The organism is Novosphingobium sp. KCTC 2891 (assembly GCF_025938155.1).
GTDB lineage: Bacteria > Pseudomonadota > Alphaproteobacteria > Sphingomonadales > Sphingomonadaceae > Novosphingobium.
Genome location: NZ_JAPCZG010000006.1, coordinates 56,920 through 172,262 on the forward strand (window position 1 = coordinate 56,920; position 115,343 = coordinate 172,262).

A 115,343-nucleotide genomic window follows, 5' to 3' on the forward strand; every position below is an offset into this window, starting at 1 on the left:
CGGGCGGACATCTACGCCGCCGAGTGCATGATGCTCGATGCCTGTCGCCGCGCCGATCTGGGCGGCCGGATTTCGCTGGAGGCATCGGCCTACAAGATGTTCGCCAGCGAGATGTGCGGTCGGGTGGTCGATCGCGTGGTGCAGATTCACGGTGGGGCCGGCTACCTTGCCGAATACGACGCCGAACGCTTTTACCGCGATGCGCGGATCTATCGCATCTACGAAGGAACCACGCAGATCCAGCAACTGGTCATCGCCAAGCAGATGATGCGCGAGTTCGCGGCGCGCTGAACCACGGGCGGGGGCCGCGCGCCACACCGGCGCACGGACCCCGCCGTTTCACCGGCCGGTAAAGACCGGTTTGCGCTTCTCCTGGAAGGCGCGGACGCCTTCGGCGAAATCATCGCTGCGGCACGCCTGGCGCTGGAACACGCGCTCGGTGCTGAGTGCGGTTTCGAAGCTGCTGTCGAAGGCCTGCCAGGTCTGCTTCTTGATGAAGCCCAGCGCGCGCGGGCCCTGGGCCAGTTCGCGGGCGATGGCCATGGCGCGGGCCTCGACCTCGTCGTCGGGAACCACCTCCGTCACCAGCCCCCATTCGAGCGCCTGCGGACCGGTGACCTTCTTGCCGCGCAGCATCACGTCCATTGCGCGGACGCGTCCGATGGCGTTGACCAGCAGCCACGAACACCCGCCATCGGGAACAAGGCCGACATGGCGGAAGGCGAAGAAGAAGTAGCCCCCTTCCCCGCACACGATGATGTCTGCCGACAGGGCAAGGCCGCAACCGACCCCGGCCGCCGCGCCGCGCACTGCGGAAACGACAGGGATATCCATCGTCTTCATCAGCACGACCGATGGCCCCAGCGTGCGATCAAGGCCCACCCCGACATCGCGGCGCGGATCATCGAGCACCTTGGCCGCATTGGCCAGGTTGGCGCCCGAGCAGAACGCGCGGCCCTCGCTGGTGAGGACAATGGCCCTTGCCTCTGTGCTGGCGCGGTCGAGCGCGTCCAGCAGCTCTGCGTTCATGACCTCGTTCGATGCGTTGAGCGTCGCCGGATCGTTCAGGGAAATCCGCGCCACCCCGTCATGGAGGGAATAGAGAATCTTTTCGTAGCCCATCGGTGCATACCCCGGTCAAATTTTGAACCAAGATATATTACCTGGTTATATATCACAGGCAACTCTTCTGCGCGGGTTGGCCAGCAGACCACGCAGGGCCGCAAGCAGGGCCAAGGGCTGCTCGATCGGAACATGGTGCCCCGAGCCGGGGATCACGACCGGCTTGCCGCAGCGCCGCGCGATCCGCTGGGCCTCGGCCACACGCGGCGGCGTCATGATGGTGGTCAGTTCGCCGACCACGACATCCAGCGGGACATCGATGCCGCCGAGATCGTCGACAAAGGCCGCGTCGGCGTTCAGCGAATGCGGCAGGAGATGGTCGAACGCCCAGGTCCAGCGGCCCTCCTCCTCCCGCACCGAATGGCGGGCAATATACTCCCTGACCTCACGAACCGGAGCCGGTCCTTCGCCGATGAGACGGAACCGGCCGACGGCTTCCTCGCGCGTTGCATAATCCCGGCGCGGCTCGGCGGCGATTTGATGCAAGGGCTGACCGCGGATCGGCAGACCGGCATCGATGATCACTAGCCGGGACACCTGCTCGGAACATGCCTTGGCGGCCATCAGCGCCGGGATGGAGCCGAAGCTGTGCGCGACGATGGTGACCGGGTCCATGGCACAAGCATCGGCGACAGCCATGATCTCCCGCGCGAACTGGGCGCGGCTGTAGCCTTCCCGCCGATCGCTTTCCCCCATGCCCGAAAGCGAGAGCGCTACGACGCGGTACTGGCTGGCGAGCGCGGGGCCGATATGGTCCCACCACGCCGCGTGGGCCCGATAGCCATGAACCAGCACGAGCCCGGGAAGGTCCGCCGCCAGGTTCCATCCCCGGCAGGCTATTGCCGCTCCTTCAACCTGGACCGCAAACTGCCTTGGCCGCTCGGACCAACGCTGTTCCAACCAATCGTGCAGGTAACCCGTCATTGTGCGGCGGCTATTCCTGCGGATGCACGCAACGTCAATGGCAACAGGGAACCCCGCAGTACTCTTGCAAGACAGTGCCACGGCCTCGCGCGTCGCATGGGGCAGCAGATTGATCCGGAAACCCCGGCGTCACGGCACGATATTCGACGCCCACATGGCCGCAAGGCGCCGGGGCAAGCGCCGCTATCCACAGCCACCGGATGGACAGGGCGGCCCTGGCATCGCTACCCGCGCCGGATGGCAATCATCGCAACGATCATGAACACCGTCACGGGACGCCCCATCCAGAAGATGACCTTCGGCCGGATGCCGAAGCCTTGGGCCAGCTTCAATCTCGCCACCGGAGAACTTGTCACCGCCGAACGCATCGACATTGGCAGGCCGGCGCCGGGCAAGGTCGTCACTCCGGTCGATGTGTGGATCACGCTCAACGCCAAGGACTGATGCACTTGCAACGACCGCCAGGCGCAAATCTGGCGGTCGTCGCTTTCCAGGATCAGGAAAATTCCAGACCAGGCCTGCGGTTTTCGCGCCAGGCATTCAGAACCTTGGTGAATTCGATCGGACCGGGCGCGTAGGTGTCGACCAGCAGGCCTTTGTCGATGTCCCCTTCGCCCGTGTAATAGCCAGGGGTACACGTTTCCAGATAGGGCCGCCCGGCACGGGCCAGTTCACGGATCTCGGCGACCCATTCGCGTTCCGCCTGATCCGTCACTTCGACACGGGTCTTCCCCGCCGTCGTTGCCGCAGCGATGACCTGCACGATGTGCTCGGCCTGCTCGTCCAGCGTGTCGGTGATGTTGGGCTTGAAGCCATTCTGCCCGAGCGCCAGCATGAAGAAATTCGGGAAACCATGGGTCGCCAGGCCATAGAGGGTCCGGGTGCCGGTCGCGAACTTCTCTGTCAGCGACTGACCGTTGGATCCGTAGATTTCGAAAGCGGCACGCCGGGCATAGGCCGTGCCGGTCTCGAAACCGGTCGCAAAGATGATGCAATCGACGGGATATTCGACACCGTCAAACACGATGCCGGTTTCGGTGATCCTGTCCGGCCCGCGTCCCTGCGTATCGATCAGGCTGACATTGGGACGGTTGAAGGCATCCAGATATTCGTCGTTGAACGTCGGGCGCTTGCAGAACATACCGTACCACGGCTTGAGGCCGGACGCGGTATTCTCGTCCTTGACCGTCCGGGCGATGCGCTCGCGAATGTCGTTCCCCTTGCGGAAGTCCGCAATCTCCATGACCTGCCCGAGCTTATCGGGAGCGACCGCCGATCCGTCGGGTTGCCGTAGCGACGTTACGGTATCGTGGAACAGGTGGGTCCAACCGTCATCCACCAGGTCCGCGCCCGGGTTGACCCCGTTCAGCGTGGCGATGAAATTGTCCATCCGTTCGCGCTGCCAGCCGGGCTTCAGCGATTTGACCCACTGCGGGTCGGTGGGCCTGTTTCCACGAATATCGACGGTCGAAGGAGTACGCTGCACGACGTAGAGGTGCTTGGCGTCCCGAGCGACGTAAGGCACGCACTGGATGGCGGTCGCGCCAGTGCCGATCACGGCGACGCGCTTGTCCGCCAGTCCCGTCATCTCGCCACGGCTGTGCCCGCCCGTGTAGCCGTAGTCCCAGCGGCTGGTGTGGAAGGTGTGCCCCTTGAAGCTGGCGATACCGGGAATGCCCGGCAGTCTTGGGCGATTGAGGGGGCCGCTGGCGCTGAGCACGTAGCGGGCGCGGATCTGGTCGCCACGGTCCGTCGTCACCGTCCATCGATCGGCGGCTTCATCCCATCGCAGTTCGGTAATCTGCGTCTGGAACAGGGTGGCCGGGTAGAGATCGAAAGTCTTGCCGATACGCTTGGCGTGCTCGAACAATTCGGCGGCGTGGGCGTACTTTTCGGTGGGTATGTAGCCCGTCTCTTCCAGCAGCGGCATGTAGATGTAGGCTTCGATATCGCACTGGGCACCGGGGTAGCGGTTCCAGTACCAGGTGCCTCCGAAATCGCCTGCCTTCTCGATGATCCTGAAGTTGTCGATGCCCGCCTTGCGCAGCTTCGATGCCGCCAGCAGCCCGCCGAACCCGCCGCCGATGATGACGGCGTCGGCCTCTTCCACAACCGGCTCCCGAACCATCGGGGCTTCGATGTAAGGGTCATCGATGTAGTGGCTGAAGTCGCCCGTCACCTCGATGAACTGCTCGTTCTTGCGCGGGTTCAGACGCTTCTGGCGCTCCAGCGCGTATTTCGCGCGCAGTTCTTCGAGGTTCACGCCGTAGGCTGCGGCGAGATCGTCTCTGCCTGGTGCTTCGGTAGCCATGGTTCCGTTTGCTCCTGGATTTCGATGGTTATCGGGATTGGGACGAATGCCGGTCGATGAACCGCGCAATCTGGTCGAGCGTGGCATCGGCCGCAGATGATGCAGGGGCCAGCGTCAGGTAGGCGTGAAGCGCGCCATCCTGGCGGTGCGTGGCGACATCGCATCCGGACTCGGCAAGCGCATGGGCGTAGTCTTCAGCCTCCGCTGCCAGCAGGTCGGCACCGGCCGTGATGACCAATGCGGGGGCAAGCCCTTCCAGAACGCCGCGCGCCGGTGCGAAGCGCGGGTCGGCGCGCTGCCGATGGTCGGGGACGTAGAGGTCATAGAAGGCACGGATGTCTTCCAGGCGCATGAACGGCGGGCGGAAGGCGCGCATCGCCTCGGTTTCGGTGTCACCCGCGACCGAGGGATAGATCAGGATCTGGCCGGCGAGACGCCCGGCACCGCTATCGCGGTCCACCTGGGCCAGCACCGCCGACAGATTGCCCCCAGCGCTGTCGCCGCCGACAAAGAGTGGGCCGTCCGGCTTCAAGTTCCGGTAGACGGCGCACACGTCGTCGACTGCGGCCGGAAATGGGTGTTCGGGGGCGAGGCGGTAATCGACCGACACGACGCGGCATCCGGTCCGCGCCGCCAGGGTACGCGCGAAACTGTCGTAGTCTGCAACCGAACCGGCGACCCACCCGCCGCCATGGACGAACAGGATGGTCGCGCGCGGTGCCGCATCGGGACGATAGTCGCGAACGGGAACGCCTGCGATGCGGTCATCGACCACGCTGTGCATTTCGGGACCGCCAGCCGGCGAGAGTTGCGAAAGCACGGCCCGCATGACGTCCGGCGTGCTGTTGGTGATCGAAGGCAGGCCCGGTGCGGAAAGTGCTTCGGCCAGACCCGCCATTTCGGGATCGATGTTTACCTTGCTCACAGAACCTCCCCGGCAGCCATCGCCTGCCGCATCATGAATTTTTGGACTTTCCCGGAGGCTGTCATGGGCAGCTGATCGACCAGCCGGACGATTGCCGGAACCTTGTAGTGCGCGAGCTGCCCACGGCAGAACGCCCGGATCTGGTCCGCATCGAGGCGGGATCCCGCTGCCGTCACAACCCAGGCGCAGACGATCTCGCCAAATTGCTGGTCCGGCACGCCGATAACCGCGACATCGACGATCTCGGCATGGCGGTAGAGGTATTCCTCGATTTCCCGGGGCGAGATGTTTTCGCCGCCGCGGATGATCATGTCCTTTGCCCTGCCGGTGATACGGACGTAGCCATCCTCGTCCATGACGGCGAGATCGCCCGAGTGCATGAAACCATCCCGGTCCACGGCCAGGGCGGTCGCGTCGGGATCATTCCAGTAGCCGGCCATCACGGAATAGCCTCGGGTGCACAGTTCGCCTTGCGTCCCGCGGTCGACCGTCTGCCCCAACTCGTCCACGATCTTGATTTCGATGTGGGGCATGACCTTGCCGACCGTTTCCACGCGGACCCTGACGGGGTCGTCGAGTGACGTCTGGGTGCTGACCGGGCTGGTTTCCGTCATGCCGTAAGCGATGGTCACTTCGGCCATGTGCATCCGGTCCATGACGCGTCGCATCACTTCTACGGGACACGTCGTTCCCGCCATGATCCCGCCGCGCAGCGAGCCGAGATCACGGTCCTGCCGGTCCAGCGCCGAAAGCATGGCGATGAACATCGTCGGCACGCCATAGCAATGGGTGCAGCGTTCAACCTCGATCGCCGCAAGGCTGGCATCGGCGTCAAATCCGGGCGCCGGATAGATCATGGCCGCACCGCTTGCGATGCAGGCGAGATTGGCCATCACCATCCCGAAGCAATGGTACAGCGGGACAGGGATGCAGACCCGGTCCCCCGCTCCCACGCCGGCCCTGCGACCGACGTCCGCGCCGTTGTTGAGGATGTTGCGGTGGCTGAGCGTCACGCCCTTCGGGCGCCCGGTGGTGCCGCTGGTGAACTGGACGTTGACTGGTTCACGGGCATCGGCTGCGACGCCGTCCAGCCACGTGAGGTCCGATGACGGAATGTCGGTGAACGGCAGATACCCCGGGGGCGGAGTGTCGCCGAGCCAGACACGAAATTCGAGGCCGGGCGCGGGGATGCCCGCCAGTTCGGCGGCATAGTCGATGTCCTTGAAACCCGGCGCCATGACGATGGCCCGTGCACCCGAGAGATCCAGGACGTGCTCCAGCTCAACGCGGCGATAGGCCGTGTTGAATGTCACGAACACCAGGCCGGCACGCGCGGTTGCAAATTGCAGCAGTGTCCACGCAGCACACGTGGGCGCCCAGACGGCAACACGGTCGCCGCGATTGAGCCCGAGCTTGCGCAGACCCGCGGCCAGTTCACTCACCTGCCGGTCAAGCTCGCCGAAAGTCAGCCGGATGCCTTCATGGCGCGAGACAAGCGCCTCTTCGGCCGGCCAGAGCCGGGCGGCGCGCGCAACCGCCTCGCCGATGTCATGTTCAATCAACGGAACAGTGGTGTCGCCAACTGACAACGCCAGCATCCCGGGCGCACCGGTCTCAGTCGCCATCCTCTTCTCCATCGCAGCAGCTTCATCGAGCCTTGCGCTGAAGACGGTTGTAGCCGATTGACGGCCACCTTCTTTGCAAAAGACGACAATGGATTATCAATTTACGACAGGTGTCCGGATATGCAGACAATGGCCGATGCCGGTGCCGTCCGGCAGTTCGTGCGATTTTCCGAGGCGATTGGCCTACCGCTGCAGAGCATTCTCGACCCGCAACTGAATGCGATCGTCGCGGCGGCAGCGCAATCGGAGCGGGTTCCGGCGCACGGCATCGTCGACCTGCTGCAGGTAAGCTCGGCGGTTTCCGGCAGGTCCGACCTCGGCATCGCTTTTGCCGCCTGGGGCAACCTGCGCGGCTATGGCCCCTTGAGCCTGCTGTGGGATCATTGCCCGACGTTCAAGGAAGCGATCCGGGTCAACCACCAGTATATGCATCTTGAAAGCGGCGCCCTGGCGACGCGATCCGACGATTTCGGCGACGAGGTCTATCTCAGTTCCGTCGTGCTGGTCGAGGCACGCTTCGGTGCGTCGCAGTTCGTAGAGGCCACGCTCGCGCTGTCCATGCTGGTCGGCCGGCTCATTCTGGGCCAAAGCTGGACGCCTGTGAAAATGGAGTTCCAGCACCCGGCCCCCAGGTCCTTGCGACAGCATCACGACCTGTTCCGCTGCCCGGTCGAGTTTGGCGCCGAGCGCAATGCCCTGGTGGTCAGCAAGTCCGACCTCACCCGCGAAACCGGTGCGGGCAACGCGCACATGCTGGCCTATCTCGAACGTCACCTGGCGTCATCGTCATCGCAATGGCCGGAAGGTCTGGTGCATCAGATAGAGCGCATCGTTTCTACCAATCTTTCTTCCGGGGACATCGCGCTGGAACAAGTGGCGGCAGCGCTGAACATGAACCTGCGGACGTTGCAGCGCCGCCTTTCCGTGCAGGGGCAGAGCTACAACCGCATCGTCGAGCGGGTTCGCAAGCGGATCGTCCAGGACTATGTGAACAGCGACGCCAATCCCAACCTGTCCGAACTCGCGTTCCGCCTGGGATACAGCGAAACCTCTGCGGCCAGCCGCTTCCTCAGTTCAAAAATGGGAATCCGGCTGCGCGGTTGACTGTAGTCGATCATCAGGTGGCAGGTTGCACCGTGTCGTAGCCCCCGCGCGTTGATCGCATCGATGGGCGAATGAAAATGCCGGAACGGATTTTCCGGCTTGCGAGGGCGGCCCATGACCGCCCCCCTTCCCCACCCCGCCGCCAGAGGCGAGGTTCGCCATAACTCTCCCATTTCCCCATCAACACCATGACATCGCTCGATAATGTCAGGGTGTAACGTCCACCGCACGAACCTTTTGGAAGCCCGGATCGCCACACTAGTTGACAATGACCAATACAAGGCACTACGAACCACACCTGTTAAGTCATATGATTTAACCCTTGGTCCGATTGCCCGGGCCATCAAGGGAACAAGCGCAAGGAAGCTCAGGCTTTCCGAAAATAGCGCAGATCCAGGTGAGAGGTGCTTGATGCTTGCGAGTGGTGATGTCGCCGTATGTTCTGGCAATTTCCGCGGAATACCGCTGGTGAGCGCCTAGTCTAGCTGGCGGCATCGGATGATGCCCCGTCGCCATCGCCGTTCCTGAATACGGGTCGGCACAGCCACCGCCGTTGATGACGCCCCTGGGCGAGCACAACTTCATCATCGAAATCAAATCCACCGCGCGTCCGAGTGCCATTCTCGGCATTGCGGGATTTTTCCTACTGTCGTTGCAACAATAAAACACCCTGGGAGGGGTAAACACGTGAAGAGATTGAATTCTGTTTGCACCACTTCGCTGCTTTCGATTGCTGTGGCAGGACTGGCCGGCGCTCACCCCGCGGTCGCTGCCGCGCAGGAAGTAGCTACCGCGGCGCAGCATGAGACCAGCGGGCTTGGCGAGATCGTGGTTACCGCACAGCGCCGTGACCAGAACGTTCAGGACGTGCCCGTCGCCGTGACCGCCGCCAACGCGGATACGCTGGCCGCCGCCGGTATCACCAACGTCACCAACCTCAACAACCTGTCGCCCAGCATCTCCTTCCGCTCGACCAACATCGCGTCGAGCACCTCGAACATCCAGATCCGCGGCATCGGCACGGTCGGCAACGCCCGCACCTTCGAAGGCGCAGTGGGCGTGTTCATCGACGGCGTCTATCGGACCCGCTCGGGCCAGGCCCTGTCGAACTTCCTCGATGTCGGCAGCCTGCAGATCCTTCGCGGCCCCCAGGGCACGCTGTTCGGCAAGAACACGTCGGCGGGTGCCGTGCTGATCTCCAGCACCAAGCCACAGCTTGGCGAAGTCAGCGGCAATTTCGAAGCCAGCTACGCCAACTACGAAACCTACCTTGCCCGTGGCGCAATCAACGTGCCGGTTGGCGACAAGGCCGCCGTGCGCCTTGCTGCAGTGAAGTCCGGCTCGGACGGCACGATGACCGATCCCAACACCGGCAACCAGCTCAACGGCAACGACGACTGGGGCGTCAAGGGCCAGTTCTATGCCGAAGCTTCGGACGCCTTTCGCATCCTGCTGATCGGCGACTACGCCTCGACCAAGGGCGATTGCTGCTACGCCACTTTCGATGCCGTTCCCGGCGCGACCCAGCCGTTCATCGACGCGCTCTCGCTGGCCAACGGCCTGGTTCCGGCTTCGCGCAACATCAAGGACCGCCAGGCGGTCGTGAACCCGATGACGATCAACCGCGCGAAGGACTACGGCGCGACCCTGCGGCTTGAACTGGACATCGGCAACGGCACCCTGACCTCGGTTTCCGCCGTGCGTCGCTACAAGCTTTACCAGCTCGAAGACGCCGACTTCTCGGGTGCGACGATCCTCGACCTCGACGAGACCTTCGGCTCGCGCTTCATCTCGCAGGAACTGACGTATGGCGGCAAGCTCGAGGGCGGCCTGAACGCCGACTATGTCTTCGGTGCGTTCTACTCCGACGAAAAGTTGAAGATGGGCCGCAACCTGCGGTGGGACACGCAGGCCCAGACCTACTGGGACGTCGTGTTCGGTGGCGCCGGCGTTCCTGCGGGCACCGCCAATGCCGCACCGGGCCTGTTCTCGGTCGAAAACATGGGCGGCCGCGTCAAGTCGCTGGCGTTCTTCACCCACTGGAACGTCGATCTGACCGATCAGGTCTCCGCCATCATCGGCGCGCGTTATACCAACGAGCGCAAGACCGGCTTCCAGAACACCTCCTACTTCCGCGACGGACTGTTCGATCCGCTTGCGCTGGCGGGCGTCATGCCGGGCATTCCCTATGACCTGAAGACCACCAACAACTCGCTCAGCGGTACGCTGGGGCTTCAGTACAAGCCCACGAACGACGTCATGATCTATGCGACGTACAATCGCGGGTTCAAGGCAGGCGGCGTGAACCTGGATGTCAACGCGGCGGGTGTCCCGGGAAGCGTGGTGTTCGGATCGGCCGGCATTGCCCAGTCGCCCGTCTACAAGCCCGAGACCATCAACGGCTTCGAGCTTGGCGCCAAGGTTGACTGGATGAACGGTCGCGCCCGCACCAACGTGGCGGCGTTCTATAACACCATCAAGGATCTGCAGGTCGCACAGTTCCTCGGCCTCCAGTTCCAGATCATCAACGCCCCCAGCGCCAAGGTCTATGGCTTCGAGCTGGAGCAGACCTTCAAGCTGTCCGATGCGGTGACGTTCAACGGCGGGCTGACCTGGCTGCCCAAGGCCAATTTCGGCGACGACGCCATCCTGACCAACCTGGCAGGCCGACGCTTCTCGACCGCACCCAAGTTCGCCGGCAACGCGACCATCAGCGTCGAGCAGCCGGTTTCGGACAGCCTGGCGGTGACGGCCCGGTTGCAGACCAACTACACGAGCAAGGTCTACACCAACCCGGTCAACGACCTGACGCAGGACGGGTATGCCCTCGTGAACTTCAACCTCGGTCTCAAGCAGATCGACGGCAACTGGCAGATCGAAGGCTGGGTCCAGAACCTCTTCGACAAGGCGTACATCACCTCGCACTTCAACACGCCGCTGCAGGGTGACGATCGCAATGCCTACCTCGGCCAGCCGCGGACCTACGGCGTGACGCTGCGCGGCCGCTTCTGAACGATGGGGCTTCGGTGCCCATCTTATTGCTGACGCGGTAAAATCAGCCCGTATCAACGATGTCCCGGGGGAAACCCCGGGACATTTTGTTAGGTGCTAGCAGGCTTCTGCAGCCTCCGCAGACGCCACCGAGCAACGGCGGGGCAGCGCTGTGGCAGCATCAGAAATCGATCGAAGCGCTGGCCTTGAAAGTGCGGGGCTGCCCTTGGAGGAGCGCCGCCGAGAATACGTCGAACGCAGAGGCCCAGTAACGCTTGTTGGCGACGTTATCGACGCCCAGACGCAGCGTTACCGGCTTGTCGGCGGCAACCAGGACATAGCGGGCGCCGATGTCAAAGCGCGTCCAATCCGGGATTTCCAGCGTGTTTGCGATGTTCACGGCCTGCTTGCCAGTATGGACCATACGGCCCGTAAGCGTGAGACCTGTTGCAGGCACATCCCACTCCATGCCTGCATTGGCGGTCCATTCAGGTACGCCGACCGCGCGATTGCCCTGGTTCAGACCGCCGCTGGTCCGCCGCAGCCTGGCATCGACCAGGGTGGCGCCGCCGATGAATCGCAATCCCTTGACGGGTTCGCCGTTCAGGGTGAACTCCACGCCTTCGTTGCGCTGCCGACCATAAAGACCGAAGCGCAACCTTCCGTCGCCCGCGCCCGCATCGACGGAATAGCCCACAGGAAGATCGATGCGGAACAGCGACAGCCCTGCTTCGAAGGTGCCGAGGCGGAGCTTGCCGCCGACCTCGTATTGCGTGGACTTGACGGGAGCGAGGACTTCGCCGGCGTTGACGACCAAGGCATCAAGCGGGGCGGTCGGCCCTTGCTGCAGCGCCTCGATGCGATTGGCGAAGAGCGACAATCCGGGCACCGGCTTTACGACGACGCCGAGCGCCGGGGTGATGGCGCTCTTGCGGTAGGTGTTGGTGAGCGAGCCGCCATCGTAGTAATTGTAGCTCTTCACCTGCATGTCCTGCAGACGCAAGCCTGCGGTAATCAATACCCGGCCACTCAACAGGCCGAGCGTGTCGGAGGCGAAGGCCGAGAGCAAGCGGACCCGGCTGATCGGGAACGGACTGTCGAGATCCCCGCCGACGGAGGCCGAACCGGGAATAGCGGCGACCGGCGTGTCGTAGATGTTGGTGGCGAAGCCTGCGAAGCCTGGGCCATACAGGAAATCGAAGGCGTTTCGGTTGACCTGCCACACCGCGCTGGTTCCGAAGTTGATTTCCTGCGTGACCTTGGTGCCGAGCTTGACCCGCAGGCCCGCCTCGAACGCTTCATTGTTGTCCGTGCGCGGCACGTAGAGCCCATTGCCATTGGCTGCGCCCGTCGCCGTGTCGAGCACAGTGATGCCGCCGTAGATGCCCTGCTCGCTCCCGTCCCGGGCGCCGCCCGTGGCGTAGAACATGGCATTGTCGCCCAGATCCTGCTCGAAGCGCACCACGCCGAACACGTCACGCAAGTCGGTGTAAGTCCAGGGCTGCGCATAGTTCGCGGTGGCCCCTGGCACGGCGGGGATCGTCGCCGTGCCGATCGTCACCTTGGGTCGCAAACCATCGACCTCGACCTTCTGATATCCGAGGTCGAGGAACAGGCGGGTATTGTCGTCGCGCCAATCGAAGGCACCGCCGATGACGAGCGTGCGACGGAATTCCCCGTCGACGGCGACATCGCCGCTGCGCAAGGCCGCGTTGATGCGCACCCCGAACGCCCCTCCCTCACCAAAGCGGCGCGAAACGTCAAAGCTGCCCCCGACATTTGCATCCGAGGTATAGCCCAGCGTTACCCGGTTGAGGTCGCTGGCCCCGGCGCGCTTCATCTGTAGATTGACGCTGCCGCCGAGCGACGATCCGCCCGGTGCCGCGCCATTGAGGAATGCGCTGGCTCCGTTCAGCACCTGCACGGATTGAAACAGTTCAGGCGCGATCAGCTGGCGGGGCGCGATGCCGTAAAGACCGTTGAGCCCTACGTCGTCGCCGTAGAGCGCAAAACCGCGGATGACGAACTGTTCGGCGGCGTTACCGAAACCATAGCTGGTGCGCACCGTGGGGTCGTTTTCCAGCACCTGCCCCAAAGTCTGCGGCTGCTGGTTGAGGATCAGAGCCTCGTTGTAGCTGCGCACCGTGAACGGAACGTCTTCCGCCTTCTTGCGGCCAAGCGCGCCCAGATCGCCTTCTCCCATGACTTGGGTGGCGTTGAGCGCTTGCGCGGTAACGACGATTTCCTGAGGGCTTTCCTCGGCGTGGGCCGAGGCAGCACCCATTGGGACGAGGGCCGTAGCGGCAAGCAAGGTCAGACGGTTCATCGTGCAGGCTTTCGTGATTTCCGCGCGCGACGCACGCGACATAGGTGGAAAAGGAAAACAAGAAGCGGGAGCGCGACCAGCACCACCGCGAGGGCGTCGCGCCAACCGCTGCCGGTCAGCCCCGCGACGAGGCCGATCAGCGAGAGCGCAGTGACCGAGAGCGGCATGGCCAGCACCATGATGGTCGATCGCGCGCGAAGCCGGCTCATGCAGTCCTCCGGCGCTTGCCCCACCACAGCAGGATACCGCTCCACAGGACGCGGATCGTCGCGAGGTCGAGAAGTGCCCAGACCAGCTTGAGCGCAAGGCCGCCGTAGTCTCCGAAATGCAGGGGCTTCGAGAGCATCAGCGCCTGCATGGTCAGGGGCATCGTGCGAATGTCGACCAGTGCGCCGGTCTCGGCGTCGACCAGCGCAGGCGTCAGGACATGGCTGGTGAGCGGCGTGTCGCCCTGGAAGAAGATGGCATAGGCGTGACGCGCCGACCACGCTCCACCGGGGAAGCCGACAAACTGCGGCGACAGGCTGGGCCGTGCGGCTTGCGCTGTCGCCATGGCACGATCGATCGAGCCGTAGCGCGCCGGATCGAGCGGGCCTTGAGCCCGATTTGCGCCGATCATCGCGGCAAGTTCACTCTGCCGCCAGTTCGCCACGAGAGGATCGGCGAAGGCGTTGATCGCCCCCGTCCCTCCGATAACCAGCGCCCAGCCCAGCGTAACGACGCCCAGCAGATTGTGTTCGTCCAGGCGGCGCACCCGCGCGGAACGGTCTTCGCGCAGCGTGCCAAACGCAAGGCGGCGCATGAACGGAACGTAGAGCACCAGTCCCGAAACGATGGCCCCGATGAAAAGCACGCCCATCGCGCCCAGGAACAGCATTCCCGGCAGCCCCAGCAGGAGGTCTGTATGCAGTTCAAGAAGGAAGGCCATCACCCCGTCGTGATGCACTTCTCCCACCGCACGGCCTGTGCTGCGGTCATAGGAAAACAGCCGCATTTCTGCTTCGGCGGCATCAGCGCGTGGTCCGACGGTGACCGTGATGAGAGGATCTTCACCCGAGAAGCCGATGAACAACGGAACGCCGGCGTGGCCGGCGGTCCGCGCGTAATCGTCCTTCGCACGCGCAACGATCGCATCAAGGCCCCCCCCTGTCCGGGCCGAGGCCGGGCCGGACAGGGCCTGCTCGCCCGCCATCGCCTCAATCTCGTCGTGAAAGATGAGCGGAAGGCCAGTGATGCACAGCATGATGAGCGCCAGCGTGCATATCAGACTGGTCCAGGTGTGGACCCATGCCCATTGTCTGATTGCCCGTGCCTGCATGGCGGCGTGCCTAAGCCACAGGCTTGACCCGGTCAATGCGAATAATTCGCATTAGCGCTCCCCTGACATTGAATCAGGGGTGCGTGGCGAAATCGGGATAGGCGATCCCGACTCTCGAACTGGCCCTTTCACCGAAATCGGCGCCATGGCTCATCGAACGTTCGCTTCGGCTGGCTTGAAGTGATTTCAGGCGTCCTTCGGCAGCACTGACAACACGCGGGCGATGAAGTCGTGAAACTCCTGCATGAAAGTGCGCAGAAAGTTCTCTGTGGATTCGACCGTGACACTGCCATCGTCGGTGATGAGGCCGGGCTTGAACTGGATGTAGGCTTCCGGCGCGTTCATCTGCGGCGAATTGCAGAAGCCGAGCACGCTGCGCAGGCTCTGCTGGGCTACCGCCGTGCCAATGGCACCGGGCGACGTCCCGATCACCGCCGAGGGCTTATGGGTGAAGGAATTGGTCCCATATGGACGGCTAGCCCAGTCGATGGCGTTCTTCAGGCCGCCAGGGATCGAGCGATTGTATTCCGGCGTGACGAACAGGACCGCATCGACCGCATTGATGGCATCCTTGAACGCCCGACCGGCGGGCGGAAAATCGGCATCATAATCGTAGCTGTAGAGCGGCAGGTCCTTGAACGGTATCTCGGTCAGGGTGAGCTGCGGCGGAGCGAGGCGGACCAGCGCGTTAGCGAGCTTGCGGTTGATCGATCCCGTCGCAAGACTGCCGATCAGATAGCCGACTTTGTACTGCGTCATGACACTGCCTTTCACTTCATGGGACATGGCAAATCGCGAAGGAATCGGAGGCCCGAAAATGCCGCACCGCGAGCGAGATTTGGCCAGACGCACGTCTGCCTCTGTCCCAGCAGATGCACGGGGCTCAAGCGCCAGACAGAAGCTGGAAACGGGATCCGGGGCGCAAGATGCTGCATCGCGATCTCCATCGCGTCTCCCGTCCGTCCATGTTGATAGCAGTTTATCGCAGAGACAGGAAGGGACGGACTTCGCACAAGCCCGCCCCCCGACATGTTCCTCTGGTGCTGTGGAATTGACCGGCATCCCACGGCCGGGCGTTGCCGCGCGACATCTCGGTCGCGCGGCACCCCATCATCAGAAGCGGTAGGCTGCGCCCGCCAGCACCTGGTGCCGATCGAACTTGCCGTCGCCATTGCTGAGGTCGGTGTAACGGTATTCCAGACGCGCCGAGATGTGATCCGTGACCATCCGTTCGACGCCGCCGCCGACGTGCCAGCCGTCGCGATCCTCCGACGCATAGGTCGACGTGGTGCCGTTGTCGATCCGCGTACCAAGGCGCGCATTGGTGTAGCCGCCCCGGACATAAACCAGCGTCTTCGGCGTCACGAGATAACCGGCGCGAGCCGACACGTCGATCGAACGCTTTTCGTCCAGCGAGGCCACGCTCGTGCCGAAAGTGCCGCCGGTGGGGAAGTTCAGTTCGGCTTGGGCGCCCACGACGACATGCTGTCCGATCTGGTAGTCATAGCCCAGAAAACCGCCGAACACGGCACTGTCCTGCTTCTGCCGAAGGGGGAGAACGCCGAGATCGGTAGACGGGTTGCGCACGTCCAGGTTCTCCCAGCCGCCCTGCACGCCGACCGACGGTCCGGTAAAGTCCTTGGCCTGGGCACCAGTCGCGACGGCGAGACTGGCAACGACCGCTGCAGCGAGAAGCTTCTTGTACATTATTTCCTCCTGGGATCAGGATGCTGGAAATTGATCGAAAACACGAAACACGCCTTCCGACCAATGGGAAGCAACCAAGACAGGCCACCCAAACAATTTCTGCATCTGTTTTCGATATTGATACGGACAAAATCAAAATAACATGGCGCAGGAATTTACGAATTTACCTGAAAATCCCCGCAATCACGATCTTCTCAACATTGCACCGTATCTCTTGGCAGAGGCGGATATGGTCCTGTTACATTTTGATGATAAGTCGCAAAAACACACCGATGCGGTGCACGATTGCCGACAAAGCCGCCGCGACGCGCAATCCCCGTTGCACCAAATGCATTTGCGGCACCGCTTGCCGGCGGGTAGGCGAAAATCCGGCGATGACGGGATCCCTGCCCGGCTTTCCCGCTCACCCAACGTCATCCAGATCGATCGGCGCCATGGAAGATCTCAATGACATCTACTATTTCACCTCGGTGGTGCAGAACGGCGGCTTCACGGCAGCCGCCCGGACAACCGGCGTGGAAAAGACGCGCCTCAGCCGCCATGTGGCCGCGCTCGAACACCGTGTCGGCGTGCGCCTGTTGCATCGCACCACCCGTAACATCGCGCTGACCGAAGCAGGCGAACGCTTTTACGCTCACTGCCAACAAGTGCTGGAGGACGCCCGATCTGCTTTCGACAGCGTATCCGCCCTGCGCAAGGAGCCTTCGGGCAAGGTGCGGATGTGTTGTCCGGTTGTGCTTGGCCAGTCCTATCTGGCACCGATCCTGCCCAGCTTCCTCTCCGCACACCCCAAAGTCACGGTCTATCTCGAAACGACAGACCGGGTGCCCAACCTGCTCGAGGAAAGGTTCGACCTGGCGTTGCGCACGACGCCGGCCATCGCGGATTCGACGGAACTGGTCGCGCGGGATCTGGGACATGTACGGCGCATTCTTGTCGCCAGTCCGGACTTCCTGCGCGTGGCCGGTGATATTGGCGATGACCCCGCTTCATTGGCGGGAAAGCGGGCGATTTGCAGCATCGCGGATACTGCGGATGGCACCCCGCGCTGGATGCTTTTCGCAGCAGATCGGGATCCCCAACGGCTCGTGCCGACGCCCTGCCTCGTGACAAGCGATCTCAGGGTTCAACTGGAAGCGGCCACGCAAGGCGTCGGGATCGCGCTTCTGCCGGAGCCGGTCGCGCGATCCGCGCTCCGCTCGGGCAATCTCGTCCACGTCCTGCCCGCATGGTCGGCGCCGGACCATCTGGTTCACCTTGTCTATCCCTCGCCGCGTGGGATCCTGCCATCGGTGCGCAGCCTGATCGATTTTCTCGTGACCAACCTGCCATCGAGTATCGCGGAACGTCCCGCCTGAGATAGTGAACAGCCCCCAAGGTTTATGAATGCCTTCGGCCTGCAAAGCCCGCTGCCGTTCAAACCGGACGGGTGACAGCATCAGGTTCTGCAATCCGCACGCTCGTTTCCTGTTTCGTGATTTCGCAATCCGCCAAGCCCGGTACAAGGGGGGCATTGGGGAATACACGGAGGGGGCCGATTTGACCGATGCCGCAAATCAGGGTGGGGTGACCCACTCGACACGGCTGTTTCAGCTCGACGCGTTGCGCGGGATCGCGGCGCTGGTGATCATGCTGTTTCACCTCGATCTCGTCTATCGCATCCACGGCCCGTTCGTGCGCGGGTACTTGTTCGTCGACATGTTCTTTCTGCTTAGCGGATTCGTGCTGGCCGTTTCGACCGAGCGCAAGCTGAACGCAGGGATCGGTGCGCTGGCGTTCACGCGGGATCGTTTCGTCCGGCTCTGGCCGCTGGTCGCCGTGGGAGCCGGGGTGGCTGCCGCCCGGGCCTTTGCGATCGGAATGGCTGACCCGCTGACCTTGCTGCTTTGGCTGGTGCTGGATCTGGCGATGATCCCGAGCCTCACCGGAACCGGGCCGTTCTACCGCTTCAACGGGCCGCAATGGACATTGTTCTACGAGTTGCTGGCCAACTTCCTCCATGCGCTCGTTTTGCGCAAGGTTCCGACCCGCTGGATGCTGGCGCTCGCACTCGGCCTGGGTGCGGCGCTGATCGTTACGGTGCGCATCTACAAGACCGACACGATGGGCGTGAATGCGCCCACGTGGGGCACCTGGTGGATGGGGCTGCCACGCGTCGGCTGGTCCTATGTGCTGGGCGTGTGGATGGGCCGCAAATACAAGGAGGGTGTGCGCGGTCCGGTGCTGCCGTGGTGGCTGGCGCTGGCCTTGCCGGTGGTGGGGATCGCGATGGTCCCGCGCCTGCCGCTCAGCCTGGCCCATGGCGATCTGGTATTCGTGATCGGTTTCCTGCCGCTGGCCGTTTGGGCCGTCGCCCAGTCGCATCCGCCCAAGGCCTTGCAACCGGCGTTCGAATGGTTCGGCAATTATTCGCTGCCGCTCTATTGCGTGCATCTGACCGTCCTCGCCTGGATCTCCGAGGTGTTCGGGCGTGCCGTTTGGGTGCAGGTCATGGCAGTTGGTGCCGCCATGCTGCTCGCTTGGTTTTTTTCCAGGCTGGTTTCGTTCAAGGGCAGGCCAACCGAGGTCAAGCGCGGCCTTCCGCCTCAAGGCTGAGCACCGGCGCGGGCAAACTTCGCCCATTGCGAAATTCGGCGGCACGGGAGGGATGTGGCGGCCCTGCTGGCCACCCCTGCCCTGCGCAAGTCTGTCGATCGGGCGTTCAGCGCCTCGATCGCGAAAAAGGCGCACTGACCGGGCTGGCGCTGCCCATGGTCGCCGGTCCCTGCCGCGCGCCGGATGACGCGGCAGGGAGCCGTCGTTTCAGCTCATTTGCCGGTTTCGTAAACAAGCAGGACATTGCCCGGCATCTTGCCGGCAAAGCCATAGCCGGAATTGGCGATAACCATGCCCTTGTACGCGATCGGCGCGGTGCCGCCGCCGATCGAGCCACCATGCGCGGTGGTTCCGTCCACCGTGACGACGGGGCGCGTCGTGTCGGTTTCCCACAGCACGTGGCCGTCGCCAGCATCGTAGATGCGCAGGTAGCCATCGTTCGCGCCCGCAAGCACGAGGCCGTTGGTGCTGGTAATCGAACCGCCATAGCCGGGATGGCAGAACGTGCGTCCATTGCACACGGTATCGGTCGACGGTGCGCGCCAGACGTAGGCCCCGGTTGCGACGTCAAGCGCATAGATGCCCGGCCGCGCTTCGATATCGTGCGTGCGGCCATCGGGAACGTCGCTGACGGGGATGAACGCCTTGCCGTCCGCAGCGGCCAGCCCGAAGTGGATGCCGCCGACGACACCGCCGCGGCCCACGCGCTGCTTCCAGACAAGCGCGCCGGTGTCGGGATTGATGCCATAGGCCCAGCCCGACTTCTGCCCCGCAATCACGTAGTCGTGACCATCGGTGCCCTTGGCGAGCATGGTCCCGGCACCGAAATCGGCGTCCGGTCCGCTGTCGTCGGGGCAGTTGGGGCTGTGCGCTTCCTCGCACGAACCGTTCCAGGCGTCGTTGGCCAGCGCCTGATAATGCCAGCGGATCGCCCCGGTCGTCAGGTCGATCGCCACGATCGCATCGCTCAGCTCGGTGGCCGGGTTCGAGTAGTTGTCGCCGGTCGCGACGTACATCTGGTTGCGGCCCACGTCGATGGAAGGGCTGTTCCAGACCGGCACGCCTGCCGGGCCGTACCGCTCGACCCCGGTGACGGTCTTGCCGGTCAGCTTCGCTTCATCGACCAGATAGGTCCGCCACTTCTGTTCGCCGGTCGCAGCGTCGAGCGCGAGGATCGATCCCCGGAAGTTGCAGCACACGAAGTCAGGCTTGCTCGCCGCGCCCTCCTCCAGCGAGGACACCGGCACGTAGAGCGTGGATCCGTGCAGCACTGGCGCGCCGGTGAGCGTGGTGCTGGGATGGTCGCTGGCCGAAACCTTCCATACCTGCTGGCCGGTGCGGGCATCGACCGCATAGGCCCGGCCCACGAGATCGCCGAAGTAGACGAGCGGGCGAGCCGCGACGTCGCCCGCTTTCCACGGGCTGACGACGATGCCCGTCCGCACTTCGGCGGAAGCGGAATAAGTCCAGCGGGCGCAGCCGGTCTTGATATCGAGCGCATAGACCGTCCCGTTGTGGCTGCCCACGAAGATGGCGCCCCCGGCGATGGCCGGCTGCGAACGCGCGCGAAGCGCGTTGGGGAAGGCAAAGGCCCACTTGAGCCGGAGATTGGCCGCGTTGGCACGCGTGAGACCGGAAACGGCCCCCGGAATATCGTGCGTGCTGCGCGCATCGATGCCCCATCCCTCGAAGGCGGGGGGCGCGGTCATGTCGAATGCAGCGTTACCGGCAGCGCAGCGCTTCGGCTCGAGGCTCACGCCTTCGCCGAAGCGATGGCCGGTCACATACTGCGCCACAGCCTTGCGCTCGTCATCGGCAAGGCCGGCGGCCATCGGCTGCATGACGCCGTGGGTCAGTGCGCGCAGCACCGATTCCGGGGTCATCTGTTCCAGGATGAAGCGCTGCGGCGCGCGGTTGACGCCGGTTGCGTGGCAGGACGAGCAGATTTCCTCATAGACGCGCCTGCCCGTGGCGTGCGTTTCGGGGGCGAGCGCATCCGTCTTGTCGCGATACACGTCCGCAGAAGCCGCGCCATGGATGGACAGCGCTGCGCCCGCGTCGGCAGGCGAGGACTTGCCCGCCGGGGCGCCGGTCGATGTGCCGGCAATGCCGGCGCCCGTCCAGGCCAGCGCGCCGGCCAGCACGAGCAGGCCAGTCGCCCAAGGGCGACCCAGGTTGATTGGCATTCGATCTCTCCCGATGCTGACGTTGCGCCCGAAGAGCGTCGCCATTTTCCATTAAGTTTCGACCTGCTTCTGGCCTAAGCGCGATCCTTGGGTGCACTCCACATTCTGACAGGCCACGGCAAAACGCCGCCTAGGGCGCCGGTGCCCCCGCCCGCTGAAGGTTGGGTCTTCTGCGGATGCGGGCGGCACGGACGCACATCGGTCAAGGCCGGCTACGCGAGCTGCGTGAGCCCGAACAGCGCAGCGCCGGTTCCGAGCGGCAGTTTCTTGATGCGCGCGACCAGTTCCTCTTCATCGTCGCCGATGTTGTTGGCCGTGGGCGAATCCGCACTGGGTGCCGGACGGGTCACGTGGACCACATCGTCACCGATCATGCGCAACGACAGGCTGCGCCGGGTCGCACCGGCCGGAGTGGAACCACCGCCGTGCAGGCAGCTGGGATGGAAGATGAGCACGTCGCCGCGCTTCATCGAGCAGGTAACGATATCCCAACTTGCCCGGTCCGCCTCGATGTTCGGCAGGCGCGGCATTTCCTTTTCGTCGTAGACGGGAAGCGTATCGTCGCTGGGGTCGAAGAACGACCCGTTGTAGAGCGTTTCCCTATGGGAACCGCGCACCACTTCCAGCGCGTAGTCTTCCGGAATGTCCTGCAGCGGAATCCAGAACACCACGAACTTGCTGCCATCGATCGGATGATAGGGCGTGTCCTGATGCCACGGCGTCCGGCGCACCGGCTTGTCCGGGTCACCCTGCTTGAAGAAGAGCTGGTCGTGGAAATACCATACGCCGCCGGTGCCGAACACGTGCTGGGCGATGTTGACCACGGGCGTGTTGCCGAACATGGCCTGGAAGGTCGGCTTCTTGCTGGAATCCTCGACCGACTGAATGAAGGTTCCGCCGCTTTCGGCATAGAGATGCTGCGCCAGCGGGCTGGGATTGTCGAAGTTGCCCTGCCAGGCCGCTTCGATGAAAGCCATGTCCTGCTCTGAAAACGCGTTCTCGACGATCAGAACGCCATCGCGAAAGAACCGATCTGCGAAACCGTCCTTCTCGTTCAGATTCGTCCGAATTTCCGAAGAATCCGCCATTGCTGCTCTCCAAAACTGCGAGATTTGCCAAGGGCGTGCGGGAAGCGGGCGGCGCCACGCCGCTGGTCCCGCACGCGTCCGCCTTGCGTGTCAGCCCTTCTTGTGGACCTGCGTCACCGATTCCGGCATCGGCAGCTGCGGCGCTTCGAAGAAGCGGCTGATCTTCCAGCCGCCGTCCGACTTGCGAAGGTCGAGGTCGTAGTAGACGAAAACCTGGATATCGACGCCCGCCTTGGAACGGCCCATGCCGGTGACGTAGGCGTAGACCTGCGCTTCGTTGCCAGCCAGCTTCACCACGCGGAAGTTGGTCAGGATGTGCATGTGGTGCGACATGTCGGCAAAGACCTGCGTGTAGAAACCGCGGATCTGCTCATGTCCTTCAAAGCGCGGCAGTTCCAGGCCGGTCAGGTCCAGCACCGCATCTTCGGTGAAGTTGGTCATCATGAAATCGAGGTCGTCGAGCTTGTCGACAGCCACGCAGTATTTCACGACCGCTTCTTCCAGCGCGTTCTTCTCGATCAGGTATTCGATACCATCAGCCATGTCGTCTCTCCATTTGGGGCGGCGATTTCCGCCATCAGTTTTCGGGTATGATGCCTGCCGTCCCCCAGTCGCCCGGAGCAGCACCCGGTATCCAGTGTTTCGGGAGAGGCGCTCGGTGCTGCCGAAGCCCCTCCCTCATTCGCCACACTCAGATGTTGAACTTGAACGTCACGCCGTATTCGCGCGGCGATGTGTAGGAGACCTGGTTGAACAGGCCCGCGTTGTTGGTGACCGCTTCGATGTAGTGCTTGTCGGCCAGGTTGCGCGCCCAGACTTCCAGCGTCCAGCGGCCATCCTCGGGCGACCAGCCAAGATTGGCATTCAGGAAATGGGTCGGCTGGATGCGGACCAGCGGCTGGCCCTGCAGCCCCTGGAGCAGCTTGGTGTCGGTATAGGTGTAGAGCACGTTGGCGCGTGCCTTGCCGCTACCAACCGCGACCTCGTACGTCGCACCCGCGGATGCCGACCACTTGGGCGAGTTCTGCAGTGCGCGGCCGCTCAGGTCGATGATCACGCCGGTGGGATCGAGGAAGTCGAACTTCTTGTACTTGGCATCGAGGTAGGCAAGCGAACCCGTGAGGGTGAGGCCCTCAACCGGCAGTGCGGTCGCTTCCAGTTCGAAGCCCTTGATCTCGGCCTTGGCGGCGTTGAAAATGGACGTGCCGATGGTCTTGCCGTCGGGCAGGATGTAGTTCTGCGCCACCTGCATGTCGCGGTAGTTCGTGTAGAACCCCGCAAGGTTGAAGCGCAGGTGACGATCGAGCAGGTCGGTCTTCACGCCCGCTTCGAAAGTATCGACCTTCTCGGGATCGTAGGGACCAAGATCCTGCGGCCGTGCCACGCGCCCGACGAAGCCGCCCGACTTGAAGCCGCGCGCCCACGAAGCGTAGAGCAACGTATCGGGGGTGGCCTTGTAGTCGATGCCCAGCTTCCAGCCGACGTTGTCCCACGACTGGCTGCCGGAAGCCCGGAAGCCGCCCAGCAGGGTATCGCCGCAGCTGCCTTCGTGCGTGCAGTAAAGGCCGATGCCGCTGGCGTTGTAATAATTGTCCGTGCCCGCGATCATGCGGGTGTTTTCATGCGTGTACCGGACGCCGGCCTGCACGCGCAGCTGGTCGGTCACGTCGATGTAGGTCTGCGCGAACAGCGATCCCGACCAGTTGTCCTGATCCTGCGGCAGGTTCTGCCGAAGGCCGGGAGCGAACGCTTCCAGCCGCACGCTGTTGAAGTGGTCGTAATGCGTCTTCATGAAGAAGCCGCCGGCCTGCAGCTTGACCGCATCGGTCAGGTCCGCAGCGGTGCGAAGTTCCTGGCTGAACTGCCAGCCGCGCGTGCCGCGATAGGTGTCGATTCCCAGACCGACGATCGCGTCGTTGTCGGTGAACTCTTCGAGCTTGAACTGCTTGTAGCCGGTGATCGCGGTAAGGTCGCCAAGCGGCGTGTTGCGCACGTTGATCGTCAGCGTGCCGCGATAGTTGTCCATGTCGCTCTTGTCGGGACCGAAGTCGCGCGCGCTGTAGTACTTGTCCGGCGCACGGCATGGCGCGGCGTCCGACGCGCAGGGAGAGGCATACATCGGCAGGACCTGGTCGGTCGTCATCGTGCCGGCAGGTGCGTAGATCGCATAGCCCGGCCCGGTCGATCCGTTCACGATCACCGGCGCGCCGTTGCGCGTGCGGCCGTATTCGCCGCCCAGGGTCACGTCGACATCGTTGGTCGGCGTGTACTTCAGGTACGCCCGCAGAACCGTCACATTCCGGCGCCCCATGTCCGTGCCGTCGACGATGTTGGTGTAGAAGCCGTCGCGCTGCGTGTGCATCGCGGACACCTTGCCGGCGAGAACGCCGTCAACCAGCGGCACGTCCACCGCGGCCTTGATGTCCATGCGGTTCCAGTTGCCATAGGTCACTTCGCCGCGGACACCGAACTGGCCGGTGGGCTGACGCGTCACCACGTTCACCACGCCGCCGGTGGTGTTGGCGCCGAACAGCGTGCCCTGCGGTCCGCGCAGCACTTCGATCCGGTCAACGTCGAACAGGTCGAGCAGCGCACCCATCGAGAAGTATTGCGGGACGCCGTCCTGCACGATCGACACCGTGTTGCCGGCGAACGGATCGGGTTCGATCACGCCGATGCCACGGATCGTAAAGACCGCGCTATTGGGGGTATTGGTGAAGTTGTTGATCTGAAGGTTGGGGATCGTTCCCTGAAGCCCCTTGAGGTCGACCGCCTTGAGATTTTCGACCGCAGCGCCAGTTACCGCGGTCACCGCAATCGGCACCGACTGGATGTTTTCCGAGCGCTTCTGGGCAGTCACGACGATTTCGGCCAGCCCTTCCTGCGGCGCGGCTGCGGCACCGGCCTCTTGCGCCACGGCAGGAGTAGCGGCCGCAAGCGCACCGGCGATCGTGCACAGCGCGGTGCAGTGGTACAAGTTCTTGGTCATGTTTCCCCTCTCTCTCGACGCAACCGGCATCAGCGGCACGGTTTGCGCATCCCATCCTCAGCCCCCCTGCCTAAGGCAGGCGGGGTTATGATCGATTGTTGTACAACAGTCGTACATATAACGGATGAGCGAACCACCTCGCATTTTAACGAGGCGAGACAAGACGAGACAATTGAGGACGTGGATAGCGGCCCGGCCCCTATACGGGGCCGGATTACGACGCGCGGAAAACCGGGTCAGTCGAGCGCGAACGCGCCTTGCAGCAAGCTGCGCAACATTGCCTTCTGCCTCTCGGCCGGCCAGTCGCTCCGGTGCTGCGACACAAGGCTGGCGATGCCGTTCACATAGATCTGGATCTGGGTTGCGGCAGAGATGCTGTCGATGTTTGCGGGAAACTGCCCGGCCGCCTTCGCGCTTTCGATCAGGCGCAGGAACAGATGGTGCGCATTGCTCGTGCCTTCGCGCCATTCGCGCGAAACGTCAGGCTCGGCGGGCGCCATTCCCCAGAATGCGAACCATGTATGCCAATCGCGCCACCGCTCCTCGGTCAAGGGCAGAAGGTGCTCCAGCGTTTCGATCAGCGGATGACCGTGGCTGATCGCCGCTTCGATCAGCGCCTCCACCTTCCGGCGCGCCTGCTGGTGGGTGAATACCAGCATCTCCAGTTTGCTGCTGAAATAGTGCGACACGACCGTGGTGCTATAGCCTACCCGAGACGCGACTTCGCGGATCGTGACCGCTTGAACACCCTGCTCGTACACCAAGTCGTCGACCACTTGGGCGATGAGTATCCGGCGCTCATCGTGGTTGACTATCCGCGGCATGGAGTATCGCAGAGCGGAGGAGATCGATGCATTTCGGCGGCATAGACCGCCTTCCCACGTTCCGGCAATCCCGGCGCGGAAGGCTCTACCATTTAGATCAGGTGCGTCGTCGGCAGTGTCAAAATGAACCGCACCGGGTTCTGCAGGCTCCAGCTTCCGACCAGGTGGAGCCGATCCGAGCAAGACGACGAACACGCTTGCCCCCCTTGTTCGGGCACGTCCGGTTCGATGACCGGGTCCTCCCCTCCCCCGCGCCTTCACAAACGGAACCGGGCCGGGAATTTCTTCCCGGCCCGAAACCAAAGGGCCAACAGTCCGGCTGAGCGTTCAGCCGTCTTGCGGACTTCCTTGTTTCAGACTTCAGAAGTCCATCGTGAGCGATGCCATCACGGTCCGCGGCGAACCGAGGAACGCGGCACCACCGTCGGCACCGGCGAGGTAGCGTTCGTCGGTGAGGTTGTTGACGGTCACGGTGAAGTCGAGGTTCTTCAGCTTGTCGACCAGTTGCCCGACGTTCACGCCGACATAGGCGTTGGTCAGCGTGAACGAACCGCTGGGCATGGTGCCGGCGGTGTCGATGAAACGACTGCTGACATACTTGGTCGAAACGCCAGCCCTGAAAATTTCGCCGCTGTAATCGACCGAACCGACCAGCATCGACTTCGGCGTGTTGTACACCTGCACGCCGGGCGTGATGCCAAGCGCCGCGTTCTTGGCCGCATCGCCCGTGCCCAGATACTTGGCGCGGTTGTACGAGTAGGACGACGAGATCTGGAGCTGCGGCGTCAGCCGATAAGCGCCCGCCAGTTCCACGCCGGTGCTCTTCACACCGCCCACGTTCTGGTAGATGCCGTCGACTTCCGAGAGATAGTCGATGCCGGTCACGAAGCCCGACGGCACGTACACGACGCGGTTGTCGAACTTGATGTCGTAAACCGTGACCGAGCCCGAGAAGCGGCTGTCCGAATAACGCACGCCACCTTCGATGCTGTCGGCCGTTTCAGGCTTGATGTCGCGCCGAACGATCTCGGGCTGGTCAAGCAGGCTGCGGCTGAGCGCGGCGAAGTTCTGCGCGTAACCGGCAAACACTTCCAGACCCTTCATCGGGCGGTAGTTCAGGCCGCCCGAGAGCAGCGCCTTCGACCAGTACTTCATGCCCGTGACCAGCGGATCGCCAACCAGGCCGGTGCGGCTTTGGTCAAGGTGATACTGCTTGATGCCGGCGCGGGCGGTCAGGTCGCCGAAAGTGACGGAATCGTCGGCGTAATAGACGAATTCCTTCACACCGTAGTTGCGGCTGTACTGCACGTAATAAGGCACGGCGTCGAACTGGAAGCTGGAGCGGGCGTCGGTGATCTTGTGCCAGTCGCGCGTCACCTTGGACTTGCCGTCCTCGTACCAGATGCCGGCGCGCAGCAGGTTCTGCACCGAGCCGAAATCATGCTCCCAGTTCACATCGACAACCGCGCCAAGGCGGCGGTTGCGATAGTGCGTGTGGCGATAGGACATCGCAGGCGTGCTGCCCGCAGCATAGCAGCTGGGATCGTAGACCGCCGGCAAGCCGGCGCTGCCCGCGCAGCCTTCGATCATCGGCGCGGTGGCGCCGGTGGGCGTGACGTAATAGATCTTGCCGAGCGGAGAAACGCCATAGACCGTGCCCGACCGGTTGAATTCACTGTTGGGGTTGCCCGCCCCGTCGTTGGTGACGTCCACCAGATAAGGCGGAATCCAGTCGCCGCGGCCGGTCATCTTATGGCCATAGACGCTGGCCATAACCTTGACTTCGCCCAGATCCGCCTTGGCGCGCAGGTAACCGAACAGGTTCTTGCGCAGCGCGCGCGAACCGGACCGGAAGTTCTGGTCGATATAGGGGATGCCGGTCCAGTTGCTGGTCAGGCCATCGAAGTTCGGGTTCTGGCGGAAACCGGCCAGCGAAACGCTGCCATATTCGCCTTCGTTCGCATCGTCATAAGACAGATAGCCGGTCAGAGCGACCTTGCCGAGATCGCTGGTCACCTTGCCGGCGACGTGATCGCGCGACGTGGTGTCCGACTGGGCAACCCAATCCTTGACGCGCGAAGACGAGGCGCTGAGCCACGCGTAGGTGCCCGACGCGATCTCGCCGGTGTCCACGCGGCCATAGACCTTGCGACCGCCGAAGTCGCCGCCGGCGACAACGAAGCGGAACCGACGCTCCTTTTCCGGATCCGAGGTCTGGTAATCGAGCGTGCCGCCCAGCGATTCATTGGTGCGCGAGGAGATGTCGGCCGTGCCTTGCGAAACGGCAACCGTCTTGAGGTTCAGCACGTCGAGGTAGCGATTGGCCTTCGAGCCGCCGCCATAACCCGAACCGCCGTTCGGCATGCCGTCGATCGTCGTGCCGATGTGGCCGTCGTTGGTCGAGAAGCCGCGAATGGTGATGTTGGTTACCCAGTCGGCCGAACCGAACGCGTCGGCTTCGGTCACGAACACGCCCGGCAGTTCGTTGATCACGGTGTTCACGCTGGCGATGGCCGCCTGGCGCTTGATCATCGTGGGGGTGACGTCGGACTGGGCATAAGTGGTCGGCGCGGCGATCACGGTGATCTGGCCGTCCGCTCCCACTTCGCTGTCGGCTGCTTCGGATGCGGCTGCTTCGGCGCTTTCAGCGGCGCGGGCAACGGACGTCGAAGCCAGAATGGCGATTGCAGCAACACCGCAATATAACTTCTTCATTTTCAGTACTTCCCTGATAAATGTATTCTGTTTTAAAAACAGAAATTGCGACCACGTCCGGAGAAATATGAAAATACACGAAAATGTATTTTCATATTTCTTCCAGATTTGGATTATTACTTTTTGGTAATCCCCTCGCGGCAGCCTATGGCGGCGGCAAATGACAATCTGGTGACCTCCCGGCACACCCGAAAAAATCAATCAGACCATGATATTGTCACACAGCCGACACCTTCACGATCGACATCGGCAGCCTTTTCGCCAGCACAGTCCTCAGGGAAAGCAACACAAGATGATCGATGGAAACCGCCGCTCGTTCTTGCGGGGGAGCCTTGCCGCCACTGCCGCCGCGGGGTTTCCGGCAGCGATCGCGCGGGCGGCTTCGATCGCCCCGGACGTGCGCAGCGGCACGATCGCGGATATCGACCACGTGGTCATCCTGATGCAGGAAAACCGCAGCTTCGATCATTACTTCGGCACGATGGCGGGCGTTAACGGGTTTTCGGACCGCTTTGCGATCCCGCTGCCCCTCGTGGACGGAGCGCCCCGCGACGTCTGGCGCCAGAAAGCGAAAGACGGGCGGCTGATCGCGCCGTTCCACCTTGCCACCACCGTGGACTTCGAGCTGATGCGCGTCGAAGGCACGCCGCATCACTGGGAGGACGCGCAGTTCGCCTGGGACAACGGCCGGATGGACAGTTGGCCCGCCGCGAAGACTCCCCGCGCCATGGGGCATTTCCAGCGCGAGGACATTCCGTTCCAGTTCGCGCTGGCGGAAGCCTTTACCCTGTGCGACGCCTATCACTGCTCGATCCAGGCAGGCACCAATCCGAACCGTCTGTTCCTGTGGACCGGAACGAACGGCCCGTCGGGCACCACCGGCGGCCCTGCCATCTCCAATTCCCACGACAACCTGCCGCAATTGGGCGGGCATCCCGAATCCTATCGCTGGACGACATACGCCGAACGCCTGCACGCCGCCGGTATCGACTGGCGCATCTACCAGGACATGGCGGACAATTTCACCGACAACCCGCTGGCCGGTTTCCACGCGTTTCGCACCGCCTTCGATCGCGCGCCGGGCTCGAACCCCGAACTGCTGGAGCGCGGCCTGTCCACCCACACACTCGATCGCTTTCGCGCCGACGTGCGCGAGGGCAAGCTGCCGCAAGTCAGCTACATGATCGCCCCGGCGGCACTGTCGGAACATCCCGGCCCGTCCAGCCCGGCGCAGGGTGCTGCCTATACCGCCGAAGTGCTGGAGGCGTTGACGGCGAACCCCGCCGTGTGGGCGCGCACGGTGCTTTTCGTCATGTACGACGAGAACGACGGCTTCTTCGATCACGTGCCGCCACCTGCGCCGCCTGCGCGCGCGGACGGCGGCCTTCTGGGCGGATCGACCGTATCGACCGATGGCGAATACCACCTCGCGCCCAGCCCGGCGGCCAAGGAAGCCGACATACCCGAACTGCGCGGCCGCAGTTACGGCCTTGGCCCCCGCGTGCCGATGTTTGTCGTGTCACCATGGAGCCGGGGCGGCTGGATCAATTCGCAGGTCTTCGATCATACGTCGGTGATCCGCTTCCTGGAACAGCGGTTGGGTATCGCGGAGCCGAACATCACCCCCTGGCGGCGCGCCGTCTGCGGCGACCTGACCACTTGCCTCGACTTTTCCCGGCAGGATGCGCGAATGCTGTCAGCCTTGCCGGATCCGCGCCCGCAGGCCGCGCGCGCCGCGAAAATTGCGCACCAGCCTAGCCCCGATGCCCCCGCCATCGCCGATAGGGCAGCGCAGGAATGGGCCATCCGGCCATCGCGCAGCCTGCCATACCGGCTTGATGTGACAGGCAGCGCGGGTGAAGACGCCATTGCCCTGCACTTCCATGCCGGAGAACATGACGGCCACGGCACCGGCGCCGTGTTCCACGTCTACGACCGGTTGGCGCTTGACCGCGCGCCGCGTCGCTACACCGTCACGCCGGGCCAAAGCCTGACCGGCGATTGGCCCTTTCACGACGGCGCGTATGACCTGTGGGTGCTTGGCCCCAATGGCTTTCACCGCCATTTCGCCGGCAACGCGGGCGAAGTGGCGCCCCGGCTGGACTGGCGGCTCGATCATGCCGCCCGCACACTGTCACTTTCGCTGTCGAGCGGCAGACTGGAGGTCATGCCCGCTGCCTATGGCACCCATTATCGCGGCTGGGCGGCCGAAGGGCGGCGGCAGCATCGCTGGCAGCTTGATGCCACGGGCGGCTGGTACGATTTCGTGCTGACCAGCCCGGAAGCGCCGGCGTTCCGGCGCCGTCTTGCCGGACGGCTGGAAAATGGGCGGCCCACCATCACCGACCCTGCACGTGGCTGGGTGTAGAGAGGAAAGCGTCAGTCAATGGAAAGCGCAAGTACCGAATAGGCCCTGGATTTCCAGACGCATTCAGCTTTCAAAATCTGCTGCCGTTCGCCCCTATGAACGCGGTCCAGTCCATGCTGGTGAACTGCGAGCCTTGATCAGACCTGCCTCCATCACATCCTGCTCGTCGCATCCACCAGGTGTTGCAGGACAGTCTGCACTGCCAGCGACCTATACCTTTGCTGGCTGCTCACGATCCAGGCGTCGGCCTGCTCTACCGGATACTGTGGCAAGAGCGGCACCAGCCTGCCCATCCGCAAGTCTTCATCGATCATGAAATCGGGCAGAAGCGCGATGCCATGTCCCATGATCGCCAGTTGGTGGGCTACGAGCATATTGCCCGCCGCCACGCTCCAGCGCACCGAGCATTCCCAGCCATCGTCGAAGCGCCAGGTATCAAGGGTGGCGCTGGTGACGATAGCGTTATGGGATGTCAGATCCGAAGGTGTCTGCGGCACACCGGCCTTGTCCAGATAGGCCGGGGCGGCGACCATGAGGCGCGTGAACGAGCATAGCCTCCTGGCGACCAGGCTGCTGTCGTCCAGCCGCCCCATGCGAACAGCCAGATCAATGCTCTCGCTCACGATGTTGATGCGCCGCTCGGTAAGCCGCAGATCGATCTGCACTTCAGGATAGGTCTGGCTGAGCCGGACAAGATGGGGTGCCACCAGATATTGCCCGAGTGCCGCCGTGGTCGTGAGCGAGACGCGTCCTGCCACAGCCCGGCCACGTTCAGCGATGGCCTGCGCTGCAAGGTCTGCTGCGGCGATCGCAGGCTTCGCCATGTCGTAGATGCGCCGCCCTTCGTCGGTCAGCGAGAGCGCCCGCGTCGAGCGTCGGAACAGCGAGGTGCGCAACTGCACTTCCAGATCGGCAAGTCTGCGGCTGACCGTGGACTTCGGCAGTCCCAGCCGATGCGCTGCGCTCGTAAAGCTGCCCTGATCGGCAATCGTTACGAGCAGGGCCAGATCATCGAGAGAGGGCTTCATTGTTCTGATTATGGAACAATGCAATCCCAAGGGCAATTATTATCAAGACAGTCACGCAGGCGCATACAGTGTTCATGACAGCAAGGAGCGCTTGCCATGATCACTTTCTCGCCAGCCTATACGCCGACCCAAATGCGCCACGGCGCCGCGTTCTCGGCGCGTCAGTATCCCCGGCAGGCATTCGCCAATCTCATCGATCCGGTCCTCAACATCGACTGGTTCGAGATGAGCGACCCGACGTTCCCTCCGCACCCTCATGCGGGTTTTTCGGCCGTCACCTATCTGTTCGCGGATTCACCGAATGGCTTCGTCAACCGCGACAGTCTGGGGATGGTCCAGGACATTCGTCCCGGCGGTCTCCACTGGAGCAGGGCCTCGCGCGGATTGATGCATGAAGAGGCGCCGATCCCCGGTGCGGGGCCGGTGAACGGCCTCCAGATCTTCATCAATCTGCCCGCGGCCAGCCAAGGCGATCCCGCTGCCGCCTTCCCGGTGCCGGCAGGGATGGTCAAGCGCAGCACCAGCGCTGGCTGGGACCGCCGCGTCGCAGTCGATGGAACGACACTGGGCGAAGCGGTGGACGCTCTGCCGTCACCTGTGCGGATCGAGGAAATCGCGCTGGACGGAACGACCCCGTATCTTCTCGACATTCCCGGGGATTGGGGCGGCATCCTCATCGTGCTGGAAGGCTCGGTCGAGATCGACGGCCAGACCCTGAGCCACACCCAGGCGATCGGTTTTGCCGCAGACCATGACGATCAGGTCGAAATTGCCCCCCATGCAGGGCCGTCGCGCCTCGCGATCATCAGCGGCGCGCAGCTCAAGCAGCCCGTTTTCTCGCTTGGCCCCCTCATGCTCGCCAGTGCCGAGGCGCTCGACGAGGCACGCCGGCGCGTGGCCGCTCTCACTTTGTGACCTGACCTTCCAGCTTAAACACCTGCGGCAGTGCCGCTCCATCCGTTGATCAGAAAGGAACACCACCATGGCTTCGCCATCGATCCCCGCCCGCGTTACCGCCGAAAACTCGGCGCTGCTCCTGATCGACCACCAGGTCGGCACCATGCAGCTGATCAAGAACATCGACCGTGACCTTGCCGCACGACAGTCGATCGCGCTTGCCAAGATGGCACAGATCCTGGGCATCCCGGTCGTCATCACGTCCAGCCAGGAAGAAAACGCCCAAGGCCCGATCCTGCCTGAAATCGCCGCGATCCTGCCAGAGGCATATGATGCGCGTGTCAAGCGGCGCGGGGTCGTCAATGCCTGGGCTTACCCGGAATTTCGGGATGCCGTGCTTGCCACGGGGCGCAAGCATCTGATCATGGCCGGAGTGACCACCGACGTTTGCCTGATTTTTCCGGCGATCGATGCTGCTCTCGAAGGCTTTGCCGTTCAGGCCGTGATGGACGCTTCCGGGTCGCCCAGCGACCTCTCCGAAGAGTTCGCCCGCCAGCGCATGCATGATGCCGGTGTCGTGCTCACGGCGACGAACACGCTGATGGCAGAAATCGCGCAGGACTGGTCGACGCCGGCGGGTCAGCAACTGATCGGCTTGCTGTTCAGCGATGTGTTCCCCGCGCTGGGGGCCAGCATCGCGTAAATCTCACCCCACACAGATATTCCAAATCCAGGGAACGACCATGAGCCAGACCTTCTCACCCGTCCGCGTTGGACGTTACGACCTCCGCAACCGCTTCGTGATGGCCCCGATGACCCGCAGCCGCGCGCAGTTCGACGGCACGCCGGGAGACCTTGCTGCCCAGTATTACGCCCAGCGCGCAGGCGTCGGCCTGATCGTCGCCGAAGGCACGCAGCCATCGGATGACGGCCAGGGCTACCTCTCCACGCCGGGCATCTACACGCCTGCCCATGTCGCGGGTTGGCAGCGGATCACGTCTGCCGTCCACGACAAGGGCAGCCGCATCTTCATCCAGCTCATGCACGCCGGCCGACTGTCGCATCCGGACAACACGCCTCATCACCGTCTGGGCGTTGCCCCGTCCGCCATCGCGCCCGGCACCGGTATGTTCACGCCCAGCGGCATGCAGGACGCCCCCACCCCGCGCGCCTTGACGACGGATGAAGTGCGCGAGACGGTCGCTGACTTCCGGCACGCGGCACGCTGCGCGATCGAAGCTGGCGCAGACGGCGTCGAGATCCACGGGGCGAACGCATACCTGATCCAGCAGTTCTTCGCTCCGAGCGCCAACACGCGCACGGATGCCTATGGTGGCTCGATCGAAAACCGCGCCCGCTTCGCCATCGAGATCGCAGCGGCCATTGCCGAGGAGATCGGTGCAGATCGCACGGCCATTCGCCTCTCGCCGGGGACGACGATGTGGGGAATCGACGAAGGCCCGGAAGGTCCCGAACTTTATCGCCATCTGGTAACAGAGCTGAACGAGCTGGGCCTCGCCTACCTCCACATCATGCATCAGGGCGACGAAGCCCTGCTAGCGGACATCCGCCAGCTCTGGCAGCAGTCCCTCATTCTCAACCGCCCCGGCCGTCCTCGAGAGGACATCGGCGCGGATGTGGCGTCGGGTCTCGCCGATCTGGAATCCTATGGCCAGATGATCCTCGCCAACCCCGATTTCGTAGCCCGGCTGCAAGCGAACGCGCCGATGAGTGCAGCCGATCCCGCCAGCTATTTCGGCGGCACCGAACAGGGATACATCGACTATCCCGCAATGGCAGAAGTGAACTGAGCGCAAGGGGGCCGTACAAGGTACGGCCCCCAACCCGGCGAAAGCCGCCAACGACGGCCGGCGATGCCGGCCGGCTCGCTCCGAACGGTGTGCCTGCTACAGGATGAAGTCTGCGGCCGTCAGCGCGACATTGGTCACGGTGACCGCGATCGCCTGGCTGTCGGTGATGGCGCCGTCCGAGGCGGAGACGATCACGTCATAGATGTTGTTCGCACCGGCATCGCCCGGCGCTTCAAAGACAGGGGCCGATTTGAACGAAAGCTGGCCAGTCACGGAATTGATCGTGAACAGATCGCCGTCTGCGCCGCCGCCGATGAAATAAGTCAGCTTGGTGCCGGCATCGGCATCGGCGGCCCTCACGGTGGTGACCGCCGTCGCGTATTCAGCCACGCTGAGCTTGGCTTTTGCTCCTCCACCGTCCGAAGTGATGACAGGAGCCTGGTTGGTGTCGGTGACGGAGAATACCTGCGCCTTGATGGAGGTGGCGCTCGCATCGCCAAGCGTCGCACTGCGATCGGTCCACGCGATCGTGAACCCGCCATCGTGCAGCTTGGTGACCGCCGGGTCGAATTGGGCGGCATCGACCTGCGTGTTCACGCGGAACTCTGTGCCGACCTTCTCTCCCCAGGTGTCGACCACTTGCGCCTTGACGCCAGCCACACTCGTATCGCCCAGGGTGCCGCTGTAGTCCGTCCATGTCGCCACGAAGCCGCCGTTGGCCAGCCCGGTGATGGCCGGTTCGATCTGGTCACTGGCTATCTGCGTATTGACCAGAAAATCACCGCCGACCGCACCCACTTTAATCATGCCGTTCTCCGTTGGCGCAGGACAAGGGCTGGCGGCGCACAGACAGATCCGCCGCCGCTTTTCACCGTGCCAGGCCTCTTTTGAAATCCGAGGAGGCGCGTCTTTTGACGGGAGATGCGACAGAATAATTACACGCGGGATGCTCTCGATCCGCATGAGTCCGATAACGGCTACCTTGTGCGGTCAGGGCGATGTGGATGAAGGCTCGGGTGCGAAGGGCAAGGCGTTGGTTCGACTGACGGCTTGGCCGGCATTCGAGAAAAGCAGGGAAAACGCCTGATTTCCGGTCATTCAAAGGGCGGAATGGCTCGTCGAATGCAGCCGTCCATTCACCCTATCGTCAAAGGCCAATAGCACCGGTAAAGGGCCCGGATGCCGGCAATCAAAGATATCACTCAACTGGGCAAGCTGATTGCCCTTCAGCATGGATGGGCAGCGGCGAAAGCTTTCAAGGCCTATGAAATGGATGAAGCCGATCAGGCGGCGCTGTCGCATTGCGCCATTGATCTGCTGAAGATATTTCCGCCCACCCCGGATACGAGCGCCCTCATGAGCGCAGCCTTGGCGGTGAGCCTGGAGCGCCACATGAAGGCGCCCATCCATGTGGTTGCCGGAACCCTGGCTTTGGAAGGCGTGCCGGTTTTCGGAAACCGACAGCCCTTTGACGGTTCACAGGTGCTCGGCACATCCAGCTCGGATTGGAACGGCCATGTCTGGGTCATGATCGGCCCATATGTCGTCGATATCTCGATTTTCCGCACCGCCTATTCGGCCGAAGGGCCAGCCAGATTGGCCAAGCACATCGACCTCACCTTCGGCCCTAAAAAGGGATTGTACGTCGACCACTGGAAACGGACGCGACAAGTGGGGTTGAATTATGAGCCCCAATACGTGCTCGACGCGGACGAAGTGACAGCCCTTATGGGTCGCGCCTTCGACATCATAAAGCAGGCTCGGCCCGCTTCGGCATCGTAGAGGTCACAAGCGATATTCCCATAATATTTCAGGGAGTTCGGACAGCGTGATTGCGCGTCCACGTCCCGGCAGCATCCGGGCCGCCCGCAAATTGCCGGTAGGCCTGTAGATCAAGGCTGCTTTCGTTCGGCGCAGCGGGATCCGCAATCCGGCTTGTCCAATCCGACGACGGAAAGCCGCGCATCGGCGCTTCCCCGTTGGCGGCGGGATTTCTGCCGCGAACATCGCGGCCAAACCGTTCCGATTGACGAAAATGGGTGCCTCTCGAAATCCGGCGATCGTCCACCCGCGGTTCGCCGTGAAGCTTCGGAAAGTATTGCACAAATCGCTCATGCACAGCTCCTTATGGAGCCGAAATCAGGTCCCGCCTCTCCAATCAACCAGTCCTGAGCTTAACAAAAAAAGGTTTTCTTTTTTTATTAAGCTGCCTAAGCGTGCCTGAGACCGCCGATCGCCAGCCAATACGGCGACGGGTCCAGATCATGCCGGACAACGGCAGGTGGGAGCGAAGGGATGGGGCAATCGCAGGGCATCGGCCCGGCTTCACGACCATGGACCATGCAAACGCCCGGGGCAGCGCAGCCTCCCCGCGCATGTTCGCACGCCGTCCGTCCTGCCGGTCCCCCCAATATGGCCATCACCATCCATGAACGGCGCGCCCGGGGCGTGGGCTCGCCGCGAACATTTCCAACGCATTTTCAAACGGGGGTTACCATGAACAAGCGTTATCTTTCGACGACTGCCCTGCTCGGCTCATTGCTGCTGGGCGCCGTGGCCGGACAGGCCCGCGCCCAGGAGGCGGGCGCCGCCGCTGCCGGCGACGCCGATTTCGGCGAGATCATCGTAACCGCGCAAAAGCGCGAGGAAAAACTTTCCAACGTGGGCATGTCGATCGCCGCCGCCACTGGCGACCAGCTGGCGACGCTGGGCGTGAACGAGCCGGCCGACCTTTCCAAGATCGTCTCGGGCTTCACGTTCGCCCAGTCGCCCTACAACACGCCGATCTACACGCTGCGCGGCGTGGGCTTCTATGAATCGACGCTCAGCGCATCGCCCACGGTCAGCGTCTATGTCGATGAAGTGCCGCTGCCCTATCCGGCGCTGACCACCGCCGCGGGCCTCGATCCGCAGCGCGTCGAAGTGCTGAAGGGACCGCAGGGCACGCTGTTCGGCCAGAACTCCACCGGCGGCGCGATCAACTACATCGCCGCCAAGCCCACCGCCGATTTCCGCGCCGGCACCAGCGTCAGCTATGCCCGCTTCAACGAAGTTGACGCCAACTTCTACGTGAGCGGTCCCATCACCGACACCCTGCGCGGCCGCATCGCCGTGTCCACCAGCCAGGGCGGCGCGTGGCAGCGAAATATCCTGAACGGCGAAACGCTGGGCGACAAGAACCTGGTGCAGGGCCGTATCCTGCTCGACTGGACGCCCACCGACCGGCTCAAGCTGGCGCTGAACCTGACGGGTTGGAAGGACAATTCGGACACCCAGACGCCCCAGCTGATCGCGCGGCAACTGCAGACGCCGGGCCAGCCGGGCGGCAGCACCGATATCGTTAACGCGCAGCCGCTGATCCCCGATGGCCATGCACGTCTTGCCGCGTGGGGCCGCACCTTCCCCCTCACGCGTGACGATTCCATGCTTCAGGGTTCGCTGCGCGCCGATTACGAGCTGACCGACACGCTCACAGTAACGTCGCTGACCTCGTATATCCGCTATCGCTCGCTGGCGGGCATGGACGTCGACGGCATGGCGATCCGCAACCTGGACACAGAAGCGACCGGGGAAATCGACTCGTTCTTCCAGGAACTGCGCCTCTCCGGCAACACGCCGAAGCTGCACTGGATCGTGGGCGCCAACTACCAGAAGGACAATACGCACGATTCGCTGATCTACGATGCGGGCCAGTCCTCCAACGTGATCGGCTGGAACCGCGACATCAACTTCTCCAACCAGGACATGAAGACCTTCGCCGTCTTCGCCAATGCGGACTACCAGATTACTGATAGCCTCTCGGTCCTGGCGGGCGTGCGCTACACCAATGCCAAGCGCGACTACAACGGCTGCTCACTGGGCGATGCCGGTCTTGCGGCGATCTACAACTACGTCGCGCAAGTGTTCCACCCCGGCGCGCCGTCGATCGATGCGGGCGAATGCGTGACACTCAACGTCGACTACAGCCCCGCCGGCCTGATCTACAACAAGCTGAACGAGGACAACGTTTCGTGGCGCGTGGGCCTCAACTACAAGGTCACGCCCGACGCGCTGCTCTATGCCAACGTTTCGCGCGGCTTCAAGGCGGGCAGCTTCCCCACCCTTGCCGCCTCGCAGACCCCGCAGACCCTCCCGGTCGTGCAGGAAGACCTGATCGCCTACGAAGGCGGCTTCAAGGCTAAGCTGGCGCGCGGCGTGAACGTCGATGGCGCGGTGTTCTACTATGACTACACCAACAAGCAGGTGCGTGGCAAAATCGTCGACTTCCTGTTCGGGGTCGAGGAACGCCTCGTCAATCTGCCCAAGTCGCACGTGTTCGGCGTCGAACTGCAGGCCACCGTGCAGCCGGTCTCCGGTCTGCGCCTGACCGCCAACGGCACCTATCTGGAAACCAAGATCGATCGCTACAGCGGCCTCGACAGCGCGGGCCTGCCCCGCAACTATCGCGGCACCCCGTTCCCGGCCTCGCCCAAGTGGCAGGGCTTTGCCGACGCCGAGTACGAGTTCGCGGTTTCGGCCAAGGCCAATGCCTTCTTCGGCGGCAACGTGACGTATAACAGCGCCACCAACAACTCGCTCGATCAGGATGCGCGGGCAGCCATCAAGGAGTTTACCACGGTGGACCTGCGCGCCGGGCTTCGCAGCGCGGACGATGCGTGGACCGTGATGGTCTTTGGCCGGAACGTGACGAATGCCTATTACTGGAACAACGTCTACAAGGCGAACGACACCTGGGTCCGCTATGCCGCCAAGCCGGCGACCTACGGCATCAAGCTGCAGTATTCGTACTGATCCGGATGCGGGGGGCTTCATCATGAAGCCCCCTTTTTCCATGCCTGATGCATCAGGCATGAGCCAATGGTTCAGGCGTCCGTGTCCAGCTTCGCGACCTTGCCCAGCGGCGAGCGCGCCACCTTGGCGCGGCGGCTGCGGCCGGGGGCCAGCAACTGCCGCGTGCGGATACCGGCAAGGCCGGCCTGCAGCATCGCCTCAAGGTTGTCCTTCATATAGTCGCGCAGATCCTGCAGCCGCTTCTCGCTGCCACCGATCAGCAGGTAGTTGAGCGCCATGCCTTCTACCAGGAATGTGGAATATTCGACCGCGAAGCGGAACATTTCGCCCGCCTCGCCCCATTCGGGGTGCAGCGCGAGCAGATTGCGGTTCCACTGGCGCTGGAAGCGTTCGTGCGCAGGCACCAATTCGGCTTTCAGGATAGGATCGGTGCGCGCCGCCACCGCCAGTTCGTGGCAGGCGATGAACAGCGGGTCGATCATTTCATTCCAGTAGATTTCCAGCGCGGTTTCGAAATCCTGCGGAATGGACACGACGGCACGGATCGTTTCCTCGTGCTTGCGAAGGCGCAGGGCGAAGGCGTGGGTGATCGCGGCGCGGGTGATCGCGGCGATCGAGGAGAAGTGATAGGTCACCGCCCCCATGCTCATCCCCGCGCGCTCGGCGATTTTTTCCTGCGTCGTCTTGGCGTAACCGTAGAGGTTGTAGCAGTCGATGGCGGCGTCGAGGATGGCGGCCCTGGTTCGCGCCCCTTTCGCCCCTTTCGCGCCTTTTCCCTCTTTCGCCACTACGTTCGCCATTGACTGTCCTCGTTGCCACGCGGCGCTATCAGAACATTGAGCCTGGCGGAACGCACTAGGCCAAATGACCGCCCGCAAAACCAGAAAAATATCTTTTTTTCTTTTTTGTACTGACATAGTGAGTGGCTTGAACGCTGCCCCCGCAAGCCGGACCAACAGGCAGCAGCACACGAGAGAGCGAGCAAGAAAGGCCAGGTCACATGAGCAGGATTTTCGGCGCGACCCGGCAGGTCGCCATGGTGGTGAAGGACATCGATACGGCAATGGCCGCGATGACCGAGAAGATGGGCATCGGCCCGTTCTTCATCCTGCGCGACGTGCAACCGGAGGATTACCAGTATCGCGGGCAGGCCATGGCGGCCCCGGTGCTGTCGCTGGCCTTCGCTTTCAGCGGCGATCTCAACATCGAACTGATCCAGCAGCATGACGACGTGCCCAGCGCCTATACCGAATACCTCGCCGCGCGCGGGCAGGGCGTGCAACACCTTTCATCGTGGACGAGCAAACCGGAGGAATACGACGCGCTGCGCGCCGAGTTGCTCGCCGCCGGGCATCGCATCGCGCATGAAGGCCGCGTCGGGACCAACCGCTTCATGTATTTCGACACCATCGACCCCGCGCTGGGCATGTGCTTCGAAGTGTCCGAAGGACTGTCGGCCGATCTGGGCCCGCTCGTGGCGCAGATGTGCGAAATCACCCGGACATGGGACGGTTCCGGGCCAGTCCGACCATTTGCCTGAGGCCGAAAGGCCTCGGGCGGGGCCGGGCGGGATTCCTCCCCTCGCCCGGCCCTTTCGCCCGATCCCTTTCGCCAGCAGGCGCTGCCGTTAACAGCCCCCCTTCCGATCGAGAAAGATGCCATGACGTTCGTTAGCTTCCGCCGCCGGCCCGGCCGCCGAAACGCCCTGCTGGTTGCCGCCGGGTTGACGCTCGCCGCTACTGCCGCGCCGCAGTTCGCGCATCCGGTCGCGGGCGCTGTCCAGACCGGCCCGGCCAACGCGGCACCGGTCCTGTCCGGCACTGTCCGCTCCGACAAGGAAGGAGTGATGGAAGGCGTCGTCGTCACGGCGCGGTCGCGGAACAGCCTGGTAATGGTCGCCGTCACCTCGGACGCGCAAGGGCGCTTCGTCTTTCCGTCCGACCGGCTTGCCCCCGGCACCTACCAGATCACCGCGCGCGCGGTCGGCTATACGCTTGCTCCTGTCACAGTGAAGATCGGCGGCGCCCGGCCCGCCGCGCTCCCGCTCACGCTGGCCACAGTGACCGACAACGATCAGCTCGCCTCGCAGTTGACCTCGCTCGAATGGCTGAACAGCTTTCCCGGCACCGACGCCCAGAAGGACGTCATGATGCGCAACATGGTCAATTGCGCGTTCTGCCACTCGCTTGAACGCATCGCGCGATCCGACCACGACGAAACTTCCTTCCTTTCGGTCATGCAGCGAATGCTGACCTACGAAACGGATCACAGCTCGGCCGATCGCATCCAGGTGGCATGGCCCGCCCAGCCGACCGAGGGGCTGCGGTGGTTTGGCCGCGACGCCAAGCAGATCGCCAGTTGGCTGGCCACCGTGAACCTCAGCGGCGGGCGCCAACGCTGGGCCTACCCGCTCAAGACCCTGCCCCGCCCGGTCGGTGAGGCGACCAAGGCCGTGGTCACCGTCTTCACCATCCCGCGCGAAAGCGGGGTGATCCACGATCTCGACGTCGATTCACACGGCAATGTCTGGTACGGCAACACGGGTTGGGATTACATCGGCAAGCTCGATCCCAAGACCGGCCGCTTCAGCGAATGGCCCGCACCCAATTTCCTGCCGCCAACTTCGGCCCCCGGCACCGACCGCATCGTCGGCGTGCAGGACATCCAGGTGGACGGGCACGACAACGTGTGGGTTGCCGTGGGCGGCACCAAGCACGCCCGCTTCAATCCCGCGACCGCGCGGTGGCAGACCTTCGACCTGCCGGTGATCTGGAGGAACCCGTTCCTTGGCCCGGTCCGCCCCGGCGAAACCGGGCTGTGGGCCACCGGCCTTGGCGCCGCGCCGGACGGCAACAAGCGGCATGAACAGGCGTTCCGGCTCGACATCGAAACCGGGCAGGTCTCCAAGGGCATCACCCTGTTCGACGACATGCCCGATCCGGTCGATCCCACGCATCTCGATCCGCTCAACTACTGCTACATGATGGATCAGGACCTGAACGGCGATTTCCTGTGCACCGCGCCTGAACCATCGGGCATCGTGCGCGCGGATCTGCGCACCGGCAAGGCGCGGCTGATCCCCACGCCCACCCCGCTCGCCTATCCGCGCCGTGGCTATCGCGACATGGAAAACCGCTTCTGGTTCGGCGAATTCTATGCCGACAAGATCGGCGTGATCGACCTCAACACCGATGTCGTCCGCGAATTCCCGGTCGGGGTGAAGTGGATCTCGCCCTATTATGCCCGGCCTGACGCCAAGGGGCGGGTGTGGGTTTCCACCACGGGTTCGGACCGGCTGCTGCGGCTCGATCCGAAGACGGGGGACATCGTGCAATACCTCATGCCGGTCAGCTACGATGCCCGCAAGGTTGTCGTCGATGTCCGCGCCGCGCGCACCACGGTATGGCTGCCCAACAAGAACGCCAACCAGCTGGTGCGGGTGGAAATTCCCGACTGAGCGGCGCTGGCCAGGCTTCCCCGCGAACGATGCTGCTCATCCCTGTCCTGCTCTTGCTGCACGGCCTGATCGCCGTCGCCCTGCTGGGCGCGATCACCCATCAGGCCGCCGCCGTGCTGCGTGAGGGGACAGCGCGCGGCACCGCGCACCCGCGCGCGAGCTTCGCAGGCCGTTATGCGGCGGTCGCATCGCGCGGTTTCGCCAACGCGGTGATCGCGCTCTATGTCGCCACGCTGGTGCTGGGCGGGCTGGTCTATCCCGCCTACCGGCTCGACGTGCGCCCTGCCTTCGAGGAAATGGAACTGGGCTGGGCGGTGGGCCTGTTCGAACTGAAGGAGCATTGGGGCGGCATCGGGCTGGCGCTGCTGCCGCTTTACCGCGCCTGCTGGCGGCAGGAGGACGGCGCGGCCGACCACGCGATGCACAAGGGGCGCACCGGCGTGACGCTGACGCTGGCCTTCATCGTGTGGTTCGACTTCATCGCCGGCCACCTGCTGAACAACCTGCGGGGGCTTTGACCGTGCTGCGCTTTTCCGGCGGTTGGTTCACCACGGCGTTTTGCGCCAGCTATATGGCGCTGTTCGCGCATGGCGGGCCGGTGCTGCAGTATTATCCGCTAAGCGGGCGGTGGAGCTTTGGACCACCGGCGGGCGGTTCGGGACCGGCGATGCAGTGGTACGGCCTGATGCTGGAAGCAGGCCTGATCGCGATGGCCGTGTCGGCCCTGCTGCGAGACCGCCCCCTGCCGCGGTATCTGGCCGATCGGCCCTGGGCAGTCCCGCTCACCGCGATGGCCGCCTGTTTCTACCTGCTGCGCGGGTTCTTCACATGATGGGCGCAAGGCGGCTTGCGGAGTTGCTGATGCGAACGCTGGTTCTGGCCATGGCGGTTCCGGCCGGTCCGGCGGCGGCGCAGCTCTATGGCGGTTTCGTGCCGGGCGCGCGCCACACGCCGGTCAACGTATGGTTTGGCACCGCGCGCGATGCTGCTGGACGATACGTGCCCAACGCCACCATCGTCCTGCGATCGCGGCAGATCGATTTCGTGGCCGTGACCGACGCGCAAGGGCGCTTCAGGCTTGAACTGCCGGTCCACTTGCGTCCGGTCGATGTGCAGGCCCGCTGCTCGCACAAGAGCTATGCCGGCGCCCGGATCGCGCGCCGCCTGCCCCGCGGCGCAGCCCTGTCACCCGTCGAACTGACCTGCCGGTTGCGCTAGGCACGTGGCGCGTATCGCTTCTTCCCTGCGCGCGCTGGCCCCGGCGATTCTGCTTGGCGCGTTGCTGCCGGTTGCAGGCTGGCCCGTGGAAGAGCCGGGCGCGTTGCTGCAGGCCGACGCAGCCATGCTTGAACGCGCCCGCGCGACCGGAGACCTGCACACTCAGCGGCGCATCATGTGGGCCAATCTGGCCAGGCTGGCGAATCCCCCGTCAGCCGGTGCGCCCCCTCGCTTCCTGAACTGGGCGTCCCCGTTTCCCCCCTCCACGCAGGCTGGAGGTCAGCGGCCCGATGCTGGCGACATCCCGCTGATCCTGTTCATCCATGCCAATGCCGCCGCCGACCGGCATATCCGCGCGCATCGACTTGACCAGCACAACGAACTGGCGCGCCTGCACAGCGGGGCGAGCCTGCTCCCGCCCGGTGCCGCGCGCAGGATTGCCCCCTTCCCGCCCGATGCCGCGTTCATCATGTCGGCCTGGTGGCCCGTGGCGGCGCATGGCGAAACACCCATGCCGGTATGGGACGCGGGCGGCGGCGGGGGATCGGGCAGCTACCTTGGCTGGAAGCGGGTGCTGGCGGTCAGCCCGGCAAAGCGCACCGGCGCGGCACCGCATGGCGCACCGCTGGCCTTTGCCGGACGAATCGTTCCCCGTCCGCCGCGCTTCGCGCTGGGCCGCTTCGTGCACATCCGGTTGACGGCCAAAATGGCGGCAGGCTTCGCGGGCGATCCGGCCGCCACCAAGCTTGCCCGGCTCACACTGGGGCGGCCGCTGCGTGCGGGCGATTTCATCGCGCTGGTCGGCCTGCACATGATGACCGCGCAGTTGCCCAATGGCCTGTGGGCGACATGGTGGTGGCACGATCGCGCGCCATCGGATGGCGCGGACGACGGTGGCAGGGATCGTCCGGCGGATCTTTCGCCCATCTGGCGCAATTACCGCATGAACGTGGCCTTCGACCCCGTGCTCCCGCGGGAGGCAGACGGTTCGCCCCATATCTGCTTCAACCCCTGGTTCGACGCCGCCCTGCCCGATCAGGGGCAGGGCGGCGGCCAGCAAGCCAACTGCATCAGCTGCCACGCGCGGGCGGGCTATCCCCTGGCCGACTTCACGTTCGTCACTCGCGGCGCGCCAGATACCGAACGGGACGGCGCGCACCAGCCCGGCCAGCTACACACCGGCAACGTATGGTCGATCGCCCGCGCCGCCGCGGCGCCATCACGCTGAAGGAAGGCGTCAGGCTGATGCGAAAGACATCGGCCAGCGCGGAGCACCCCAACAAGAAGGGGCCGATCGCAAGACCGGCCCCAGACTGCCGCCATGAGAGGAGCAGCGGCAGCATTCACATCATCGTCAGAACTTGAACGACGCCTCCAGGAACACCTGCCGCCCCCGGTTCATCGTCAGCACTTTGTCGTCGCCTGCCGGCAGGGTAGCCGTTGCCGCGCTGGACGGCGTCAGGAAGGGCCGCCCACCCGCGGTGTTGACCCAGAGCTTGTTGGTCAGGTTCGTCCCCACCAGCGCCAGCTTCCAGCGTCCGCCCGGCGCCCCGATCGAGATCGAGCCGTCGATCGTCGCATAACTGTCCTGCCGGTAATCGTCGTTCGAGTCCTGCGCGGCGAGGTAGCTGCTCGTGAACGTCAGGTTCCCGCTCACTCCCAGCTCCAGCGCGTCGGTCAGCGGCGCGGCATAGTCGAAGGCGAAGTTGCCCGCCCAATGCGGTGCGCGCGGCGCGTCACGCCCCTTGAGGTCCTGTCCCAGCCCGCTCAGGAACGTCTTGGTGAACTTCGCGTGGGTGTAGGCAAGGTTCGCCGACAGCGCGAGCCCTTCGAGCGGGGTGCGCCACGACCAGTTGATCTCCGCCCCCTTGGTCGTCACCTCGCCCGCGTTCAGCGTGATGAACTGGATCGCCACCGGATCGAAGTTCTGCACCTGCAGATCCTTGAAGACGTAGTAGAATGCCGATGCATTGAGCGTCATCCTGCGGTCGTCGAGCTGCGACTTGATGCCGATCTCGCCGCCCTTGGCGCTTTCCGACTTGTACTTGATCCCGGATTCAGCCGCCGCCTTCACCGCCGGGTCGCTGCTGTTCAGCCCCAGCAGACCCAGCGTCGGCAGCGCGCTGTTGTCGATGCCGCCCGACTTGAAGCCGGTCTTGTAAGAGGCATAGACGTTGACGTCGGGATTGATCTTGTAGCGCAGGCTGACTTCGGGCGAGAAGTTATCATCGTCGAAGCGGATCGGCCCAGCCTTGAACCCGCTCTTCACGAAGGCCGCCGCCAGATAGGCGTGGGTATAGGGCACGTTTATGATCTGGTTGCGCCTTTCCTTGGTGTAGCGAAGCCCGCCCGAAAGCTCCAACTGCTCGGTCAGGTCCAGCGTGGCGCTGCCGAACACCGACCAGGCATCGCCCTTGGTCACGATCCGCTTGCGGTAGTCCGAGGTGAAGCCGGTGACCGGGTCTGGCGCGACGAACGAAATCGGCAGGATCTGCTGCGCCGTGTCGAACACCGAACGGCGGTGTTCGTAGAACGCACCGACCATGAAGTTGAACGGCCCGTCGAGCTTGCTCGCCAACCGCAGTTCCTGCGTGAACTGCTGCGTCTGGTTGAGCGGGGTGCCGGTACCGACGCCCAGTTGCACGCCCGCGCCGTTGGTCGCCGCCAGCGCCGGTGCGATTGCCGAAAGCGGCACCCCCGGCACCAGCGAGAAGGCCGGCCCCAGCCCCGCGTAGGCATAGTTGTCGACGTCGAAGGCATCCAGATCGACATAGCCTGTCACCGATGTCAGCGTGAACTGGTCGCCGAGCTTGAGGTCCATGCTCAGGCGGCTGAACCACAGGTTGCTTCGCGAATAGGGCGCGACGCTGGTGATCGGGCCTCCAGACGTCGGCAGCTTGGCCGCCAGCGCGGGCGCAATGTCGGGGTAATAGGGCTTGCCATCGATCTTGCAGTTGTAGCCTGCCGGAATGGCGACCGCTCCGCCCAGCAGGTAAACCTCGTCGGCGCGTCCGTTCTTGCCGCAGTAGATGTCCCCGGGGCCGTTCGCGCCGTCACCGCTCTGATGGTTGTACTGCACCTTCAGGTTGGCGCGGAACGTGTTGGAAGGCTCCCACGCGGCGGTGAAGCGTCCGACAAAATCCTTCAGGCCGCGATACTTGCCGTTGGCATAGACCGGCCCTTCCTGCATCGTGATGTAGCGAGCGGCCTCGTTGTACTGGCCGGCAAGGCGAATGCCCAGCGTGTCGGTTACCGGCCCGGAGATGTAGCCGTTGACCAGATAGCCATGCTCCTCGAACTCATAACCGGCCTTGCCGCCATATTGCCAGGTCGAGGTGGGATTGGCCGACTTGATCGACAGCACGCCCGCAGACGCGCTCTTGCCGAAGAATAGCGATTGCGGGCCTTTAAGCACTTCGATCTGCGCCGTGTCGAAAAAGCCCGACTGGACGATACGCATGGTGCTGATCTGCACCCCGTCGAAATCGACCGCGACCGCCGAATCGAATGCAGCGGAAATGTTGGAGGAGCCGACACCGCGCAGCGAGATCTGGCCGCCCGAACCGGACCCGCCCACCTGCACGTTCAGCGTGGGGACGCGGCTCACCACATCCGCCATCTTGGTGACGTTGTACTTTTCCAGAGTCGCGCTGCCCAGCGCGGTGACGGTCAGCGGCACTTCCTGCAGCGTCTCGTCCTTCTTGCGGGCGGTGACGATGATGTCCTCGTTCGAGGGCACATCCGCCGCGGCATCGGCCGGCGGCGCTTCCTCGGCCCTCGCCACGCCGGCGAACGGCGTCAGCCCCAAAGCGATCAGGCTCGCAGTCCAACGCATGTAACGCATCGTGCCTCTCCTGGTTCGGGTGATCGCACCAATGCAGACCAGCGATTTGCTCCCCTCCCGCATGTGGGAGGGCACAAGACCCGGATCTGCCGTCAGGCAGTCCCGGTCGCAGCGGGGTGGGCAGCAAAACAGCACGACTGCAACCGGCACGATCCCCTTCGTTGTGCCGCCCTATTCCAAGGGTCAGCGGTTATTGCTCATCTCACGCGATTGCCCGCACGCGCAGCGCGGCAAGGCCGCGCAGCAGTTTGTTGGGCACGTGTCGGAAATCATTGGCGCCCTCGGGCAACTCGAAGCGCTCGACCCGGGCCAGCAGGCGCTCGAAGGCGACCACCAGTTCCTTGCGCGCGAGCATGTTGCCCACGCACATGTGGATGCCGCGCCCGAACGCGAGGTGCGTCCGCGCATTCTTGCGCTCAACGTCGAAGCGGTCGGGATCGGGGTACACGGCCGGATCGCGATTGGCCGCAGCAAAGCGCAGCATCAGCATCTCGCCCTGCCGCACCTGAACGTTGCCCAGCATGGCATCATGAAGCGCGACCCGCCAAAGCCCGCCCACAGGCGAAAGCAACCGCAGCATCTCCTCGACCATGTTGGGAATCAGCGCGGGATTGGCGCGCACCTTCGCCATCTGCTCGGGATGGCGCATCAGCAGCAGCAGTCCGCCTGCCAGCGTCGATGTGGTGGTCTCGTTGCCCGCAACCATCAGTTGCTGCAGCACCGACATCACTTCGGCATCGTCGAGCGGACGTTCCCCCTCTACCCGCGCGTTGACGATCGCGGACAGCAGGTCGTCCGGCCCCGCACCATCGCGGCGGGCGTCGATCTGGGTCTTGGCGAAGCGCTGATATTCCAGGATGGCCTGCGCCGCCTCGATCTCGCGCTCGCGGCTGGCCATGCCCCCCAACCGGTCGGCAAAGGCATCGGACCAGTGCTTCACCTTCTCGGCGTCATTCGCCATACCGATCTGACCTGCGATCACCTCGACCGGCAGCGGCACGGCGAAATCGTGGACGAACTCCACCGTTTCGCCGGTCGTGATCCGGTCGATCAGGCGATCGACGATACCCCGGATATCGGCTTCCAGCGCATTGACGCGCGGCATCGAGAACGCGAGATTCACCAGCTTGCGAAAACGGGTGTGCATTGGCGGGTCTGCGGTCAGCATCGTGTCGACCGTCGGCCAGCCCTGCGCCTCGATCGCCGCGATTTCGGGATCAGCAACCGCATTGCCGCGCATCATTGCGCCGAAGTCGCTCGAGAAGTCCTGCGGTCGTCCCGCCGCCTCGCTGACCAGCGCGTGGCTCAGCACCATGGCCACCGTGCCTCCGGCAACCCTTGCCACCGGCCCTTCGGCAAGCGCGCGGGCATACCAGTCGAACGGGTTCTCGATCGTGGCTGGCTCGAAGAATTCCCCTAGCGCCGTTCCGACGTCGTTCATTGGCCTCTCCTCGGTCGGAGATAAAACCATTTTATATCACGCTATGCAATATATCTCTCGCATCGACGCCCCGGAGGCCAGGACAGTGGCGACACCGGAGAAAACAGCGACGGAGGAAGCAGCGATGGAATCCCGGATTTCCGTCAGATTTAGCGCTTCGCATTGAACTTTCAGGGTGCAAGAAGAACGGCGCGAAAGACACCTTACGCCCGCATCTCACCATTTTTGATATGAGCGCTACTTTCCCCAGCCATGTGGCGGCCGTCCGGCAAGCGCCGCCGTGCTCCTGCCCTGCGCCTGCGGCGGCCTGCCAGGGCAAATAGGCGATGCGAGCCTTGGCCGCCGAGATCGCCTATCCCGTTGCCGGAAGTGCAATCCCGTGGACACCGCCGACCGGCCGCATCGCATTTCTGGCCACCTTATAATTCAAGTCCCTCTTGCCGCGCTTTCAGTTGCAGCCCGAGATAACGCGCGAACAGACGGGTCTGTGCAAGGTTGCCACCCATGAACCACAGGCCCGGCTGGGCTGTGGGCTTCCACATGTTGCGCAGCTCGCCTTCCCATGGTCCGGGGTCGTTGCCGAAGCCCGATCCATAGCCCCAACACCGCCCGATACGGTCGGCCATTGCCGGCCCCATGATTTGGGCGACCCACTGCTCCATCGAGCCGAAGCCAGTGGCAAGGACCACGCGATCTGCGGGCACGTGGGTGCCATCGTCCAGAACGATCCCATCGGATACGAAGCGCGCTATTCCCCTGCCGGACAGGAGCCTTATGCGCCCGTCGGCAACCATTTCCGAAGCACCGACATCGATATAGTAGCCCGAAGCGCTGCGCAGATACTTCATCGCAATGCCAGTGCCATCCGGCCCGAAATCGAGCAGGAACCCGGCAGCTTCCAGCCTGTCGTAGAACGCGGCCTCGGACTGGTGAAGCACTTTCCACGCAACCCGATTGAGTGCCTCCTGCAGACGGATCGGATAGGCAGCAGAGCGCAGATCAGCGCGCTCGGTCGACAGGCCCGATTCCACCGCTTCCTGTGAGTAGGAGGGCTTCATCAGCACATCGGTCATCGTGGTCTGGCGCACGATGTGGGTCGATGAACGCTGGATCATGGTGGCATCGGCGCCATTGAGCACAAGATCCATGGCGATATCGTGCGCGCTGTTGTTCGATCCGATCACGACCACGCGTTGCCCGGCAAGACCTTCGCCATCGGGATGCGCGCTGGAATGATAGACCTCGCCCGCAAAGCACTCCTGCCCCGGAAACTCGGGCACGTTGGGGAAACCGGCGTTGCCCACGGCCATGACCAGTTGCGCAGGGTGCAGTTCACTCACTTCACCGCCGCGAACGATCTGCACGGTCCAACGACCGGCAGCCTCGTCGTAGGCAGCGTGACGGCATTCGGTCTCGCCCCACACGTTCAGATCGAAAACGCTGGCATAGAATTCCAGCCAATCGCCCATCTTGTCCTTGGGGGTGTAGACCGGCCAGCTTTCGGGAAAGGGCAGGTACGGCATGTGATCGTACCAGACCGGGTCGTGAAGCGTCAGCGAGTTGTAGCGAGAACGCCACTGGTCGCCCACGCGTGGCCACTTGTCGATCAGCAGGCAGGGCACGCCAAGCTGGCGCAGCGTGGCGCCGAGCGCAAGCCCGCCCTGCCCCGCGCCCACGATCAGAACGTAAGGATCGCGCTCGTGGTCGATTTCGGCGCGCTCGGCCGCCAGCGCCTGCTTCCATGTCTGGCCATGGCCCATGCTTTCGGAACCGAGCGGACGCCGGAAGCCAGACGCCATTTCGTGCCCGCGCAATTCGTGCAGCGTGGTCAGCAGGGTCTGCGCCTTGCCTTCCTCCAGCCGCAGATAGCCGCGCCCCTCGCCCAGCGAGGTCTCGAAGTGGATGAAGCCCTCGCTTGCTCCGGCCGCGGCATCAGTTGACCATCCATGCGCCCCGGTTCGCGCAGCGCGCGCCTTCACCATGGCGACAATGTCCTCCCCACCTTCGATGGTACGGATCGTGCCGGTGAAGGCGAGGAAATCCCGCCACCAGCCCCCATCGATGAACATGCCGGCAACGTCTTCGGCCCGTCCTGCTGCCAACAGGGAGGCAAATCGTTCGAGCCACCCGGCAACGTCGATGGCGCGATCGTCGGGACCTGGAAAATCGCTCATGCTGCTGCTCTTTCGGTGGAAGCACCAAGGGTGCCGACGTGATGATCACTTGCTATTCACCTACCTGGTTCGAAGCAACACTCATGCCGGCGTTGCCGGTCCAATACGAGGCGCGAGCCTCGTTGATCAGAGCCGGAATGGTCGCGCCCATGGTGCTCGATGGCCCCAACGGCGACTGGTGCGAAGCCTGCGTGGCTCAGGTGCTCGCGCCTGAACAGCGGCCGGGCGGTATCGTCATCATGGACAATCTGTCGAGCCACCAGCGGGCACGAGCTTTCCCAAACCGGTCACGCGTTCATCCTGCCGCGAGCATATTTCGGCCAGTCGATGTCAAACCGTGCTAGTCTGCAAACCCGTCTGTCGCACGGATCAGCGCGTCCAATATACCCGGCTCGTTATAGGCATGGCCCGCACCCTCGATCATCTCGAAGCGGGCCTGCGGCCAGGCGCGGTGGAGTGCCCAGGCCGTCTCGGCGGGACAAGCCATATCGTAGCGCCCCTGCACGATGACGCCGGGAATGTCCCGCAGCCTCCCCGCCTCGCGGATAAGCTGGCCGTCCTCCATCCACCCCCCATGCACGAAATAATGGTTTTCGATCCGCGCAAAGGCGAGCGCAAAGTCGTCCTCGTCATGGGTCGCGGTCAGGAGCGGATCGGGGAGCAGGCGGATCGTCTCGCCCTCCCACACGCTCCAGGCTCGGGCTGCGGCGATGCGAGCAGTGCGATCCTCGCCGGTCAGAATGGCGCGATAGGCAGCAACCATGTTGCCGCGCTGGGCTTCCGGGATGGGCGCAACGAACCTTTCCCACTTGTCGGGATAAATGCGGCTTGCACCGTACTGATAATACCAGTCGATCTCGCTCTTCCGGATGGTGAAGATGCCTCGCAGCACCAGTTCGCTGACCCGTTCCGTATGGCGCTGGGCATAGGCAAGCGCGAGTGTCGATCCCCAACTGCCACCGAACACCAGCCATTGCTCCACCCCCATCATCGCGCGCAGCCGCTCGATATCGGCGACGAGATGCCATGTGGTGTTGGCGTTGAGATCGGCGTGCGGGGTTGAGCGGCCGCAGCCACGCTGGTCAAACAGCAGCACATCATAACGCGCCGGGTCAAACAGGCGGCGATGATCTGGCGAAATGCCACCGCCCGGGCCACCATGCAGAAAGACGGCCGGCTTGGCGCCAGGCGTGCCAACGCGTTCCCAATAGACATGATGTCCTTCGCCGACGTCGAGATGGCCGCGAGCAAAGGGTTCGATCGGGGGATAGAGCGTGCGCATGGTCCTCTTGTAGCAACCCGGATGGCTCCGGTCATTCGCGGTGTCGCCAAGGCTCACAAAACCTGCCGCTCGTTCATCCATGAGGCAAGCCTGAGCAGAAGGTCCCCTCTGCATTTGGTGGCAAGGCCGTGCGCAACGCGTCGAGCATCGGTTGCGCCGCCTGTCGCTCGTGGGGAACGGCTTGACTCCTTCCCGCCTGACAATAACTTCAATTATTGAACCGACTCGCAGGAGGACCCATGAAATCGAGATCCTTCGCAGGAATGCGCTGCTCCATTGCCGGGGCCTTGGAACTGATTGGCGATCGCTGGGCCTTGCTGGTCATTCGCGATCTGTCACTCGGGCTGCGCCGCTATGACGATCTCCGGGAGAGCACGAATATCCCGGCGGCAACGCTTTCGGCGCGCCTCAAACACCTTGTCGGGAGCGGCATTGTCGAACGCGTCCGCTACCAGGAACGCCCCCCGCGTGACGAATATCGCCTCACGGAGAAGGGGCGCGACCTCTGGACCGTTTGCATCGCCCTGCGCGAATGGGGCGATCGATGGGATGCCAGCGGGTTCGGCGCGCCACCCGTGGGAACGTTCGATCGTGAGACCGGCCGGCCTTTGACGCTGGCCATCGTCGACGCCGAGACGGGCCAGGCGGTGCCGCCCCGCCGCATCGAACTGCGCCCCGGTCCGGGGGCCGACGATGCCATCCGCCGCCTTCTCGATCCCGCCGCAGGAGCATCCCGATGAAACAGCAGGTCGAATTCTTCTACGACTTCCGCAGCCCCTACAGCTACCTCGCGTTCACGCAGTTGCGGGCCATGGACATCGACCTCGTGCTGCGGCCGATGCAGATCCTCAAGGTGATGGAAAAGGTGGGCAACGTCCCCACGACGATCATCTGCAAGGCAAAGGGGCAGTATGCACGCGCCGACCTGGGGCGCTGGGCGCACCGCTACGGGATCGTCCTCAATCCGTCGGACATGGCCAAGAACAATGGCGACGCCTGCTCGCAAGCGGTGCTCGCGGCAGGCTCCCCGCAGGAGGCGTCTGCCGTGACCCTCGCGCTGTACCGGGCGTGCTGGAGCGAGGCCAAAGCACTGGCGACAACAACCGATATTCTCGCCGCGATCGCGGCGGCCGGTATCGATTCCGCAGGCATCGCCGCGCGCATCGATACACCCGACGTTGCCGCCGCGCTTGCCGCGAACACCGATGAAGCCGCCAGGCGAGGTGTGTTCGGTTCGCCCACCATGATCGTCGGCAATGCCATGTTCTTTGGCAACGACCGGCTCGATTTTCTGCGCGAAGAACTCGAACGCAGGGAGAAGGCAGCATGATGGACACGACCAAGCCCCTCGCGCTCGTAACCGGCGTCGGCCCCGGCACCGGCGCTTCGGTGGTTCGGCGCTTTGCCGCAGCAGGCTACCGCGTCGCCATGCTCGCGCGCGATGCGCAGCGGCTCGCCGCGCTCGAGCAGGAAATCGCCGATTCGATCGCAGTGCCATGCGATGTGAGCGACCCCATCGCGCTGGAACAGGCCGTGGCGCGGGTCGGCAACCCCGGCGTGGTGGTCCACAATGCGGTTGGCGGTGCGTTCGGCACCTTTCGCCAGATCGACGCGGAGACGCTGCAACGCAATTTCGAGATCAATGCGATGGCGCTGTTCCATCTCGCCCGGCTGACCACGCCAGCGATGGTCGAAGCGGGTAAAGGCGCGCTGATCGTGACCGGCAACACCGCGTCGCAACGCGGGCGGGCTGCCTTTGCCGGTTTCGCGCCAACCAAGGCCGCGCAGCGGATCCTCGCGGAATCGCTGGCGCGCGACCTTGGCCCCAAGGGCGTCCATGTCGCCTACCTGATCATCGATGCGGCGATCGACGTGCCCTGGCAGCGCACGCTTCAGCCCGACAAGCCGGACGACTTCTTTTGCTCGCCGGCATCGATCGCCGACGAGGTGTTCCATCTCGCCCATCAGCCCCGCGATGCATGGTCGTTCCTGGCCGAAGTCCGCCCCTACAACGAACAATGGTGAGCAAGATGAACGAAACGAACGACACAGCACCCGACGGTTTGGCGCAACTGCGCGCCCTCATGGCCAGCGAGCGCAAGGCGCCGCTGCTCGAAAAGATGGATATTCGCCTGGTCGAGGTGGAGCGCGGCCAAGTGGTGTTCGAAGGCACGCCCGACCGCAGCGTCTACAACCCGCTGGGATCGGTGCATGGCGGATACGCTGCCACCATGCTCGACAGCGCGTGCGGCATCGCGGCGCATTCCACGCAGGGACCGAACCGGGGGCACACGACGCTGGAACTGAAGGTGTCCTATCTGCGCGCACTCGATGACCGCAGCGGCACCGTGCGCGCCGTGGGCCGCACCATCTCGGTCGGCCGGCGCGTCGCTTTCACCGAGGCGACTTTGCACGATGGCGAAGGGCGCCTGTGCGCTACCGCCACGTCGACCATTCTGGTGTTCGACGTCGAGCCGACCAAACGCGGCGCGCTTCAGACCTGAGCCTTCCTGTCCGGAGCGCACCTATGAACGCCCACGTCATTGACCGCTACAACGGGCCGCTTTGCCTGCGCGAGGTTGGCGATCCGGTAGGCGGCGAGCCTGTGCGCATTGCCCGCAATCCATGCTGTCGCTCTCCCGAATGAGGGAGCGCCCCCGACCGACCAATCCACGTCTTACAGGAAACCAAAATCGTAAGAGGTCAGCGCGCCTGTGAAGCCAACCAGAGTAACGGCATCAGCGCCCGCGTGAACGATAGTGCTGGCGATACCATTGTATGTCGAGACTTCGAACACAAGATCGCTGAACGCTGCGACGCCCGCAATGCCGACGAAGCGAATTATGTCGTGCTGGATCTGGCTGAAATCATAAATGCGATTCTCTGTCCCAACGGTCTGGCCCAGCGCCACATGGTCCTTGAATAGAAACGTGTCACTTCCGCCCTGAGAAGAGGCGGACATGATTTGCGCGTCCCCCCACATTTCATTGATCACCACACCGCTTTGTGTTGCTGTCCCGGCTTGGAGGATGTCGCGGCCGCCCTTGGCGAAGTCGTGCATTTCTTCGCCCTCGCCGAACAGCAAGTTCGTAACCATGCCGCTGCCGCTGTTGTTTCCGCCAGCCAGTGCATCATTGCCCCCTTGCGCGGAATTGAACATCTGGCTCGCGTCGCCGCGGATCTTGTTGACCAGCTCGCTACCGCCGCTCATGTCGCCCCCGGTCAGCCTGTCGTCGCCGCCGATGACGGAGCCGGCCATGCGAAAGGCGTCTCCGAACAGATCATTGAGAAGGTAGCGACCGCCACTCATGGCGCCGCCAGTCATCCGGTCGTCGCCTCCTCTGCCGGCGGTGTACATTTCGAGAAAGTCGCCGACGAGACCGTTGAGAACGTCTCCGCCGCCGCTGTTGTCACCGCCTGTCAGCTTGTCATTGCCTCCGGTGGCGCCACCTGCGGGATCAGCATTGCGCGCGTCGCCATAAAGCGTATTTGCAACGCTTCCGCTGCCACTATTGCTTCCGCCCGTCAGGGTATCCTGACCCGCCTTGGCAGCATCGGAAATACGATACGCATCGCCATAAAGCGTGTTGGTAACAGAGCCATCACCGAGATTGCTGCCGCCGGTCAACCGATCGGCGCCGCCCCTGGCATTACCGGTCATTCCCCCCGCCCCGTCGCCGCCGCCGGCGTCGCCGTAAAGAATGTTCGCAATAACACCGACGCCCACCAGGCTCCCTCCGGTCAGGACGTCATCCCCGCCCTGGACGGTGCCGCCCATGCCGTACGCGTCGCCGAGAAGGGTATTGGTGACATCCCCGCGGTAACCGATACCCCCGCCAGTCAGGATATCGTCGCCGCCTCTGGCGGAATCGGAGAGCGAATAGGCATCGCCATAAAGGGTGTTGGTCGAAGGGTAGTTGCGCTCCCCACTGCCGCCGGTCAGTACATCGTCGCCGCCCTTCGTGTGGCCGGACATGTCGTAGGCGTCGCCGTAGAGGGTATTGGTGACAAACCCATAGCGCCCCTCGTCGCCACCGACCAAAGTGTCATCGCCGCCCTTGGCGAAGCCAGACAGGCTGAACGCATCGCCATAAAGGGTATTTTCGATGTCCCCGCGATTGGTCGAGCCGCCGACCAGGACGTCATCGCCGCCTTTTGCGTGGCCGGACATGTCGTAGGCGTCGCCATAGAGGACATTGACGGCTCCCGCATAAGAGGCATCGCCGCCCGTCAGGATATCGTTGCCGCCCTTGGCAGCGTTGCCCATGCTGTAAGCATCGCCGTAGAGGAAGTTGAAAGTCGTCGCACCCGCTCGCCCTGAAGCTGCACCGCCAGTCACGATGTCGTCGCCGCCCTTGGCAGCGTTGCTCATGCTGTAGGCGTCGCCGTAGAGAGTGTTGGTGACGGTCGCGCCGCCAACGGCTTCACCGCCAGTAAGGGTGTCATCGCCGCCCTTGGCGCCGCCGATGATGCTGTAGGCATCGCCGTAGAGCAAATTGGCAGCGATGCTCCCGAGTCCGAAGGCGCGGCCCCCGGTCAGGACATCTGCTCCGCCCTTGGCCGCATTGGCCATGTACCGCCAATCGCCAATGAGCGTATTGGAGACGCTTTCACTACTGAACGTGGCATTGCCGCCGATCAGCGTATCGTTGCCACCCTTGGCGCGAATTGCTGTCGTGTCCGCGTCACCAAAGAATGGCGGATTGTCGATATCGTCGATCCCAATGAAAATGCTCATCATATCCTCCCGACAATCGCCTACCTGGGTTATGCCGAAGGCTCCGCACGGCCACGGCGCATAGAAAACGAAATCATTTCACTCGACATTTTCAAAATGTACCGGCACAAAGTTATTATAATAATGGATTTTATATAGAAATTTTCTATTCTATTCATTAGGATATATTAGGAATATATCATTCAATATTGCGGAATTTGCAACGGAAATTTGTGGTGATATCCATCAGGATATCTCTCAGACCCACAGAACTATTGATCGCTATGCTGCAGATAATTTTAGCCTGTCGCCTTTGCGCAAGTGTGGTGGCCGGTCCATTTCAAGCCTGCCGGCGCTGGCAGCGTGTGTGGGCAAAGCCCCGTTGCTGCATCTGCTGCTCCGCGGAGGAGCTTGGCAGAACGCTGCACTCCATCGCCCGTTTTGGCCTCTTTGCAGGACCGGCCAGCCGCGCCGCCCCGGCTGCTTAGGCAGCTTGGCGGGGCTATGGCTGGCTGGTCGGGAGCCATACGGCGTGCGCTCCTTTCCATCGGAGCACCCACGCCATGCAAAACCGCACCCGCGCCCCTGCCGCGATGACAACGGCTGCAAGATCGCAGGAGCTAACTCAGGCGCAGGGCAGCAAAGTGGATATCAAGCGGCAGGCGAAGCCGAAATCATGGCACGGGCGCAGGGGATGGCGGCAGGTCCCGCGCTGAATGCAGACGCGGAATTGAATGCCCGCGCGCATGGCTGACTAAGGAAGCGATGATGGGCAGAGTGCGTCCGCGGCAGGAAGCGATTGGCACTCAGGCTGGGTAAAGATGGCCGCGACGGCTTCGGGGGCAGATGGGAAATACCCGTGGACATAGCTTGCCCACAACGATCCCTCGCGGAACACCGCCTCGCCCATCGCGCCGTCCGGCGCTTGCGCGCGCCAACGCGGCGCCAGCGGCGTTTCCAACCGCGAATAATGGAATGTATGGCCGCGCAGCCTGCCGCCAGGCAGATCCACCGATTGCAGTCCCAGTGCGGCCAATCGACTCTGCAGCCTCGCCCTGCCGCGCATCAGGCCCAGCAGCTCTGCTGAGTGGCCCTGCCCATCGTCCAGTTCGTCGAGGCAGTAAAGCATTCCGCCACATTCGGCGAGGACCGGCTTTCGGGCGGCATAATGCGCGCGAATGGAGGCTGTCATGGAGCGGTTGGCCGTAAGGCCTTGCAGATGAAGTTCCGGGTATCCGCCCGGAAGCCACAGCGCATCGCATTCGGGCAGGGCCGAATCGGCCAATGGCGAGAAAAAATGCAACTGCGCCCCCATCGCTTCGAGGCAAGCGACGTTGGCCGGGTAAATGAAAGCGAAGGCAGCATCGCGCGCCACGGCAATTTTTCTGTCCGCAAGACACGGGACAGGCGCAACGACTTCTTCACCCGGGAACGCAACGGGATCGGGCAGCCATAGAGCGGCTTCGGAAAGGGCGGCGGCGGCGCGGTCGATCCGCTGTTGCAGATCCTCCACCTCGCCCGCCTGTACAAGGCCCAGGTGTCGCTCGGGCAGCGCTGCCTCACTGTCCGGCGGAAGGGTGCCGAACCAGCGCATTGCCGACGGAAGACTGACCTCCAGCATGTTGGCGTGCCGCTCGCCGCCCACGCGGTTGCCGAGGGCGGCGACAACACGAACGTCGCTGCGATAGCTCGCAAGGCCATGTGCCAACGCTCCGAAGGTCTGCGCCATGGCGCTGCCATCGAGCACGGCCAGCACCGGCAGGCCGAAGCGCGCGGCGAGATCGGCGGCAGACGGCTGTCCGTCGAACAGGCCCATCACCCCTTCGACGAGGATCAGGTCTGCCTGCGCCGCCGCCTCGTGCAGCAGGCGATGACATTCGGCCTCGCCGCACATGAACAGGTCGAGTTGAAAGACCGGCGCGCCGCTCGCCTGTTCCAGGATCATCGGATCCAGAAAATCAGGCCCGCACTTGAACACGCGCACCCGCCGACCGGCCTGGCGGTGGCGGCGGGCGAGCGCAGCGGTGACCATGGTCTTGCCCTGCCCAGACCCCGGGGCACTGATCATCAGCGCGGGACAGTGCGCCACGCTCATCGGTCGATCCCCTCCTGCGCGCGCACACCATCGCGGAAAGCATGCTTCACATCGCGGATCGCGCTGACCGTATCGGCCGCCGCCACCAGCGCATCGTCCGCGGCACGGCCCGTGATGACGACGTGCTGCATTTCAGGTCGAGCCTCGATCGCGGGCATGATCTCGTCGAGCGCGAGATAGCGATACGTGACGAGATAGGTCAGTTCATCGAGCACGACGAGGCTGATCGAAGGATCGGACAGTGCAGCCTTTGCCTTCTCCCACCCCGCCCTCGCCGCGGCAATGTCGCGCGCACGGTCCTGCGTCTCCCAAGTGAAGCCTTCGCCGCACTTTTCCCAGATCACGTCGGGGTGCGTGGAGAAGAACGCGCGCTCTCCCACGTTCTCGGCCCCCTTGATGAACTGGAATACCGCCGCCTTGCGGCCGTAGCCAAGCGTACGCGCGACCATGCCGAAGGCGCTGGACGACTTGCCCTTGCCATTGCCGGTGAGCACGAGCAGCAGCCCCTTGTCGCGCGTGGCGGCGGCGATCTTCGCATCGACCACCGCCTTGTGCTTGCGCGCACGATCACGGTGCGCGGCTTCCTCGTTGTGGGCGGTCACTTGCGACCTGCAGCGCGCAGTTGCGGACGCGCGAGCGACACCACGGCAAGCACGCCGGCCGCAGTCGCGGTCCAAACCATCGTCGCCACCAATGTCGGCGGGAAATAGCGGGCAAGGCGCGGCATGAAGCCGGCGATCGTGGGATCGGCAAAACGCCCACCCAGGAAGTAGAAGCCGCCGCTGGAGAAGAGTTCCGAGACAAGCGTGGCAGCAACCAGCAGAACCGCAAGGGAGGGAAGCGCCGAGACGCGTTCGCCAAGCTTTTCCGCGCCGAAGCGGCCAGCCAGCCACATCGTGCCATAGGCAGGCACCAGCATCCAGTAGGCAGGGGTGAAGCAGAAGTCCGACTGGCCGAACCAGCCGATGACCGTCACATCGATGGCGAAGCCGAGCAGGAACAGGGCGGCGAAGGCCGCAGCGCGGCGGATGAGGAAGCCGAGTACGAAGAAGCTCGCCAGGCTGGTATCGGGCAAGTGCATGACCTGGCTGAGCGAATGGGTGCGGGTCAAGAGCATGACGAGCGTAAGCACGCCGAACACGGCGAGATCGAAACGGGCATTGCGGACCATCTGGTGTCCTCTTTTCTGAACGTGGGGAATCCATGCTGCGCGACGCCCCGGGACACGGGACGCACGGGAGCCTCAGACGCACCGGCTAACCGGTACGGACAGGTGATGTCAGTCGCTGGTCATCACAGGCTCCCTTCGGCAACAACGCACACATGTGTCGTCCGCGAAGGGGAAAGCCCTCGTCCGCCCGGTGCATCCCGCCCGCGCAGAGGAACGACGCAACAGGCCGGTTTCCTGACTTCCCGGATCGTCGCGCCTGTCGCCGCCTTCTCGGGACGAATCCCAATGGCATGATGGCGATGCGCTCACCGGTTACAGTTGCGGGAGCAGTGCCGGATTGAGCGGCTTTCGCCGCCGCCCGGACTTCCCGATTAAGCCCTCTCGGGCACCCGTTACATTCCCGATGATATGGCAAGGTCTTGATCTGCGCAAGTATTCGCGCTTGCAGCATGCGGATGCCCTCGCTATCTGCGGCACCGCGACAGGTTCCCCGCGAGGGGATCAAAAGGGAACGCGGTGTAAAACCGCGGCTGCCCCTGCAACTGTAAGCGGCGAGCCATCCGGCCACTACGCCATTGGGATTTCATCATCCTGAGAAGGCGGCCGGATCGGCATTGACCCGTGAGCCAGGAGACCTGCCTGACGCGGTCGTTCTTCGTTCGGGCAGGGTGCACCGGACGTTCGAGGATCCCGCCTGCAAGGTGGGACAATCCCTCGCGCAACGACAGCCACTGCCTGCCGGGAAGCCCCGTGCGGGAAGCGTCGCCACGTTGCGCCTTGTCCAGGTGCAAGCGCTGGCGCGCGCTTCCTTCGCGGGTCGGAACGGCGGGTCCATGCCGTTCGTACCAGAGGGAGCCGCATCGTGCGCCTTGCCCAATATCCTGTCGTTTCCGTTCTCGCCCTTCTCGCGGCCTCCGCATCCCCTGCCCTTGCCGAATCCGTCCCCGGCGAGGCAGCCGACAGTTCGATCGTCGTCACCGCGCTTCGCAGCCCGGTTGAGCAGGACCGCGTCTCTGCCACCGTGACCGTGCTGGATGAAGCAGCCCTCCGCCAGCAGCAGCCGATCGCACTGACCGATCTGCTGGTGCGTACCCCCGGCATCAGCCTGACCCGGAACGGCGGCTTTGGCACGGCGACGTCGCTGCGCATTCGCGGCGCCGATTCCTCGCAGACCGTGATGGTGATCGATGGCGTGCGGATCTCGGATCCATCGGCCACGGGGGGCGGCTATTCCTTTTCCAACCTGCTGATCGACGATATCGAGCGGGTCGAGATTTTGCGCGGGCCGCAGTCGATCCTGTGGGGCAGCGATGCCATCGGCGGCGTGGTCAATGTGCTGACGCGCAGGGCCGAAAAGCCGCTGGAAGGCGGCATGGCGGTCGAAGCGGGCACCCACGCGACGGTCAATGCACAAGCCGGGATCGGCGGCACGGGATCGCTGCTCGACTGGCGGGTTGCGGGTTCCGCCTTCACCACCAATGGCATCTCGGCACGCAGCAACGGCAGCGAGCCCGACGGTTACCGCCGCACTTCGACCAGCGGCACCGCCACGCTCAAACTTGCGCCGAACCTTTCGCTCGACCTGCGCGGCTACTGGGCCGACGCGCGCAACGATTTCGACGGCACCTCGGGAGATTCGCGCAGCTATGGGCTCACCACCGAATGGACCGGCTACGCGGGGCTGAACCTGACGCTGCTCGACGGTCGTTTCACCCAACGGCTGGCCGTGCTGCAGAGCGCGACCGACCGCGAGAACTACGACCCGTCCCGGTCGATCCGCCCCCTCAACTTCGATGCTCATGGCCGCGTGCGGCGCTTCGAGTATCAGGCTTCGCTTTCGGTGGGCAGCGCGGTGCAGGCCATTTTCGGGGCCGAGCGCGAGGAACAGCGCATGACGAGCGCTTCACCTGCAAACAGCACCGCGCCCTACACACTGACGCCGCAGGCGGCCGCCACCAACAGCATCTATGGCGAACTGCGCGTCACGCCGCTCGCCGGTCTCACGCTGAACGGCGGCGTGCGCCACGACGACCAGTCGCGCTTTGGCGGCACCACCGTGTTCACAGCAGGCGCGGTCTATACGCCAAACGCCGGCCGCACCGTGCTGCGCGGCAGCTACGACCAGGGATACAAGGCCCCGTCGCTCTACCAGATGTTCAGCCTCTATGGCTCGGCCGCGCTGCAGCCGGAGAAGGCAAAGGGCTGGTCGGTCGGAGCCGAACAGTCGCTGGGCAAGGTGCTGCACGCCTCGGCCACCTGGTTCGAGCGCGATACCGACAACCTGATCGACTTCGCCTTCTGCCCGACGACCGGCGCGCTGCCTGCTGCCTGCTTCATCCCCGGCACCACCACCAGCCGCTTCGGCTACTATGCCAACGTGCGCAAGGCCCATGCGAAGGGGCTGGAGCTGGCCGCCCGGGCGCAGGTTGGCGTCGTTTTCGCAGCGGGCAACTACAGCTGGATCGCGGCGGAGGATCGCTCGCCCGGCAGCGTCGATCTGGGGCGCCAACTGGCCCGCGTGCCTCGCCACCTTGCCAATATCGAGGGCGGGATCGATCTGCCGTCCGGGCTGCGCGCCAGCCTGGCCGCGCGCCACGCCGGCGCCAGCTTCGATCGGGCGGGCAACTCCACCGTACTGTCCGGGTATTGGCTGATCGACTTGCGCGCGCAGTGGCGTGTGGCCGAGGGGCTGACCCTGAACGGCAGGATCGAGAACCTCTCGGACAAGCACTACGAGACGGCAGGCGGTTATGGCGCGCTTGGTCGCACGGTCTATCTCGGCCTGCGGAGCCGCTTCTGATGCTGCGCGCGGTCCAACAGGGGCCGGCGGTGGTGGTATGCTCCACCTGCCGCCTTTCCGCCGAACAGCGCGAAAACGAGCACGGCCAACGCGGCGGGGCGCTGCTTGCCGAGGTCTTGCGCGCCGTGCAGCAGGCCGACCCCGCGCTGGCGACGGTCGAAGTGCAGGAAATGGCCTGCCTCTTTGCCTGCCAGCGCCACTGCACGGTGCACGTGCGAGCGCCGGGCAGGATTGGCTATGTCCTCGGCGGGTTCGCCCCCGTCGAGGAGGAAGCCCGCGCCATTCTCGAATATGCGGTGCTGCATGCGGATAGTGCCGAAGGCGTGGTGCCCTATGGCGCGTGGCCGCAAGGGGTGAAGGGTCATTTCATCACCCGCACGCCGCCCGAAGGGTTCGTCTGCTCATGATCCGTTTCGATAGCGAAAGCACCGTCGCAGAAGTGCTCGCGGCTCTGCCGTCCCCGGACCACGTCGCGATCGCCGCTGCAGCGGATCGCCAGGCCACGCTGACCAAGCCCGCCGGATCATTGGGCAGGCTGGAGGAGATCGCCTTGTTCATGGCAGGGTGGCAGGGCGATCCCAGGCCCTCGCTGCATAAGGTGAAGGCCGCTGTTTTTGCCGGAAACCACGGGGTCGCGGCGCGCGGGGTCAGCGCCTTTCCGACGGAAGTGACCGCGCAGATGGTCGGCAATTTCCGTGCCGGGGGCGCCGCAATCAACCAGCTGGCAACGGCCTGTGGGGCTGAACTGTCCGTCGTGTCGCTGGAGCTCGACAGGCCGACGGGGGACATCGCCCACGAACCCGCGATGGCAGCCGAGGAATGCCTCGAGGCGATGTCGGCCGGCGCCGCGGTCGTCACGCCAAGGACGGATCTGCTGCTGGTGGGCGAGATGGGCATCGGCAACACCACGCCTGCCGCTGCATTGTGCCTGCAGGCTTTCGGCGGGAGCGCGGCGGACTGGTGCGGACGTGGCAGCGGCGTGAATGACGAGGGCGTTTCGCGCAAGATCGCCGCCGTCGAAAGCGCCATCGCACTGCATGGGCCGCACTGCCATACAGCGTTCGAGGCCCTGCGCCGTCTGGGCGGGCGCGAAATCGCCGCAATGGCGGGCGCCATCCTTGCAGCGCGGGTATTCCGCGTGCCGGTCCTGCTCGACGGCTTCATCTGCAGCGCGGCCATCGCGCCGTTCGTCGCGGCACAGCCTGCCGTTACCGCGCATTGCCTCGCCGGGCATTGCTCTGCCGAACAGGCCCATACACGGCTGCTCGACCGGTTCGGGCTTGAACCTCTGCTCCACCTCCGAATGCGGCTGGGAGAAGGCTCGGGCGCAGCGGTGGCGGTCCACCTCGTGCGCGCCGCGCTGGCCGCGCATAACGGCATGGCGACCTTTGCCGAGGCCTCGGTGGCGCAAGAGCTGTGAGCGGCAAAGTCGTCCACCTGCTCCGGCACGGCCCGCCAGCGCGCACCGGGCTGCTGCTCGGCCATTGCGACGAGCCCCCCTGCGATCCGACGGGCGGGCTGCGCGGCGCAGTACCGGCGGCCCTGACGATCCGCCGCCTGGTGACTTCGGATCTGCGGCGCGCCCTTGTCGGGGCAGAAGTGCTTGCCGCCGACAGGGGTGTGGACCTCACCGTCGATCGACGCTGGCGGGAACTGAACTTCGGCGCGTGGGACGGCCTTGCGCCGCAAAGCCTGCCGCGCGACGCCCTGGCACGGTTCTGGGACGATCCCGAGACTTGTCCGCCACCGCAGGGCGAGCGCTGGTCCTCCCTCCGCCAGCGGGTCGGTTCGGCGCTGACCGAACTGGACGATGCCACGCTGGTCGTAACCCACGGCGGAGCGATGCGTGCGGCCGTGTCAATCACGACAGGACTTGACCACCGGCAGGTCTGGGCGCTCGATCTGCCCTACGGCGCGCTGCTCTCGCTCAGGATCTGGACCGGAGACAGCCTCGCCGGACAGATCATCGGGCTTGGCTCTGGTGTGCTGTCGTGAAGCCGTTGCTCCTCGCCGTGCAATTCATGACGCGCCTGCCGCTTCCAGCGATCGCAGCGGACGATGACGACTTCGGCAGGGCAATCCGTTGGTTTCCGGTAGCGGGGCTGCTGGTGGGCGGAACAGTCGCGGGCGCAGCATGGATCGGCGAAACGCGCGATCCGGCGCTGGGCGCGTTGCTCGGCCTTGCCGCCTGGGTATGCATGACCGGCGCGCTCCATCTCGACGGACTGGGCGACATTGCCGACGCCGCTGGCGCTGCCCATGCCGACCGCGCCCGCATAAGTGAAGTGCTGGCCGATCCGCATCTCGGCAGTTTCGGCGCAGTTACCATCACCTTGCAGCTATTGGCCAAGTTCGTGTTGCTCGATCTGTTCTTGGGGGACGGGGACGCGGGGCGGCCTATGTCGATGCTGGTCCTCGTGCCGGTGCTGGCGCGCATCGGCCCTCTCGCGTGGACCCTGCTGCTCCGCCCCCTTCACTCTGGGTTCGGCACGCTGTTCCGGCGCGGTGCGAACTGGCTCGTGCTTGCCGGCTGGCTTGCCGTGTGGGCCGCCTGCGCCGCGGCTGCCTGCCCCCTCTTGCTGGCGGCATTGCCCGTAGTCCCGTTGTGGGCGCTGTGGCTGCGCGCCCGGATCGGCGGGATATCGGGCGATGGCCATGGCGCGGGCATCGAACTGGTCGAGACCGGGGCGCTGCTCATGCTGGTGCTCGCCCGATGAGCGCGGAATTTACGCATCACGGTGGGCGCCTGGCTGAAGCCTGCGCCCGCTTCGGCGGAAAGGCGGCCAACTGGCTCGACCTTTCCACCGGCATCAATCCCTTCAGCTGGCAACCGGACGCGGGCCTTTCGGTAGACTGGAAAGCCTTGCCCGATGAAGGCGCGCTGACCAGGCTGGAACACGCCGCTGCCGGCTTTTTCGGTTGCGACGCGACCCTTTGCGCTGCCGTGCCCGGAAGCGAGACCGGGCTGCGCCAACTTGCCCGCCTGCTTGCCCTCCCCGGCCTGCACCAGCCCCTTTCCTATGGCACCTACCGCGCGGCTTTCGCGCAGACAGATGCCATCGAAGACCTTGCGCATTTGCCGCACCGCGCGAGCGTGCTGGTTCTGGGCAATCCCAACAATCCGGACGGCCATATCCTTCCTATAGCCAAGCTGCTGTCGTTGCTGGATCATCAGGAGCGTCACGGCGGTTGGCTGATTGTCGATGAAGCCTTTGCCGATTGCGATCCCGGCTGGAGCATCGCGGGCGCGGTGGCCCCAGGACGGCGGCTGATCGTGTTGCGCTCGTTCGGCAAGTTCTTTGGCCTCGCAGGCCTGCGGCTCGGCTTCGTGATTGCCCCGCCGAAAGTGCTCGAAGGTCTGCGCGAAGGCCTTGGCGACTGGCCGGTCCACGCCGCCGCATTGGCGTTCGGCGCAGCGGCCTACACCGATCGCACATGGATCGACGCAGCGCGGTCAGACCTCACTTTCCAAGCCAATGCGCTCGACGCCATGCTTCAGCGCCACGGCCTTTCGTCCCGCGGTGGTTGCCCGCTGTTCCGACTGATCGTCGCGCCGAACGCCGGCGACATGTTCCGCCGTCTGGCCCACAGGCATATCCTGACCCGCCCCTTCGCCGAACGACCTGACTTGTTGCGCATCGGCCTTCCGCACGGCGACGCGGCGGTTGCCCGGCTGGACGCCGCACTGGCGGAAGTGTGCGGGCATGGCTGAACCTGTGGCCCTTGCGGCTCTTGCCCTTGATGCAGCGCTGGGCTGGCCGGCGCGCGTGCACGCCCGGATCGGCCATCCGGTCGGCGCTTTCGCAAGGTTCATCGCCGTTTGCGAGCGTCGCTGGAACCGGAATGATGCGAGCGCTGCGGTGCGCAAGGCCGGTGGTGTTGCGACGATTGTTTCGCTGATTGCTCTGACCGGCCTGGGCGGCGCGTTGCTGACGCTCACAGCGCGTCAGGCTGGCCCCGCAGGCTGGTTGGTCACGGCCCTGCTGGCATGGCCCGCGCTGGCGCAGCGCAGTCTCGACCAGCACGTCGCGCCGGTGATCGAGGCTCTGCAGGCAAGCGATCTCGACCGTGCCAGAGCCGCGGTCGGCATGATCGTGGGACGCGATACGGCAGCACTCGATCAGGCCGGCGTGGCGCGCGCAGCGATTGAAAGCCTTGCCGAAAGCTTCTGCGATGGGGTGATCGCACCGCTGTTCTGGCTGCTCGTCGCAGGTCTGCCGGGCGTGTGGATCATGAAAGCGGTCAACACCGCCGATAGCCTGATCGGTCACAAGGATGAGCGCTACCGCGATTTCGGCTGGGCTGCGGCGCGCCTTGATGATCTGATGAACCTTGTCCCGGCGCGGATATCGGCCGTGCTGATCTGCATCGCCGGGCCGGGAGGCTGGCGCATCGGCTGGCGCTATCGCCGTGCGCATGATTCACCCAACGCGGGATGGCCCGAGGCCGCAATGGCCGGCGTGCTGCGCGTGCGGCTGGCAGGGCCGGCGTGCTACGACGGAGACATGATGGACAAGCCGTGGATCGGCGAGGGGAAAGCGGCCGGTCCGGAGGAATTGGTGCGGGCGAGGCGCGTCTATCGCCGCGCGTGCGTGCTTGGCTGGTTGATTGCGGGAGGAATGGCGTGGCTGGGCTGATGTTGCAGGGAACGGGCTCGGATGTGGGCAAGTCGGTGCTGGTGGCCGGGCTGTGCCGCGCACTCGCCAACCGGGGCATCCGCGTTCTGCCATTCAAGCCGCAGAACATGTCGAACAATGCCGCGGTCACGTTGGACGGCGGAGAAATCGGTCGGGCACAGGCGCTGCAGGCACTGGCCGCGCGAGCCGATCCGCACACCGACATGAACCCGGTGCTGCTGAAGCCGCAGGCCGACCACACCTCGCAACTGATTGTCCACGGCCGCGTGCGCGGCACGCTTGGGTCCGCCAATTTCCGCGAAGGCCGGCGCAGCCTCCTTCCCGAAGTGCTCGAAAGCTGGCAGCGGCTGGAGCGCCGCTGCGATCTGGTGATCGTCGAAGGGGCTGGCTCCCCGGCAGAAATCAACCTTCGTGAAGGTGACATCGCCAACATGGGCTTTGCCCGCGCGGCCGATGTCCCGGTGGTATTGGTCGGCGATATCGACCGGGGTGGCGTCATCGCTTCGCTGGTGGGAACGCGCGCGGTGCTCGATCCGGAGGACGCGGCGATGGTCCGCGGCTTCATCGTCAACAAGTTCCGCGGCGATCCGGCGCTGTTCACGGACGGTTACGCAGCAATAGAGCGGCTTTCGGGCTGGCACGGCTTCGGCCTTGTGCCCTGGCTTCCCTGCATCGCGATGCTGCCGAGCGAGGATGCGGTGGTGCTTGATCGGCCACGGCCATCCCGCTCTTCGCGCAGGCTGGTGGCCTGTCCGATGCTGCCGCGAATCTCGAATTTCGACGATCTCGATCCCTTGCGACAGGAGCCGGAGGTGGAACTGGCGATGATCCCGCCCGGTGCCGCCATTCCGGCAGAGGCCGATCTCGTCGTCCTGCCCGGGTCAAAGGCGACAATCGCGGACATGGCGTTCGTACGGGCGCAGGGGTGGGATATCGATGTGCTGGCCCATCACCGGCGTGGCGGCATCGTCCTGGGCCTGTGCGGCGGTTATCAGATGCTGGGCCGCACGATTGCCGACCCGTTCGGTATCGAAGGCGCCCCGGGCACGATCGCGGGCCTAGGCCTGCTTGACGTGACCACGTGCCTCACGCCGGACAAAGCCTTGCGCCACGTCTCGGGCGCGGCGTTTGGGGCCACGTTTGACGGCTTCGAAATGCACATGGGCGAGACTACCGGCCCGGACACCGCGCGACCGTTCGCGCTGCTCGATGGACAGCGGCCAGACGGTGCCATGAGTGCCGACAGCCGGGTGATGGGCACCTATTGCCACGGCTTGCTGGCGCAGCCAGGATTACGCTCCGCCCTGCTCGCGCAGATCGGGGCGAAGGGTACGGGCAGAGACCATGCCGCGCTGGTCAATTCTGCGCTGGACGACCTGGCGCAAGCGCTGGAGCAGCACCTCGACATAGACGGTCTGATTGCCTTGGCACGGGCTCGGGGACGATGACGCGTTTACTGGTGCTGGGCGGAGCCCGCTCGGGCAAGAGCCGTTATGCGCAAAAGCGCATCGAAGCCTGTGGCGCAAGGCTGGCATACATCGCCACGGCCGAGGCACGCGACGATGAGATGGTGGATCGTATAGCGCAGCACCGCCGAGACAGGGGGCCTCGCTGGCAAACGATAGAAGCCCCGCTCGACCTGCCCCGCGCCATTGAAACGGCGTCCCGCGATGCAGATGCGCTTCTGGTGGATTGCCTGACCTTGTGGCTATCCAATCTGATGCTGGCAGACCACGACATCCCTGGCGCCCGCGATGCCCTGATCCGCGCGGTTGGATCCTGCTCAGTGCCTTTAGCCCTGGTCGCCAACGAGGTCGGCCTGGGCATCGTACCCGACAATGCCCTTGCACGTCGCTTTCGCGATGAAGCCGGATGGCTCAACCAGACGCTGGCCGACGCCGCCGATGAGGTCGTGTTCCTGGCGGCAGGTCTGCCAATGCAGCTCAAGGGGCGGAGGTGAGCGGACCTCTCGCCCGGAAAGCGCACCTGCATCAGGACGACGACGCGGATTACCTCCGGCAACGCATGAAAATACCTGAACGCATTTGCTGGCTTGCGAGGGCGGCCCATGGCCCGACCCTACCCTTCACCCACCTCGTTGCCAGAGGGTGCAATCCCTTTGCCACTGCCTGGGCATTGCGCTCACCGCCCTAGGTTGCTTCCTCGATCGCCCCGACGCCGGCCCCAACCGCTTCGGGCCGCGCGCCGGGCTGGCGCATCATGGCGACCCCCATCGCCAGCACGGCGGCGACACCGGCCTGCCCGAGCAGGCTGGGCGCGAAGCTGCCGATGGTGTCGTACAGCCGCCCGCCTACGCTCGGCCCCAACGCTGCGGCGGTCGAAACCACGGTCATCACCGAATAGAGCTCCAGCGAGGCCAGCCCGCCGAACCATTCGCGCAGCAGCAGGGTCGTACTGACAGTGCTGGCCCCCAGCCCCACGCCGAAGCACAGCGCGAACAGCGTCAGCGAAGCCCAGTTGGTCGGCAGGACCAGAGCGGCCGAGGACAGCGCCAGCGTGACCAGCGCCACGATGGTCAGCTGGCGCGGGTCGAAACGCTGGCCCGCCAGCCCCGCCAGCGCCGCCGCCCCCGCCGCCACCATCGCCGCCGCGCTGATCACCATCGTGGCCATGCCCGGCGACACCGCGCGCTCCAGCAGGTGCTGGTAGGCGAAGCTGTGGATCGTGGTGTTGATCAGCAGGCACCCGGTGTAGGCGGCAACCACCATCCAGAACTGCCACGTCGTCATCGCCCGGCGCACTGTCCAGCCCGCAGCCGGGCTGGCCTCTTCGTCCGACAGCGCCGCACGTCCGCGCAGCACTTCGTCGCGCCGGCTGACCAGCGCAGCGAAACCGCCTACCACCAGCGCCGCGCCTGCGCAGAGCAACCAATAGAGCCGCCAGTCGCCCGTCGCAGTGTGCACCCCGTAGAACAGCAGCGGACCGAACACCGCGCCGAGGTTGCCGGCGGTGAAATACAGCCCGATGGCAGTCGCCCGCCGCCGCTCGAAGGCATGGCCGATCACGTGCACCGCCGGGATCGTCCCGCAGAAGCAAAAGCCCATGCCCAGCAGGAACGTCCCCACCACATATGCGCCCACGCCCTGCATCATCGCCAGCGCCGTGAACCCGGCGATCAGTTGCACCGCGCCCAGCACCAGCGTCACCGCTACGCCCCACCGACGGATCGTCGCCGCGGGCAACAGGCTCGCCGCGCCGCAGGCGGTGCCCAGCAGGGTGAAACCCATGCCCGCCTGCGCCCAGCTGAAATGAAGGTCCGCAACGATGAACGGCAGCACCTGCCCCAACGAGTTGAACGTTGCCGCCATCAGCAGGAAATACAGCGCGCTGAACGCGGCCTGCAGCACATATCGCATCGCGCGGCTCCTCTGGTGGCTTCGGTGCGCAAGGGAAGGAAATTGAGTCACAGCACGGGCCAGGCGCAGGGCACGGACTTGCCTGCACGCGCCACGATCAGGGGCGCGGCGGCTTCGACCTGGGCGAACAGGCGGTCCTCGTCGATGGTCGTCACGCGGTAGCCCTCGACAACGCGGCGCCCGTCCACCCACACCGAGTGGACGCCGCGCCCGTCCGCCGACCAGACCAGTTGGTTGATCACGTTGAGCAGCGGCACCCATTCCGGCCGGTCGCGGTCGTGGGCCACGAAGTCGGCCTTCATCCCCGGCTTGAGCGCCCCGATGGCATGGCCCAGCCGCGCCCCGGCAGCCCCGTTCAGCGTCGCTGCCTCCAGCACCTGATGCGCGGGGAACAGCGCGGAATCGCGCCGGGCGTCCTTGAACAGCCCGGCCATGACATACATCGCGCGCATCATGTCGGCCGAGTTGCCGTTGTTGTTGCCGTCCGTGCCAAGCTGGATGCCCACGCCCGCCGCCTGCAACTCCGGAAACCTGCCCGCCGTGCTCGCGCCATAGGCCCCCTTCATCGCGGTCATCGGGCAATGCGTCACGTGTGTGCCGGTCTCGGCCATCAGCGCCACCTCTTCACCGTCGAGGTGAATCGCATGGGTCAGCGACAAGTGGCCGCCCAGCGCGCCGATATCGGCCAGATGCGCGATCGGCCGGCGCCCGGTGGTGGCAAGGTAGAAGTCGGGGTCGGCCGGGTCCGGACTCATGTGCGCGGTTACGCCCAGCCCGTTGGCCTGCGCCAGCGCCGTCGCCGCGCGCCATAGATCGTCGGTCGCAGTGTTGTGGCCGACAAGGCAGGGCCACGCCGCGAGCAGCGGGTCTCCCGCCGCCGGAAACTGCGCGATCTGGTCTTCCAGTCGGGCGATGGCCGCAGCGGTCAGCGCCGCCTGGTCATCATCAGGCGCAAAGGCGCGGTCCTGCACCCATTGCCCGAGCCGGCCGCGAATGCCGATGGCGCCGAGCACATCGACCACGCCTGACAGGTCCATGATCGTTCCCGCCTCGATGAAGCAGGTGGTGCCGGTACGCAGCATCTCCACCGCCGCCAGCTGAGCGGAAAGCCGCTCATCCTCCGGCGTCTGCGCCATGTAGGTGGGGATCAGCCAGTCGAACACGTTGGTCCGCCAGTCCGTATCGTCGGGCACATAGCCGCGCGTGATCGGCTCGCCGGTGATGTGGACGTGGCAATTGACGAAGCCCGGCGTCAGTACGAAGCGGCTGCCGTCGATCGTCTCCTTCGCGGACACTGCCCGCGCCACGTCGTCGCTCGGCCCCACCGCCACGATCCGGTCGCCCGTCACCGCCAGTGCGCCGCTGCGGAAGATACGGCGCTCGTCGTCCATGGTCACGATCCACGCATCGCGGATCAGCAGATCGACGGGAACCAGGCCGGGCGGGCCGCTGTCTGTCACGCGGCCCACGCGTTTGCCACCGCATCGGTCGTGGTCAGCAGCGAACAATGCAGCCACAGCGCCTTCAGCGTGTTGAGGTGCAGATCGTCGTCGAACGTGGCACAGGCGTCCGACACCACGAACGTGTGGTAATTGTGGTGAAACGCATCGCGCGTGGTCGAATCTACGCAGCAATCGGTGCTGATCCCCGTCATCACCAGCGTGTCGATGCCCCGCGCACGTAGCTGCATATCGAAGTCGGTGCCGTGGAAGCTCGAATAGGCGAGCTTGGAAATCTCGATGTCACCGGGCTGCGGCACCACGCGGTAATAGTCCTCGCCGCCGCTGCCGATCCGGCAGATCGCCTCGTGCCCCGGCGTGCCGCGCCGTTCCATCCACGTCTTGAGCGCGGGGGAATCACTTTCGGGCCGGGTCATCACCCGCATGAAGGCCACTGTCGCGCCAGCCTGCCGCGCCGCCGTGATCAGGCGCTCGATCCGGTCGACCGCTACCTCGCAGCCGCCCATGTCCATGCCGCTCCGGCCCAGAACGCCCTCTGGCGAGGCAAAATCGACCTGGATGTCGACCACGACCAGCGCCGTGCGCGCGGGGTCGATCATCGCCCCCGGCTCGTCCACGTGGGGAAGGATATCGGTCACTTCAGGCACTGGCCGCCTCCATCACGCGACCGGGAAAGCGCTCCCGCAGCACCGGCAGGATCTCGGCCGCGAACACAGGCAGCATCGAGAGGTATTCGGGGAAGATGACCATCAGCCCGTCGAGCGCGGTCTTCTCGAAAATCTCGGACAGCTTCTCCAGCACGGTCGCTGGCGATCCCGCGACGTGCGGTGCCATCAGGGCGGAGCGCGCCTTGCGGGTGAAGTCGTTCTCCTTGCCGATCTCGCTGTCGAGGAACCCGTAGGCGCGCATCATTCCGTGGAGCGCGCCCTCGTCCAGCCCTTCGCGATACGATTCCACCATCGCCTCGGCCTCGGCATCGGTATCCGCGATCACCAGGATCATCATCGAATAGGCGCGGATCGCATGACCCAGCGCCAGTGCCCCGTCCTTGGCCTTGCGCGTGTTGGCGATCAGTTCGTCGAGGTTATTCCCCGCGAGGAACAGCGCATCCATTTCCTCGGCGGTAAAGCGCACGCCCGCGCCCGAAGTGCCGGCGCAGACGAGGAACGGGCGCGTTTGTGGCTTGGGGAAGGACTGGCAATCGTCCAGTTGGAAATACTTGCCGTGACGGGTCACCGATTCCTCGGTCCACAGCGCCTTGATCCCCTGTATCCACTCGGTCGCCAGCACATAGCGCTCATCGTGGTCCACGCCTTCAGGCCAGGCGCCCATCTGCGCGAACTCGCCCTTGTAGGCGCCGGTCACCACGTTCAGCCCGGCGCGGCCGTGGCTGATCTGGTCCAGTGTGGCGATCATCTTGGCGGTGACTGCCGGGTTCTGAAGCAGCGTGTGAACGGTCGCCCACACTTTCACCCGGCTGGTCGCCTGCGCGAGACCCGCCATCATCAGCGGGCTGTCGAGCGAAACCTTCCACTGCTCGATCTCGCCGCCGTAGCCGCGGAACTTGGCCATCGCCATGATGAAGTCCAGCCCCATCTCGTCGGCCAGACGCGCCACCTTCAGGTTGTAGTCGTACGACCCGTCGAGCCGGGGCGAATTCTTCGAGATGATCCAGCCGCCGTTGGCCATCGGCATGAAGATGCCGATGTCGCGCCCTCCCGTGTCCGATGGAAGCCCGAAGGTGGCGCACTGCGGTGTCGTGTCGGTCATGGCCTGTCCGTGAAGCATGAGGCGGGATCGACACCACGCTAGGACGCAAAGGCCCGTGCGATCTTGTCGCCACGCGCACAGCTGTTTGTGCAGGACGCGTCCGGGCGCTTTCGCCCCAAATCCATGCGCCCTGCGCCAAGACCGTGCGCCCCCGTCCGCCGTAGCGTCATGACCGGGGCAAAGCCGACCGCGCGCTTGAATCGCCCATCAAGGAGTAGAGATGGCCAACTGGTTCATAACAGGGGTAAGTTCCGGGCTTGGCCTCGCGCTCGCGCGCGCCGCGCTCGATCGGGGCGATAGCGTGGTCGGCACGGTGCGCGCGCAGGCAGATGCGGAACGCTTCACCGCGCTCGCCCCGGGCCGCGCCCATGCCATGAAGCTCGACGTCACGGACGAGGCGGCGGTGCAGGTGGTCTATCGCACCGCAGAGAGCCTCGCCGGCCCGATGGACTTCATCGTCAACAACGCTGGCCGGGGCTTTACCGGCGCGATCGAGGAAACGAGCCTGAAGGACGCGCGAGCACTGTTCGACGTCAACTTCTTCGGGCCGATGGCGGTGATCAAGGCAGCTTTGCCCTCGCTGCGCCGCCGCCGGCAGGGGCACATCGTCAACATCGGCTCGGTCAGCGGGCTTGCCGCGTGGCACGGCACCGCGATCTACGGCGCGACCAAGTTCGCGCTCGAATGCCTTGGCCGCACGCTGGCCCAGGAAGTCGGCCCCCTTGGCATCAAGGTGACCAACGTGGCGCCCGGCGGCCTCCGGACCGCGTTCTCCGCGGACCGCCTTCCCGGCGCGGAACCGACCATTGAGAACTATGCCGGCACCGCGCACCTTGCCCGTACGACGCTGCAAGGCCACCACGGCGAGGAGCCGGGCGACCCCGCCCTTGCCGCAGCGGCGATCCTGGCCGCGGTCGATGCGCCCGCCCCCCCGCTGCTGCTCTTGCTCGGCGAGGATGCGCTGAAATATGCAGAGCACGAATTCGCCATGCTCGGCGGCGAGATCGCACTCTGGAAGGACCTGACTCTTTCGATAGCGGCAGAAGCGCCCGGCCCCGCCCCGGCTCCCGTCATCGTCCACGGCTGAGAATCCACGCTTGCGGGCGGGAGCTTGCTTCCGCCCGTCTTTTTTGGGGATGCCGGGGTTCAGTTCGAGAACATGGCCTTGCGGATCACCGCATGCACGCCCCAGTTGCCGTTGGCGACCTGGCTGATGCCGAAATCGACACCCACCGACAGCAGCGAGATCGCCTCGTCCTCGCTCAGGTTGCGCACGGTCATCAGGAAACGCCGCGCTTTCCTGAAGCAATCGCGCATCGCACTGTCGATCGAGGATCGCTTGTAGACCTCGCTTTGCGCCTTCGCCCCCAATTCCCGCAGGTAATCGGGATTGCTGAAGCCGAGGATGACCCATTCGGTCGCCGTCTCGATCATCGGATAGTCCAGTTCGCGGATATGTGGCTGCGAGCCCTTCGCCGGATGCAGGATCACCTGGATCACCGCCGTCATCGAACATTCGATAGCCGTGCCGCACAGCTCGGAATCGCCCTGACTGGCGTGGGGGTCGCCCAGCGACAGCAGGCCGCCAGGCACCGCCACCGGCAGGTAGACGCTGGCACCCGCCCCCAGCCGCCAGTTGTCGATATTACCGCCGAAATTGGCCGGCGGCACGGAATCGACCAGATCCGAATGCGCCGGGGCCAGCGCAACCACGCCGAAGTGCGGACGCACCGGTATCTCAATATCGCGCAGCACGTTGAAGTTCTTCTCGATCGTCTCCGGATCGACCGGCACGCCCGGGTAATCGTACATCGGGTGGATCACGCCCGACGGGTCCTTCTGCGGGGTCCAGCGATAGTTGTAGACCGCGTGGGCCACCGACTGGCCGGGTCCGCCTTCGACTTCGTAGATCGTCACCACCTCGCGCTGCTTCGGCTCTGTCAGCAGGTCGGAATAGTGAAAGCCCCAATAGGCCGAGACATTGCTGCCGAACGAGCGTCCGGCATAGCGCGGGTTGCGACTGGGCCGGTTGGCGATATCGAGGATGCGCACCTGGATCACGTCACCCGGCTGCGCGCCGGCGACGTGGATCGGCCCGGTGCAGATGTGCACGCCAAAGCCTTCGCCTGGCCCGCGCCCCACCACCGAGGCATCGAGCGGCCCGGCCCCGCGCCGGTCCACCACCTTGCCCTCCGCCGTCCAGCGATAGATCGCCTCCGCCGCCGGATCGCCCTCGATCATGCGCTCGGCATCATCGTTGGCGTGGTGGGTCAGCGTCTCGATCGTCACGTAATCGCCCGAGCAGATCTCCAGCGCGGGCTTCAGGTTCTTGCTGAAATAGCCCCAGTGGATCGTGTCTGGCCGAACCGGCAGCACGTGGTGCCGCACGCCGGGCGCTGCATCCACCTGGACGTCATCGACCAGTCCGTCGCTGGGGTGCGGGACGGTAGCCGCTTCCTCGCGTCCGTCCGCGGCGCCGTCCGCCGAACTGTCCCCCCGGCTGTCCTTGCCCGCGCTCGGCCGGCCGCGCTGCGGCATGTCGAGCGTTTCCTCAGGCAGCGCACCAATCTTGCGATATTCGCGCGGGCTCATCGCATAGCGTTCGCGGAAGGCGCGACTGAACGACGCGGAATCGTTGAAGCCCCATTGGAACAGGATTTCCGAAATCGAACGCTGCGCGTGCAGCGGGCTGCCAAGATCGAGCCGGCAGCGCTCCAGCCGGCGGAACTTGACGAACTGACTGAAGCTCTCGCCTGCGCTTTCGAACAGCTTCTGGAGATAGCGGGACGAAATCCGGTGTTCCGCCGCAATCTGGTGGATTGACAGATTGGGGTCGGAAAGCCGCATCTCGATCGACTGGAACACGCGTTCGAGGATGGCGGCGCGCGCGCCGGCCGCCCCGCCAAGCTCCTTCACCGGAGCCTTGTCGAGCAGCGTGGCAGCGATGAATTCGGGCAGCGCCAGCTCTACCGGGCGGATCTGGTCGTCGGACACATCGACAATGGTATCGGCGACCGATCGCAGCAGCGCCGAAAGCATCCGCCCGATCGCCTCATCCGCAATCAGGTTGCTGATCCGCGACGGCAGGGCCGAACGCGAGCGCAGCGCGGGCAGCATGTGGGGCACCTTGACCAGCAGGAAGCGATGCTCGCCCGCCAGTTCGATCTCGGTGCGACTGCTGCCGCCACCATACAGAATGTCGCCCTCGGCGATTTCGATGGTCAGTTCGGCCTGCCGCGCCGTCAGCCGGCCTTCCAAGAGCAGCACCATCCAGAAGCACGGTGCTTCCTGGTTGAAATCGATCGCCAGCCGCTGGCCGTTGCCCGTCACGCGGACGAACTGGATACCCTGCCCGCTGCTGAAGCTGACCAGCTCGCCATAGATGTCGTCGGGCGTCGCCAGCAGTTCGAGGGAGACGCGGGTGAGCGAAAACCGCCAGGCATCCTGGCGCTGCTCGCGCGGATAGGCATTCGTGGTGAAGCGCAAGCGGCGTGCCTCGTTCTGGTCGACCCGTGATTGCCACACCATATGCTGCGGTGCAGCTTGTGCACCGCAGCATATTCAAACCCCGCCGCGTGGCAATAGGGTCAAGTGTAACAATTCCGGCAAAGCGGCTGTCAGGCAGCCCGAACCGCGCTGGCCTTGGCGCCAGTCAGCCGTTCGTGCGCGGCACGATAGCGGTGCACCAGCCACTTGTTGAACTGGCCCTGCGCGCCTTCCTGCCACGAATAGCGGCCTCGTGGCGCGAAGCGCGAGCGAAGACCCACCTGCACCAGCTCGTCCACATGCAGGTCCTGCGCAATGATGTGGCCCGAAGCGCGAATGTTCATGTCCAGCTTGTGGTCGAAGGCGGGATCGGCCATCGCGCCCGGCGCGAACAGGAAGCCTGTGTCCATCTCCAGGGTCTCCGGCCCGGTGGGGCGCAGGATCAGATAGATCACCATGTCGCTCATCATCACCAGGCTGAGCGTGGGCGGGATATTGGCGAAGGTCATCCGCATCCGCCCTTCCTCCGAAAGGCCGGGGAACACCGGCAGCACCGCGCGCTGCGTCGCGTTGAAGCTGGCATCGGCGTGGAGCGTGCCGTTGAAGCGCAGGAACCCCCCGTCCGCCGGATCGGCATCGGGGAACACGGCCAGGCTCGAAGGCACGAAATCGTGCAGCGGTCCGTGATGCAGGCGGCTGGCGTGGTAGCCATCGTTGTTGTTCTCGAACATGACCTTCCAGTTCCACGGCAAGGTCGGCGCCGGTTCCGGCCGCGGGCCTTCCGCGCTCGCCAGATCATAGCCCGCGATAGCCTCGGTCACGGCCGTCAGCCGCGGCGCCAGCGGAGCCGCATCGGCATCGAAATTGATGAAGATGAAGCCGTTCCACAGCTCAACCTTGAAGTTCGGCAGGCCGAACTGCGCCCGGTCGAAGTTGCAGGTCTTGTTCATCGCAGGCGCGGCGATCAGACGCCCGTCGAGCGCATAGCTCCAGTGATGGTAGGGACAAAGGAAGCCGCGTGCGTTGCCCTGCCCTTCGGCCACCAGCATCGCGCGGTGCTGGCACACGGCGGACATCGCCCGGATTTCTCCTTCCTGCGTCCGCGTGACGATGATCGGCTCGCCGATGATCTGCGTGGTGAAGTAATCACCCACGCTGGCCACCCAGTCCGCCCGGCCCACGCACAACCACTCGTGGTTGTAGAGCGCCTCCTTCTCGAACTCGTGGAAGTCCGGGTCAGTGTAGCACTCCGGCGGAAGCGTCTCCGCATCGGCGAGATCGAGGGCCGAGCTTTCGAGCGAGCGGATGAAGCTGTCGGGAAGGGCGCGCACGGTCATGTCTCCTGGCAATTCGGTTCCTTCGGGATCGCCCTCTCCTACGGCGGCAGGCGAAGGCCGGTCTTGTGTCTGGAGGCACGGTTTCTTGAACGAAGCCGCGCCTCCGTCACGTTCCTTGTTGCGCTCACACAGGCGCGAAGGCCTTTTTGCGATCACTCGCGCGTGAAGCTGGCGGGCACCCGCGGATCGGCGCCGGCCTTGCCCCACAGCAGGATCTCGGTGCCCCACGGATCGCGAAAGGCGTGGTTGTAGCCGTTGAACGTCTGCCAATAGTGATCGCGCCACAGCACGGTCGCGCCGCGCTCCGCCGCGGCGGCCAGGATGCGATCGGCGCTGTCGTCATCACCGATCAGAATCCAGATCCGCGGTTTGCGCCCGTCCGCAGCGATGGTGCGTGGTTCAACGCCGGCCGGTTCCGGATGAGGGCGGGCATTGGCCGCATCGAAGATGCCAAGATGCAGGTTGCCGATCTCGCTGGGCGTGCCATCGGGATTGGCGAACTGCCCACCGGGTACCATGCGGTGATAGACGCCTTCGGGCCGCGCATCATTCTGCCAGCCGAACACTTCGGCATAGAAGCGCCCGGCCGCGGCCGGGTCGTCGCTCGGCATGTCGACGAAGATCAGGGTGTTGGGACTGGTCATTGGGCAATCGCTCCGTTGGTTGCGGTTGCCCTGCCTTGTGCGCGTGCGCCGTGCCGTGCGCTTGGTGCGAGGCGTCCGGAAACTTGATCCCGGCGCACCGACTGTCCCTTGCGCCTTTCGCACCTGCAAACTCAAAGGGCGCGCCCGAACAAGACCGCCCGGCCCCCTCGCCCGACAAGGAAGCCATCTCGCATTCATCAGCAATGAGGCAATGGCATGAGCTTGGTCTGCAAACACGGTCAACCGCGGGCGGAGACGGCGCCCGGAGCGCTGCACTATCTGAAAGCAACGCCCGAGACCGTGCACTGGGGCTACTTCTCGCCCGAGATCAAGCCGGCGCTGACGATCAAGTCGGGCGACCTGGTCCATGCGGAGGCCATCACCCACCACGCGGGCGACGCCCCAGAACTGATGTTCGACGAAGGCATCGAGCGCATCTTCCGGGAGATCGATCCGTCCACCCGCTCGCCCGGCGTGCACATCATGACCGGGCCGATCTGGATCGAAGGCGCAGAGCCGGGCGATATGCTGGAAGTGCGCTATCTCCAGATGACCCCGCGCAACAACTACGGCTCGAACCTCGCTGCGAACTGGGGCCACCTCTACGAGGAGTTCGGCGAGAAGGAGCGCGTCACGATCTACGAGCTGGACCCCAACGCCAACACCGCGCACGCGCTCTATGCCTATGATTTCCCGGGCAAGTATCTCGTCCCCGGCACGATCACCAACTGCCCGGTGTGCGACCGCCAGCCCGCGCTGCCGGGCATCACCATCCCGGCGCGACCGCATCTCGGCACGGCGGGCGTGGCCCCGGCAGTCGATGCGCCGGTCAGCACAATTCCCCCCGGCCTGCACGGTGGCAACATCGACAACTGGCGCATCGGCGCGGGTGCGACGATGTACTACAAGTGCCAGGTCAAGGGCGGGCTGTTCTCGATCGGCGATCCGCACGTCAGCCAGGGCGACGGCGAGATTTCGGGCACCGCCATCGAATCCTCGCTCAACTGCCTGTTCCAGATCATCCTGCGCAAGGACTTCGACTTTCCCTCGCCGCTGCTGGAAACGCCGCGCAACTGGATCGTCCACGGCTTCGGCGACGATCTCGACATGGCGATGAAGAACGCCTCGCTGGACATGCTCCACCTGCTCCACGAACATCAGGGGTTGAGCCGCGACGACGCCTATTCGCTGATGAGCGTGGCGGCCGATTTCGGCGTGACACAGGTGGTCGACGGCACGCTGGGCGTCCACGCGCGCATCGACCGCGGGCTGTTCCCGCAGAAGGGCGTGGTCAAGGACCTGAAGTAAGAACGGCGGCGGCGCCTCGTCAGGACACGACGAGCGCCGCCTCCACTTCGGCGCGCACCGGCATCGAGGCCGCCGCGCCCATGCGCTGCACAGACAGCGACGCTGCCACGCAGGCCACTCGCAGCGCCTCGCCGATCCCCGCCCCTTCGGACAAACGCGCGGCCAGCACGCCGCAGAACGTGTCGCCCGCTCCGGTCGTATCGACCACGGGCACGCGCGGGGCGGAAAGCCTCAGCGTCTCGTCGGGGCCGCAGGCCAGCACGCCCGCGCCGCCCAGCGTCACCACCACCCACTGCCCTCTGCGCGAGACCAGTTGCCGCGCCGCTGCCTCGACCGCCGCATCGCCGTCCGGCACCGCGCTGCCAACAAAGAACGCCAGTTCGGTCTCGTTGAGCACGACCACGTCGGCCAGCGCGATCAGGTCCGCGCCTTCCGCGCTGGCGGGCGCCGGGTTGAACAGGGTGAGCGCCCCTGCGGCCCGCGCCGCCGCGAAGAACCGGGCGACCTGCGCCGCTGGTACTTCCGCCTGCGCCACCGCGACCGCGCGGCCCGCACAGGCCGGGAACGCCTCCGGCGCGGCGACGTGCGCGTTGGCGCCGGCCACGATCACGATCTGGTTCTCGCCCTCGTCCGAGACGAACACGTTGGCGACGCCGGTCGGGCCTGCGACATTTTGGACGAGGCTGGCATCGACACCCGCCGCAGCCATGGCCGCGCGCATCGCCGCGCCGTGCTCGTCATCGCCCACCGCACCGATCAGCATGGTCGGCACGCCGTGCAGCGCGCTTGCGGTCGCCTGGTTCGCGCCCTTGCCGCCAGGCAGCAGGTCAAGCCCCCGGGCGGCCACCGTCTCGCCCGCCAGCGGCAGGCGCGGCACGCGCATCACCAGATCGCGGTTGATCGAGCCGAACACCACCACCGTCATGCTGGAAACGCCATCGCTGCATCGGCCATGCCGGCCTCCTTCTGTGCCGTGCCGCGCCGGTCCACCGCGTCGGGATGCGGAAGCAGCGCGAGCAGCGCCATGCCCAGCCCCAGCGCGCCGACAATCGCCAGCGTCGCGGCGGCATAGGACCCGGTGCTGTCGAAGCTCATGTCCATCAGCGCAGGCGTGGTCCCCTGAGTCAGCGCGACCACGGCATAGAACGTGCCGACGATGGTGCCGTAGTGCTTCAACCCGAAGTAGCGCGAGACGAAGTAGGACAGCGCGCCATATTCCGCGCCCATGCCGATGCCCAGCAGCACCCCCGCCGCCATGATCTGGCCGGTGCCGTGTCCGAACTGGAGCAGCAGCAGCCCGCCGATCGCGCTGGCATACATCGGCACGACGAGGCGCGGCGTGCGCAGCGCATCGAGCAGCGCACCGGTCACCACCTGCCAGGCGGCGCAAACCAGCGCGAACACCGCGAGCACACCAGTCGCCTCGCCCAGCGAAACGCCGTGGTCGGTCAGCATCGGCACGACATGGGTGAACACCGCGGTCATCCCGCCCGCGCCCGCCGCCACGGCCAGAAGCATCAACCAGAACACGCGGGTACCCGCCGCTTCGCGCAGGCTCATCCCTTCCAGTTGCGCCGCCGCCAGATCCGGCAAGGCCGACGCGGCGGGCGCATCGCGCAGCCACAGCAGCAGCGCGGGCGCGCCCAGCACAGCCACCACGATCCCGATCAGCACGTAACTTTCGCGCCAGCCATAGACGGCCAGGAATATCCCCGCGAGCACCGGCATGATCGTCGCGCCCACGCCATTGCCCACGCCAGCGGTCACGCCCAGCATCAGCCCGCGCCGCGCATCGAACCAGTTCGACACGACCTTGCACAACATTCCGGTGCTAGCGAGCGTGCCGAACACCCCCACCAGCGCGAAGCGCAGGTAGAAGTCCAGCATCGTGCCGCTCGCGCGCGAGAGCAGCGCGATCGAGCCGGCAAGGCCAAGGTTGCCTATGAGCAGCAGCCCGCGCGATCCGAAGCGGTCCATCGCCTTGCCGATCACCGGATACGTCAGCGCGCTGATGATGGAGATCAGCCCCAGCACGCCCGAAACGGCTGCGCGCGGCCAGTGGAAATCCTCGGCGATGGGCACCAGGAAGACGCCGATCGTGGCAGAGATCGCGGCGGTCATGCACACCATGTTGGCCACGGTCGCGGCCACGGCGACTTGCGCGGCGGTGCGCGTGTGCGAAGCGTTGCTCATCTGCTGGTTTCCTGAAGGCGGGTTCGTGTCATCCCGCGACTAGACCCCAGCCCGGCCCCGCTGAAAAGCGCTTGCTCCTCCCTTTTACCGCAACGCAACAACAAGGGCGCGCATGGTCAAGTCGGCGCATGGCAAGCGCGCTCGCGGTGTGCAAGTTTGCTTGCGCGGCGGATCAAGACGGCAGGCGGGCTAGTGCCTAGCCGTTGGACGTGCGGCCGATCCGCCGCGCCTTTTTCCAGATGGAGTGCCCGCAGAAATGACCGCGACCATGCCGACTTTCTTCCTTCCCCACGGTGGCGGCCCCTGTTTCTTCATGGACTGGGCGCAGATGGGCGGGCCGGCCGACGCGTGGGACAAGACTGCCGCTTTCCTGCGCGGCCTGATCGATACCCTGCCCGAACGCCCCACCGGGATCGTCGTGATCTCCGGGCACTGGGAGGAAGATGCTTTTGCGGTGTCCACCGCGGCAGCACCGGAGATGATCTTCGATTATTATGGCTTCCCGCCCCACACCTATGAACTGGCCTTCCCCGCCCCGGGCGCGCCGGCGCTGGCGCAGCAGATCGTCGACCTGCTCACCGCCGAGGGACTGCCTGCGCGCACCGATCCTTCGCGCGGGTTCGACCACGGCGTGTTCATTCCCTTCCTGCTGATCACGCCCGCTGCCGACATCCCGGTCGTGCCGCTTTCGCTCAAGCGCGATCTCGCCCCTGAAGAGCACCTGCGCGCGGGCAAAGCGCTGCGAACACTGCGTGATGAAGGCGTCCTGATCGTCGGCTCGGGCATGAGCTATCACAACATGCGCGGCTTCTTCACGCCCGCCGCCACGCAGCCCTCCGCGACCTTCGATGCGTGGCTCACCAGCGCGGTCGAAAGCGACCCGCAGGACCGCTGGACCGCGCTGCTGCACTGGGCCAAAGCTCCCGCCGGGCGGGAATCCCACCCGCGCGAGGAGCACCTGCTCCCACTGATGGTAGCCGCCGGCGCGGCTGGCGATGATGCCGGCAGCCGCCCTTTCACCGACAACGTGATGATGGCCGACATTTCGGCCTTCCGCTTCGGCTGACGGCGCGGCTTCCGATCATGATGCAGGTCGATACCCTGATCGCCGGCGCGACGCTGGTGACCATGGACGCGCAGCGCCGCGTCATCACCGATGGCGCCATCGCCATGACGGGCGACCGCATTGTCGCCGTGGGCAAACGGTCCGAAATCGAGCCCCAATGCGCCGCACGCGAGCGGATCGACGGGCGCCGCTTCGTCGCGACGCCGGGCTTCATCAACGGTCACGTCCACCTGACCGAGACGCTGCTCAAGGGCTTCATTCCCGAGCACCTGCCGTTCGACGAAGGCCTGCACCGCTGGGTGATCCCGCTCTATCAGGGCCACACCCCCAGCGAGCAGGCCATCGCCGCCCGTCTTGCCGTGCTGTCGATGCTGCGCACCGGGACGACCACGTTCCTCGAAGCCGGCACGCTGATCGCCTTCGACGCAGTGGCCGAAGCCATCAGCGACACCGGAATGCGCGGCCGCATCGGCCGCTGGACGATGGACCGCGCCTTCGCTCCCGATCAGGATCAGTCCGCTCTCACCGATGCCGCGATTGCCGCACTGGAACGCGATCTGTCCGCGCATCCCGACGACGGTCGCCTGATCGCGGCATGGCCGCTGCTGGTGGGCCACAACACCAACACCGGCGAGCTCTGGCGCGCGGCCTCCGCGCTCGCCCGCGACAAGGGCGTGGGCATAGCGGCGCACATGGCGCCCGCGCAGGACGATCCCGACTGGTATCTGGCCAGCACCGGCAAGCGCCCGGTCGAATGGCTCGCCGATCTCGGCGTACTCGGCCCGCACCTGTCGCTGGTCCACATGGTCCATGTCGACGATGCCGAAGTTGCCCTGCTCGCGCAGAGCGGCACCAACGTTGTCCATTGCCCCGCCGCCGCGCTCAAGGGCGGCTACGGCGCCGGGCCGCGCGGCCTGTTTCCGGAAATGGCCGATGCCGGCGTCAACCTGCTGCTGGGCACCGACGGCGCCGATACGCACGACCTGATGCGCGCGGCCACCACTATCGCCGGCCTGTTCAAGGACGCCCGGCGCGATACCGCGCTGTTTCCCGCCGAAGCAGCGCTCGAAATGCTCACCGTCAACGCCGCGCGCGCAATGGGCCTTCTGGACAGCATCGGCAGCATCGAGCCGGGCAAGAAGGCCGACATCGTGCTCCACGATACCGACCGGCCCGAATGGCGCCCGCTGCACCATCCCGCCGCCCAGCTCGTCTGGTCGGCCGATGGGCGCGGCGTTCACAGCGTGTGGGTCGATGGCCGCCGTGTGGTCGATGACTACCGCTGCACCACCATCGAGGAGGACCGCCTTCTGGCCGAGGCGCAGGTCTCCGCAGAAGCCGTGGTCGCCCGCTCCGGCCTGCCCCGGCTCTCTGCTTGGCCGGTGAGCTGATTCACAACCGATCCCTTCCAAGGAACCTGCGATGCCGTACGAAACCATCACCGTTACAGAGGTCACCCCGGCGATCGGCGGCGAAGTGTCAGGGATCGACCTGACCGCGCCGCTGCCGCCGCAGCAGGTGGAGGAACTGCGCGCGGCCATGGCGGATCGGCTGGTCCTGTTCTTCCGCGACCAGAAGATCGGGCATCAGGACCACATCAGCCTCGCGGGTCACTTCGGCGGTGTCCACATCGCGCCCAGCACCAAGCCCTGGCAGGTGCCCGGCCACCCGGAAGTCACGATCATCCATGCCGATGCCGACAGCACCTTCGTCGCGGGCGAAGACTGGCATTCGGATATGAGCTGCGACGAGCACCCGCCGATGGGCTCGATCCTCTATATGCACACCATCCCCCTGGTCGGCGGCGATACCGTGTTCTCCAACATGTACGCCGCCTACGATGCGCTGTCGGACGGGATGAAAGCCTATCTCGGCGGGCTGACGGCGATGCACGATTCAGCGGTCGGCTTCGGCGGCATCACGCCCGAAGGGATGAAGCTGCCGCGCCACAGCCACCCGGTGATCCGCACCCACCCCGTCACCGGGCGCAAGTGCATCTACGTCAATCGCGGCTTTACCACCCACATCGAAGGCGTGCCCGCCATCGAAAGCCGCGCGATCCTGTCGTTCCTGTTCGAGCACGTGCAGCACCCGCAGTTCCAGTGCCGTTTCCGCTGGCAACCCCATTCCATCGCCTTCTGGGACAACCGCTGCGCCCAGCATTCGGCGATCTGGGACTATTTCCCGCAAGTCCGTTCGGGTTTCCGCGTCCAGATCCTCGGCGAAAAGCCGGCGTGAGGGCATCCGCCGCGTTGGCCGCCGCCGGGCCCCCGCGCGAGGTCATGGTCTTCGCCGGCTGCTCCATCGCGCTGCTGTTCGGGCAGGGCGTGGTCTTCGCGGCGCTGGGCGTGGCGCTGCACGCCATGGCACGGGACATGGGCTGGAGCGCGGCGGCGGCGGGGGGCGGCTTCACCGCGATGATCGTCGCGGCCTGCCTGGCCGCCACCCTGCCCGTCTGGCTGATCGCGCGCATCGGCGGGCGCTGGACAATGACCGGCGGCGCGCTGGTGATGGCCTGCGGCTTCCTCGTCGCTTCGGAGGCGTCCACGCTTCCCCTGCTCACGCTCGGAACCGCACTGTCGGGCGCGGGGTTCTCGCTGCTGGCCAATACGCCCGCCTTCGCGATGATCACGGGCTGGTCCGGAGACCGGGCAGGCCGCTGGTTCGGGCTGTATCTCATGGCCGGGGCGGCCGGAACCGCCGCAGGCCCGATCGCCGCGCAGTCGCTTATCGCCGGCATCGGCTGGCCCGGCTACTGGCGCACGATGGCGCTGTGCGCGCTCCTGCTCGCAGGGCTGCTCGCAGGGCTGCTTCGCGATCCGCCCCGCCCGTCCGCGCGCGGCATGGATGGCGCGCGCCCGCTGATGGCCCCGCTCGCCTCGTTCGCCTATGCCGTGATGGCCGGCGCAATGGTGCTGACCCAGGCGGCGATCCTCACCGTGTTCAGCGCTGCCCCCGCGCATCTCGGCGGGCACGGCTGGAACGGATCACAGGTTGCGGCGGCACTCGGGTTGCAGGGCCTCGTCGGCGCGCTGGGCACCGGCCTGTCCGGCTTCGTCCTGCGCCGCGTGCCGGCGCGCACGATGCTGCCTGCTGCGCTTCTGGCCGAGGCCGCCGGGATCGCCGCACTGGCGAGCGGCGGCCCGCTGACGGTCAATGCCCTGTTCGTCCCTGCCTTCGGACTTGGCTCTTGCCTCGTCACGCTGGCGGTCACGGTCCTGCTGGTCGATCATTTCGGCCAGCGCGCGGGCACCGCCGGCCTTGCGTTGATCTGGACGCTGGCGGGCGCTGCCTCCGCCGGTCCGTGGCTCGCCGGGCTGACCGCCGACGCCGCCGGCAGCTATGCCCCAGCGCTTCTCGGCCTTGCCGCGCTGCTGTTACCCGCCGCGCTGGGCGCGATGCTCATCCCGGCCCCGCATCCGATATTGTCCGGCCCGGACGCCTGAACGCCCGGGCCGCGCTCCTTCATCAGGAGATCAGCCGCGGAACCGCTGCCCCGCGAACGTGGAAGCAGGCATCGGGATGTTCGGCCGCGCCGCCTCGCGGCGCCGCGCGGTGCTGGACCACACCGTTCTTGCCAAAGCCCGCCACCACCGGCCGCGTCCCCTTGCTCGAAAGCCACAACCTCAGCAGGTGCCGCCGGCGCTGCGGTTCGGGCCAGTCGTGGAACGTTGTGCGCGCGTGGAGCGCGGCATAGTTCGACAGCCACTGGATATCGCCGGGACGGAAATCCATCTCGATCGCCATGCCCTCTTCATATGTGATCTCGTCGAAAAGGCGCAGCACCTCGATCTGGTCATCGGTCAGCTTCGGTACGCCTTCGTATTCCTGCGCGGTCAGGATATAGAGCGAGCCGGCATACATGCTGAACACGCCCTCCTCGATGCTGACGATCGGCGAGGTATAGGTGTCGGCCGGCGCCTCGTGGTCCTGCCGCCGCCAGTCCCAATGGAACGGCTCGAACAGCAGCGGGGCCAGGTCCGGCCGCCGCCGCAGAATCTCGTTGTAGATCTCCGCTCCGGAAACGAGGCAGGAGGCGCCGCCTTCTCTCGCCCCGCGCAGGCACATCAGCGAAACGATGTCCGAACTGTCCGAATGATAGACCAGCTTGTCGCGCACTTTCGAGGACAGCGCGGTGGGATCGTCCATCGTCTTGTCCGAAGTGGCATAGATATGGTCGATCAGGTCGCCCATCTCGTTCTGGCGGATCGGATCGCCCATGTGCAGGCCAAGGATGTAGTAGATCGCGCTCGACAGCGCGTCGGAATAGAGCTCCGCGCGCAGCCCCCGCACCAGCACAAATCCGCGGCCGTAATCGACCTCCTGCCGCCACGCCTCGCAGGCCTCGGCGCAGGCGACCAGCGGATAATCTGCCGCCTGCACTGTCCGCAGGTCGGGATCGGCGGCCATGAAGCTTGCGCCCAGCGCTTCCAGCTCGGCCAGCTGTTCGGCGTTCAACTGATAGATCCAGTCCTGCCCCGAAGCGAGTTCGTCGCCGCGCCAGGCGGCACGGGTCTGGACGAGGGCGGCGGTCGTGATCACGGACAAGGTTGCTTCCTTCACGCTGATGGAATGGCGGGACTCCCCGGCTTTGACACACCGCGCCCGCCCGTTCTTGTCGCGCTGCGCAGAAACTTTGTGGCCACGCGGCACGGCAGCCGCCGGGCGAAGCACCAGCGCGGGCGCTTGCAGCCGGCAGGAAGCGTGATGGACCCGTTTGACGCGGCCGAGAGTACGCATGGCGGCGTATCGCGGGGCGCCGGGCCATCAACTATTCGTGCGTGATGGCGCAAGACCGGCGGACCTCCCGCGCCGACATTCACAGAGCAAGACGAGGCCCGCCCGGCAAGAGGCGCGGCACGGGGAGAGCAATCAGCAAACGCTGCCTGAAGGGATGGATAAAGCCAGCAATGAGGGGGGAACCCATGCGCACGTCTTCCATCCTGTTAACCGCCACTGCTTCCCTTCTCGCCCTCGTTGCCAATGGCGCGCGGGCTGCGGAAGCTTCCGCCGAGGACCAGTCCGCCAGCGCCATCCCGGCCACGGCGGACGACGCCGGCATCGGCAGCATCACCGTTGTCGGTGAAAAGCACGAAGTGAACCTCCAGGTCGCGCCCATCGCGATCAGCGCCGTCTCGGACGAGGCGCTGCGCCAGCGCAATGCCACTGAACTGGCAGACCTCAACGGCTTCGTCCCCGGCCTGACAGTGACCAAGAGCGAAGGCAACGAACGCGTTATCTCGATCCGTGGCATCGGCTACGAAACCGCGCAGAACCCGAATTCGCAGCCCGGCGTCGCCTTTCACATCGACGGGGTCTACATCGCCCACGTCGTCGCGCTGAACCAGGACCTGCTCGACGTCGACCACGTCGAAGTGCTGCGCGGGCCGCAGGGCACGGTGTTCGGCCAGACCTCCACCGGCGGCGCGGTCAACGTCATCACCCGCAAGCCCAGGCTGGGCGAGCTGAGCGGTGAGGCGAACGTCTCCTATGGCAACTACAACTACGTACGCGGCTACGGCACACTCAATCTGCCGGTCGGCGATACGCTGGCCTTGCGTGCGACCGTCCAGTACCTGCGCCACGACGGCTATGGCTATGCCACCGAAGTGCCCGGCTACGACAAGTACCCGCTCGATGATGCGAACAACCTCGGTGCCCACGTCTCGCTGCTGTGGCAGCCTTCGGACGATTTCACGCTGACGCTGTCGGGCCAGACCTTCGACGCCGATCACAACGGCGCACTGCAGAAGTGCCTGCTGTGCAGCACCGATCCGGCCGGCGGCAGCACCACGTACGTGCCCGATCCACTGTCCAATCCCCGCGCCGTGTTCCAGGATTTCGCCAGCACCTACAAGACCAAGACCCGCATGGCCTACCTGTCGATGGCCAAGACGCTGGGCGACGTCGCCGTGCTCAAGTCGGTCACGGCCTACCAGTATCTCGACAAGAACCAGACCGGCGACAACGACCGTTACGCCTATGCCAGCTACTACGACAACCTCGTGCGGTGGCGCGACCATTCGAGCACGTGGACGCAGGAGCTTTCGCTGTCGTCCACACCCAACACCTCGGTCGAATGGACGACGGGCTTCTTCTTCCTGCGCCAGAACGCGCTGCAGGACATCCTCGAATATGCGCCCACCGGCTTTGCGGTCGATCCGTCTAACGGCGAGCGCGTGACCTTCCAGACCAACAGCCCCTACCAGCACACCACGCTGGCGGCCTACGGGCAGGTCATCATCCACGCGACCGACAAGCTCGACCTGATCGCTGGCGCGCGCCACAACTGGGACAAGATCACCGCGCAGCCGGTGCAATACTTCACCACGCTGACTCCGCATGAATCGAAAAGCGACGCCGTCACCGGCAAGCTCAGCCTGCAGTACCAGGTTACTCCGCAGAACATGGTCTATGTCACCGGCTCCAAGGGCTACAAGCCCAGCGGCGTGACTTTCAGCGGAGATTCAATCTTCGTGAAGAGCAGCTACGAGAAGGAAACCGTCTGGGCAGCGGAAATCGGATCGAAGAACGAATTCTTCGACAAGACGCTGCGCCTGAACGTCTCGGCCTATTACTACTGGTACAAGAACTTCCAGTTCACCGCTGAAGACCCGGTGCCCTTCGCGGGCGGCACAGCCAACATTCCCAAGGCCGAAACTTATGGCGTGGAATTCGAAACCACCTGGGCGCCGGTCAAGTCCCTGCGCTTCGACGGCAACCTTGCGCTCGCACAGGGCAAGTTCAAGGGCGACTACTATACCATCGACAAGCAGACCGCTCAGGACATCCGCGCCACCACGTTCGCGCAGCTCGGCTATCCGTCGGCCTATTACTTCGATCCGCGCGTCATCAACGCGGTGATTTCCGCCTCGGCCAACACCAACGGCAAGAAGATCCCCAAGCTGCCGGGCGTACAGGGCAGCTTCGCCGCGACCTACACCGCGCCGGTCGGGCCGGGTGAACTGACCCTGCGCGGCGAAGTGATCTATCGCGGCAAGTTCAACTCGCGCATCTTCAACGTGCCCGTGTTCGATACCGTGCCGTCCTACACCATCGGCAACCTGTTCCTGCAATACCAGCCGGACAGCTCGCCGTTCACGTTCTCGGTCACGGCCACCAATATCACCGACAAGGCCGGTATCAGCAACAAGTTCGCCGACCCCTACGGCTCGGGCACGACCAGCGTGGAATACGTCCCCCCACGCCAGGTCTTCGGCACCATCGCCTTCCGGTTCTGACGCTTCCTGCGGCGCCGGCCCGTCCCCAATCGACGGGTCGCCTCGATCTCCATGTGCGCCGGCAGGGGCGGGTTCGCCCGTCCGTTGCCGGCGCCGTTCCTTGCCTGACTGACGGACCCCCTGCCCATGAAGCGCCTCCTCGCCCGGATCACCGTGGACCGCACCGTGCTGTTGCTGCTCGGCACGGTCCTGATGGCCAGCATCTTGCCCCCGCGCGGCACGTTCCGCAGCGTGGCCGAAGCGGTGGCTGACGGGGGGATCATCACGCTATTCTTCCTGCACGGCGCGCGGCTCGGCCGTGAGGCGATCCTCGAAGGCGCGCGCAACTGGCGACTTCATCTCGCGGTGGGCGCGATGACCTTCGTCGTCTTTCCCCTCCTCGGGCTTGCCGTCCACGCACTTCCCGGCCTCGCCCCCCCGATTGCTACCGGGATGCTGTTCCTGACGCTCCTGCCCTCGACGGTCCAGTCCTCGATCGCGTTCACCGCGCTGGCCGGCGGCAATGTCGCCGCCGCCGTGTGCAGCGCCTCCTTCTCCAACCTTGCAGGCATCGTCCTCACCCCGCTGCTGGTCGCCCTGCTGATGACGGGCGCGACCGGGGGATTCTCGCTGGATGCGGTCGAAACGATCATGGTGCAGCTATTGCTGCCGTTCCTGGCAGGGCACCTGCTCCGGCCGTGGATCGGCGCCTGGGTGGTCCGCCAGAAGAAGCTGCTCGGCGTGGTCGATCGCGGCTCGATCCTGCTGGTGGTGTACACCGCGTTCGGCGCGGCGGTGGTCGGCGGGCTGTGGCAGCGGCTTGCCCCGGCCGACCTGCTGCTGATCGCCGCACTGTCGGGCGGCATCCTCGCCGCCGTGCTCGGCCTCAGCCATGCGCTCGGCCGCTGGCTCGGGCTTTCGCGCGCGGACCGCATCGTGCTCCAGTTCTGCGGCTCCAAGAAAAGCCTGGCCTCCGGCGTGCCGATGGCAGGCGTGCTGTTCCCACCTGCGCAGGTGGGCGCGGTCATCCTGCCGCTGATCTTCTTCCACCAGATCCAGTTGATGATCTGCGCGATGCTCGCCCAGCGTTGGCGCGCAGGGGAAACGGATAGCAAGGTCGCCAGCCACCGATCGGGAACACCGGACGGTTGACGTTCATCCGATCCTGCCCGGGCCCACTTGGCGCCGGTCCTCGTTGCCCGGTTCCCTCATCGCGGCGGGCTAGGCTCAGCAGGAAGCGCAGGTACATCATGACGACCAGGCGGATCACCTCGGGCGGGGAATGAAAATACCGGAACGGATCTGCTGGTTTGCCGGGGCGGGCCACGACCGGACCCTGCCCTGCCACCTGCCCCGTTTGCCAGAGGTGCAATCCTTTGACGCTGCCTTTGCAAGGGTCGCCATAGCCAGACCCTCCGCCGTCACTGGAAGTGCGCTGATTGCCCCGCCTCCAAACAGCCTTGGTCGGAATGCTTCAATCGCGCATGGCACTGTCAGCGGCGCCATGTTCCGGTCCTGCGAAGCCGGGCAGGTGCGATGCGGCCGGTGATCGGGCAAGATCGAGCGCCTTGCGGAATGCCTTGGCGAACTTGTCCGTCGCCTGATGCAGGCCGATCCGGTCGCGCAGGAAATCCGCCCACAAAAACTCGGAGTAGGGCGTCGATGTCTTGGCATAGCCGCCCGCGCGCCGCACTTCGCCCGCCAGCGAGCGGTAGGGGTCGTCGGCCAGCTTCCCGATGTCACGAGGCAGGTCCTCCCAATCGCGGCGCCTGCCCTCCGCATCATAGGGGTGCATCCAGTTGCGACAGTCCATGAAGCTGTAGAAGCGCCGCTTCGGGAGGTGATCGAGCCGCGCAACAACCGAGACCAGGACGTGCTCGATGCCCTCTTCGTGCAGTGCGCGCGTCAGGTGGTGATGGTCGATCAGCCAGTATGCACCCTTCGGCCCAATCACCGCGGGGATGACGTGCGAGCCCAGAAATTCCCCGCCGTCCCGATCTCGCCGCGCGCACCATTCCGCGCGCTTGCGCTCGACCTCGCGCAGCCCGACGGTCATTTGTGTCGGCTTCAGCGATCGGATCGACACGGGATGGACAATGGGCTCGATCGGATTGGTCATGGCCATGCTCAGTCTCCCGTGGCAGCACGCTGCGCGGCATCGGCAACGCTGAAGGTAGAATTGCGGGCCAGGTCCGTCATGCCCGCAACGGCCAAGACATCGCGCACGCGATCATGCGCCCGGGCCAAGATCAGGCGCTTGCCCGCCTTGGCCAGCCCTTGCGCAAACTCGCCGAGCGCTTCGATCGCCGTCCCGTCCAGGTCATTGCTTTCCTCGAGACTGAGGATCACCGTTCTGGCCGGCCGCGCAATCGCCTTGTGCGCAATCACCGCCAGGGCCGATTCCGCATTGGCGAACATCAGCGGGGCATTGGGCCGGAACAGCGCCAGTTCGGCCGTGGTGCGCGCATCGGGATGCCGAGCCATGTCGACGTAATCGTGGCTGTCCCCCACGCGGCCAAGCTCGCTGATCGTGGGATGCGACAGGTCATAGAGCAAAGCGGCCACGGATAGCGCGACCGCGCCCAGCATTCCTCCCATCACGCCCAGCGACAGCACGCCCACCGCGGCAGCAACCGCTATCCACTGGTCGCGGTGCAGATGAAAATAGCGAACCAGTGGCCCGGGGGAGAGCGCATGGGTCAGCGCGGCGATGACCACGGCGGCCAGCACCGGTTCGGGAATTTGCGCAATCCACCGCCCGCCAAACAAGGCGAGCGCCAGCAGTGCCATGCTGGCGGCAGCACCTGCCAGCCGGCTTGCCGCACCGGCCGCCTCATTGGCCGATCCGGCGGAAAACCCGGCGCCGACGGGCATCCCTTGCACCAGCGCGGCCGCGAGGTTGCCGGCCCCCAGCGCCCCCAGCTCCCGATTGGCCGCCAGCATATCGCCATGCCGCAGCGCCAGGCCGCGCATCGTGCCCCAACTCTCTGCGAAAAGGATCAGCGCGATGGGGGCGGCGAGCTGGACCAGCCTGCTCCACATCGCGAAGCTGTCCGGCATTGTCATTGCTGAAAATCCGATGCTGACCGGCCCGGCCACCGCAACGCCGCGCGCGGGCAGATTCAGCAGAATGCTGGCCGCTGTCCCACCGCACATGACAATCAGCGCGGCGGGAAAGCGCGGATGGCGTCGGAGCAACAACAGCGTGGCGAGTGCTGTCAGCCCCATCGCCGTGCTGGCCACGTGCCATGCGCCCGCCTGCTGCACCAGCCCCACGATTTGCCACCAGATCGGCGCTGCAGGCACGGTCACGCCCAGCAGCTTCGGCAATTGGCGGACAATGATCAGGATCGCGAGGCCGAACGCGAAACCGCGCAGCACGGGCCGAGAGATGAAGCCCGCAAGGCCCCCCAACCGGAACAGATGAAAGATCAGGAAGATCAGGCCGACGATAGCCACAAGCGCAGTGGCCATCCCCTCACGCAAGGCCTCGCCGCCGGGCAATCCCGCCAGCGCCGCGCCCAGCATCGCCGCCGAGGACGACGTCGGCGCGATCACCGCGAACCGGCTTCGCCCGATCAATGCATAGACCAGTCCTGCCGCAATCCCCGCCAACAACGCCCGGCCCGGCGCAAGGCCCGCAATGCCCGCATACGCGACGCCCTCGGGCAACATGACACCTGCCACCGCCAACCCCGCGATCAGATCCTTGCCCATGGTCTTGCTCATGGTGTCTGCACTGTCGCCCCCATCTGCGGATCTGGTCATGGTTTGTGCGATGCGAAGCCCGATTAAAACCGAATTGTTGCTGGCACCGCCGGCACCAGTCGTGCTGGACAGATTGCGGATCGCCCCCGTGCCCGCGGCGGTGTCGATCAAGGAATTGGCGGGGGCGGCGGAGTTGCCGTGAGGGGAGCAGCAATTGGAAGTGCGCAGCGCGATAGGCTGAAATGATCCTGCCATGCCGGCCAATCCTATCCCCATTCCAGGGATGCCGATCAGCCTATCGCGCAACAACGCGGATCGCATTTCGTTTAAAGCCGGAATTTGCTTTCAATTTTTGAATGGGGTGGTATTAGGGTCCCGCTTACGTCGCATGCGACGGATAATCGGCAGCTATATGCCACCTCTTATCCCTTTCTAGCACTATTGAAGCCGGGATGCGTCGCTGTTGGCGCATGCCCGTCATACTTGGGATAAAGGATTATCCATATGACCACCGGAACCGTGAAATTTTTCAATGTCGACAAGGGCTATGGCTTCATCGCGCCGAACGACGGCGGCAACGACGCCTTCGTGCACATCTCGGCCGTCGAACGCGCCGGCATGCGCACCCTCGACAAGGATCAGTGCGTTTCTTACGAACTGGAGACTGATCAGCGAGGCAAGACCTCGGCAGTAAATCTTCAGGCTGCCTGATTGATAAGTGGCGGTGTGGCCGACGCGGTCGCACCGCCACGTTCGATGTGCCAAACTGAAATTACTGGAGGCCGCAAATGACTGACCCCAAAAATCGTCCATTCCTTATCAATAAGGATGTCGATGGAAATGTCCGGCTTACAGTGCGCACCATCCGGCACAACTCGCAAGGCTACCCCCTGATCACGGCGCTGCTTCAGGAAGAATTGTTCAAGACGGCTGCTGCAGCCCGCGCTTTCGCGCAGGAACATTTCAGCGCTCGTCCGGGGGAATACGCAGCGAAATAGCTGACACTTCCACGGCTCGTCTCTGCTCGAGTACAAGGGCTTCGGCCGTCCAGCCGGTGGCTTGCCGGAACCAGATTCCTTCCGCGCCCCGTGCGTGGCGAGCCCGCGATGTCCAGCCGCCAAAGGCAACATCACGGCCAAGGGGCGAATGAAATCGAACAAGGAAGTGCGCAAGCCCACGCCTGCAACTGAACGCCTCCACCAAGCCTGCACGTCGCGTAACGTCTTGGCGAGCAACCATCCATGGCAGGATACACCACTTTCTCCGCCATGCTTTCGACCATCGAATTGCGGCGCCTCGTCGCGGCGATGATTGACTGACGAGGAAAGTATCCGCGGCAGTGCTCCGGCATTGCCGTCCCAACCAGGAGATCGCAAATGGACATCAACCTGGAATATGCTGCTCACCAGCATGCCGTGATGCGCGCCGACTACGCCACCAGCAACGGCGAACGCGTCGCGCAATTGATTCAAGCCTCGTCCATCGCAAACCGGATCAGCGCGTTTCAACGCGAACTCGGTGCCGCTGCGGCCTGCGCCTGGACCATGGCACAGGTTTCGGCGCTCGGACGCGCCTGACCCTACCCTCGAACCCTGGAGGGGATGCCTGTGGCGCTTACCTATGAATTCCTCATCGCACGTGCCGAACAAGCGGCTCAGGAAGCTGCCTGCGCCCTGCTGGAAAATGTGCGGGAACGGTCATTGCGCTCGGAGACGGCCTGGCGTGGCATGGCCCATCAGGTCCTCGAAGTCGCGCGCGGCCGGGAACTGGCGCAACTGGAGCGAAGCTTGCTGCGGCTTGCGCCGGTGATTTGACGAAGCGGCGCACCATCTGCCTTTGCATGGGGCACCTGCCGGCGCGGCTCATTAGACCGCCAGATGCCTTGGCAATCTCGGACTGCTTCACCCAATCCTGTTCGCCCGACCATTCCAACGTTGAGAATCAGTCGTGGAAGGATACCAGATGGACGATATTCCAAACCTCGTGGCAAAGAACCTCATCGAGGCTCACGAGGCGTCCGACGTTTCCGCGATCAACGGAATTGTCAGCCTCGCCAACATCCTGCGTAAGCGGGGCCTCCTGACCGACGCTGAGGCGTCGGCCATGTACGAGAGCATGAGCTTGCCGCTCGGGCTACCGAAATATGCAGAAAACCCCTATGTTCAGGATATTCAGTCGAACCTTGATCGATTGTTTGCGGTGGTCGTGGAACCTTAATAGCCCGCCGGCATCGGCCTATCTTCGAGAAGTAAACTGGACCAGTTGCACGCCATAAGGTTCCAGTGCCGGCGCCTGCAGATCTATTTTGTCCGTGGCCGGACTTGCCAGCAGTACGGAGGCGTCTTGGGGTAGCCGTCCGCGCCAACCGCTGATTGAGAGCGACTGGGGAGCCGCGCTCATGTTCAGCAGCACCAGCACGCCCCGCCCCTCGGCATCGATGCGCGCGTAGGCAACCACGTCTGGGTTGCCGGATTCAAGCGGAAGGTAGGCCCCATCGCGCAACGCGGCGTTGGTCCTGCGCAGTTGCAGCAAGCGCGCGTACCAAGCGTACATCGAGGCGGGATCGCGGATCTGTGCGGCGACATTGACCGTCCGCGCAGCAGACGCCACGGGCAGCCAGGGCGCTCCGGTGGTGAAGCCCCCGCTGGCATCGCCCGTCCATTGCATCGGTGAACGTTCCGGATCACGGTTGTCCGCCACCTTGCGCTTCGGCCCGAGCGGGAAGTGCTGTAATTCCTCCTTCGGCAAGTCGGCCATGCCGATTTCTTCGCCATAATAGAGCAGCGCGGTGCCCCGCAGGGTCAACGTCATAGCCGAGGTGACGCGGGCGATGGCGTCGTTGTGCACCCCATCGCCGAAACTGGTCCACTGGCGCGAATGATCGTGGCTGCTGAAGAAGAACACTGGCGGCAAGCCGTCGAGCTTCATCTGCGCATCGTCGATCTGCTTCTTGAACGTTGGCGCATCAAGCTTCGTCAGGTTGCCGTAGAGGAAGTTCATCGGCAGATTGATCTCGTCTGACTTCGCCCCGTACACCTTGCGCAGGTCCTCGATCGTCGCGGTCGACGATTCACCCAGCAGGACCGCATCGCCCGGCGCCTTGTCCACGATCCGGCGCATGTCGCGCAGGATCGCATTGCCCGCCGGCAGGCCCGAGTTGTAGGGCTTCAGCCACACCGGCCGCCCGCTTTTCACCTCGGGATCGTTGGGCCAGTTGGGATCTTCGAACAGATAAGGCGTGGCATCGAGCCGGAAGCCGCTGGCGCCGTGGCGCAACCAGAAGCGCATGACGTCATACATCGCCCTTTTCAGTCCCGGGTTGGCCCAGTTCACATCCGGCTGCTGGGGCAGGAAGATGTGATAGTAATACTGGTGGGTAGCCTTGTCGTATTCCCACGTCGATCCACCGAAGATCGACTGCCAGTTCGTGGGCGGGCCGCCATCGGGCGCAGGATCGCGCCACACATACCAGTCGCGCTTGGGATTCGTGCGCGAGGAACGGGATTCCTTGAACCACGGATGCTGGTCCGACGAATGGTTCAGCACGAAATCGACCAGCACGCGGATGCCGCGCTTGCGCGCTTCGCGGGTTAGCCGATCCCAATCCTGCATCGTGCCGTATTCGGGCGCGACGCCGGTGTAGTCGGCCACATCATATCCGAAGTCCGCATTGGGCGACGGGAAGAACGGAGTCAGCCAGATCGCATCCACACCCAGCTTCTGGAGGTAATCCAGCCGCTGCGTGACTCCGTTGAGATCACCGATGCCGTCGCCGTTGCTGTCCTGGAAGCTGCGCGGATAGATCTCGTAGATCACCGCGCTCTTCCACCAGGACTGATGATCGCGCGCTGGTTTGGCGGAACCTGCGACAGGCGCGAAAGCGAGCGCGGCGAACGCCGATGCGCCCAGCGCGATCCGGCTCAATCGGGAAATCGTCATGCAAAAGCCTTGTGCGATGAAGGTTTGTCGGGCGCACCGGCCAGCGCGGCGGCATGTTCGGGGAAATTCAGGCTGCACCCGCCGAGAAAGCGCGCAATGTCGCGGTCGCGGTGAAAATCCACGTCCCCGCGCTGCTCGGGCGAGAGGGGCGGGAACGTTCCATATCCAGCCAGGAGGCAGTGCCAGGACGCGCTGCGGAAATGGCTGAGATTACCTTGACGGTCGAGTTCTGATGCAAGATCGCCGCGCCGGAACCACGTTTCAAGAATGTGCAACAACGGTTCGGAAAGGTCCTCGTTATCGCGATTGGCCTGCCAATAGGCGCTGTCGGTGCGCGTGTTCAGCTTGTAGTGCGCAACGATGTAGTCGCGCACGCGCTCGATACGGTCGGTAATGGTGGCGTTGAACGCGTCGCGGTGGCGGGGGGTGAAATCGCCCTGTTCCAGATGGTCCATGAACAGGTCCACGGTGTTGAGCACCAAATGGAGCGCAGTCGCCTCAAGAGGCTCGATAAACCCTTGCGCCAGTCCGACGGCGAGGCAGTTGCAGTCCCAGTGCCGGGCCAGTTGGCCGACGTTGAAGCGCAGGTGGCGCGCGTCCATCGCGCTTTCGGCAACGCCCAGCATTGCGCGCAGTTCGGCCTCCGCCTGATCGGCCGAAAGAAAATCTGAGCTGTAGACATAACCGTTGCCGGTGCGGCTGGTGAGCGGGATGGCCCAAGCCCACCCGGCCGACAGCGCCGTGGCGGTTGTTTCGACGGGAAGCACGGCTTGCGCAGGCGTCGGCAGCACCACCGCGGCGTCGTTGAACAGGTTGGACTTGAAGCTGTGGAACGGCACGTCAAGCGCCTGACGCATCAGCAGCGCGGCAAATCCGGTGCAATCGACGAACAAGTCGGCTTCAACACGCTCGCCCCTATCGGTCTGGACGGCGGCGATGCAGCCGTCCTCGGCGCGCTGAACATCCACGATGCGGCGCGGCAGGTGGGTCACGCCCTGCCCGACGGCATGATTGCGCAGGAACGCACCGAGCAACGCGGAGTCAAAATGGTAGCCATATTCCATGCTGAACGGGAAATGCGCCGGGGCGACGGGCGCTTTGCCCTGTGCTGCCAGCACGCCGTTCAACAGGAAATCATCCGGCCGGGTTGGCACGTCATAGCCCAGTCGGCGGTTGCGACAGTTGTTGACGAAAGCGTCCTCGGTATGGACGTCAATCTGCGTGAGGAACGGATGGCTGTATTCCGCAGCGCAGGATTCCGGGCTCCAGCCGCGAAAACGAATGCTGGCCTTGTAGGTGGCGTCACACGCGGGCATCCAATCGCGCTCGGCAATGCCCAGCACTTCGAAGAAGCGCTTGAGCGAGGGGGTCGAACCTTCGCCTACGCCGATGGTGGCGATGCCGGGGGCTTCCACCAGCGTCACCGCCACGCCTCTGTCTGCCCAGCGACGCGCAAACAAGTTGGCCGCCATCCAGCCCGCTGTGCCGCCGCCGATGATCGCGATGCGCATGGGCGCAGTCATACCGGCTGCCCGACTTGGGCCTGCAGGAATGCGTCGTGCGAGGGGAGCTGAGCCAGCGGGCGGACCTTGAGTTCGGCCAGCTGGGAAAGCTGCCGGCGCAGCGCGTCATCGCTGGGGCCATCTGCCAGTGGGTGATAGTCGGCCGGTTGAATGCCCTGCCCCAGCAGCACCTGCACCCACGACGGTTCAAGGAAGATGTCGTACTGATCCTGCACGAGCGTTCCGTTCGATCGGAACAGCTCGATCTTGCGCGCCAGACGTTCGGGCACGTCCATATTGCGCAAATCACGCCAGAAGGCTGAATCCCAGCGCGCGTTGGCATGGTAGTGCAAGATGATGAAGTCGCGGATCAACTCCATCTCGATCTGCGACTGGCGGTTGTATTCGGCGGTCAGGTTCGGCGTGATGCCCTGATGCGGGAACAGGTGCATGAGCCGCGTGATGGCCGACTGGATGAGGTAGATGCTGGTCGATTCCAACGGTTCGAGAAACCCACTGGACAAGCCCACGGCCACTACGTTGCGGTTCCACTGGCGGCGGGCGCGACCGGTGCGGAAGGGGATGACCTTGGGGTCGGCGAGCGCCTTTGAACCGAGGTTGCCAAGCAGGATCTCGGCGGCCTGGTCGTCGGTGTAGTGGCGGCTGGAATAGACAAGGCCATTGCCGTTGCGATGCTGGAGCGGGATGCGCCACTGCCAGCCTGCTTCATGCGCGATGGCGCGGGTGAAGGGCAGCGTGTGTTCAAAGCGTTCGGACGGAACCGCCATTGCACGGTCGCACGGCAGCCAATGGCTCCAGTCCTCGTACCCCGTGCCGAGGTGCTGCTGGATCAGCACGCCACGGCTGCCCGAGCAATCGACGAACAAGTCGCCGGATACGGTGCGGCCGTCGCGCAGGACCAGCGCCATGATGTCACCAATGCCGGCGGCGCGCTGCACGTCCGCTACCATCCCCTCGGTGCGCACCACGCCCAGGTTTTCGGAATAGCGGCGCAGGAACTGGCCATAGAGGCCGGAATCGAAGTGATAGGCATAGGGCATGTCCCAGACGGGATCGTTGCCGCGCGTGGGGGCGAACTTGCCCGCATCGGCGCTCAGGGCGTTAAGATCGTAGTCCCAGTAGCTGCCGCCGAAGCCCAGCTTGCGCGCGCGCGCCCAGAAGTGGTGGAACGAACAGAACGCCGTGTTGCGGCCCGCCGCGCCAAAGGTGTGGTAATAGGTATCGCCGATGGCGCCCCAGTTTTCGAAACGGATCGCCAGCTTGATGGTGGCGCGCGTCTCGCGCAGGAAGTCGGCCTCGGCAATGCCCAGCACGGCGTTGACCTGCTGGATCGGCGGGATCGTTGCCTCGCCCACGCCGATGATGCCGATGTCGTCGGATTCGACGAGTTCGATCTGGATGACCGGCCCCAGCACCTTGGCCAGCAACGCCGCGGTCATCCAGCCGGCGGTGCCACCGCCCAGAATGACGACTTTGCGGATGGGTCGGGTCATGTCCGCTTCCTTTGCGGTTGCGATGGCCGGGTGGGTCAAGTGGAGTTCTCCTCGCCGGATGGTGACCGGCGAGGAGAGCTATCATGCCTTCAGGTTCAGAAGAACGAGTAGGTCATGTTGAGCAGGAAGTTGCGGCCGAAGGTTTCGACGCGCGTGACTAGGCCGCTGGCGGAGTCGGTATAGACGTCCTTCTGGTTGGTCAGGTTCTGCGCTTGCAGCGAGACCTTGAGGCCCTTCAGGTAATCCAGCCCGGTGTTCTTGAAATCGAACCCGATCTGGGCGTCCACCAGCGTCTCCCCCGCGCGGTTGACCGGCGAGATGGTGTTGGAACCGCCACGGTCTTCCGAAAGGTAGGCCGAACGCTTGTTCATCGAAGCCCGCACAGAGAAGCCGCCCTTCTCGAAATAGCCGGTCAGCTGGTAGACCCGCTTGGACAGGCCGGGAACGGGGGTGCCGTTGTCCAGCTTGCCATCGGTAAAGGCCGCACCGCCAACAAGGCCGAACCCGTCGAGCGCCGGAACGAGGCGGCCGAACGGCAGGCTCGCCTGCAGTTCCACACCCTTCACGCTGCCCTTCAGGCCACCGGTGTAGGTGGTGTTCAAGCCCGTGAACGTGGCCGGCGCAACCTTGTTGCCGTTGTCGTCGGTGCCATAGTGGTAGTTCGGGATGTAGAACTGGGTGAAATCGCGCAGCGTCGTGGTTGCTACGTTCCAATTCACCAGCTTCTTGTAGAACCCGGCCACCGAGATAAAGCCGTCCGGCGCGAAGTAGTATTCGTAGCTAGCGTCGAACTGGTTCGCTTCATACGGACGCAACCGCGCATTGCCCGAGGTCGAAACCCAAGGCCCGAGGCTGGGGTCGGTGTTGGTGACGTTGGCGATGTTGTTGCGGAACTTCACCGAAGAGCCAGGGTTCAAGTAGTCGATGCGCGGACGGCTGATGACCTTCGAGGCAGCAAAGCGCAGGGTGTGACCACTGCCCAGATCGAAGTTCAGGTTCAGGCTCGGCAGCACCCGGCTGTAGTTGGCGCCATCGTTGATCGGCGTGGCGATGTCGCGGAAGTCCGCCCCGATCAGCGAGTTGTAGCCTGAGCCGCGCTGCCGCGTGAACACGCCCTGCACGCCCACGTTGCCAAACATGCGCACGCCGCTGAATTCGGATTCGAAATCCGCACGGATGAACGGCTGCCAGATCTTTTCGTGGATCGCATAGGTATCGCCCAGGCGATCGGGCTCAAGCGCGCCAGCGTCGTACTTGGTATAAAAGCCGCTGTTGATCAGGCTGAGCGCATCATAGGCAACGACATTGCCCATGCCCACCCAGTTGAGGTCCGCCGTTCCACGGCGTGCATCGTCAGGGATCGCGCCGTCGAGCGGATAGGTCTGCGCGGTCAGGAAGTAGCCCTGGTTGACCTTGGATTTCTTGTGATCGGAATACCGCACGCCCACATTGACGTGGCGGACGAACGCGCCGTCGAAGTCCTTCTGCACTTCAAAGCGCAACGAATTGAGCTTTTCGTCGAAGATACCGGTGTTGACGAAGCCGTCCTGCGCCTGGGCAAAGCCGATCGGTTCGCCATTGCGGCCGATGACGGCCGACTGGGTCAGTTCGCCGATCGGTGCAAGACCGCCCCCCCACGACTGCGGCCCGGCAAGGCGAACGACGTCGTAATCGTCATACGACTGCGAGTTGTCGGCAAAGCTGAGGCCGTTGCCCGAATAGGTGTAGGTGCGCAGGTTGTTCGGCCCCTGCGTGGTCAGCCCGGCGCGGCCAAGGCCGGAATAACTTTCACCGCGCGTGTCACGCTTGCTGCTTTCGGCGTGCGAGACGTCGAGCGTCATGTGCAGATCATGCGAAGGCTCGAACTTGAAGTTGCCGCCGAAGGTCTTGAGCTTGCCCCGCTTGTCCAGCGGGTCGGTGCGCAGGACCGAGTTGAAGCCGGTGGTGCGGGCCGAGGTGACGGCGGCGTCGTTCGAACTGATGACGGTGCTGCCATCGGCGGCCACGGGCAGCGCTTCGATGAACCCACGCGAGATGCCGCGGTCCGAGAAATCGATGTACAGCCCGTCGAGCGTCGCAGTGAAGGCATCCGACGGCTTCCATTCCAGCACGCCGGCCACCGTCTTGCGCTTCAGAACGCGTGAGCGCGACGAGATGTCGATGCCCGCCGGCACATACTTGCCCACATCCGGACCGGACGTGATCGCGCCCTTGTCATAGCCCCACACGCTGAAGAACTTGTCTTGGGTGGGAGACGAGGTGGTGGCCGCGGTCAGCGCAATGCCGATAGTGTCGTTGGCAAACTTGTCGCTGAACGACAGCGCCACGCGATAGCCCTGGTCCTTGAAATCGGGGTTCTTGGACTTCTGGCCGTTCTTTTCGAAGGTGCCGTTCAGCACCAGCGTGCGCTTGTGCTCAAGCGGATGGATGGTGCGCAGGTCCACCGTGCCACCCACGCCCATCGCGCTGAGGTCTGCACTGGGAGTCTTGTAGACGACGGCGCTGTCGATGATTTCCGACGGGTAGAGATCGTATTCCACCCCACGGTTGTCGCCGATGCCGATCAGTTCGCGACCATTCATGGTGGTGCCCACGAAATCTTCGCGGAAGCCGCGCACCGAGATGCCGCTGACGCGGCCGGCGCGGCGTTCACCGGCAAGGCCCGCCAGACGGCCAAGGGAGTCGGCAACCGAGGACTGCGGCAGCTTGCCGATATCTTCGGCGGCCAGCGCTTCGATGACCGAGGTGCTGTTCTGCTTCACTTCCTGCGAGCGCTGCAGGCTGGCACGAATCCCCGTGACGACGATGGCGTCGTCAGCCGGCGGCGGCGCGGCGTTCGGATCAGCGGGCGACCCAGCGGTCTGGGCTAGTGCTGCACTGCCGCTCAACAAGGCGACCGTCGCCGTGGAGCAGACAAGAATCTTCCGTACGTTCATCATGCTTTTCCTCTCCCTGTTGGCGGCCGGTGTCGCCGTGTCGTGCGATCTAGCCTTGCCTCCCGCATATTACGCTCAACGCAAACGTTTGCCACGCCGTTCGATGAATTTTTGCATGTGCAAATTTATTGCTACTGTCACGCAGCTCTTCACGCAGGCATTTTAGCGCAGATGGAGAAAATCCCAGAACCAGAAAACGAACAGGCATCGTCGCGCCAAGGCGCAGCTGCGCTCATCCTGGCGTTCGCGATCTTCGTCATCATGGGCGTGGTCGGCGCGCTTGCCACAACGCTGGTTCCGGCAGTTCCCGTCGTGTTCGGGCTGGGTCTTTCGCCCGCGCTGGCAGTACAATGGATCGCCTGCGTCGGCAGTCTTTCGTCACTGGCCCAGGTGCATCTCCTCAATCGTTTCGGTTCGCGGAACATGGTAGTCGGCAGTCTTGTGGTCATGACCCTGGGATGCCTTTGCGTCTCGCTGGCCATGGCCCCACCGGCAGGCTGGCCGGCTAGCTACAGCGGATTGATCGCGGCATTGGCCCTCATCGCGCTGGGCATCGCCGCGCTGCAGGTATCGGCCAACCTTCTGGCGATCCGCGCTGGCCGCGCCGCAACCGTCGCCGCGCGTCTGACAGCAGCCCAGGCGTTCAATTCTTCAGGCGTGCTGGCCGGCGTCATGCTCGGATCGATGGTCGCACTCGGCGCCGGGCATTCAGGCGCTGCTGTCGCGATGGGGGTAGCACGGGCCTATGGCATCGCGGCGGCGCTGGTTCTGGCAACGTGCTTCGGCGCTTTGTTCACAATTCGCGCAACCGGGTCACACATGGTCACCGTGGCGGAGCCGCACCCCGGCGAGGCTCCGATCATTGCGGCATTGCGTTCGCGCTGGGCGGTCGCCGGTGCAGTCTCGATTGCCATGTACGTCGGGGCGGAAGGGGTAATCGGTAGCCTTCTGATCCCCTTTCTGCACCGGCCCGACGCGCTGGGATTGAGCCTTGCCGACGCGGGCCAGAGCGTGGCCTGGCTTTATTGGGGCGGAGCCTTCGCGGGACGTATCGGCGGAAGCTGGCTGCTCGCGCGGGTTTCGGCAGCGCGCGCTCTCGGCGTGGCGGCACTGCCTGCGCTGGGAGCGTGCCTGCTCGCTGTTACCGAGAGTGGTGCGCTGGCAGGCTATGCGCTTCTGTCCGTCGGCCTGTGTAACGCCATCATGTTTCCGGTCATCTTCGCGCTCACGATAGAGCGATCCGAAGCGCCGGCCGCCGCAGTATCGGGCCTGCTCGCCACTGCCACCGCCGGCGGCGCGGCGCTTTCGATCGCGGCGGGCCTCGTTGGTGACCGGTTCGGGCTGACCCGGTCGCTCATCGTCCCGGCCATCGCCTATGCTGCAATCGCCGGCTTCGCGTTCGCGGTTTCGCGTCAGTCCGGGTTGCGACGCGCGCCGCAGGACGCTCGCACCACAAGCTCCGTGGGCAAGCGCTCGGACCTTATCTGATATCCATCCATCGCCCGCAGCAGCTTGCCCACCAACAGGTCACCGGCGAGGATCGGATCCTGCCGCATCGTGGTCAACCGCGGCTGGATCAGTCGCGCCGCCTCGCTATCGTCATAGCCGACCACTGACACGTCTTCAGGCACGCTCATGCCGTGCCGGCGCAGCGCCTCGATCGCGCCAAGCGCTACGAGATCCGATGATGCGACGATGGCATCGAACACGGCTGCACTGCTGACCAGCGCATCAATGGCATCGCTCCCAGCCTGCAATCCGGACGTGGCCGGACGAAGCATGGTCAGGTCTGCCGGAAGGTTTGCCGCAGCAAGCGCGGAACGAAAGCCGGCCAGGCGTTCCGACAACTGCGAATGCCGCGTTTGAGCGGTGGTGATCGGCGCGATCTGCCCGACAAAGGCGATCCGTTTGCGCCCCAGCCCGACCAGGTGGCTAGTCGCTCGCTCTCCACCTGCGAAATTGTCGCTACCAACCGAACAGTATGCCTGGTCAGGCGATTCAACGCCCCAGACAACGAACGGCCGGGGTCCGCCCGCAAGAATGTCCAGCCCTCGATGGAACTGGGACTGGCCAAGGAAAATAACACCATCGTAGGGATGGATCTGCATGAACCGTTCAAAGCTGGCGTCATCGTAGGGCGCTTGGGCAGAAACCGAAAGATCCAGTCCGCGGTCGCGCATGGCTGCACCGATCCCGCCCAGCAGGTTCATCTCGAAGGCGTTGGCCAACCTACTGCCAGCGGGAAGCGCCACCGGCATGACCACGCAGATCGAACCCGACTTGCGAGGTTTGCGGGTTCTCGATCTGCGCGTGCCGGCTATTGCCGGATCGCGCAACGGGTAGCCGAGCGCAATCGCGGCTTCCCGTACTCGCTCCTTGGTCGCAGGCAGGATCGCAGGGTGGTCATCGAGCACGCGCGAGGCCGTGGCGATCGAAACGCCCGACGCTGCCGCGACATCTGCAAGTCTGATTTTACCGTTCCGTTCCGGAGGTCGGCCCATGGACTTGTTCCTATCGCCCCACAAACGACCCGCTGCAACATATCGAGGGCGATTGAAAGGTTTGGCATGCTGCCCGCGGCAATTGAACTCGAGCATCCCGACGACGGTTAAGCGTTTGGATCACGTGCCCCTACGCAAACGAGGAAGCCCAACCTGACATCCTAGCCCCAAGCATGGCCAAAGCAGTTGGATTGATCAACGCCGCGCCAAAGGCAATGCATCTCGCCGTTGATCTTCACATAGACCTCGCCGAGATGCCATTTCCAGTGCCGGAACCGCTGTGCTCGTGGGCATGGGTCTGCCCGAAGGGCTGGCGGCCGCGATCGCCGGCTGGGACGTGGGCGCATCCAAAGACGCCCTTTTCGATGACGGAAAGCAGCTCTCGACACTGATTGGCCGGGCGACAACCCCGTTATCGGTGTCGGTCGCTGAAGCGATCAAGGGCTGACTGCCGTGGCCCGCCCCAAACGGGGCGGGCTTCACCTTGAGCGTGGAAGTTCCCATTCCGGCTGCCCTGCGGCATATACTGGCGGGATATTCTTGCGTTTTCGCAGATAATCACGCCTTCCAGATCACGCCTCTGACAACGACGTATATGCTGATCGCGGCTGCCACCACTTGCCCGGCGGCAACAACGGCAGAGAGCCCGCTGAACCCGGCGTGCCACAAGGAAACAGCCGCCCATCCCCCCAACGTAACGACTGCGAGCCGGACGGTACCGGCGAACGTGGTCCACCCGGGGCGCTTGGCGCCTTGCGACACAAAGCCGAGGATAAAGGTCGCCCCCGTCGCCACATAAAACGGCCCGACGACCTGCAAGTAGGTCGATCCTGCAGCAAGGACCTGAGGATCATGGGTGAATATCTGCAGCCAGAGTCCGGGAAACAGCGTGACGACAACGCCTGCGGCCCCCGTGAAACCCGCCCCGATGAGCGTGCCTGTTCTGGCAACTTCCTTGGCGCGAGCGACATCGCCCGCCCCGATCGCTGTTCCCACGAGCGTGAGCACCGCGCTGCCGAGGCCGAACAGCACCGGAATGAACAGGTAGTCGAGCCGCGCGCCGATCCCGTAACCCGCCAGCGTCGCAGTGCCGAACGTGCCGGCCAGGCTTGTTACAAGGATGACCGAGAGGTTCAGTTGCGCTGCCGAGATCGAGGCCATCAGCCCCACGGACAAGGTGTCGCGAAACAGCGGCCAGCGCAGAGGGCGCAGGCAAAGTCGAACCGCGCCTCCTGCACGCCGCAAGTATCGCACCAGAATCACTGCGGCACCGGAATAGAACGCCGTGACCGCGACGCCTGCTCCTGCGATCCCGAGGCCGGGAAACGCGCCAAATCCGAAGATCAGGAGGGGGGACAGGCCCACAAGCACCACCACCCCGGCAAGGCTTACCAGCGCGGGGACGCGAACATTGCCCGCCCCGCGAAGGGCGGCGGAACACAGGTTCACGATCCAGATCGGGATCGCGCTGAGAAAAAGCCAGAAGGAATAGGCACGGGCCTGATCCAGCGCCCTGCCCTGCGCTCCCAGTTCCGCAAACAGCCGATGGCCAAAGCCCCAGACAGCCAGCATGAAGATGCTGCCCATGACGGTGGCGAGCACTATCGCGTGCAGGACCTGATCTTCAGCATCGCGATCGCGCCCCGCACCGAGCGCCCGGGCCACCGCCGAGGCGACGCCGTTGCCGAGCCCGCCCGCCGAGATCATGGTCATGAGCATCCACACCGGAAACACCACCGAAACACCGACCAGCGCATCGGTGCCCAGCTTCGAGACGTAGTAGGTCTCGGCTATGCCGACGATTGTCTGAGCAACCAGGACACCGATCGTCGGCAGAGCGAGACCCATCAGCACCGGCAGCACCGGCCCATGCAACAGGCTGCGCCGCCCGTGCTGGGACGAGGCCACCGGAACGCTTGTGGTGGGAGCAACTGCTGCGGCTTCTACAGACATTCGGTCGTGTTCCTTGCTTGCTCCGGCACCACGTGCGCATTCCGCTTCAGGTTGGTCACGCGAAGCTCGCTTCCGGTGCGTGCTGCGGCTCGCGATCTGGTGCATCTGCCGTCGGGGGCGTGATCCCGAACCACAGGGCGTAGAGTGCCGGGAGGAACACCAGTGTCAGAATGGTCCCCCCCAGGGTTCCGCCGATCAGGGTGATCGCCATCGAACCCCAGAACAACGAGCTGATGAGCGGAACGAAGGCCAGAACCGCCGCCAGTGCCGTGAGGATGACCGGCCGGGACCGCTGGACCGTCGCCTCCACTACGGCGTCGAACGGCGTCAGTCCGGCCTGGAGGTTGTCTTGGATCTGCCCGATCAGGATCAGCGTGTTGCGCATCAGGATGCCCGCCAGCGCAATGAGGCCGAGGATCGCGTTGAAGCCGAAGGGCTGGCCGGTCACCAGCAACGTCGGCACCACCCCGATCACCCCCAGAGGCGCCGTCAGCAGCACGATCCACATGGCCGAGAGTTGCCGGACCTGCAGGATGATCACAACCATCATCAGGACAATCATGATCGGGAAGATCGGCGCGAGCGCCGCGTTGGCCTTGCCCGCTTCCTCGATCGAACCTGCCATGTCGATGCGATAGCCCGACGGGAGCTCATCGATGACCGGCTGAAGCTTCTTCATCATCGCCATCGACACATCGGGCGGCTGCAAGCCATCGGCGATGTCGCCGCGCACGGTGATCGTGGAAACGCGATCGCGCCTTTGCAGGATGGGATCCTCCATGCGGACTTCCATCTTGCCGATCTGGCTGACCGGAACGCGCTGACCACCTGATCCGACCAGCATGAAGTCGCCCATTCGCGCGGGGTCGAGCCGATCGGTGCCGGCAGATCGGACAATGACGTCGACGGTCCGGATATCCTCGCGCGCCTGGCTTACCGTCACGCCGGTCAGGAGGAACTGAAGCTGCTGGGCGACATCGGCAGAGCTGAGCCCCATCGCCCGCAGGCGGTTCTGGTCGAGCACGAAGTGCACGGCCGGCGCACGATCCCCCCAGTCGGCATTTACCGTCCGCATCATCGGATCGTCCTGCATCACCGCCTGCACCTTCGCGGCAATGTCCCGCACCTTGTCCAGATCCGGCCCACTCACGCGGAAGGCGACCGGGAACGGTGAAGGCGGACCGAACACCAGTTGTGTCGCACGGACCCTGGCGGCAGGGGCAAGGCCATTCGCCGCAGCCTTACTCACGCGCATCTTCAGGGCATCGCGCGCCTCCTGATCAGGCGTGCGGACCACGATCTTGGCGAACGAAGGGTCCAGTAGTTCCGGCGACAAGGCCATGTAGAAGCGCGGGGCGCCCTGCCCGATGTATGTCGTCACCTGCTGCGATTCGGGCTGTTTGCGCAGCCATGCCTCGACCTCCTGCGCAGCCCTTCCCGTCTGGCTGATGGCGGTGCCCTTGGGCAGTTGAACCTCGACGAGCAGTTCGGGCCTGTCCGAGGTCGGGAAGAACTGCTTCTTGACCAGCGCCATTCCCGCTCCGGAAAGCAGGAAGGCTCCCAGGGTCACCAGCGCGACAAGCCGCTTGCGGGCCACGGCCCAGGTGATGAGCCGGCGGACCTTGTTGTAACGGGCCGTCGCATAGATGGCGTTGTGGCCGCCTTCCACCGGCTTCATGTCCGGCAGCAGCTTCACGCCCATGTAGGGGGTGAAGATGACCGCGACGAACCACGAGGCAATCAGCGCGAAGCCGACGACCCAGAAGATGTTTCCGGCGTATTCGCCCGCGGTCGATTGGGCGAAACCGACCGGCATGAGGCCGATCACGGTCACCAGCGTACCTGCCAGCATCGGCGCCGCGGTGTGGCTCCAGGCGTAGGCCGAAGCCTTGAGGCGATCGTAGCCCTCCTCCATCTTCACCACCATCATCTCGATGGCGATGATCGCGTCGTCGACCAGCAGGCCGAGTGCAAGGATGAGGGCACCAAGCGTAATTCGGTCCAGAACCCGGCCGGTAAACCACATGACCACCAGCACCACGGCAAGCGTCAGCGGCACGGCAGCGGCGACCACGATCCCGACCCGCCAGCCAAGGCTGATCAGGCTGACGATCATCACGATCGTCAGCGCTTCGAGGAAGGTGTGCATGAACTGATCGACGGCCTGGCTGATGTTGACCGACTGGTCGGTGACCGGCGTCAACGTCATGCCGAGCGGCATCTCGGTCGAGATCTTGCCGATTTCCGTTTTCAGGGACTTGCCAAGATCGAGACCGTTCCACCCCTGCCGCATGACCACGCTGAGCAGAAGCGCGGGCTCGCCCTGATTGCGCACGAGGAACGTCGCCGGATCCTCGTAGCCGCGCTTTACGTCCGCAATGTCGGACAGCTGCAGGGTTCGCCCGTTTGCAACGATGGGCAAGTCGCGAATGCGCGACAGGTCGTCGAACGCGCCATCGAGGCGCACGAGCGTTTGCTGGCCCTTGGTCTCGACCGAACCGGCGGGCGTCAGCGCGTTCTGGTTTGACAGCGCCTGAAAGATATCCCGCGGCGAAACGCCCAGGGTTGCGAGCCGCTCCTGGCTGAATTCGACGTAGATGCGCTCTGGTCGTTCGCCGACGATGTTGACCTTGTTCACGCCTGGCACGTGGAGCAGTCTCTGCCGAAGCTGCTCTGCCTCGCGCGCCATCTCGCGCATCGGCACGCCCTTCGCCTTCAGCGCATAGAGGGCAAAGCTGACGTCGCCGTACTCGTCGTTGACGAACGGCCCCAAAGTGCCTCTCGGCAGTTTCGCCGCTTCGTCGGACAGCTTCTTGCGCGCCTGGTAGAACTGCTCGGGCACGTCGGCGGGAGGGATCGTGTCGCGCAAGGTCAGCGTGGTGAAGGCAAGACCGGGACGCGTGAAGGTCTCGCTGCGGTCATACCAGCGCAATTCCTGCAGCCGCTTCTCCAACGGCTCGGCAACCTGATCCTGCATCTCCTGCGCAGTCGCACCCGGCCACGCGGTAACGACCGTCATGACCTTGATGGTGAAGCTCGGATCTTCCGCCCGCCCGAGATTCAGGAAGGCGGTGATACCGGCAATGACGATCGCGATCAGGAAAAACAGCGTGACCGACTTTTCGCGCACGGCCAGCGCGGACAGGTTGAAGCGCTCGCGCACCGTTGCAGGCTCGCTCATCGCACGGCTCCAGTTGCGGTCCGCTCGATCCGCACGGCCTCCCCTTGGTGCAGCATGTGCGCCCCAAGCGCGACGAACCGCTCGCCCGGCTTCAGTCCGCTCGCAATGGTGGCGGTGTCCTCTCCGATCGCGGAAATGCGCACCGGGCGCCAATCCACCTTCGCAGGCGAACCTGCACGGATCAGCCACACCCCAGGCCCGTTTCCGGTATCGCGGACGGCTCCAAGAGGAACAACGGTCGCACCGGCGGCGCCGGGTTGCGACAGTGCGATCGTGATGGTGGAGCCAAGCGGCGCAGAAGCGGCGGCGCCTGAGAGAACGTAGCGCGCTTCGAAGGTGCGCGAAGCCGGATCGGCCGCGTCAGACAGCAACCGCAATTGCGCGGTGCCGGTGGCGCCAGCAAACGTGCTGGCGAGTGCGCTGGACCCGATCCGGGGCCTGACCGTCTCCGGCAGTTGCACCAGCGCCTCGCGCGGACCCGACCGGGCGATCCGCACGACGATCTGGCCGGCGCCGACGACCTGGCCGGGTTCCGCCATGGTTTCCACCACGGTTCCGTCTGCGTCGGCGACCAGCAGCGCGTAGCTGCTGCCGTTGCTGGCGACGCGCGCCTCTGCCTGCGCTGCCGAAAGCTGGGCGCGGGCCGCATCTGCCGCAGCCTTGGCCTGATCGTATGCCGATGCTGAAACCGCCCCTGCAGCGACCATGTCACGGTAGCGCCGTTCGTCAGCGGCCGTCTGGATCGCGCGGGCTCTGGCAGCCTCGAGTGCCCCCCGGGCTGCCTGGCTGGCAAGCGCAAGGTCGGCCGGATCTATCCGCATCAGCGGCTGCCCCCGCCGAACCGCCTGGCCAGCCTGAACAAGCCGCTCGACGACTTTGCCGCCTACGCGAAATCCGAGATCACTCTGGACGCGCGCCGCGACGACACCGGTGAACTCCCGTTCGCTTGCGCCGCTTTGCGATACCACAACGGTGCGCACGAGCGGCGGTTGCGTGCGAGGATCGGGATCGGATCGCGCGCAGCCCCCAACCGCAAGAGACAACAGGATCAGCGCGCATTTCGGAGATGTCAGAACCACACCAAGGCCCTCCTTTGACGAGAGCCTTTTGTTTCCTTATGACCAATATGTCAACTAGTCACTTCACGGCGCCAGACTGCGCAAAATCAGGCCCGTCACTTCCGTCTGCGCCTCAGGAAGGAGATCGAAATTGCGCTCCATGTGCAGCGGATCGATGAACGGCATCATGGTGTAGAAGATAGCCCGGCAGGTCTCGTCCAATGGCGTCTTGCGTTCGAATTCCCCGGTTTCACGGCCTTCGCGGACGATGGACGCGATCATTTCCCTGAGCGTGGCATAATAGGACTGCGAAGAGTTCCAGCGCTCGGTCGCCGAAAGCGCGGCAATCTCGTAGATCTTGCGATTGTTGAACAGAAGCTCCGAGGTTTTGTCGGTCAAGCTTTTGAACATACGCCGTAATTTATCGGTCGCGCTATCCCCTTGCGCGACAGATGCCTGCGTTTGCGACACGATCAGAGCCAGCCTTTCACCGCAGATCGCTTCACCGATCGCCTGCTTGGAATCAAAGAAGCGATAGATGTAGGCCTTCGAGAAGCCGATTTCCCTGGCAAGATCGGAAACGGTCGTCTTGCCAAAGCCATAACGGGTGAAACAGTCTCGCGCAGCCGTGATGATCTGGTCCCGGACGGCATGGTCGGCGGGACCGCGGGGCGAGGTTTCTGTAGCGTTGGTACTCATGGCGCACCCC

The 115,343-nt window shown here is 64.6% G+C and carries 95 protein-coding genes, 1 pseudogene and 2 riboswitches (1 of these 98 running past the window's edge); of the genes and pseudogenes, 46 read left to right on the forward strand and 50 right to left on the reverse strand.

The genetic code is table 11. From position 1 onward, the window contains the following. On the forward strand, window positions 1–291 hold the 3' end of the coding sequence (locus OLX02_RS12645; RefSeq protein ID WP_264423586.1) for an acyl-CoA dehydrogenase family protein. 861 nt of this gene lie to the left of the window's left edge; the window shows 291 of its 1,152 coding nt (coding positions 862–1,152); the start codon falls outside the window, past its left edge; it ends in the stop codon at window positions 289–291. A gap of 48 nt (window positions 292–339) precedes the next feature. Here the strand turns inward: OLX02_RS12645 and OLX02_RS12650 are convergent, their stop codons facing one another. Beyond that, a complete protein-coding gene (locus tag OLX02_RS12650; protein WP_264423371.1) occupies window positions 340–1,122 on the reverse strand; it encodes an enoyl-CoA hydratase-related protein in 783 nt (260 codons plus the stop codon). 45 nt (window positions 1,123–1,167) lie between these two features. Next, entirely contained in the window at window positions 1,168–2,046 is an 879-nt protein-coding gene (locus OLX02_RS12655) for an alpha/beta fold hydrolase (RefSeq protein WP_264423373.1), read from the reverse strand. Between the two features lie 237 nt (window positions 2,047–2,283). On the opposite strand from OLX02_RS12655, the gene OLX02_RS12660 reads away from it, so the two are divergent. Next, complete coding sequence (locus tag OLX02_RS12660) at window positions 2,284–2,490, forward strand: hypothetical protein (RefSeq protein ID WP_264423374.1); 207 nt, start codon at window positions 2,284–2,286, stop codon at window positions 2,488–2,490. Window positions 2,491–2,542: 52 nt separating this feature from the next. Here the strand turns inward: OLX02_RS12660 and OLX02_RS12665 are convergent, their stop codons facing one another. Genes OLX02_RS12665 through OLX02_RS12675 form a run of 3 tightly spaced genes read right to left on the reverse strand, consistent with a single transcriptional unit; the run spans window position 2,543 to window position 6,907 of the window. Continuing rightward, complete coding sequence (locus OLX02_RS12665) at window positions 2,543–4,357, reverse strand: flavin-containing monooxygenase (RefSeq protein WP_264423376.1); 1,815 nt, start codon at window positions 4,355–4,357, stop codon at window positions 2,543–2,545. 28 nt (window positions 4,358–4,385) lie between these two features. Continuing rightward, entirely contained in the window at window positions 4,386–5,282 is an 897-nt protein-coding gene (locus OLX02_RS12670) for an alpha/beta hydrolase (RefSeq protein ID WP_264423377.1), read from the reverse strand. Then, on the reverse strand, window positions 5,279–6,907 hold the full coding sequence (locus OLX02_RS12675; protein ID WP_264423378.1) for an AMP-binding protein: 1,629 nt from the start codon (window positions 6,905–6,907) through the stop codon (window positions 5,279–5,281). The genes OLX02_RS12670 and OLX02_RS12675 overlap by 4 nt, the downstream gene beginning before the upstream one ends. 129 nt (window positions 6,908–7,036) lie before the next feature. Here OLX02_RS12675 and OLX02_RS12680 point away from each other — a divergent pair, with 129 nt between their 5' ends. Both OLX02_RS12680 and OLX02_RS12685 read left to right on the forward strand, forming a co-directional pair. Continuing rightward, on the forward strand, window positions 7,037–8,011 hold the full coding sequence (locus OLX02_RS12680; RefSeq protein ID WP_264423380.1) for an AraC family transcriptional regulator ligand-binding domain-containing protein: 975 nt from the start codon (window positions 7,037–7,039) through the stop codon (window positions 8,009–8,011). 687 nt (window positions 8,012–8,698) lie between these two features. Further along, window positions 8,699–11,023, forward strand: a complete 2,325-nt coding sequence (locus OLX02_RS12685) for a TonB-dependent receptor (protein WP_264423382.1) — start codon at window positions 8,699–8,701, stop codon at window positions 11,021–11,023. A 160-nt stretch (window positions 11,024–11,183) separates the two neighbouring features. Here OLX02_RS12685 and OLX02_RS12690 read toward each other — a convergent pair whose 3' ends face one another. From OLX02_RS12690 to OLX02_RS12710, 5 genes are all read right to left on the reverse strand, one after another. Continuing rightward, window positions 11,184–13,145 (reverse strand): TonB-dependent receptor, encoded by a 1,962-nt coding sequence (locus tag OLX02_RS12690; protein ID WP_319641246.1) that lies wholly within the window; start codon window positions 13,143–13,145, stop codon window positions 11,184–11,186. A gap of 179 nt (window positions 13,146–13,324) precedes the next feature. Next, window positions 13,325–13,537, reverse strand: coding sequence for a hypothetical protein (locus tag OLX02_RS12695; RefSeq protein ID WP_264423598.1), 213 nt, complete (start codon window positions 13,535–13,537; stop codon window positions 13,325–13,327). Next, on the reverse strand, window positions 13,534–14,646 hold the full coding sequence (locus tag OLX02_RS12700) for a PepSY-associated TM helix domain-containing protein (RefSeq protein ID WP_264423384.1): 1,113 nt from the start codon (window positions 14,644–14,646) through the stop codon (window positions 13,534–13,536). Before OLX02_RS12700 ends, OLX02_RS12695 begins: the two co-directional genes overlap by 4 nt. A gap of 186 nt (window positions 14,647–14,832) precedes the next feature. Beyond that, window positions 14,833–15,405, reverse strand: coding sequence for an NADPH-dependent FMN reductase (locus tag OLX02_RS12705; protein ID WP_264423386.1), 573 nt, complete (start codon window positions 15,403–15,405; stop codon window positions 14,833–14,835). Between the two features lie 354 nt (window positions 15,406–15,759). Further along, window positions 15,760–16,353 carry an outer membrane protein gene (locus OLX02_RS12710; protein ID WP_264423387.1) on the reverse strand — a complete coding sequence of 198 codons (594 nt, stop codon included), beginning with the start codon at window positions 16,351–16,353 and terminating at the stop codon, window positions 15,760–15,762. Between the two features lie 20 nt (window positions 16,354–16,373). On the opposite strand from OLX02_RS12710, the gene OLX02_RS12715 reads away from it, so the two are divergent. Then, window positions 16,374–17,711: a LysR substrate-binding domain-containing protein gene (locus tag OLX02_RS12715; RefSeq protein WP_264423389.1), complete on the forward strand. Its 1,338-nt coding sequence runs from the start codon at window positions 16,374–16,376 to the stop codon at window positions 17,709–17,711. Window positions 17,712–17,892: 181 nt separating this feature from the next. Beyond that, complete coding sequence (locus OLX02_RS12720; RefSeq protein WP_264423390.1) at window positions 17,893–18,948, forward strand: acyltransferase family protein; 1,056 nt, start codon at window positions 17,893–17,895, stop codon at window positions 18,946–18,948. 212 nt (window positions 18,949–19,160) lie between these two features. On the opposite strand, the gene OLX02_RS12725 is transcribed toward OLX02_RS12720, so the two are convergent. The 6 genes from OLX02_RS12725 to OLX02_RS12750 form a co-directional block, all read right to left on the reverse strand. Then, the gene (locus OLX02_RS12725) at window positions 19,161–21,134 is read right to left on the reverse strand and encodes a PQQ-binding-like beta-propeller repeat protein (protein ID WP_264423391.1); all 1,974 of its coding nucleotides are present in this window, start codon (window positions 21,132–21,134) and stop codon (window positions 19,161–19,163) included. Between the two features lie 212 nt (window positions 21,135–21,346). Further along, window positions 21,347–22,222 (reverse strand): phytanoyl-CoA dioxygenase family protein, encoded by an 876-nt coding sequence (locus OLX02_RS12730; protein WP_264423392.1) that lies wholly within the window; start codon window positions 22,220–22,222, stop codon window positions 21,347–21,349. Window positions 22,223–22,312: 90 nt separating this feature from the next. Continuing rightward, window positions 22,313–22,765 (reverse strand): nuclear transport factor 2 family protein, encoded by a 453-nt coding sequence (locus OLX02_RS12735; protein WP_264423394.1) that lies wholly within the window; start codon window positions 22,763–22,765, stop codon window positions 22,313–22,315. 148 nt (window positions 22,766–22,913) lie between these two features. Then, on the reverse strand, window positions 22,914–25,211 hold the full coding sequence (locus tag OLX02_RS12740; RefSeq protein WP_264423395.1) for a TonB-dependent receptor: 2,298 nt from the start codon (window positions 25,209–25,211) through the stop codon (window positions 22,914–22,916). A gap of 236 nt (window positions 25,212–25,447) precedes the next feature. Beyond that, window positions 25,448–26,230 carry a TetR/AcrR family transcriptional regulator gene (locus tag OLX02_RS12745; RefSeq protein WP_264423397.1) on the reverse strand — a complete coding sequence of 261 codons (783 nt, stop codon included), beginning with the start codon at window positions 26,228–26,230 and terminating at the stop codon, window positions 25,448–25,450. Between the two features lie 165 nt (window positions 26,231–26,395). Then, window positions 26,396–28,750, reverse strand: coding sequence for a TonB-dependent receptor (locus tag OLX02_RS12750; RefSeq protein ID WP_264423398.1), 2,355 nt, complete (start codon window positions 28,748–28,750; stop codon window positions 26,396–26,398). A 292-nt stretch (window positions 28,751–29,042) separates the two neighbouring features. Between OLX02_RS12750 and OLX02_RS12755 the strand changes: the two genes are divergently transcribed. Further along, a complete protein-coding gene (locus tag OLX02_RS12755; RefSeq protein ID WP_264423400.1) occupies window positions 29,043–31,118 on the forward strand; it encodes a phosphocholine-specific phospholipase C in 2,076 nt (691 codons plus the stop codon). A 152-nt stretch (window positions 31,119–31,270) separates the two neighbouring features. Here the strand turns inward: OLX02_RS12755 and OLX02_RS12760 are convergent, their stop codons facing one another. After that, complete coding sequence (locus OLX02_RS12760) at window positions 31,271–32,146, reverse strand: LysR family transcriptional regulator (protein ID WP_264423401.1); 876 nt, start codon at window positions 32,144–32,146, stop codon at window positions 31,271–31,273. Window positions 32,147–32,242: 96 nt separating this feature from the next. On the opposite strand from OLX02_RS12760, the gene OLX02_RS12765 reads away from it, so the two are divergent. The 3 genes from OLX02_RS12765 to OLX02_RS12775 all read left to right on the forward strand — a co-directional run bounded on the left by OLX02_RS12765 (window position 32,243) and on the right by OLX02_RS12775 (window position 34,854). Further along, complete coding sequence (locus OLX02_RS12765; RefSeq protein ID WP_264423402.1) at window positions 32,243–33,061, forward strand: pirin family protein; 819 nt, start codon at window positions 32,243–32,245, stop codon at window positions 33,059–33,061. A gap of 67 nt (window positions 33,062–33,128) precedes the next feature. After that, entirely contained in the window at window positions 33,129–33,746 is a 618-nt protein-coding gene (locus tag OLX02_RS12770; protein WP_264423403.1) for an isochorismatase family protein, read from the forward strand. Between the two features lie 40 nt (window positions 33,747–33,786). Then, the gene (locus OLX02_RS12775) at window positions 33,787–34,854 is read left to right on the forward strand and encodes an alkene reductase (RefSeq protein WP_264423405.1); all 1,068 of its coding nucleotides are present in this window, start codon (window positions 33,787–33,789) and stop codon (window positions 34,852–34,854) included. A gap of 96 nt (window positions 34,855–34,950) precedes the next feature. On the opposite strand, the gene OLX02_RS12780 is transcribed toward OLX02_RS12775, so the two are convergent. Further along, the gene (locus OLX02_RS12780) at window positions 34,951–35,661 is read right to left on the reverse strand and encodes a cadherin repeat domain-containing protein (RefSeq protein WP_264423407.1); all 711 of its coding nucleotides are present in this window, start codon (window positions 35,659–35,661) and stop codon (window positions 34,951–34,953) included. Window positions 35,662–36,033: 372 nt separating this feature from the next. Between OLX02_RS12780 and OLX02_RS12785 the strand changes: the two genes are divergently transcribed. Beyond that, window positions 36,034–36,636 carry a hypothetical protein gene (locus OLX02_RS12785; protein WP_264423408.1) on the forward strand — a complete coding sequence of 201 codons (603 nt, stop codon included), beginning with the start codon at window positions 36,034–36,036 and terminating at the stop codon, window positions 36,634–36,636. A gap of 3 nt (window positions 36,637–36,639) precedes the next feature. Here the strand turns inward: OLX02_RS12785 and OLX02_RS12790 are convergent, their stop codons facing one another. Further along, entirely contained in the window at window positions 36,640–36,969 is a 330-nt protein-coding gene (locus tag OLX02_RS12790; protein WP_264423409.1) for a hypothetical protein, read from the reverse strand. A gap of 381 nt (window positions 36,970–37,350) precedes the next feature. Here OLX02_RS12790 and OLX02_RS12795 point away from each other — a divergent pair, with 381 nt between their 5' ends. Continuing rightward, window positions 37,351–39,645, forward strand: coding sequence for a TonB-dependent receptor (locus OLX02_RS12795; protein WP_264423411.1), 2,295 nt, complete (start codon window positions 37,351–37,353; stop codon window positions 39,643–39,645). Window positions 39,646–39,716: 71 nt separating this feature from the next. Here OLX02_RS12795 and OLX02_RS12800 read toward each other — a convergent pair whose 3' ends face one another. Further along, complete coding sequence (locus OLX02_RS12800) at window positions 39,717–40,445, reverse strand: TetR/AcrR family transcriptional regulator (RefSeq protein WP_264423413.1); 729 nt, start codon at window positions 40,443–40,445, stop codon at window positions 39,717–39,719. A gap of 200 nt (window positions 40,446–40,645) precedes the next feature. Here OLX02_RS12800 and OLX02_RS12805 point away from each other — a divergent pair, with 200 nt between their 5' ends. The 6 genes from OLX02_RS12805 to OLX02_RS12830 all read left to right on the forward strand — a co-directional run bounded on the left by OLX02_RS12805 (window position 40,646) and on the right by OLX02_RS12830 (window position 45,548). Further along, window positions 40,646–41,185, forward strand: a complete 540-nt coding sequence (locus tag OLX02_RS12805) for a VOC family protein (RefSeq protein ID WP_264423415.1) — start codon at window positions 40,646–40,648, stop codon at window positions 41,183–41,185. A 120-nt stretch (window positions 41,186–41,305) separates the two neighbouring features. Continuing rightward, a complete protein-coding gene (locus OLX02_RS12810; RefSeq protein ID WP_264423416.1) occupies window positions 41,306–43,102 on the forward strand; it encodes a carboxypeptidase regulatory-like domain-containing protein in 1,797 nt (598 codons plus the stop codon). 29 nt (window positions 43,103–43,131) lie between these two features. Then, a complete protein-coding gene (locus OLX02_RS12815; protein WP_264423418.1) occupies window positions 43,132–43,620 on the forward strand; it encodes a hypothetical protein in 489 nt (162 codons plus the stop codon). 2 nt (window positions 43,621–43,622) lie between these two features. After that, window positions 43,623–43,934: a hypothetical protein gene (locus OLX02_RS12820; protein WP_264423419.1), complete on the forward strand. Its 312-nt coding sequence runs from the start codon at window positions 43,623–43,625 to the stop codon at window positions 43,932–43,934. A gap of 29 nt (window positions 43,935–43,963) precedes the next feature. Then, a complete protein-coding gene (locus OLX02_RS12825; protein WP_264423420.1) occupies window positions 43,964–44,320 on the forward strand; it encodes a carboxypeptidase-like regulatory domain-containing protein in 357 nt (118 codons plus the stop codon). Between the two features lie 4 nt (window positions 44,321–44,324). Further along, a complete protein-coding gene (locus OLX02_RS12830; RefSeq protein WP_264423422.1) occupies window positions 44,325–45,548 on the forward strand; it encodes a hypothetical protein in 1,224 nt (407 codons plus the stop codon). A gap of 126 nt (window positions 45,549–45,674) precedes the next feature. Here the strand turns inward: OLX02_RS12830 and OLX02_RS12835 are convergent, their stop codons facing one another. The 3 genes from OLX02_RS12835 to OLX02_RS12845 all read right to left on the reverse strand — a co-directional run bounded on the left by OLX02_RS12835 (window position 45,675) and on the right by OLX02_RS12845 (window position 51,779). After that, on the reverse strand, window positions 45,675–48,164 hold the full coding sequence (locus tag OLX02_RS12835; RefSeq protein ID WP_264423423.1) for a TonB-dependent receptor: 2,490 nt from the start codon (window positions 48,162–48,164) through the stop codon (window positions 45,675–45,677). 202 nt (window positions 48,165–48,366) lie between these two features. Then, window positions 48,367–49,605: a cytochrome P450 gene (locus OLX02_RS12840; protein ID WP_264423425.1), complete on the reverse strand. Its 1,239-nt coding sequence runs from the start codon at window positions 49,603–49,605 to the stop codon at window positions 48,367–48,369. Between the two features lie 419 nt (window positions 49,606–50,024). After that, window positions 50,025–51,779 (reverse strand): flavin-containing monooxygenase, encoded by a 1,755-nt coding sequence (locus OLX02_RS12845; RefSeq protein WP_264423426.1) that lies wholly within the window; start codon window positions 51,777–51,779, stop codon window positions 50,025–50,027. A 116-nt stretch (window positions 51,780–51,895) separates the two neighbouring features. On the opposite strand from OLX02_RS12845, the pseudogene OLX02_RS20200 reads away from it, so the two are divergent. Beyond that, window positions 51,896–52,099: pseudogene (locus OLX02_RS20200) on the forward strand (IS630 family transposase); the annotation flags it as partial. Window positions 52,100–52,119: 20 nt separating this feature from the next. Here OLX02_RS20200 and pip read toward each other — a convergent pair. Continuing rightward, entirely contained in the window at window positions 52,120–53,061 is a 942-nt protein-coding gene (gene pip / locus OLX02_RS12855; protein WP_264423590.1) for a prolyl aminopeptidase, read from the reverse strand. 239 nt (window positions 53,062–53,300) lie between these two features. Here pip and OLX02_RS12860 point away from each other — a divergent pair, with 239 nt between their 5' ends. Genes OLX02_RS12860 through OLX02_RS12875 form a run of 4 tightly spaced genes read left to right on the forward strand, consistent with a single transcriptional unit; the run spans window position 53,301 to window position 55,565 of the window. Further along, the gene (locus tag OLX02_RS12860; RefSeq protein WP_264423428.1) at window positions 53,301–53,801 is read left to right on the forward strand and encodes a winged helix-turn-helix transcriptional regulator; all 501 of its coding nucleotides are present in this window, start codon (window positions 53,301–53,303) and stop codon (window positions 53,799–53,801) included. Further along, the gene (locus OLX02_RS12865) at window positions 53,798–54,391 is read left to right on the forward strand and encodes a 2-hydroxychromene-2-carboxylate isomerase (RefSeq protein ID WP_264423429.1); all 594 of its coding nucleotides are present in this window, start codon (window positions 53,798–53,800) and stop codon (window positions 54,389–54,391) included. The genes OLX02_RS12860 and OLX02_RS12865 overlap by 4 nt, the downstream gene beginning before the upstream one ends. Then, entirely contained in the window at window positions 54,388–55,086 is a 699-nt protein-coding gene (locus tag OLX02_RS12870; protein ID WP_264423431.1) for an SDR family NAD(P)-dependent oxidoreductase, read from the forward strand. Before OLX02_RS12865 ends, OLX02_RS12870 begins: the two co-directional genes overlap by 4 nt. A 5-nt stretch (window positions 55,087–55,091) precedes the next feature. Then, window positions 55,092–55,565, forward strand: coding sequence for a PaaI family thioesterase (locus OLX02_RS12875; protein ID WP_264423433.1), 474 nt, complete (start codon window positions 55,092–55,094; stop codon window positions 55,563–55,565). A 173-nt stretch (window positions 55,566–55,738) separates the two neighbouring features. On the opposite strand, the gene OLX02_RS12880 is transcribed toward OLX02_RS12875, so the two are convergent. The 4 genes from OLX02_RS12880 to OLX02_RS12895 all read right to left on the reverse strand — a co-directional run bounded on the left by OLX02_RS12880 (window position 55,739) and on the right by OLX02_RS12895 (window position 61,044). Continuing rightward, on the reverse strand, window positions 55,739–57,799 hold the full coding sequence (locus tag OLX02_RS12880; protein WP_264423435.1) for a hypothetical protein: 2,061 nt from the start codon (window positions 57,797–57,799) through the stop codon (window positions 55,739–55,741). A 733-nt stretch (window positions 57,800–58,532) separates the two neighbouring features. Next, window positions 58,533–59,873 (reverse strand): cobyrinate a,c-diamide synthase, encoded by a 1,341-nt coding sequence (locus OLX02_RS12885; protein WP_264423436.1) that lies wholly within the window; start codon window positions 59,871–59,873, stop codon window positions 58,533–58,535. Further along, window positions 59,870–60,475 (reverse strand): cob(I)yrinic acid a,c-diamide adenosyltransferase, encoded by a 606-nt coding sequence (gene cobO / locus OLX02_RS12890; protein ID WP_264423437.1) that lies wholly within the window; start codon window positions 60,473–60,475, stop codon window positions 59,870–59,872. Before cobO ends, OLX02_RS12885 begins: the two co-directional genes overlap by 4 nt. Next, window positions 60,472–61,044: a hypothetical protein gene (locus OLX02_RS12895; RefSeq protein WP_264423438.1), complete on the reverse strand. Its 573-nt coding sequence runs from the start codon at window positions 61,042–61,044 to the stop codon at window positions 60,472–60,474. The genes cobO and OLX02_RS12895 overlap by 4 nt, the downstream gene beginning before the upstream one ends. Before the next feature lie 206 nt (window positions 61,045–61,250). Further along, a riboswitch (cobalamin riboswitch) is annotated at window positions 61,251–61,452 on the reverse strand. A gap of 58 nt (window positions 61,453–61,510) precedes the next feature. Continuing rightward, window positions 61,511–61,702: riboswitch (cobalamin riboswitch) on the forward strand. 204 nt (window positions 61,703–61,906) lie between these two features. On the opposite strand from OLX02_RS12895, the gene OLX02_RS12900 reads away from it, so the two are divergent. From OLX02_RS12900 to cobU, 9 genes are read left to right on the forward strand one after another with little or no spacing between them, the layout of a single operon-like run. Further along, window positions 61,907–63,844: a TonB-dependent receptor plug domain-containing protein gene (locus tag OLX02_RS12900; RefSeq protein WP_264423439.1), complete on the forward strand. Its 1,938-nt coding sequence runs from the start codon at window positions 61,907–61,909 to the stop codon at window positions 63,842–63,844. After that, entirely contained in the window at window positions 63,844–64,251 is a 408-nt protein-coding gene (locus OLX02_RS12905) for a DUF1636 domain-containing protein (RefSeq protein ID WP_264423440.1), read from the forward strand. Before OLX02_RS12900 ends, OLX02_RS12905 begins: the two co-directional genes overlap by 1 nt. Next, window positions 64,248–65,264 (forward strand): nicotinate-nucleotide--dimethylbenzimidazole phosphoribosyltransferase, encoded by a 1,017-nt coding sequence (gene cobT, locus OLX02_RS12910; protein ID WP_264423442.1) that lies wholly within the window; start codon window positions 64,248–64,250, stop codon window positions 65,262–65,264. Before OLX02_RS12905 ends, cobT begins: the two co-directional genes overlap by 4 nt. Next, window positions 65,261–65,839 (forward strand): histidine phosphatase family protein, encoded by a 579-nt coding sequence (locus tag OLX02_RS12915; RefSeq protein WP_264423444.1) that lies wholly within the window; start codon window positions 65,261–65,263, stop codon window positions 65,837–65,839. Before cobT ends, OLX02_RS12915 begins: the two co-directional genes overlap by 4 nt. Then, window positions 65,836–66,561 carry an adenosylcobinamide-GDP ribazoletransferase gene (locus OLX02_RS12920; protein ID WP_264423445.1) on the forward strand — a complete coding sequence of 242 codons (726 nt, stop codon included), beginning with the start codon at window positions 65,836–65,838 and terminating at the stop codon, window positions 66,559–66,561. Before OLX02_RS12915 ends, OLX02_RS12920 begins: the two co-directional genes overlap by 4 nt. Continuing rightward, window positions 66,558–67,556 (forward strand): aminotransferase class I/II-fold pyridoxal phosphate-dependent enzyme, encoded by a 999-nt coding sequence (locus tag OLX02_RS12925; protein ID WP_264423447.1) that lies wholly within the window; start codon window positions 66,558–66,560, stop codon window positions 67,554–67,556. Before OLX02_RS12920 ends, OLX02_RS12925 begins: the two co-directional genes overlap by 4 nt. Then, window positions 67,549–68,481 carry an adenosylcobinamide-phosphate synthase CbiB gene (cbiB, locus tag OLX02_RS12930; protein ID WP_264423449.1) on the forward strand — a complete coding sequence of 311 codons (933 nt, stop codon included), beginning with the start codon at window positions 67,549–67,551 and terminating at the stop codon, window positions 68,479–68,481. The genes OLX02_RS12925 and cbiB overlap by 8 nt, the downstream gene beginning before the upstream one ends. Beyond that, entirely contained in the window at window positions 68,469–69,929 is a 1,461-nt protein-coding gene (locus OLX02_RS12935) for a cobyric acid synthase (RefSeq protein ID WP_264423451.1), read from the forward strand. The genes cbiB and OLX02_RS12935 overlap by 13 nt, the downstream gene beginning before the upstream one ends. After that, complete coding sequence (gene cobU / locus OLX02_RS12940; RefSeq protein ID WP_264423453.1) at window positions 69,926–70,441, forward strand: bifunctional adenosylcobinamide kinase/adenosylcobinamide-phosphate guanylyltransferase; 516 nt, start codon at window positions 69,926–69,928, stop codon at window positions 70,439–70,441. The genes OLX02_RS12935 and cobU overlap by 4 nt, the downstream gene beginning before the upstream one ends. 190 nt (window positions 70,442–70,631) lie before the next feature. Here cobU and OLX02_RS12945 read toward each other — a convergent pair whose 3' ends face one another. The 4 genes from OLX02_RS12945 to OLX02_RS12960 all read right to left on the reverse strand — a co-directional run bounded on the left by OLX02_RS12945 (window position 70,632) and on the right by OLX02_RS12960 (window position 75,088). Further along, window positions 70,632–71,858: a CynX/NimT family MFS transporter gene (locus tag OLX02_RS12945; protein WP_264423454.1), complete on the reverse strand. Its 1,227-nt coding sequence runs from the start codon at window positions 71,856–71,858 to the stop codon at window positions 70,632–70,634. A 47-nt stretch (window positions 71,859–71,905) separates the two neighbouring features. After that, window positions 71,906–73,249 (reverse strand): amidohydrolase family protein, encoded by a 1,344-nt coding sequence (locus OLX02_RS12950; protein WP_413630251.1) that lies wholly within the window; start codon window positions 73,247–73,249, stop codon window positions 71,906–71,908. Window positions 73,250–73,314: 65 nt separating this feature from the next. Continuing rightward, window positions 73,315–73,965 (reverse strand): cysteine hydrolase family protein, encoded by a 651-nt coding sequence (locus OLX02_RS12955; protein ID WP_264423456.1) that lies wholly within the window; start codon window positions 73,963–73,965, stop codon window positions 73,315–73,317. Then, entirely contained in the window at window positions 73,958–75,088 is a 1,131-nt protein-coding gene (locus OLX02_RS12960; protein WP_264423458.1) for an LLM class flavin-dependent oxidoreductase, read from the reverse strand. Before OLX02_RS12960 ends, OLX02_RS12955 begins: the two co-directional genes overlap by 8 nt. Window positions 75,089–75,308: 220 nt before the next feature. On the opposite strand from OLX02_RS12960, the gene OLX02_RS12965 reads away from it, so the two are divergent. Further along, the gene (locus OLX02_RS12965; protein ID WP_264423460.1) at window positions 75,309–76,175 is read left to right on the forward strand and encodes an oxidoreductase; all 867 of its coding nucleotides are present in this window, start codon (window positions 75,309–75,311) and stop codon (window positions 76,173–76,175) included. Between the two features lie 59 nt (window positions 76,176–76,234). Here OLX02_RS12965 and OLX02_RS12970 read toward each other — a convergent pair whose 3' ends face one another. The 3 genes from OLX02_RS12970 to OLX02_RS12980 form a co-directional block, all read right to left on the reverse strand. Next, a complete protein-coding gene (locus OLX02_RS12970) occupies window positions 76,235–78,574 on the reverse strand; it encodes an acetamidase/formamidase family protein (RefSeq protein ID WP_264423462.1) in 2,340 nt (779 codons plus the stop codon). Window positions 78,575–78,705: 131 nt separating this feature from the next. After that, a complete protein-coding gene (locus tag OLX02_RS12975) occupies window positions 78,706–79,905 on the reverse strand; it encodes an aromatic ring-hydroxylating oxygenase subunit alpha (RefSeq protein ID WP_413630239.1) in 1,200 nt (399 codons plus the stop codon). Between the two features lie 158 nt (window positions 79,906–80,063). Continuing rightward, window positions 80,064–80,555 carry a VOC family protein gene (locus OLX02_RS12980; protein WP_264423465.1) on the reverse strand — a complete coding sequence of 164 codons (492 nt, stop codon included), beginning with the start codon at window positions 80,553–80,555 and terminating at the stop codon, window positions 80,064–80,066. A 216-nt stretch (window positions 80,556–80,771) separates the two neighbouring features. On the opposite strand from OLX02_RS12980, the gene OLX02_RS12985 reads away from it, so the two are divergent. Further along, window positions 80,772–81,863: an acetamidase/formamidase family protein gene (locus tag OLX02_RS12985; protein WP_264423466.1), complete on the forward strand. Its 1,092-nt coding sequence runs from the start codon at window positions 80,772–80,774 to the stop codon at window positions 81,861–81,863. 19 nt (window positions 81,864–81,882) lie between these two features. Here the strand turns inward: OLX02_RS12985 and OLX02_RS12990 are convergent, their stop codons facing one another. Beyond that, on the reverse strand, window positions 81,883–82,788 hold the full coding sequence (locus tag OLX02_RS12990; protein ID WP_264423467.1) for a ribokinase: 906 nt from the start codon (window positions 82,786–82,788) through the stop codon (window positions 81,883–81,885). Further along, window positions 82,785–84,056, reverse strand: coding sequence for an MFS transporter (locus tag OLX02_RS12995; RefSeq protein WP_264423468.1), 1,272 nt, complete (start codon window positions 84,054–84,056; stop codon window positions 82,785–82,787). Before OLX02_RS12995 ends, OLX02_RS12990 begins: the two co-directional genes overlap by 4 nt. A gap of 256 nt (window positions 84,057–84,312) precedes the next feature. On the opposite strand from OLX02_RS12995, the gene OLX02_RS13000 reads away from it, so the two are divergent. From OLX02_RS13000 to OLX02_RS13015, 4 genes are read left to right on the forward strand one after another with little or no spacing between them, the layout of a single operon-like run. Beyond that, a complete protein-coding gene (locus tag OLX02_RS13000) occupies window positions 84,313–85,122 on the forward strand; it encodes a DODA-type extradiol aromatic ring-opening family dioxygenase (RefSeq protein ID WP_264423469.1) in 810 nt (269 codons plus the stop codon). Window positions 85,123–85,139: 17 nt separating this feature from the next. Next, window positions 85,140–86,513 carry an amidohydrolase family protein gene (locus OLX02_RS13005; protein ID WP_319641247.1) on the forward strand — a complete coding sequence of 458 codons (1,374 nt, stop codon included), beginning with the start codon at window positions 85,140–85,142 and terminating at the stop codon, window positions 86,511–86,513. Between the two features lie 31 nt (window positions 86,514–86,544). Continuing rightward, on the forward strand, window positions 86,545–87,360 hold the full coding sequence (locus OLX02_RS13010; RefSeq protein WP_264423471.1) for a TauD/TfdA dioxygenase family protein: 816 nt from the start codon (window positions 86,545–86,547) through the stop codon (window positions 87,358–87,360). Further along, window positions 87,357–88,568: an MFS transporter gene (locus OLX02_RS13015; protein WP_264423473.1), complete on the forward strand. Its 1,212-nt coding sequence runs from the start codon at window positions 87,357–87,359 to the stop codon at window positions 88,566–88,568. Before OLX02_RS13010 ends, OLX02_RS13015 begins: the two co-directional genes overlap by 4 nt. 22 nt (window positions 88,569–88,590) lie before the next feature. Here the strand turns inward: OLX02_RS13015 and OLX02_RS13020 are convergent, their stop codons facing one another. After that, window positions 88,591–89,670: a TauD/TfdA family dioxygenase gene (locus OLX02_RS13020; RefSeq protein WP_264423475.1), complete on the reverse strand. Its 1,080-nt coding sequence runs from the start codon at window positions 89,668–89,670 to the stop codon at window positions 88,591–88,593. A gap of 377 nt (window positions 89,671–90,047) precedes the next feature. Between OLX02_RS13020 and OLX02_RS13025 the strand changes: the two genes are divergently transcribed. Both OLX02_RS13025 and OLX02_RS13030 read left to right on the forward strand, forming a co-directional pair. Next, entirely contained in the window at window positions 90,048–92,363 is a 2,316-nt protein-coding gene (locus OLX02_RS13025) for a TonB-dependent receptor (protein ID WP_264423477.1), read from the forward strand. Window positions 92,364–92,489: 126 nt separating this feature from the next. Next, a complete protein-coding gene (locus OLX02_RS13030) occupies window positions 92,490–93,494 on the forward strand; it encodes a bile acid:sodium symporter family protein (RefSeq protein ID WP_264423478.1) in 1,005 nt (334 codons plus the stop codon). 322 nt (window positions 93,495–93,816) lie between these two features. Here the strand turns inward: OLX02_RS13030 and OLX02_RS13035 are convergent, their stop codons facing one another. Further along, window positions 93,817–94,467: a ParB-like protein gene (locus tag OLX02_RS13035; RefSeq protein ID WP_264423479.1), complete on the reverse strand. Its 651-nt coding sequence runs from the start codon at window positions 94,465–94,467 to the stop codon at window positions 93,817–93,819. A gap of 2 nt (window positions 94,468–94,469) precedes the next feature. Then, window positions 94,470–96,110: a SulP family inorganic anion transporter gene (locus OLX02_RS13040; protein WP_264423481.1), complete on the reverse strand. Its 1,641-nt coding sequence runs from the start codon at window positions 96,108–96,110 to the stop codon at window positions 94,470–94,472. A gap of 444 nt (window positions 96,111–96,554) precedes the next feature. On the opposite strand from OLX02_RS13040, the gene OLX02_RS13045 reads away from it, so the two are divergent. Next, complete coding sequence (locus OLX02_RS13045; RefSeq protein WP_017671928.1) at window positions 96,555–96,761, forward strand: cold-shock protein; 207 nt, start codon at window positions 96,555–96,557, stop codon at window positions 96,759–96,761. Here the strand turns inward: OLX02_RS13045 and OLX02_RS13050 are convergent. Continuing rightward, window positions 96,749–97,012 carry a hypothetical protein gene (locus OLX02_RS13050; RefSeq protein ID WP_264423484.1) on the reverse strand — a complete coding sequence of 88 codons (264 nt, stop codon included), beginning with the start codon at window positions 97,010–97,012 and terminating at the stop codon, window positions 96,749–96,751. The genes OLX02_RS13045 and OLX02_RS13050 overlap by 13 nt on opposite strands. Window positions 97,013–97,426: 414 nt before the next feature. On the opposite strand from OLX02_RS13050, the gene OLX02_RS13055 reads away from it, so the two are divergent. From OLX02_RS13055 to OLX02_RS13065, 3 genes are all read left to right on the forward strand, one after another. Further along, window positions 97,427–97,627, forward strand: coding sequence for a hypothetical protein (locus OLX02_RS13055; protein ID WP_264423485.1), 201 nt, complete (start codon window positions 97,427–97,429; stop codon window positions 97,625–97,627). Between the two features lie 30 nt (window positions 97,628–97,657). Continuing rightward, window positions 97,658–97,864: a hypothetical protein gene (locus OLX02_RS13060; RefSeq protein ID WP_264423486.1), complete on the forward strand. Its 207-nt coding sequence runs from the start codon at window positions 97,658–97,660 to the stop codon at window positions 97,862–97,864. Window positions 97,865–98,012: 148 nt separating this feature from the next. Next, complete coding sequence (locus OLX02_RS13065; RefSeq protein ID WP_264423487.1) at window positions 98,013–98,267, forward strand: hypothetical protein; 255 nt, start codon at window positions 98,013–98,015, stop codon at window positions 98,265–98,267. Window positions 98,268–98,285: 18 nt separating this feature from the next. Here the strand turns inward: OLX02_RS13065 and OLX02_RS13070 are convergent, their stop codons facing one another. From OLX02_RS13070 to OLX02_RS13085, 4 genes are all read right to left on the reverse strand, one after another. Further along, window positions 98,286–99,989 carry an alpha-glucosidase gene (locus tag OLX02_RS13070; RefSeq protein ID WP_264423488.1) on the reverse strand — a complete coding sequence of 568 codons (1,704 nt, stop codon included), beginning with the start codon at window positions 99,987–99,989 and terminating at the stop codon, window positions 98,286–98,288. Then, window positions 99,986–101,512: a tryptophan halogenase family protein gene (locus OLX02_RS13075; protein WP_264423490.1), complete on the reverse strand. Its 1,527-nt coding sequence runs from the start codon at window positions 101,510–101,512 to the stop codon at window positions 99,986–99,988. Before OLX02_RS13075 ends, OLX02_RS13070 begins: the two co-directional genes overlap by 4 nt. Next, a complete protein-coding gene (locus OLX02_RS13080) occupies window positions 101,509–103,005 on the reverse strand; it encodes a tryptophan halogenase family protein (protein WP_264423491.1) in 1,497 nt (498 codons plus the stop codon). The genes OLX02_RS13075 and OLX02_RS13080 overlap by 4 nt, the downstream gene beginning before the upstream one ends. Window positions 103,006–103,100: 95 nt before the next feature. Then, on the reverse strand, window positions 103,101–105,941 hold the full coding sequence (locus OLX02_RS13085) for a TonB-dependent receptor (RefSeq protein ID WP_264423492.1): 2,841 nt from the start codon (window positions 105,939–105,941) through the stop codon (window positions 103,101–103,103). A 42-nt stretch (window positions 105,942–105,983) separates the two neighbouring features. On the opposite strand from OLX02_RS13085, the gene OLX02_RS13090 reads away from it, so the two are divergent. Further along, a complete protein-coding gene (locus OLX02_RS13090; RefSeq protein ID WP_264423494.1) occupies window positions 105,984–107,429 on the forward strand; it encodes a hypothetical protein in 1,446 nt (481 codons plus the stop codon). Here OLX02_RS13090 and OLX02_RS13095 read toward each other — a convergent pair. Beyond that, entirely contained in the window at window positions 107,354–108,442 is a 1,089-nt protein-coding gene (locus tag OLX02_RS13095) for a LacI family DNA-binding transcriptional regulator (RefSeq protein WP_264423495.1), read from the reverse strand. The two genes, OLX02_RS13090 and OLX02_RS13095, sit on opposite strands and share 76 nt — an antisense overlap. A gap of 292 nt (window positions 108,443–108,734) precedes the next feature. Here OLX02_RS13095 and OLX02_RS13100 point away from each other — a divergent pair, with 292 nt between their 5' ends. Beyond that, on the forward strand, window positions 108,735–108,890 hold the full coding sequence (locus tag OLX02_RS13100) for a hypothetical protein (RefSeq protein ID WP_319641248.1): 156 nt from the start codon (window positions 108,735–108,737) through the stop codon (window positions 108,888–108,890). Between the two features lie 110 nt (window positions 108,891–109,000). Here the strand turns inward: OLX02_RS13100 and OLX02_RS13105 are convergent, their stop codons facing one another. The 4 genes from OLX02_RS13105 to OLX02_RS13120 all read right to left on the reverse strand — a co-directional run bounded on the left by OLX02_RS13105 (window position 109,001) and on the right by OLX02_RS13120 (window position 115,333). Continuing rightward, a complete protein-coding gene (locus tag OLX02_RS13105; RefSeq protein ID WP_264423497.1) occupies window positions 109,001–110,395 on the reverse strand; it encodes an MATE family efflux transporter in 1,395 nt (464 codons plus the stop codon). 55 nt (window positions 110,396–110,450) lie between these two features. After that, window positions 110,451–113,576 carry an efflux RND transporter permease subunit gene (locus tag OLX02_RS13110; RefSeq protein ID WP_264423498.1) on the reverse strand — a complete coding sequence of 1,042 codons (3,126 nt, stop codon included), beginning with the start codon at window positions 113,574–113,576 and terminating at the stop codon, window positions 110,451–110,453. After that, a complete protein-coding gene (locus OLX02_RS13115; RefSeq protein WP_264423499.1) occupies window positions 113,573–114,655 on the reverse strand; it encodes an efflux RND transporter periplasmic adaptor subunit in 1,083 nt (360 codons plus the stop codon). The genes OLX02_RS13110 and OLX02_RS13115 overlap by 4 nt, the downstream gene beginning before the upstream one ends. A gap of 63 nt (window positions 114,656–114,718) precedes the next feature. Continuing rightward, window positions 114,719–115,333, reverse strand: a complete 615-nt coding sequence (locus tag OLX02_RS13120) for a TetR/AcrR family transcriptional regulator (protein ID WP_264423500.1) — start codon at window positions 115,331–115,333, stop codon at window positions 114,719–114,721. Window positions 115,334–115,343 lie beyond the last annotated feature (10 nt).

Coding starts and splice junctions, on each gene's coding strand:
- OLX02_RS12650 (WP_264423371.1), bottom strand. CDS start 1,122: ATGGGCTACGAAAAGATTCTCTATTCCCTCCATGACGGGGTGGCGCGG.
- OLX02_RS12655 (WP_264423373.1), bottom strand. CDS start 2,046: ATGACGGGTTACCTGCACGATTGGTTGGAACAGCGTTGGTCCGAGCGG.
- OLX02_RS12660 (WP_264423374.1), top strand. CDS start 2,284: ATGGCAATCATCGCAACGATCATGAACACCGTCACGGGACGCCCCATC.
- OLX02_RS12665 (WP_264423376.1), bottom strand. CDS start 4,357: ATGGCTACCGAAGCACCAGGCAGAGACGATCTCGCCGCAGCCTACGGC.
- OLX02_RS12675 (WP_264423378.1), bottom strand. CDS start 6,907: ATGGCGACTGAGACCGGTGCGCCCGGGATGCTGGCGTTGTCAGTTGGC.
- OLX02_RS12680 (WP_264423380.1), top strand. CDS start 7,037: ATGGCCGATGCCGGTGCCGTCCGGCAGTTCGTGCGATTTTCCGAGGCG.
- OLX02_RS12695 (WP_264423598.1), bottom strand. CDS start 13,537: ATGAGCCGGCTTCGCGCGCGATCGACCATCATGGTGCTGGCCATGCCG.
- OLX02_RS12700 (WP_264423384.1), bottom strand. CDS start 14,646: ATGCAGGCACGGGCAATCAGACAATGGGCATGGGTCCACACCTGGACC.
- OLX02_RS12705 (WP_264423386.1), bottom strand. CDS start 15,405: ATGACGCAGTACAAAGTCGGCTATCTGATCGGCAGTCTTGCGACGGGA.
- OLX02_RS12710 (WP_264423387.1), bottom strand. CDS start 16,353: ATGTACAAGAAGCTTCTCGCTGCAGCGGTCGTTGCCAGTCTCGCCGTC.
- OLX02_RS12715 (WP_264423389.1), top strand. CDS start 16,374: ATGCTGGAAATTGATCGAAAACACGAAACACGCCTTCCGACCAATGGG.
- OLX02_RS12725 (WP_264423391.1), bottom strand. CDS start 21,134: ATGCCAATCAACCTGGGTCGCCCTTGGGCGACTGGCCTGCTCGTGCTG.
- OLX02_RS12730 (WP_264423392.1), bottom strand. CDS start 22,222: ATGGCGGATTCTTCGGAAATTCGGACGAATCTGAACGAGAAGGACGGT.
- OLX02_RS12735 (WP_264423394.1), bottom strand. CDS start 22,765: ATGGCTGATGGTATCGAATACCTGATCGAGAAGAACGCGCTGGAAGAA.
- OLX02_RS12740 (WP_264423395.1), bottom strand. CDS start 25,211: ATGACCAAGAACTTGTACCACTGCACCGCGCTGTGCACGATCGCCGGT.
- OLX02_RS12750 (WP_264423398.1), bottom strand. CDS start 28,750: ATGAAGAAGTTATATTGCGGTGTTGCTGCAATCGCCATTCTGGCTTCG.
- OLX02_RS12755 (WP_264423400.1), top strand. CDS start 29,043: ATGATCGATGGAAACCGCCGCTCGTTCTTGCGGGGGAGCCTTGCCGCC.
- OLX02_RS12760 (WP_264423401.1), bottom strand. CDS start 32,146: ATGAAGCCCTCTCTCGATGATCTGGCCCTGCTCGTAACGATTGCCGAT.
- OLX02_RS12765 (WP_264423402.1), top strand. CDS start 32,243: ATGATCACTTTCTCGCCAGCCTATACGCCGACCCAAATGCGCCACGGC.
- OLX02_RS12770 (WP_264423403.1), top strand. CDS start 33,129: ATGGCTTCGCCATCGATCCCCGCCCGCGTTACCGCCGAAAACTCGGCG.
- OLX02_RS12775 (WP_264423405.1), top strand. CDS start 33,787: ATGAGCCAGACCTTCTCACCCGTCCGCGTTGGACGTTACGACCTCCGC.
- OLX02_RS12780 (WP_264423407.1), bottom strand. CDS start 35,661: ATGATTAAAGTGGGTGCGGTCGGCGGTGATTTTCTGGTCAATACGCAG.
- OLX02_RS12785 (WP_264423408.1), top strand. CDS start 36,034: ATGCCGGCAATCAAAGATATCACTCAACTGGGCAAGCTGATTGCCCTT.
- OLX02_RS12790 (WP_264423409.1), bottom strand. CDS start 36,969: ATGAGCGATTTGTGCAATACTTTCCGAAGCTTCACGGCGAACCGCGGG.
- OLX02_RS12795 (WP_264423411.1), top strand. CDS start 37,351: ATGAACAAGCGTTATCTTTCGACGACTGCCCTGCTCGGCTCATTGCTG.
- OLX02_RS12800 (WP_264423413.1), bottom strand. CDS start 40,445: ATGGCGAACGTAGTGGCGAAAGAGGGAAAAGGCGCGAAAGGGGCGAAA.
- OLX02_RS12805 (WP_264423415.1), top strand. CDS start 40,646: ATGAGCAGGATTTTCGGCGCGACCCGGCAGGTCGCCATGGTGGTGAAG.
- OLX02_RS12810 (WP_264423416.1), top strand. CDS start 41,306: ATGACGTTCGTTAGCTTCCGCCGCCGGCCCGGCCGCCGAAACGCCCTG.
- OLX02_RS12815 (WP_264423418.1), top strand. CDS start 43,132: ATGCTGCTCATCCCTGTCCTGCTCTTGCTGCACGGCCTGATCGCCGTC.
- OLX02_RS12825 (WP_264423420.1), top strand. CDS start 43,964: ATGCGAACGCTGGTTCTGGCCATGGCGGTTCCGGCCGGTCCGGCGGCG.
- OLX02_RS12835 (WP_264423423.1), bottom strand. CDS start 48,164: ATGCGTTACATGCGTTGGACTGCGAGCCTGATCGCTTTGGGGCTGACG.
- OLX02_RS12840 (WP_264423425.1), bottom strand. CDS start 49,605: ATGAACGACGTCGGAACGGCGCTAGGGGAATTCTTCGAGCCAGCCACG.
- OLX02_RS12845 (WP_264423426.1), bottom strand. CDS start 51,779: ATGAGCGATTTTCCAGGTCCCGACGATCGCGCCATCGACGTTGCCGGG.
- pip (WP_264423590.1), bottom strand. CDS start 53,061: ATGCGCACGCTCTATCCCCCGATCGAACCCTTTGCTCGCGGCCATCTC.
- OLX02_RS12860 (WP_264423428.1), top strand. CDS start 53,301: ATGAAATCGAGATCCTTCGCAGGAATGCGCTGCTCCATTGCCGGGGCC.
- OLX02_RS12865 (WP_264423429.1), top strand. CDS start 53,798: ATGAAACAGCAGGTCGAATTCTTCTACGACTTCCGCAGCCCCTACAGC.
- OLX02_RS12870 (WP_264423431.1), top strand. CDS start 54,388: ATGATGGACACGACCAAGCCCCTCGCGCTCGTAACCGGCGTCGGCCCC.
- OLX02_RS12875 (WP_264423433.1), top strand. CDS start 55,092: ATGAACGAAACGAACGACACAGCACCCGACGGTTTGGCGCAACTGCGC.
- OLX02_RS12880 (WP_264423435.1), bottom strand. CDS start 57,799: ATGAGCATTTTCATTGGGATCGACGATATCGACAATCCGCCATTCTTT.
- OLX02_RS12885 (WP_264423436.1), bottom strand. CDS start 59,873: ATGAGCGTGGCGCACTGTCCCGCGCTGATGATCAGTGCCCCGGGGTCT.
- OLX02_RS12895 (WP_264423438.1), bottom strand. CDS start 61,044: ATGGTCCGCAATGCCCGTTTCGATCTCGCCGTGTTCGGCGTGCTTACG.
- OLX02_RS12905 (WP_264423440.1), top strand. CDS start 63,844: ATGCTGCGCGCGGTCCAACAGGGGCCGGCGGTGGTGGTATGCTCCACC.
- cobT (WP_264423442.1), top strand. CDS start 64,248: ATGATCCGTTTCGATAGCGAAAGCACCGTCGCAGAAGTGCTCGCGGCT.
- OLX02_RS12925 (WP_264423447.1), top strand. CDS start 66,558: ATGAGCGCGGAATTTACGCATCACGGTGGGCGCCTGGCTGAAGCCTGC.
- cbiB (WP_264423449.1), top strand. CDS start 67,549: ATGGCTGAACCTGTGGCCCTTGCGGCTCTTGCCCTTGATGCAGCGCTG.
- cobU (WP_264423453.1), top strand. CDS start 69,926: ATGACGCGTTTACTGGTGCTGGGCGGAGCCCGCTCGGGCAAGAGCCGT.
- OLX02_RS12945 (WP_264423454.1), bottom strand. CDS start 71,858: ATGCGATATGTGCTGCAGGCCGCGTTCAGCGCGCTGTATTTCCTGCTG.
- OLX02_RS12950 (WP_413630251.1), bottom strand. CDS start 73,249: ATGGACGACGAGCGCCGTATCTTCCGCAGCGGCGCACTGGCGGTGACG.
- OLX02_RS12960 (WP_264423458.1), bottom strand. CDS start 75,088: ATGACCGACACGACACCGCAGTGCGCCACCTTCGGGCTTCCATCGGAC.
- OLX02_RS12965 (WP_264423460.1), top strand. CDS start 75,309: ATGGCCAACTGGTTCATAACAGGGGTAAGTTCCGGGCTTGGCCTCGCG.
- OLX02_RS12980 (WP_264423465.1), bottom strand. CDS start 80,555: ATGACCAGTCCCAACACCCTGATCTTCGTCGACATGCCGAGCGACGAC.
- OLX02_RS12985 (WP_264423466.1), top strand. CDS start 80,772: ATGAGCTTGGTCTGCAAACACGGTCAACCGCGGGCGGAGACGGCGCCC.
- OLX02_RS12990 (WP_264423467.1), bottom strand. CDS start 82,788: ATGACGGTGGTGGTGTTCGGCTCGATCAACCGCGATCTGGTGATGCGC.
- OLX02_RS12995 (WP_264423468.1), bottom strand. CDS start 84,056: ATGAGCAACGCTTCGCACACGCGCACCGCCGCGCAAGTCGCCGTGGCC.
- OLX02_RS13000 (WP_264423469.1), top strand. CDS start 84,313: ATGACCGCGACCATGCCGACTTTCTTCCTTCCCCACGGTGGCGGCCCC.
- OLX02_RS13005 (WP_319641247.1), top strand. CDS start 85,140: ATGATGCAGGTCGATACCCTGATCGCCGGCGCGACGCTGGTGACCATG.
- OLX02_RS13010 (WP_264423471.1), top strand. CDS start 86,545: ATGCCGTACGAAACCATCACCGTTACAGAGGTCACCCCGGCGATCGGC.
- OLX02_RS13025 (WP_264423477.1), top strand. CDS start 90,048: ATGCGCACGTCTTCCATCCTGTTAACCGCCACTGCTTCCCTTCTCGCC.
- OLX02_RS13030 (WP_264423478.1), top strand. CDS start 92,490: ATGAAGCGCCTCCTCGCCCGGATCACCGTGGACCGCACCGTGCTGTTG.
- OLX02_RS13035 (WP_264423479.1), bottom strand. CDS start 94,467: ATGGCCATGACCAATCCGATCGAGCCCATTGTCCATCCCGTGTCGATC.
- OLX02_RS13040 (WP_264423481.1), bottom strand. CDS start 96,110: ATGACCAGATCCGCAGATGGGGGCGACAGTGCAGACACCATGAGCAAG.
- OLX02_RS13045 (WP_017671928.1), top strand. CDS start 96,555: ATGACCACCGGAACCGTGAAATTTTTCAATGTCGACAAGGGCTATGGC.
- OLX02_RS13050 (WP_264423484.1), bottom strand. CDS start 97,012: ATGTTCCTGCGCGAAAGCGCGGGCTGCAGCAGCCGTCTTGAACAATTC.
- OLX02_RS13055 (WP_264423485.1), top strand. CDS start 97,427: ATGGACATCAACCTGGAATATGCTGCTCACCAGCATGCCGTGATGCGC.
- OLX02_RS13065 (WP_264423487.1), top strand. CDS start 98,013: ATGGACGATATTCCAAACCTCGTGGCAAAGAACCTCATCGAGGCTCAC.
- OLX02_RS13070 (WP_264423488.1), bottom strand. CDS start 99,989: ATGACGATTTCCCGATTGAGCCGGATCGCGCTGGGCGCATCGGCGTTC.
- OLX02_RS13075 (WP_264423490.1), bottom strand. CDS start 101,512: ATGACTGCGCCCATGCGCATCGCGATCATCGGCGGCGGCACAGCGGGC.
- OLX02_RS13080 (WP_264423491.1), bottom strand. CDS start 103,005: ATGACCCGACCCATCCGCAAAGTCGTCATTCTGGGCGGTGGCACCGCC.
- OLX02_RS13085 (WP_264423492.1), bottom strand. CDS start 105,941: ATGAACGTACGGAAGATTCTTGTCTGCTCCACGGCGACGGTCGCCTTG.
- OLX02_RS13095 (WP_264423495.1), bottom strand. CDS start 108,442: ATGGGCCGACCTCCGGAACGGAACGGTAAAATCAGACTTGCAGATGTC.
- OLX02_RS13100 (WP_319641248.1), top strand. CDS start 108,735: ATGGGTCTGCCCGAAGGGCTGGCGGCCGCGATCGCCGGCTGGGACGTG.
- OLX02_RS13105 (WP_264423497.1), bottom strand. CDS start 110,395: ATGTCTGTAGAAGCCGCAGCAGTTGCTCCCACCACAAGCGTTCCGGTG.
- OLX02_RS13110 (WP_264423498.1), bottom strand. CDS start 113,576: ATGAGCGAGCCTGCAACGGTGCGCGAGCGCTTCAACCTGTCCGCGCTG.
- OLX02_RS13120 (WP_264423500.1), bottom strand. CDS start 115,333: ATGAGTACCAACGCTACAGAAACCTCGCCCCGCGGTCCCGCCGACCAT.